This is a genomic window from Streptomyces sp. NPDC096013 (assembly GCF_044763565.1).
GTDB lineage: Bacteria > Actinomycetota > Actinomycetes > Streptomycetales > Streptomycetaceae > Streptomyces.
Genome location: NZ_JBIWGK010000013.1, coordinates 113,201 through 226,436 on the forward strand (window position 1 = coordinate 113,201; position 113,236 = coordinate 226,436).

A 113,236-nucleotide genomic window follows, 5' to 3' on the forward strand; every position below is an offset into this window, starting at 1 on the left:
GCCGCCCGCAACGCCACGGCCGAACAGCTCACGGACCTGGTCTCGCTGCTCGCGCAGACCGACCTGATCGTGGCCGACGTCGAGGAGACCGTCGCCGAGCGCGGCCAGGAAGCCGATGTCGCGGACCAGTTGACGGCCGTATTCCACAAGCTGCGCCTCTTCCACCAACAGGTGGAGGCGTGCGTCGGCAACCCCGTCCTGGAAGGACTGCTGGCCCAGGCCCGCGCCTTCAGCGACGAGGAACGGCTCGATCTCACCCTCAAGATCGTGCCCGAGCGGGGCGACGCCTTCCGTGCCCGCTATCGCGAGCACCGCTACCTGCTGGACGCCCTCCTCGAACGGGACGAGAGCCGAGCTGAGGAACTTGCCGCACGACACCACCGCGCCGCCCTGGTCCAGCTCTCCAGTACCTGACCCTCAGCTGCCTGTCCGTCACCCGGCGCTGGGACGCGTCCGACGGCACGGGCATGCCTATTGCTATAGCATGTAGCACAGGAGTCGCCATGATGCCCGATTCCCCGCCCGCCCCCAGCGCGGCCCCGACATCGGCCCCCGCCACGGGCGAGCGCCTGAACCGCGGCGCGGTGCTGTGGGTGGCCTTGGCCGTCTTCGCCCAGGAGGCGGTCTGGAACTTCTACGACGCCCAGGTCCCCGAGCAGCTGCGGCACTACTTCTCCTCCGCGGGCGTGATCGGACTGGTCATGGGCCTGGACCACTCCTGGGGCATCTTCACCCAACCCTGGGTCGGGTTCTACTCCGACGGACTCGCCCGCCGCCGTACCGGCCGATGGCCCATCGTGCTGGTCGGCGCGGTCATCGCCACCGTGCCGTTCGCCCTCATCCCCTGGGCGACGAACCTGCCCGCCCTGCTCGCCTGCGTCGTGGGGTTCGCGGCGATCGCCAACGCGTTCAAAGGCGTCACCGAAACCCTCATCTCCGACTACGTCACACCAGGCAACCGCAGCAAGGCCCAGGGCTTCATCAAGGCGGGCGTCAGCCTCACCATCGTCGTGTCCTCGCTGATCAGCCTGCTCGTCGTCGACCGCAGCCTCCACCTCGCCTTCGCCATCCCACCGCTGCTGATGCTGACCATGCTGGGACTGTCCTGGGCCTTCCTGGGACGCCACCACCGCGACGCCGCACTCCCCGAGGATCAGACCGAGGAACAGACCGAGGGCGAACGCGAGTTCACCACCCCCTGGGCCGTCCTCAAGGACGCGCTGCGCTCCCCGTCCACCCCCACCCTGCTGCTGATGGTCGGCATCTTCTGCTTCGCCGGCATGTGGTCGGCACTGCGCTCGCTCATGACCCCCTACGGCACACAGGTGCTCGGCCTGACCCGAGGCGAGGCCGGCGGACTGACCCTGCCCGGCGCCGTCGCCTTCCTCGTCTGCGTACTGCCGATCGCCTACCTCTCCAACCGGCTCGGGCAACTGCGCGCCATGCGTCACGGCGTCGCCCTCTTCATCGCCGGACTGCTCGTCGGATTCGCCTGGCCCAGCGTGCCCGGCACCATCGCGTCGATGATCCTCTCCTCCCTCGGGTACGCCTCGTTCGCGGTCAACGCGCTGGTCGCCCTGTGGAAGCTGGCCCCGACCCACAAGGTGCTGGGCACCTACACCGCCCTCTACACGATCGCCTCGGCCTCCGGCATGGCCCTCGGCCCGGCCATCCTCGGCACCACGATCGACCTCACCAGCTGGCGCTACATGCTCCTGAACGCCGCCGTGTTCGCCGGCATCACCTTCGCTGTCTTCACCCGCCTGGCCCGCCGAGTCCCCGACCGCACGGCCGCCTGACTCCTCGACACCCCGCTCCAGAACGCGCATCGGAAGGCACCACCCCATGGAAATCCGCATCCTGGCCCCCACCGGAGCCCTCGGCGCCGGATTCGACGCCGACGCCTTCGAACGCGGCGTCGCGGCCCACCCGGACGTGATCGCCTGCGACGCGGGATCGACCGACTCGGGCCCTGCCGCCCTGGGCTCCGGCACCCCGAAGCTGTCCGCCCAAGCCGTCACACGCGATCTGCGCCTCCTCCTGAAGGCCCGTGACCGGCTGGGCGTACCGTTGATCATCGGTTCCTGCGGCACCTCCGGCCGGGATGCCGGAGTCGACTGGGTCGCCGACATCGCCCGCACCGTCGCAGCCGAGGAGAACCTGCATTTCAAGCTCGGCCTGATCTACTCCGACCAGCCCGCCGGCCGCCTCCAGGACCTCTACGACGCCGACCGCATCCGGCCGCTCGCCCACGCACCGGAAATCGACCGGGACCTGTTCGAGCGCGGCCACACCGTCGCGATGATGGGCGTCGAACCCATCCAGGAAGCCCTCGCCGACGACTGCGATGTCATCCTCGCCGGACGGGCCAGTGACACCGCCCTGTTCGCGGCCCTGCCCCAGCTGAAGGGCGCCGACCCCGGGCTGACCTGGCACATGGCCAAGACCGTCGAGTGCGGCGCCGCCTGCGCGATCCCACCGTCCGCCAACGGACTCCTCGCCACACTGCGGGACGACCACTTCGACGTCACCACCCTGGCCACCGGCAGCCGGCTGACCCCGCGGTCGGTCGCCGCGCACACCCTGTACGAGAACGCCGACCCGTTCCGCATCGCCGAACCCTCCGGAGTCCTGGACACCACCGACGCCACCTACGAGGCGGTCGACGAACGGACCGTCCGGGTACGCGGCGCCCGCTACATCCCGGCCGACGGCTACACCAACAAGCTCGAAGGCGCCGAACTCGTCGGCTACCAGACCGTCATCTTCGGTGGCGTCCGCGACCGCGTCGTCATCGACGCCCTCCCCAAGCTCCTGCCGATGGCCCAGCAGTACTTCGACGCCAAGATCCTCGACGTCTTCAACGGCACCGTGGACCCCGCCGACATCGACATCGACTACCGCCTCTACGGCGCCGGAGCGGTCCTTGCCGGCAGTGAACCCGACCCGCTGACGCCCCGCGAACTCGGTGTCCTGATCACCGTCACCGCTCCCGACCAGGAGACCGCCCACGCGATCGCCACGTTCGTCGCCCACGCCAGCAGCCACCTGCCCATCGCCCAGTACGACGGCCTGGTCTCCACCCTCGCCTACCCCTACTCACCGCCCGAGACGGACCGCGGCGCGCTGTACCGCTTCGCCCTCAACCACGTCGCCACCGGCGTCACCCCGACCGAACTGTTCCGCACCACCAGCGAGGAGCTGTAACCCCATGGCCACCCTGCTCGACCACTGCTCCCTGGTCCGCTCCAAGAACGCCGGCCCCTTCACCCTCACCTTCGACTTCATGTGCCACGACCAGCACGCCTACGACGCGCTCGTCGCCACCGGCTTCCTGAACGAGAACCTCTTCGCCACCCTCTTCGACACCGACCCCCAGGACATCCTCGTCGTCAACCACCCCCTGGCCCTGGCCGTCAAGGTCTCCCTCCCGCGGCCCACGGTCCAGGGCAGCCTTCACGACACCGACTGCTACGCCGGCCAGCAGTACGCCCCCCTCATGGACATGGACATCGACCCAGCCTGACAAGAGCGCGGAAGCCGAAGCCGAATACGCCGAAGCCGAATACGAAGACCTGCCGGCCCACCTTCGCCCGCACCGCCCTCACGCTCACGGGACAGCCCCGCCTCACCCGGCCGTGTTCCGCACTCACACGCAGCCTCGTCCACCTCGCCGCAGGGAGGCGTTCGGCGGCCGGCTGCTCCGTCGCCGACCGCGCCTCCAGCCGCACGGCGGCCACGGCTGTCCGAGGGCATACGGTATCGAGGAGATCGTCCGCGACCTGCGGGTCCGCCAGATCCTGGAAGGAACCAACGAGATCATGCGCGTCATCGTGGCCCGCGGCCTGACGGAGGGATTCGGATGACCGACGTCACGTTCCACACCACGGGCCGGGCCGCCCACATCACCCTCAACCGGCCCAAGGCCATCAACGCCCTCACCCACGACATGGTGCTCCGCATCGACGAGGCACTCACCCGCTGGGAACTCGATCCAGTTGTCGAGACCGTCGTCATCACCGGCGCCGGAGAACGGGGCTTGTGCGCGGGCGGCGACATCCGCGCCATCCATGACGACGCCCGCGACGGCGACGGCTCGGCGTCGGCCGCCTTCTGGCGCGACGAGTACCGGCTCAACGCCCGCATCGCCCGCTACCCGAAGCCCTACGTCGCCGTCATGGACGGCATCGTCATGGGCGGCGGCGTCGGCGTCTCCGCGCACGGCAGCTTCCGCATCGTCACCGAACGCTCCCGTGTCGCCATGCCCGAGACCGGCATCGGCTTCGTGCCCGACGTCGACGGTACCTACCTCCTCGCCCGCGCTCCCGGCGAACTGGGAACCCATCTCGCCCTGACCGGAGCCCAGTTGGGCGCGGCCGACGCCCTGCAATGCGACCTCGCCGACCACTACGTACCCTCGCAGTCGCTGCCCGAAATGCTCACCGCACTCGCCGACGCACCGGTACGCGAGGTCATCGGCCGATTCGCACGAGAAGCGCCCCCCGGCGAACTCGCCCTCGCCCAGGCCTGGATCGACGACTGCTACCCGGCGCCTACCGTCGAGGGCATCATCGAACGCCTCCTCGCCCACGGCGACAGCGCGGCGAAGCAGACCGCCGAGATGCTGCTCACCAAGTCACCCACCGCGCTGAAGGTCACCCTCGCCGCGCTCCGCCGCGCCCGCCAACTGGGCCCGCTGGAGAACGTGTTGGATCAGGAGTACCGCGTCTCCTGCCACGCCCTGACCGCCCCCGACCTGGTGGAGGGCATCCGCGCCCAGGTCATCGACAAGGACCGCGACCCGCACTGGTCACCGCCCACACTCGAAGAGGTCGCCGACGCGGACGTCGAGCGCTTCTTCGCACCCCTCGGCGACCGCGAACTCGGCCTCGCCTCACCGGACAAGACCCCTGAGGTCCCGCGGTGAGCAGGACCGTGGTGATCATCATGCTGTCCGCCGAGGCGGTCGGCAGGGCCGACCGGGTTGCCTGATCAGGGAGAGGCAGCGAGTCCCGATTGCCGGTATCCGGCAGAATTCCCGCCTCCGGTCTCGATCACCAACAACTGGTAAAGCAGAGTAAAGGACCTGTATGGTTCCTATCGGTGTGCCGGGAAGCCTGGTCGGCGAATAGGGGATCACTCTCTCTTCCGATCGGGGGCGTAAGCGATGGGGCTCGTGATGGTGTCCGGGGCCGCGCCCCTCTCCGCCTCCTCCTTCTTCTCAGTCGGCGGACGTCGCCCTCTGGTCGTCGTCGGCCATCCACTGATTTCCCGGCTGCCCTTGATGTCGACGGCGCGCGTCGCGGCCCGCGGGGACTCCGGTGGGGACGGTGCGGGCACCTGGCACGCCACCCCGCATCACATCACCAGCCACCGCCGAACCCGTCTCGGAAGTCTGCGGAAGATCGTGATTCATGATCCCCGGCCTAATCGTCAGAGAGGAACAAGGAGACAGCACATGGGTACTCCACGCTTGAGCAGTACGCCGTTGCCGGGGATCGGTGTCCGTTACGACCTGACGACACGTGAGCAGCGCCGTGTGTCGGTGGTCGCGCACCGGGACGGCGAACGCACCCTGAACGCGTACCGCACGGACGATCCGGACGCCTGTGCCCTGTCGGTACGGCTGACGGCGGGGGAGACGACGGCACTCATCGACGCCCTGCTGCCCTCGCACCACAGCCCGAGTCTGCTGTCCACCACGGAACTGGGGTTGGTCGCGGAGCGCGTGCAGTTGTCGGTGCTCTCGTACTGGAACGGGCGGCTGCTGGGCGAGACCCGGATGCGTACCGAGACCGGCGTCTCGATCGTGGCCGTACTGCGCCGGGCCGAGGCCATCCCTTCCCCGGCCCCGGACTTCCGGCTGGCCGGTGGGGACACTCTGATCGTGATCGGCACGCGCGAGGGCGTCGAGTCGGCCGCGGCGATACTCGGGCGGGAGTGAACCGGTGCATTCATCCGCGAGGTTCCTGATCGAGTTCGGTGCGATCATCCTGGCACTGGGGCTGCTGGGCCGGTTCGCCGCGCGTTTCCAGTTCTCCCCGATACCGCTCTATCTGCTGGCCGGGCTGGCCTTCGGCGAGGGCGGCCTGTTGCCCCTGGGCACCAGCGAGGAGTTCGTGGCCATCGGCGCCGAGATCGGCGTCGTCCTGCTGCTGTTGATGCTGGGCCTGGAGTACTCGGCCAGCGATCTCGTCTCCAACCTCAAGACCCAGTACACCGCCGGTCTCGTCGACGCCGCCCTCAACGCCCTGCCCGGTGCCGCCATGGCGCTGCTGCTCGGCTGGGGACCCGTCGCCGCGGTGGTACTGGCCGGGGTCACGTGGATCTCCTCCTCCGGTGTCATCGCCAAGGTCCTCGGAGACCTGGGCCGCCTCGGCAACCGCGAGACCCCTGTCATCCTCAGCGTCCTGGTCCTGGAAGACCTCTCCATGGCCGTCTACCTGCCGATCATCACCGCCCTGTTGGCCGGCACGGGCCTCGCGGCGGGCAGTCTCACCCTGGCCGTGGCGCTCGGCGCGGCGGCACTCGTCCTGCTCGTCGCGGTCCGCTACGGCCGCCACATCTCCCGTTTCGTCTCCAGCGACGACCCCGAGAAGCTGCTGCTGGTCGTCCTGGGCCTGACCCTGCTGGTCGCCGGTCTCGCCCAGCAGCTCCAGGTCTCCGCCGCCGTGGGCGCGTTCCTGGTCGGCATCGCCCTCTCCGGCGAGGCCGCCGAGGGCGCACACAACCTGCTCTCCCCGCTGCGGGACCTGTTCGCCGCCGTGTTCTTCGTCTTCTTCGGCCTGCACACCGACCCCGCGAGCATCCCGCCCGTCCTGCTGCCCGCGCTCGCCCTGGCGGTCGTCACCGCCGGCACGAAGATCGCCACGGGCTACTGGGCGGCCCGGCGCGCCGGGATCTCGGCGAAGGGCCGCTGGCGCGCGGGCGGCACGCTGGTCGCCCGGGGCGAGTTCTCCATCGTCATCGCCGGACTCGCCGTCACCGCCGGTATCGAGCCCTCCCTCGGCCCTCTGGCGACGGCGTACGTGCTGATCCTGGTCATCGTCGGCCCGCTCACCGCCCGGTACACCGAGCCCCTGGCCACGCTGCTGACCGGGCGGCGGCGGGGCACGTCCGCCTCCGACGCGCAAGGAGCGGCGCAGAACGCGGCCGAGGAACCGTACGAAGTGGCCTAGAACCGTGCCGCTCGGTGGCCGTTGCCCTGCCCCCGATCGTCACCAGCCCGTCAGCAGCAGGTGGTTGAGGAGCAGGGCCAGGACGGCCTGTGCCGTGAGCCAGGCGCGGGGCCGGGGCAGGAACGCGCACGCGGGGAGCAGCCACATCGCGAACGGCAGCCAGATGCGTTCCGTCTCCGCCTTGCTCATGCCGGAGAGGTCGGCGACGAGAAGGGCGAGCAGTGCGGCGAACACGAGCAGCGCGAGCCGGGGTTCGGGCGCTGCCGTACGGAAACCGCCCCGGAGGTCCCGGAGGCCGGGACGTGCTGGCGCGGCGCCCGACCGCCGCAGCCCCGCGACCGTCGCCGGGCCCACGATCAGCGCGGTGCAGGCCAGGTTCGCCCACACCCAGTAGCCGTAGGGCCGGGTCCCGCCGATGCCTTCGTAGTAGCGGGTGATCAACAGGTGGTACGACTCCCACCAGTTGAAGCCGAGGAGCGTGAACACGGCGGGGACGACAGCGAGTCCGGCGACGACGTACGGGAGCGGGCGAAGCCGTCGGTGGCCCAGCAGCAGCGCGGCGCCCGCGATCGCGGCGAACAGGGTCAGGCCGTAGGAGAGGTACGCGGTGAGGCCGAGGAGGAGGCCGGAGGTGAGGCCGGCGGAGCGCGGCCGATTGCCCGTGACCGCGAGGGCGAGGAAGGCGACGGACCAGGCGGCGACCGCCGCGAAGTAGCCGTCGGCCGAGGTGCCCATCCACACGGCGGCCGGGGCGAGGACGAGGAAGGGGGCGGCGCGGCGGGCGAGTGCCTCGCCGGCGAGGACGCGCACGGTGACGAGGACCGCGGTGGCGGCGGTCGCCCCGACGGTGATGCACCAGACGCCCGCCCAGGCGCCGCCGCCGAGTCCGATCCGGTCGAGGAGGACGAAGGTGACGGTGGCCGCGGGAGGATGCCCGGCGATGTGCGCGGGCCAGGGGGCGGGGGAGTGGCTGAGGATGTGGTGGGTGAAGTCGCGCAGGGTGGCGGGAATGTCGTGGAAGCGGCCGATGACCGTGAGGTATTCGTTCGTGGTCGTCAGCCGTCCGGCGATGCCGAGCTGCCAGCCGTCGACCAGGGCCAGGGAGAACGTCCAGGCCATGGCGGTGCCCCAGGCGGCGAACAGCAGCGGCCGCCAGGGCAGTCGGGCGGCGAGGGCGGGACCGTGGGCGACAACGGCGACCGCGACCGCGAGCGCCGCCGGGGTGCCGGGGCCGACGTGCGGGTCCCACTGGGCGAAGACGGGTGGCCAGCGGACGAAGAGCGAATGGTCACGGCGCTGGACAGCGGTGCCGACCAGGACGGCCACCAGGACGAGCAAGGCCGCGACGAGGGCTGCGGCCAGGTCGCGGACGAGGTCGCGTCGGTCGCCCGGTACGTCATGGGGACTTTCGGAGGGGCGGACACGGGGACGGTCGCGGAGAAGATCGCGGTTCACATCGACACGCTAGGTCGGAGGGCGCCGGGTGGAGCCGCCGCCGGAGTGGACGTCAGGGTTTCGTCATGGTTTGTGAACCCGTTCGGGGGTGTCCCCGGCCTACCGTCGGGTCATGCCACGCTCTCCCTCCTCACCCGCCTTCTGGCGCAGCCCGCTGCGCGGTCCCTGGTTCACCTCCGTGCTGGGCGCCGTGCTGCTCGTCGGGATCACGGTGCTGTTCGTGACGGGCCTGGTTTCGTACGCCGCCTACAACCCGGATCTGTCGCCGGTGAACGACCAGACCCCGGACAAGGGACTGCTCGGCTTCTATCTCTTCTCCTGGCCGACGCACCCGTCCTGGCTGTACCGCCTCACGCAGGGCGTCCATGTCACCCTCGGCGTCGCGCTGATCCCCGTACTGCTGGCCAAACTCTGGTCGGTCGTGCCGAAGCTGTTCGCCCTGCCGCCCGCCCGCTCCCTCGCCCATGCCCTGGAACGGCTCTCGCTGCTTCTCCTCGTGGGCGGCGCCTGTTCGAGTTCACCACCGGCGTCCTCAACATCCAGCTGGACTACATCTTCCCCGGCTCCTTCTACCCCCTGCACTTCTACGGCGCCTGGGTCTTCTTCGCCGCCTTCCTCGCGCACGCCGTGCTGAAGACACCCCTGGCGCTGCGCAACCTGCGCCACCTCCGGGACCAACAACCGTCAGAGGAAGGGGAGTTGGTGTCCCCGAATCCCGCCGAGCCCACGGTCTCGCGGCGCGGCGCCCTCGCTGTGGTGGGCGGCGGATCGCTGCTCCTGCTCGGCACGACGGCGGGCCGCAGCTTCGACGGACCGCTGCGGCAGACGGCGGTCCTCGCACCGCACGGCGGGCCGGAACCGGGCGGCGGTCCAGGCGGGTTCCAGATCAACAAGACGGCCGCCTACGCGGGCATCAGCCCGACGGAGACCGGAGAAGAGGCGTGGCGGCTGGTCGTGACCGGGCGCGACGGCCGCACCGTCCGGCTCGGCCGCCCCCAGCTCCTCCGACTCGCCCTCCACAGCTCGGCGTTGCCCATCGCCTGTGTGGAGGGCTGGTCGACCTCGGACCAGTGGTGGCGGGGTGTACGACTGCGGGACCTGGCCGCGCTGGTCGGACACGACGATGCCGTGGACGTCCTCGTGGAGTCGTTGCAGCGCCACGGGGCGTTCCGGCGCGCGGCCCTGCGCGCCAACCAGGTCGCCGACCCGCGTTCCCTGCTCGCCCTGTCCGTCAACGGCGAGGACCTCACCCCCGACCACGGCTACCCGGCGCGCGTCATCGTCCCCGCGGCGCCCGGCGTGCTCAACACCAAATGGGTGGCCCGGATGACGTTCGGAGACCTGTGATGCGCATTCCGTTCAGGCGGCCGCCCCTCGGCAGCCCGTTGCAGATCCTTCTCCTCGCCTGCTCGTTCGCGCTCGCCGGGTACGCGGGGGTGCGGCTGCTCGCGGACGACTGGTTCGGGGTGGCGCTGTGGTTCGTGGGCGCGGCGCTGCTGCACGACCTGGTGCTGGTGCCGCTGTACGCGGGGGCGGACCGGGCCCTCGCGGGAGCGCTGGGGGCGGTCGGCCGCCGGACCTGGACGGTGTACGTCCGGGTCCCGGCCATGCTGTCCGGCCTCCTGCTGCTGGTGTGGTTCCCGTTGATCAGCGGGCAGGTGGCGGACCACTACCGGTCGGCGGCCGGCCTGTCCGGCGACGGGTTCCTGGCCCGCTGGCTGCTGGTCACCGCGGTGCTGTTCGGCGGCTCGGCCGCGCTGCTCGTCCTGCGGTTGCGCAGGGCGAGGAAGGAGCGACCGTCGGCCGTCCACTGACCGTCCGGGCGCCACCCCGCCCGGCGGGCGTGGCGCAGCAGGGCAGGGGTGCCCAGGCGGGCCCAGGGGAAGGCGGTGCCGGAGGCGCCGCGGCCATCGGCGACGTGCACCTGCACGCGTTCGTCGACATCGACCGGGGCGGTCTCGGCGATCAACAGTCCGTCGGGGGCGAGGAGTTGGGACACCCGTCGGAGCAGGGCGTGGGGGTTGCCGCCGATACCGACGTTGCCGTCGACGAGGAGGGCGGTGTCCCAGCGGCCCTCGCCGGGGAGGGGTTGGAAGACGGACCGGCGCAGTGCCTGCCCGCCGAGGCGGACGGTGTGCGCGACGGCGGCCTCGCTGACGTCGACACCCAGCGCCCGCCATCCCCGCGCGGCGAGCGCCGCCACCAGCCGCCCGGGTCCGCACCCCACGTCGAGCACGGCCCCCTCGCACCGCCCCAGCACCTCCAGGTCCGCGGCATCGGCTTCGGCGCACCACCGCTCGACCTCCAGGGGCAGCAACCAGCCGTCGCTGCGGCGCAGGTAGAGGGGACCGCGTCCGGCCCGCAGAGCGTCGGTGTACGGATCGGCGGACCAGGGGAGTGCCGTGACGTCGAGCGGTGCGGAGGGCTGCCGCCCGGCGGTCGGCGCGGGGCGCTCGCCGAGATCCGCCTTCGGGTGACCGGCGAGACTCGGCGCGGGGTGGTTCATGAGGGCGGTCGCCGGGCTCCCGTTCGCCGTCGGCCGCTCCGTCCCGTGTCCGGCGCTCACCGGGCAACTGCCGTGTGCAGCCTCGCCAGTTCGCGTGCGAATCGCCCCTCCGGTGCTTCGGCGGCGACCAGTTCGGCGTCGTGGGCCGTGTCGACGTCGCGCAGACTCGGCAGATCGTGGACGCGGAGACCCCCGGCCGTGAGCCGGCGGCGCTGCACGGCACCGGTGGTGGATGTCGACATCGGTACGCCGCGCAGGAGTGCGGGGTCGGGTTCGGCGAGGCCCAGGGCCCAGAACCCGCCGTCCTCGGCCGGGCCGAAGTAGGCGTCGCAGTCGGCGAAGTCGACGGTCAGGAGTTCGGGCGTCACCTGCGGGGTGTCCATCCCGATGAGCAGCGCGGGCCCGTCGCAGCCCGCGAAGGCGGCGGCCAGCCGTTCGTCGAGCCCGCCGTCGCACTGCGGTACGACGTCGAAGCCCGGCGGCAGCCAGGGCCCCGGCGCTCCGGCGAGCACCAGCACCCGCCGCCGTGCGGGCGTCGCCAGCACCACGTGCAGGGTGTCGACCAGCGACGCCTCGGCGAGCGCGGCGGCCTCGTCGGGCGTGAACGGCGGAGTGAGCCGGGTCTTCACCCGTCCCGGGAGCGGTTCCTTGGCGATGACAAGAAGGGTGGTCACAGGGAGTTCGCTCCTTGCGGTGCGGAGAAGGAGCCGGTGGTCGACCCGCCCGTGGCTGCCGGGGGCTCGGCCAGGACGCGGCGCATGTCCCGCACCGCCTGCCAGGTTCCGCGCCAGGTCCCGGTGACCTTGGAGGCGCCGGTGCGCGGCAGATACGGCACATCGTGCTCGGCCACCCGCAGGCCGGCGTCCGCGGCGCGCACGACCATCTGGAGCGGGTAGCCGCTGCGACGGTCCGTCAGGCCGAGGGCGAGCAGATCCGCGCGGCGTGCCGCACGCAGCGGGCCGAGGTCGTGCAGGCGCAGTCCGGTGCGGCGGCGCAGCATCCCGGCCAGCGCGATGTTGCCGGCCCGGGCGTGCGCGGGCCAGGCGCCTCGTCCCCGCGGACGGCGCCGCCCGAGCACCAGGTCCGCCTCGCCGTCCCGCACTTCGCGGACGAAGGGCGCCAGCAGGGACGGGTCGAGCGAGGCGTCGCAGTCGCAGAAGCACACGATGTCCGCGGTGGCGGCCAGCAGTCCGGCGTGGCAGGCGGCACCGAATCCGCGGCGCTCCTCCTGCACGACGGTGGCGCCGAGGCTGCGGGCCAGTTCCGCCGAACCGTCCGTGGAGCCGTTGTCCACGACGAGGGCACGCCAGCCGGCCGGGATGCGGGCGAGTACCCAGGGCAGGGCCTCGGCCTCGTTCAGACAGGGGAGGACCACGTCGACAGGCGCCGGGTCCGGTTCCGTTGCGGGGAAGGTCGTCACGGCTTTTACCCTACGGGCGAGAATCGGACATATCGGGCTTCCGGTCCTTACGAAACGCGGACGTCGAGGCAGGGGAAAGGGTGGCGGGCGTGCCCCGTGAGTCGTTGTCGCCAGGGTCGGCCCGATGCCCGTGGAACGTCGCCGCACGTTCTGACTGCCGGTCAGCAACCCCTCCAGCTGGCCTTCTCCCGCCCCGCGCTCCTGCCGCTTCGAGCCACGTCGAAGTGTTTCCGTGCCGTCTGTCGCGGTGCGAAACTGAATACATTCGACCCAAGAATGAACTCATGAGCATCTATTGCTCTGAAACGGTCGATAAGTGGACGAAGCGGCAAGCGAACAGCGGAGCACGGGGGATGACATGCGGATGACGCTGGAATCGGGGAAATGCCGGAAGTCGACGCTCGCGGGGTCGGCGGTCGCATTACGGCGGCGGCCGTGACGGCCCGGGTGTTCGTCGTCGACGGCCACCCGCTCTTCAGGGCCGGAGTGCGGCAGGCCGTGGAGGACGCGGCCGACCTGGAGATGGCGGGAGAGGCGGCCACGGGGGAGGAGGCGGTCGTGGCCCTGCGGGACGGTCATGTGGTCGCCGATGTCGTCCTCATGGACCTGCTGCTGCCGGGCTGTTCGGGCATCGAGGCGACACGGGCCATCGTCGCGGACGCACCGGCCGGACCGGACGCGCCGAGGGTGCTCCTCATCTCGGGGTCGGCCGAGGACGACGCGGTCGTGGCGGCCCTGCGGGCGGGCGCGCGGGGCTACATGGTCAAGGGGGCTCCGGGCGAGGAACTGGTGCGGGGCGTGCGGACGGTGGCGCAGGGCGGGGCGGTGTTCAGCGCGGCCGTCGCCGACCGCCTCGGCCGCTATTTCAACGCCGTCCACGACATGCCCTTCCGGGCCGCCTTTCCCGATCTCACCGAGCGCGAGCGCGAAGTGCTCGACCTGGTCGCGCGGGGCCTGAGCAACCGCCGTATCGCCCGCGAGCTGGTCCTGTCGGAGAAGACCGTGCGCAACCACGTCTCCCGGGTGTTCGCCAAGCTCCGGGTCGCGGACCGGGTGGAGGCGGCGATCCGGGCCCGGGACGCGGGGCTCGGTGTCTGACCGGTCGGATGCGGGACCGGTCCGGGACCCGGCACCCAGGCGCCCGGGACCCGGGGCCTCCTAGCGTGAACGTGCTCGGGAGATACGGGGCGAGCCGGGGCCCGCGCCCCCGTTCCCGTCTCTCCTTCCTGATCGAGTCATAGGGAGCAGGTGAGACGAACATGGAGACGAACGACGTTTACGAGCCGCCCGCGCTGGAAGAGATCGGCGGCTTCGCGGAACTGACCATGGCCTTCGGGCCGTGCATCGAGAACGACTTCTTCTGGGGCACCTCCTGGATCTGCTGATCCGGCGGACCCACTGACAGGAGTCGGGCCGCAGTGCCCGCAACGGCCGGTGGTGGAGGCGACATTCCTCCGCCACCGTGCCGCTCCTGTTCCCGCGGGGCACCGCTCGCCGCGCAGCCTCCGCCGGTGACCTTCGCCCGGCATCCGCTGTCCCACCCTCGCGCCTCCACCGCTGACGGGCGTGCAGCCCGAACCGTACGAAGGGACCTGCCCCGCCATGGATTTCGTCGTGTTGCCCGACAGCCCGGCCACGCCGGCGGTGGCCGAATCGCTGACTCGTGCCCCGGATATCCGGTTGGTCCACCATGCCTCGGGGCGCCCCTGGCTCGTGGGCCGCTGGGCGGACGAGGAACTGACGCTGGTGAGCGTCGGGGACCGGCGCCTGGCCGTCCTGGGCCGCTCGACCGTGGACCGGCACCGCGTGGAACGCGCACTGGCCCAGGCGCGATCCCTGGGCCAACTCGACGACGTGGCACGCTCGTTGCCCGGCTGCTTCCACCTCGTCGCCTCCTTCGACGGATGGACGCGGGCCCAGGGAAGCCTGTCCACCGCACGGCAGATCTTCTACGCCGACGTCGGAGGCCTCACCGTGGCCGCCGACGGTCCGCGCCGACTCGCGCAATGGGCGAGCACCCTGCGGGGTGGCGACGGTACCCCGGCCGTCGACCAGGACCTCCTGGCGCTGCGCCTGCTGACCCCGGTCCCACCCTGGCCGCTCTCCCTGCGCCCGGTGTGGTCGGGGGTGTCCGCGCTCGACGTGGGCTGCCGGCTGGAGCTGGACTCGGACGGCGGCGCTCGTGAAGTCCGATGGTGGCGGCCGCCGGAGCCCGACGTACCGACGGAACAGGCGGCCGAACGCATACGTGAGGCCCTGCTCGCCGGCGTCGGAGCGCGTACCGGTGCCACCGTCAGCGCCGATCTGTCCGGTGGCATGGACTCCACCAGTCTCTGTTTCCTGGCCGACGCGACGGGCGCCGACCTCGTCACTCACCATTGGAAACCGCAGGACCGGGCGAACGACGACACCGAATGGGCCGAACGCGCCGCGCGTCGGCTGCCCGCCGCCCGGCACCGCGTCGGTGCCGACCGGAACGGCCCGACCTGGTACGAGACGACGGTCACCGCCGACTCCGGTCATGAGGAGGGACCGCTGCCCTGGGCCCGCAACCGCGCCCATATGCGGCGACTGCTCTCCACCATGGCCGCGGACGGATCGCGCTGCCACCTCCTGGGGATCGGCGGGGACGAACTGTTCGGCGTCCTCCCCACCGCCCTGTGGTCGCTGGTCCGCGACCATCCGCTCGGCAGCCTCTCCAGGATCCACCGCTTCCGGGTCCTCAACCGCTGGACCCTGACGTCGACCGTACGCGGTCTCGCCGACCGCACCTCCTTCGCCGCGTGGCTGCGGTCCACCGCCGACCGGCTGACCGAACCGGCGCCGGGCCCGGGGGACGCGCTGCTCGGCTGGGGCTGGGAACCCCGGCTGCCGCCCTGGGCGACCGTCGAGGCCGTCGACGCCGTACGCCGGCTGCTGCGGGAGACCGCCGAACGGGAGCACCCCGATCCGCACCATCGGGACCGGGCCCAGCACCAGATGCTCGACATCGTCGTCCAGTCCGGCACCGCCATGCGCCAACTCGACGCTGCCTTCGATGACTTGGGGGTCGCCTGCGAGGCGCCGTTCCTCGACGACCGGGTCGTCGAGGCCGCTCTGTCCGTGCGGATCGAGGACCGGCTGGTGAGCGGGGACTTCAAACCGATGCTGCGGCGAGCCGTGCGCGGCATCGTGCCCGAGGAGATCCTGGCCCGCCGCAGCAAGGGAGAGTTCAGCGCGGAGGCGTTCCAGGGCATGCGCCGCAACCGCGGGGATCTGCTGGACCTCTGCGACGACCTGCGGCTGTCCCGGCTCGGCCTGGTCGACCCCGACGCGCTGCGCACCGCACTGCTCGGCCCCAAGTCCCAATCCCGGCAGCTTGTCCCGTACGAGAACACGCTGGCCTGCGAGAGCTGGCTGCGGTCCGTGACGGCACCCGCGACCCTGGCTGGAGAGACCCCATGACCCTCGCTCTGAAACCCGACGTCACCGTCACCGACACCGAGGACGGCCTCGTCCTGCTCGACCAGCGCAGCGGCCGGTACTGGCAGCTCAACCGCTCCGGCGCGACCACGCTGCGGCTCCTCCTCGACGGGCGCACCCCCGAGGAGACCGCCGACTGGCTCACCCGGCACCACCCCGATGCCGCCGGACGTGCCCTCACCGACGTACGGACACTGCTCGCCGCCCTGGACCGGGCCCGGCTGGTGGTGACGGCATGAGCATGCAGGTCGTCGGAGAGACCGGGACCCGGCTGCCCTGGCACCGGCAGCTGAGCGCACGGGCGGCCGTGGGCGCGGCCCGCGTACTCGTGCTGCTGCCCCCGCGCCGACTGCGCCAGGTGCTGACCGTGGCGGCCCGCGGGTCCCGCGCCGCCGGCCACGCACAGGCCCTCGACGCCCGCCGTGCGGTGGTCACCGTCAGCGCCCGCTGCGCCGGCCGGGGCTGTCTGCAACGCTCGGTCGCCACCGTGCTGCTGTGCCGGCTGCGGGGCCGATGGCCCGACTGGTGCACGGGATTCCGCACCCAGCCGTTCCGCGCCCACGCCTGGGTGGAGGTCGGCGCACAGGCCGTCGGGGAGTCCGGAGACGTGGCGCTCTTCCACACCGTCATGAGCGTCCGGCACCGCGACGGGGGTCCTCGATGAACACGGTCGGCGCCCCAAGTACCCGCCGCCGTAAAGGAGTTGCCGACGACGGCGTAGCCGTCCTGGCCGACGGACTGACCAGGGCGTACGGCGACCGCCAGGCGGTCAGCGGCCTCGACCTGGCCGTCCCCACCGGCCAGACCTTCGGCTTCCTCGGCCCCAACGGCGCGGGCAAGAGCACCACCATCGGCATGCTGTCCACCCTGCTGCGCCCCACGTCCGGTCGGGCGGTGGTGGCCGGTTACGACGTGACACGCGAGCCCCACGAAGTGCGCCGCCGTATCGGCCTCGTCTTCCAGGAGTCCACCCTCGACGTCGACCTGACCGCCATGGAGACCCTGCGCTTCCACGCCGACCTGTTCGGCATTCCCCGCGCGAATCGGCTCGACGTGATCATGGGCATGCTGGAACTGGTGGACCTGGCCGAGCGCCGGCACGCCCCCGTCCGGACCTTCTCCGGCGGTATGCGACGGCGCTTGGAGATCGCCCGAGGTCTGCTGCACACGCCCCGCGTGCTGTTCCTCGACGAACCCACGACCGGCCTCGACCCGCAGACCCGCGCCGCCATCTGGGACCATCTGCGCCGACTGCGACAGGAGCGGGAGGTCACCGTCTTCCTCACCACGCACCAGCTGGAGGAGGCCGAACACTGCGACCGCATCGCCATCATGGACGAGGGCGAACTGGTCGCGGACGGAACTCCCGCCAGAATCAAGGCCGTTGTCGGCTCCGACCTCATCACCGTACGCACCGCCGACGACCCCGCGGCGGCCCTGGCCCTGCGCGAACGCCTCGGCCTGGAGGCGGAGTCGGACCCGGAAGGGCTGCGTGTCAGGGTCGCCGACGGAGCCGCCTGGGTGCCCAGGATCTGCGACGCCGTTCCTCTGCCGGTGCACTCGGTGACCGTGACACCGCCGACGCTCGACGACGCCTTTCTGCACCACACCGGCCGCACCATCCGGGAGGCCGACACCGAGCCGACCGGCTTTCCGACGCCCGCTTCGAGGAGGTGACCATGAGGACGACAACAGATGCGGCAGACACAGCGACTGCCGCCGACATGGCGGACACGGCAGTCCGGCCCGGCAGCACCGACGGCGCCGCTCGACCGGGACGTCTCGTCGCGGATCTGCGCGCCGTCCGGGTGCTGTGGGAGCGGGAGGTGATCCGCTTCAGCCGCAACCGGCTGCGGATCGCCATGAGCGTCATCATGCCGATGATGTTCCTGTTCGTCTTCGGCACCGGCCTCAACTCGGCGGTGTCCGGCAAGCACGACGCGATGAGCGACTTCCGGGCCTTCTTCTTCCCCGGCGTCCTCCTCATGGCGGTGCAGGCACCGGCCATGGCCGCGGGCGCGTCTATCGTGTGGGACCGGCAGGCCGGATTCCTGCGCCAACTGCTCGTGGCCCCCGTCCGCCGCACCCCGTTGCTGACCGGAACCTGCCTCGGCGGCGCGACCGCGGGCCTCGGCTACGCGATCCCCGTCCTGTCCCTCGCCGGGCTGGTCGGCGTCCCCTACCGGCCCGAACTCGTCCTCGTCCTGGGGGAGTTGGGGCTCATCGCCTTCGCGTTCACGTCGCTGGGTGTCCTGGTGGCCGTCTGCGCCAGGCGGCCCGAGACCTTTCAGGTCGTCATCGGGCTGTGCATGATGCCGCTGCTGTTCCTGTCCGGTGCGGTTTTCCCGGCGAGCGGACTGCCCGGCTGGCTGGGCACCGTCGTAGGGCTCAATCCGCTCACCTACGCGGTCGACGCGCTGCGCCGTACCCTCCCAGGAGTTGGCGTGTCAGGACTCGGTGGGCGGGCGGCCGGGCCGCGCTGGGGGGACTGGACCCCGTCGGTGGCGGCGGAGTTGGGATGCGTGGCGGCTCTGGCAGCGGTGGCGCTGGCCTTCGCCACCTACCGCTTCTCCCGCAGTGAGTGAGTCGCATCCGGCGGGGCGTGACGGCGCGGCGGGGCGGTGGAGGCCAGCCTCCACCGCCCTGCCGTGCCGTCCCCGTCCCCGTCAGCTGATCCCTCGCGGATACGGGTAGGACTGGAAGTCGGCGTCGAGCCTGCGCGGACCGCGCGGCAGCCACGAGGCGGCGAACCGTACGACGGTCTCCCGAGGCAGCGGTGAACTCGGCGTCTGGGTCGTGGGCTTGGCCACCGACTGAAGCGCCCACGCGTACGCCATGAGCGGAGCGAACGCCGTCCAGCGGGGTCGGTCGATGCCCAGCAGCATCATCGCCCGCATGTAGGCGAACCACGTGTGGTAGCCGGGGGGAGGAACGGTGGGCAACGAGTCCATGGTGTGCACCGGCGAGTGGACGCTCTCCCGGCGCGGGTCGTAGAGCACCCCCTCGCCGAAGCAGGCGAAGGCGCCGACCAGTCGCGGGTCATAGGGCCGGTACAAGCTGTCGAACACACCGAGCTGGATGTCCGAGATCACCCGGAGGGATTCCTCGACGGGCGCCATGAAGTCCCGGTAATTGCCCGGGTAGTCAGGGGACTTGCTCATCTCCTGCCACAGCCCCCGTACTCCGCCTTCGATGTTGCCGCCGACCTGTAGACCGACGGCTTTGTAGGCGGCGAGCAGTTCGGGTGACGGGTGATAGAGAGCGACCTCGTCGAGCTGGTACCAGACCTCGTTGGCCCGGCGGTCGCCCAGCATGCCGGGCACGGGCGGCAGGGCCGGTGTCCGCTCGGTACCCGTGCCGGTGGTGGCCCGTGCCGGGGCGACACCTGTCACCGCCAGGCCGGCCAGGGCGGCCGCGCCGGCGGAGGCGCGGAGCAGTTGTCGGCGGCCGGGGTTCCGGTCGGGCGATGGGTCCAGTGGTCGGTCGGGTCGGTTCGACATGGAGGATTGCCCCGCTTCCGGTCGTGGTGCGCCCGCGTGGGCCGGGCATGTCGCCGCCCACGGGCCGCCACGCTAGGACGCCGCACGTCCCGGGCACGTGGGCCGGTTGTCCTCTCCGTGTCCCGGCCATCGGGCTCCTCGCGCCGGGGCCCGTACGGCAGTTGAAGGCGCAGCTCCGAAAGGGCGGGAAGGGGCGGTGCGGGCCGACGAGACCGGGGCATCGGCCAGACGGTCCGCTCAGGCTTGACCTTGACGTGCGCGTCAACTCTTAACGTCGGTGGGCGCCGCGCGAGGTGTGCGGCGCTCCCGCAACCCGTCAGGAGCCCGCAGATGCCTCCGTCGACCATCCCCGCCACGCACCGCGAGGTCCGTCTCGCCTCCCGCCCCCAAGGCGCCCTGGAACCAGCCCACTTCACCGTCGCGGAGGTCCCCGTCCCGGAGCCGGGACCCGGTCAACTGCTGGTCCGCAACACCCTGATGGGCGTCGCGGCCTCCCTGCGCACCCTGATGGGGGAACACGCCGGTCTGCCGATGCCGTCGTTCGAGATCGGCGGGGCGCTGTCGGCTCCGGCCGTCGGCGAGGTGGTGACGGCCCCCGAGGGCGGGACCCCGCGCCCCGGTGATCTGGTGTCGCACTGGGCCGGGTTCCGCGAGTACGCCGTGGTCGACGCGGACGCGGTGCAGCCCGTCGACCTGACGGTGTTCCCGGACCCGGTGGCCTACCTCTCCCAGGGACCGTCGGCCTGGATCGCGGTCGTCCGGGGCGCCGAAGTACGCGACGGGGACACGGTGTTCGTCTCCGGCGCCGCGGGCGGACTCGGCGCCCTGGCGGGGCAGTTCGCCCGGCAGCGCGGCGCCGGCCGGGTCATCGGCAGCACCAGCTCCCGGCGCAAGGCCGACTACCTGATCGAGACACTGGGCTACGACGCGGTCGTGCTGCGCGGCGCCGAACCCATCGAGGAGCAACTGCGCAAGGCGGCACCGGACGGCATCGACGCGGTCGTGGACAACGTCGGCGGGGAGCAGCTGCGGGCCGCGCTGGCCCTGGCCCGCCCCGGTGCCCGGGTGGGACTGATCGGAGCGCTCTCCGCACAGGTGCCGGGCGAGATCACGGCACCCGTCGAGATCGACACGTACTCCCTCATCGTGCGCGGCATCCAGCTCCGCGGCATCAGCGGCGCGCGCAACCGGGACGCGCTGGCGGAATACCCGGAGACGTTCGGCCGTTGGCTGCGCGAGGGCTCGGTCACCGTCCCGCACACCCGCCTGTCCGGAATCGACCAGGCACCGCGCGCCCTGATCGAACTGCTCGAAGGACACCACATCGGCACGGTGGTCGTGGAGTTGTAGTCGTCGGCCACCCCACTCCTGGAGGACGGATGCGCATCGGCGACGCGGCGGCGGCCGTGGGTGTCACCACCCGCACCCTGCGCTACTACGAGCAGCGCGGCCTGGTCACGGCACGGCGTACGCCGTCGGGACAGCGGGAGTACGACGAGGAGGACGTACGCCGACTCCACGCCGTGCGCGAGCTGTTGGACTCGGGCCTCACCATCGGCGATGTGCGCGTCCTCATCGACATCCTCGACGCGCTGCCCGAACGGCCGGCCGTGCCACCTGTGCGCACCGGGCCCTACGCGGACACCTGCGTCGTCCCCCAGGTGGCGATCCGCCGGCTGGCCGAACTCGACGCCCATATCCGGGGGTTGACGGAGGTGCGGGACCGGCTGGCCGACCGGCTCGACCTGCGTTTCGGGATACTGGTCGGTGAACTCATCGGCCTGGCCGCGCCGTTGAGCGATCCGTCCGCCGGGTCCTGACACCGCCGTCGCCCACGGTCCGCGCCCTGAGGGGCTTTCGGCGGCTCACGTTTTGCGCCAGGACGGCCTCGGACTCTCCGCGCTCCGCAGGGCGGCGGTCGCGCTTTCCCCGGCCCTCGCGATGGGCGTCTCGTCGTCCCTCGCCCGACGCGAGAAGGGCTGTCCGGGCTCGTCCCCGGCGGACCGGTCCCGCGTCGACCGCGGCCCGGGATTCGGCGACTCGGCTCGGCCCCGCCGCGCCCTGTGCGAGAGCGCGGTGTGCGGGCACGGGGAATGTCGGATACTCGTGATCGGCGGGGCACGCGGGTGCTGTGCCTACAGGAGGTGCGCTGGCGCATGGAGAGACCTCGGCGCGTCCTGGACGGGCGGATTCCCACCTGGCTCCGCGACCACGATCCGGGACTCGCGGCGACCCGAAAGGCCGCGCGCACCGCGCTCGTGATGCCCCTCCTGTTCGCCGTGTGCAGTCAGGTGCTGCATTCCGCGACGATGGCGACCTACGCGGCGTTCGGGTCGTTCTCGATGCTCCTGCTGGTGGAGTTCACCGGCCCCATGGTGCAGCGGCTGCGCGCCCACGTGGGTCTAGCCGTGGCCTGGGCGGTGCTCATCTGCCTCGGCACGCTGGTGGCCCGGACGACCTGGCTCGCGGTGACCGCCATGGTCGTGGTGGGCTTCCTGGTGCTCTTCTCCGGTGTGGTCAGCTCCGTCCTCGCGGGCGCGACCACCTCGCTGCTGCTGGCCTTCATCCTCCCGGTGACCTCTCCCGCCCCGCTGTCACAGCTGCCCGACCGGCTCGCCGGAGCGGGCCTCGCGGCGGCGGCCGCCCTGCTCGCGATCTCCTTGCTGTGGCCCCGGCCCGCCGCGGACCCGCTCAGCGCACCCGCCGCCCGGGTCTGCCGCGCGGCGGCGGCGCAACTGCGTACCGACGCCTCCTGGCTGGCCGGCGGGACGGACGCGCCCACCACCCGGCAGTGCGAGGTCACCGCCGGTCAGGCCGCGGCAGCGGCGGCGGACCTGCGCACCGCCTTCGACGCCACGCTCTACCGGCCCACGGGTCTGTCCGCCGGGTCCCGCGCCCTGGTCCGGCTCGTCGACGAACTGACCTGGCTGAGCGCCATCGTGGCCGACAGCGGCCCGCCCCGCGATGAGCGCCAGGCCTGCGACGCCGACGCGCACACCGTCCGGCGCGCCGTGGCCACGGCCCTGGACGCGGCGGCCGACCTCCTCGAAGCACCGCGCACCCCACCCGACGCGCTCCGCGCCGCCCTCGCGGAGCTGCGTACGGCTATGGACGGCATGGAGGTCCGCGCCACCCACCGACTCCCCGTGCACCTGCCCAAGCCCGGCACGGAGCCGGAGGTCCGCGCCTTCATCGAGACCCTCGATCTGTCGTTCCGCGCCCAGGAGTTGGGGTTCGCCACTCTCCAGATCGCCGGCAACGTGGACCTGGCCGCGGCCGCCGAGCGCCGCAGCTGGCCCGAACGGCTGCTGGGCACCGAACCTGGCGCACTGACCCAGCCGCTCGGCTCCGCCGTCGAGCGCGCGGCCGCGCACCTGGAACCGCGCTCCGTCTGGCTGCACAACAGCCTCCGGGGGGCTCTGGGACTCGGCATCGCGGTGGCGCTGGCCAACGAGACCGGTGTCCAGCACTCGTTCTGGGTACTGCTGGGAACCCTGTCCGTGCTGCGCTCCAACGCGCTCAACACCGGGCAGAACGCGCTGCGGGCGCTGGGCGGCACACTCGTCGGTTCGGTCATCGGGACCGGACTGCTCCAGCTCATCGGCCACCACAGCACCGTGCTCTGGTTCCTGCTCCCCGTGGCCGTGCTCATCGCCGGCATCGCGCCCGCCGCCATCTCGTTCGCGGCGGGGCAGGCGGCCTTCACCGTCACCCTGGTCATCCTGTTCAACATCGGCCAGGACCCGGACTGGCACATCGTGCTGCTGCGGATCGAGGACATCGCCCTCGGCTGCGGGGTGAGCGTGCTGGTCGGCCTGTTCTTCTGGCCGCGCGGCGCCGCGGCCGCCGTGGACCGGGCACTGTCGGCGGCGTACACCGAGAGCGCCCGCTACCTGGCCGACACGGTGGAGTACGCGGCGAGCCGGTGCAGCATCGGCTGCATTCCGACCGATGCCCCGGTGGAGGCCGGACGGCAGGCCGCCGCCGCGTCCCGGCGGCTCGACGACGCCTTCCGTAGCTACCTCGCCGAACGGGGCGCCAAGCCTGTACGCCTCTCCGACATGACCACGCTGGTCACCGGGATCGTAGGACTGCGTCTCGCCTCGGACGCGGTGCTGGAGCTGTGGCAGCGCAACGGCGGTGAGGAGCGGATGGAACCCGACCGTTCCGAGGCCCGGCTCACGCTGCTCGACACGGCCGACCGCGTGGCCGACTGGTACCGGGGCCTGGCCGAAGGGCTCAGCCGGCACACCGCCGCGCCGGCGCCGCTGTCCCGCGACCCCGAGGAGGAGGCGCGCCTGGTCCACTCCCTGCGCCGTGACCTGCGCGGTGACGACGGACACGCCACGGCCACCGCCGTCCGCATCATCTGGACCGCCGACCACCTGAACGCGGCCCGCCGCCTTCAGTTCGGCCTCGCGGCGGCGGCGAAGCCGAGCGATCCGGCGTGACGGCGGTGGCGTCCATGGCACCAGGAGGACTCCCGGCCTGATGCCGGTGACGGCGGCGCGGGGATCAGAGCCGCGTGGCCGTGCGGACCAGTCCGGCGAGGGCGACGGAGCGGCTGTGCGCGGGCCACGCGATGTGGGTGACGACGGGCGGCGCGTCGATCACGGGGACAGCGGCGTGCTCGGTCCACAGCCAGGCTCGGGCGGATTCGGGGAAGACGGCCATGGTGCGGCCGAGGGCGATCAGCTGGGCCAGCTGCGTCTGGTCGTGGATCTCGGGGCCCGGGCCGGGCGGGTAGACGTCGTGCCGGGGCCAGCGGGCGTGCGGAAGATCCGGAACGTCGGTGACGTCGGCCATGGTGAGGGACGTCCGCGCGGCGAGCGGGTGCCCGGCGGGCAGGACGGCGATCTGGCCCTCGGTCATGAGTTCCTCGCTGTCGAACCCGGCGAGGGAGTTGAAGGGCGCGTGCATGAGGGCCACGTCGGCCCGGCCGTCGCGCAGCATCTCCTCCTGTTCGCACATGCCGCTCGGCAGTACCTCGATCTCGGCGGCGCCGGGCTCGGCCGCGTAGGCGCCGAGGATCTTCTGCAGCAGTTCGTGGGAGGCGGCGGCCTTCACCGCGAGCACCAGACGGTTGCGGGAGCCGCCCGGTCCGTCGGCGCCGCCGGCGCGACGCGTACGGCGTGCGGCGGCGGTGGCCGCGTCGAGGGCCGCGCGTCCCTCGTACAGCAGCACTTCCCCGGCGCCGGTCAGGGAGACGCCTCGCCGGTTGCGCTCCAACAGGCGGACGCCGAGGCGCCGTTCGAGCTGCTGGATCGCCCGGGACAGGGGTGGCTGGGCCATGCCGAGACGTTCGGCGGCGCGACCGAAGTGCAGTTCCTCCGCGACGGCCATGAAGTACCTCAGCTCGCGGCTCTCCAGGGTGTCCATGGTGACAACCTACCTCTGTGATACCCGCCAGGTATGACAGAGCACCGTATCGGTGTTGGATGCTCCCCGCGCCCACGGGCGACCATCGACGGCATGAGCGAAACGAAGACCGCGCTGGTCACCGGCGCGAACAAGGGAATCGGGTACGCCATCGCCCAGGGGCTCGGCGCCCTCGGACTGCGCGTGGGCGTGGGGGCCCGCGACGAGGAGCGGCGTGAGACCGCGGTCGAGAAGCTGCGCGCCGCCGGGGTGGACGCGTTCGGGGTCCCGCTGGACGTGACTGACGACCGCAGCGTCACCGGCGCCGCGGAACTGGTCGAACGGCAGGCCGGGCGCCTGGACGTGCTGGTCAACAACGCCGGTGTATCGGGGGAGATGGACCCGGGATGGGTACAGGACCCGACCACGCTCGACCTCGAACTGGTCCGCAGCGTCGTGGAGACCAACGTCCTCGGCGTCATCCGCGTGACCAACGCGCTGCTGCCGCTGTTGCGGCGCTCTACGTCGCCCCGCATCGTCAACGTGTCCAGTTCCGTCGCCTCCCTGACCCGGCAGGCCGACCCGGCCATCGAGATCGGCCCCGTCATGGCGGCCTACGCGCCGTCGAAGACGTTCCTCAACGCCGTCACCGTGCAGTACGCCCGGCAGTTCGCCGGCACGGGCATCCTGATCAACGCCGCCTGCCCGGGCCTGGTCGCGACGGACTTCACCGGCTTCCAGGGGCCCCGCACCCCGGAGCAGGGAGCGGCCACGGCGATCCGGCTCGCCACACTGCCGGACGGCGGCCCAACCGGTGCGTTCTTCGAGGACGCCGGCGTCGTCCCCTGGTGACCGTGCACCGGCCGTGTGCTCTCACGCGTGCGGAGTGCGGCTCGGCGCTACGATCCGCTCGCCGCACCCGGTACGGGTGAGTGCGGGCCCGTTGTCCGGTTACCACCGCGGTGTTCAGGAGGGCGCTCACCCCGGGTAGGGAGCGGCCTCGCGCGCCGACCGGAGGGCGAGCGCCCACCAGGCCAACTGGTCGAGCACTGTCCGGGCGTACACAGGGGACCGGGGATCGAGCGGCCGACCACCCTGCCACGCGGTGAAGCAGTTCGGGAAGGCGAGACCGTCGCGGATCGTCACCGCGTGCAGTTCGGTCAGCACGTTCTCCAGGTGCAGCACCGCGTGCCGTCCGCCGGCGGCCCCTCCGTAGCTGACGAAGGCGACCGGCTTGGCCGTCCACTGGGTGAAGTGCCAGTCGACGGCCGCCTTCAGCGACGCGGGATAGCTGTGGTTGTACTCGGGGGTGACGAGGACGAACGCGTCGGCGCGCGCCAGGGCCGAGGTCAGCGCCGCCATCCCGGCCGGGCGGGGATAGTCGTCGCCGGCGAGCTTCGGCGAGACCGCCGGCAGCGCCAACGGGATGTCGAACTCGGCCAGTTCGACGACCTCCGCGTCGAAAACCCCGTGTGGGCCGACCTGTTCGGCCACCCACGAGGCCACGGCCGACCCGAAGCGCCCCTCGCGCACGCTTCCGACGATGATCACCAGCTGAGGTCTGTTCTCCATGCCCACCACGATCGGACGGCGCCGCGCGCCCAACCAGACCGTGCTCAGGCTGGCCCCCGCAGGGCCACGCCGGCCACTCCGCGACGGGTCGGCGACGCCGTAAGCTCGCGCCATGGCTTCGCCGTTGGGGGATTTCATCCGGACCAAGCGGGACAGCATCCAGCCCCGGTCGCTGGGCCTGCCCGACCGCGGCCGTCGCCGTTCACCCGGTCTGCGGCGCTCGGATCTCGCCACGCTGGCCGGCATCAGCGTCGAGTACCTGACCCGCATAGAACAGGGCCGTGACCGCAATCCCTCGGTGGCGGTGGTGAGTTCCCTCGCCGACGCGCTCGGCCTCGACCCGTCGGAGCGCGAGCATCTGCGCTACCTCACGAAGATCACCGGCGGCGAGTGCTCCGCCCACCTCCGACCCGGGCCGCCGCCCCGCGAGGTCCGCCCGTCGGTCCTGGAGACGCTGCGCCTCCTCGAACCCGGGATCGCCCTGGTCACCAACCGGCTGGGAGACGTCCTCGCCCGCACCAGCGGCTACGAGTCACTGACGAAGGGTACCGGACTGCTCGACTCCGACACCCCGAACCTCACGCGGTACGTCTTCACCGACCCCCGGGCCCGCACGTTCTTCACGGACTGGGACGCCATCGCGGACGAACAGGCCTTCGACCTGTGGCGCGGGCCATCCGTGGGCAACTACGAATGGTTCACTTCGGAACTCGCCCGCACCGCCGGCCCCGATGTCACCCGCCGCCTGAACCGGCACGTGGTGCCCCGACGCGGGGCGCTCCGCCTCGCCCACCCGTCCGGGTGCGAACTCCGGCTGCTCCGCGAGACGCTCGAACTCTCCGCGGACGCGCAGCAGTTGGTCGTCCTCCTGCCCGCCGACGACAGCACGGCCCAAGCCCTCGACGAACTCCGCCGCCTCTCGCACGGTCCGCTCCGCGCCATCTCCTGACCCACCCCGGCCCCCGGACGGCCCTGTGGTGCCCCGTCGTCGTAGGACGGTCATCACGCGTCCTCCACCAGGTGACAGGGCTGAGTCGACGAGGCCGGGGTAGTCGGGACAGTGACGAACGCGGCGCGATGAACGCGGTGCTGTGAGGAGAGGGGCGTCATGTCGGACGTACTGGAGCGCATCAAGCGGTTCGCGAGGAGCCCGCAGGGGCGGCGCACTGCCGAACAGGTACGCCGAGCGGCCGCCGACCCGCGCCGTCGGGCGCAGGCCCAGCGCCTGTTGGGCAAACTGCGCGGACGCCGCTGAGCACACCCGCTCCACGGGGACGTGGGGCGGGCGGCGGACACTACCGAAGGAGGATCGATCGCCATGGACAGTTCGTCACTTCGGGCGGTGGGCTGGGCCCGCACGCTTCCCCTGAACAGTGAAGTGAAGTCGGCCCGGGACTGGGCGCGTCAGCACCTGGATGCGCTGGGCTGGACCACCAGCGCGCCGGAAACCGCGGACGCCGTGGTGCTCACCGTCTCCGAACTGGTGACCAACGCGCACCGACACGCCCACAGCAGCGCCCAGTTGGTGATGACGTGCGACGACCACTGTCTCCATGTCTCCGTGCACGACAGGTCCAGCGACCTGCCGACTCCGCGCGAGACCGACATGGAACGTCTCGGCGGACGCGGCATGCTCCTCGTGGACGCGGTGGCCGACACCTGGGAGACGCGGCCCTGTCCGCACGGTAAGTCGGTCAGCGCCTGCTTCCACGCACCCGAGGCGAAGCCGCAGAAGGCGGGCTCGCAGCGGACGCCGCGGGACTGAAGGCCGTTCGAGCCGTCGGTGGGGCGGAGTTGAGCGCGGTGACCATCGCGGCCGTCGCGAGTCCACTGACATCCGGTTCGAGGACCCCGCTGCGATCGGCACCGAGACCGACGCACCGGCGAAGGCGGTCCACCTGCCGCGAGCAGTCGATGACCGCCATCCGCACGCACCCAGCGGCAGCGCGTCGCCCTGGCCCGGGTGCTCACCCTGCGGCCCCCGCCGGATCGCCGCATCCGATTCCACCACCCAGGTGTTGGGCAAAATGACCTCTGAGAGAGGCCCTGAGAACAGCGATGGACCACCGCGCACTCTTTACGATCTCCGGAGCTGTCCTGTCCGGCCTGGCCGCGGACTGGGCCGTCGGCTCCTCCACTGCCCTCGCCCGTGCCGAAGGCGGCAAACCGATCGGCGAGGACTTCGTCGCCTTCCTGGAGAACTCTACCCAGCACCTCGCCACGCTCCCCACGGAGCAGCGGCAGCACACCGCCATGCTGCTGGACGCCCACTTGGCCACGGTGACCGAACTCCTCAAGCACGGCCGCTGCAGGACGGCCGTCCGCGTCCGCCTCCTGCCAACATCACCAGCAGAGTCACGGCGTTACTTTTAGCTGCGGCAGCGAGAAGCTGTGTCCTGCACATGTTGGTACCAGCGTGTGTCGACTTCGCGTCCGTCGCCCAGCGTGAAGCGTGACGGTCCTGGCGCGGGGGTGAAGCCGGCTGTCGTGAGTGCTCCGCGAGAGGCAGCGTTCGTGGGTTCGGCGCCTGCGCGTACGACTTTGAGTCCGAGATGCTGGTGGCCGAGCTGGACAGCAGCGCGGAACAGTTCGATGCCCAGTCCTTGCCGGCGGTAGCCCGGGGCCAGCCAGCCCCCGATCTCGCCGGATTCCAGTCTCATGATCGTCGCGCCTGCATATCTGCCGTCGGCCAGGTGCACAGCCGTCAGTCGAACGACGCCATCGGAGTGCTCCTCGAGCTTCCTCATCATCGTTAAGCGGTCGCGAGCCTCGAACCGTGACAGGTCGTCATCCGCGCGCATGGACAACAACACCTGTCGCGTGTCCTCGTCCTGCACCAGCTCCTCAGTCCTGGACCCCAGCCACCGCTGAGCCTCGGCATCAGAACTAGCCGCTGCAGGAGCAATGACATCCAGAGCGATGAACGGCGTGTAGAACAGCAACCGCTCACTGCGCAGCACATGCCGGCCCGCACCGCACTTACCGCGCACAGGTGAGTGAAGCGGTCCCGTGGGCCGGCAACGCAGCGATCGCCCGCGAGACGGGGGTGCATCTGGACACCGTGCGCACCTGGCGGGTGCGCTTCGCCGAAGGAGGTCTGCCCGCGCTGGCGGACCGCAGGCGCTGTGGGCCGCTCACCGACGGCGGCATAGGCGCGGGCTGGATGCCCGGTTGCTGGTGGCCCTCAAGGACCTGTCCTGCCGCTCGTTGACCAGTTCGTAGAGGTCATAAGCGTGGGCCGCGGAGAGCTGGCGCATGGCGAAGCCGTCAAGGACGAGCTTTGGGCGGTTACGAGGGTGAGCCCCGCCGCTTCTGGTGGGTGCGGCGGGGCTCACGGTGACCCGGTGGGTCAGTGCAGTGCGGCGACCTCACTTGCCGACAGGGTCCGCGGATAGACGTGGACGTCGGCCACGGAGCCCGGGAAGGCCAGGTATGGAGTCGCGGCGGAGGCGCTGTTGACGCAGCCGCCGACGGTCAAGGGCATCGAAGAGTCGTACTGGGGGCTGAGGTTGGTGGCTGTGCCCACCAGGGTGCCGTTTTGGTAGAGGGCCATGTTGCCGGTGTTGGAGCTTCCGGCGACCGGTGCGCGGAAGGCGGCGACGAGGTGGGTCCAGGTGCCGATAGGGGCGGAGTTGTTGTCTCCCTCCGCGGTGGGGAAGTCGGCGTTCTCGTCGTTGGTGGTGGTCGTCTGGAACATCCAGGCGCTGCTTGCCTTGTCGTACGAGAGGTAGAAGGCCTGGTGTTGGGTCGTGCCCTGGCAGACGGCGGTGGTGCCGAGGGCTGAATTGATCTTCACCCAGGTCGAGATGGTGTAGTCGCCGAGCGTGTTGACGGCGCTCTGCTTGCTCTTGAGGAATCCGGTGCTGCCGTCGAAGGCGACGCTGCCGGCCGCCCCGCTCGGTGCGTCGGTGCCGAAGGTGGCGCTGCCGGAGGCGGTGAACGGGTTGAGGGCGGCGGTGTCACTGCCGTTGGCGGCGAGCTTCCATTCGTCTTCGGGCATGCCGTTCTCCCAGCCCGTCGGCACGATCACGCTGGTGGCGCTCGCCTGGCCCGGTTCCATCGCGAACGGGTAGACGTGGACGTCGGCCACGGAGCCGGGGAAGGCCGAGTACGGCGTGGTCGTATCGACGCTGTTGAGGCAGCCGCCGATGGTCAGGGGCATGGAGGAGTCGTATTGAGGGGTGAGGTTGGCGGCCGTGCCCATCAGGCTGCCGTTCTGGTAGATCGACATCACGCCGGTGTTGGAGTCGCCGTCGACCGGCGCCGTGTAGGTGACCAGGAGATGGGCCCAGGTGCCGACGGCGCCGGTGTTGGTGTCGCCTTCCGCGGTGGGGAAGTCGGCGGTGGCGTCGTCCGTGGTGGTGGTCTGGAACATCCAGCCCTTGTTGCCGCTGTCGTAGCCGAGGTAGAACGCCTGGTGCTCGCTTGTGCCCTGGCAGATGGCGGTGGCGCTGGTAGCCGAGTTGATCTTCACCCAGGCAGAGACGGTGTAGTCGCCGAGGGTGTTGACGGCGGTGTGGTCGCTCTCCAGGAAGCCGGTGCTGCCGTCGAAGGAGGCTGAGCCGGAACCGGCGTTGACCGCATCGGGGCCTTCGGCGCCGAGCGTCGCGCCGCCGACAGCGGTGAACGGGTTGTCTCCCTGGCTGTCGGTGCCGTCCGTGTCGAGTTGCCAATCGTCCTCGGGAGTGTCGCTGCCCGTGGCGAGCGGGACGACCAGGTTCGGCGCGAAGGTGAAGGCGTCGGTGTCGGTGTCGGTGACGTACAGGGCCGCCAGGTCTGCGTAGTAGGCGTTGGCCGGGTTGCCGTTGGACAGGTCGGCTGCTTTGACGGTGGAGGAGGTGGTGGTGCCGTCCGTGGAGACCGCTGAGGCGAAGTCGATGACCTGGCCTGAGTAGTTGTTGATCAGGTCGCTGTTCAGCTGCTCGCGTGCGGCCTCCTGGGTTGCCGTTCCTGGATGGGCGGCGGTGAACGGCGGGATGGTGGCGAGGTAGACGTTGATGGTGGCGTTCTGCGTGATCGCGTTGCCTGAGGCGTCGTAGGACTGGCTGTCATCCGTGTAGTACGAGCTCAATTGGCTGTTGAGCGAGACCAGTTCGTTCTCCACGTTCGATGCGCAGGTGTTGGCGTCGCCGGTGCAGTTGAGCAGGTCGGTGGCGCCGGTGGAGACGAGGACGGTGCGCACGTTGCTCTGGGTCAGTACGTTGCGGTCCGTGGGGTTGAGCGCATTGGTCGGGGAAGTAGCGCCGGTGATCTGCGGCAGCAGGTTGTTGCTCAGGCTGGAGCTGTTGGTGCCTGCGTTGAGCACGCCGTAGTCCACGGAGTTGTCCCCGACGGAGTCGTTGACCAGGGCGTCCGTGAAGGCGTCGCTGAGGTGGTGTCGGCCGTCGCCGCTCGCGGTGTCGCCGTTGACGCTCTGGTCGCCGTAGAGGACCAGCGAGCCGGTTGGAGCGGTGGTGGGGGTGGTGACGTCGATGCCGGCGAGGTAGGGCAGACCGGTGTAGGTGGTCTGTGTGTAGTTGGTGGCGGCGCTGTCACCGGAGCGGTTGGCTGGGTCGCTGACCCAGACGGGAGTCTGGGCCGCGCCGTGGCCGGGCATGGCGGAAGCGGACCCGTGAATCTGCAGGCTGACCAGGAGAGTCGCCTGCTGTGCGACGGTCAGGGTCACCGGGTTGCTGGTGACGTCGCCGCCTGCCGGGATCGTGACGGAGGTGGAAGGGGACGCGGGGTCGCCGAACGTCAGGGTCGTCGGGGTTGCCCCCGCGGTGGCGCCGCCTGCGGTGATGTCCTGCGGGGCGACGGAGGCCGCGTCGAAGGTCACCGGCGTGGTGCCCATGGCATTGGAAAGGTGGATGCGCACTCCGTTGCCGTCATCGGTGCCGACGCTGACATGGGCAGGGATGCGGAGCGTCTGGCCGTTGACGGTCGCGTTGCCACCGCTGGAGAGCTGCACCTTGGCGGTGTCCTGGACGGAGGACCAGGTACCGACCCAGTGCTGGGCACTTGACCCGCTTCCGGTGACCGCCATGGGCCGTACACCTACTCCGAGGATGTGCAGGCTCGGCTGACCGGCTTGGACACCGTTGGTGAAAAGGGGCAGGGAGATGCTGCTGATGACCGAGCCAGGGCACTGCAGGGGGACGCTGATCGCGTAGACCTTGGGGCCTGAACTCGGGCTGGTCTGGGTGTTGTTGCTGTGGTTCTCGTGGACCAGGGTGAGCGAGGCCGCCGAGGCCGGGCCGGAGAGCCAGTCCGGTACAGTGTCCAGCCGATAGCCCTGGTCGTAGGGGTCGCCATTGGGGTCAAGGCAGTTGTTCTTGGCGTAGGTGATGGTGCCGACCGCGCCCTTGGCGGCTCCGCCGGTGGCGAAGGCGAGGAAGACCACGGCGTCGCCGGTGTTCACCGCGCCGCTGCCCGGCAGGGTGACGGTCTGGCCGGAAGCGAGCATGTTGTCGTAGGTGCCGGTGCCGAACTTCGGCAGTGTGACCGTCGCGCCGTTCACGGTCACCGTCTTGCCGCTCTGCCAGCCCGAAGTGTTGGTCAGATCGGCGGAGTTGATGCTGTCGCCGGAGCCGTCGGCGTCGGCTGTACTGGTTGTGGTGGTGAAGGTGCTGGTGGCGGTGTTGTTCAGGCAGCTGCTGGTGGCGTTGATCGCGCAGGTCAGCGCCGGTGCGAGACGCAGTACGTCGACGCCGGCCTGGTAGCCCGTTGAGCCGGGGTTCTTGCCGCTGACCGTGAGGGTCAGAGTGTGCACCCCCTGCTTCAGAGTGAGCAGTTGTCCGTTGGCGTCCTTGGGGATGCCCAGGTTGAGGAACTGGGTGGTGGTGTACGCGTTGTAGGCGTCGAATCCGCTGATGAGAGTGGACTGGGTGCTTGTGCCCGCGTCCAGGACCAGGCGGTAGATGCCGTAGTCCTTGGCCTTGGTGAGATTGGCGCCGAATCCCCAGGGACCGGCCTTGGGGATGTCGAAGCTGAAGGTGGCGCTGTCCCCGCTGAGGACCTTCGATGTGGTGCTCTTGTCGCCGAGCATGGCCTGATACCCGTCGGCGAACGCGTAGCCGCTGTGGGCGGGTTGGCTCACCACTTGGCCGCCGGTGCTGGTGGTTGTGGCCTTCGGTACGACGGTGGTGGTGTTGTCCGTGTTGGTCGCGGTCCAGCCGCTGATCATCTTGTCGCCGTAGGCGTACGTCGGCGCGCTTGTCCCGGCGTAGAACGCGTAGGCCGTTTGGGAGATGGACGTCGATCCAGCCTGGTCCACAGCTTTGGCGTAGAGGGTGTGGGGTCCGGGTGAGCCCGGCGCGAACGCGGGGGAGGCGCTGCCGTTGATTGCCGACGTTCCGGTGCCGGGCCCGTTGTCGGCCGTGGCGTAGTAGATCTGGCCCTTTGTGATCTTGGTCCCGGCCGTAAGGCGGATGACGCCGCTGCTGGTGTACACCGTGCTGCTGAGTGTGGCGTCCAGGGCGAACAGGTAGCCGGTGACGTTGTTGGTGTGGTTGTTGCTCAGGACGAACGTGCCCTGGTCGCCGAAGGCCGCGCCGATCTGCTTGGCCGGGAACTGGCTGGAGGTCACCGTGGGCGCGGGTGGCGCGCTGGTGTCCACGGTGAAGGTCTGCGTCTTGGTCCACAGGCCCGAGCCGGTGCCGGCCCAGTAGCCCGCCGCGTTCTGGGCTGTGGCCTTCCAGGTGTAGGTGCCGTCCGGCAGGCTCGGTGTCGTCCAGTCGCTGCCGTTGGTGTTGTAGCGTGCGCGCTTCTTGGAGTCCAGGTTGGGGCCGTAGCCCTGGTGGATCATGGTGCCCGAGGAGTTGAAGACCTGGTAGTCGACGCGGAGCAGTTCGCTGCCGCCCGCCAGGTCGGGGTCGACCGCGCGGGCGGACAGCGTCGGGGTGTGTGTGGTGGTCATCGTCTTGCCCGAGCTCACGATCGACGGCTTGATCGCGGGCGTCCCCGTGCCGTTCTTGAGCTTCGGGCGGTAGCTGTAGGTGACCGACATGGTGGCGCCGCCGCCGTAGGCGAGCTGCTTCCACTGGGAGGCGTCATTCATGTCGGGCGACTGAACCATCAGCGTCATGCTGCTCCAGCCGCCGGCCGCCGCGCTCTGCGCGCGGGAGGTCACGTCGAACTCCAACGACGGCGGGCTGACATGGGAGTTGGAGCCGTCGGTGACCGGACAGGTGCCGGCCTCGTGGCTCGTGGGGTTGGTGCCGAGCGCACCGGTGCGTCCTCCGGGCTCGTGGCCCCAGTACAGCGAGGACGATCCCCAGCCGGCGGGGCGGTCGGTGCCGTAGACGGCGGCCGGGGTGTCGGCGCAGGAAGCGGCGGAGAGCTGCTTCACGTACAGGGAGGCGTGGCTGACCACGGCGCCTTTGATGCCGCCTGTGTTGATCTGGTAGTAGGTGCGGGCGCGTTCACCGTTGCCGGGGGTGCTGTTGTCCCAGCCTTCCCGGGCGTTGGTCGCACCGGTGGTGGATGTCGAGTTGTAGACGTTCCATCCGTTGTCGGAGATGCGGGCCCAGTCGAGTTGGGAGGGTCTGCCGCTCCACTCCGGGTCCACATAGACCGGGTAGGTGGTGCTTTTGTCGGTGAGCAGGGACCGGTCCAGGCCCAGCAGTTGCTTGCCGCTCTTGAGGGTCACATGGACCTGGGCGCGGTGTTTGCCGACCCTGGCCGCCGCGGTGTGCTCGGCGCGGGCCGCCGAGACGGTTGCCGTCCGGGCGAGGGGAACACTGGCGGGTTTCTGGCCCGTGCTGTCCCACATCAGGGCGGTGTCGCTGTGGAACACCGTCTTACCGGTGCGCTTGTCGGTCGCCTGGGCGCCCCCGTTGGAGGTGGCGGCCAACTTGACGTTGGTCGAGGCGGTGTTGAGGGTGAGGCTCCGCAGACGCGGGTCGGCGGCGGCCTTGGCGGTCTTGACCACCAGGATCGAGGAGTAGCCGGAGGCGTCCGCGGTCAATTGGAGGTCGACTCCGGGCAGCACCTCGGGGTACGTGGCGGTGTCCTTGGCGACCACCGGCTTGGGCAGCGCGCCCGGCCAGGAGAAGCCCAGCTTGTCGCCCCCGCTGCGCATTGTGACCAGGGCGCCGGAGCCACCGTCGGAGAAGGCCACCCGTGTCACGGCGGCCTTGGGGGCCCAGGTTCCATCCGTCTGTTGCACCAGAGTCGTGTTGACGGGGACCCATTTGCCCTGCTGCTGCACGCGCTGCGGCATCGAGGAGTCGGTCCAGGTGAAGGTCCCGTCCGGGTTGGCCACCACCTCCGTGCTGGTGTCGGTGAGTTGGTCGACGGTCACCGGCTGGCCCGTTGCTTTCGCCTGCGCGGACGCCGACTCCGTGGGGTTGAGACGCCTGGCGGCGGACGGGGAGTCGTTGCTCTGCGGTGTGGCCGGTGAGCTGGGCAGTGCGTGAGCGGGTGTGGTGGCGGCGAGTGAACTCGCCGCCAGAGCCGTGATGATGGCGGCGGCGATCGGTCTTGACGCGGGGCGTCTGGACGCGCGCATGAGTGTGCGAGAGGAGGGCATCGAGGTTGTGGTCCTTCGCGGGGTCAGGCGGTTCCCCCCGTGGGCCCCGCGCCGTGTGCATTCTGTGCGGCTGGTGTGAGCCCGGTCCATCGACAATTGGTCGACATGTGACCATGTGTAGTCCGTTATTGACGCATGCAGGTCAGAATGCGTTTGAGTCTGTGCGGTTCCTTTGCTTTTCCTCGGAGAACGCTTTGCCTTCACGGTCGGCCTCTGGCTTAGCGTGATCCTTCGCGGGGGGCTTGACCGACGTGTGCCTCCGTTCTGACGTTCTCTCAAACTGCCCTGACCCAGGGGGACTTGAGCAGTTTGGGATCGGGGAGGGGACGCACAGCATGGCGCGGATTTCGGGGTGGAGACGCGGACGGGCGGCCTGGGCCGCCCGGCGGATTCGGCGTACGGCCGGCGTGATGGCCGGTGCCTTGGTGGTGGGGTTGCTGCCCGCCGGCGTGGCCACAGCGGCTTCAGCGACACAGCGGCATGTGTCGATTCCCGCCGCTCCACACACCAAGCGGGTCCCGCTGACCCATTCCCGGCCCAAGTGGGGCTCCGCGTCGAAGAGTTTCAAGCACTTCGATCCCAGCGGGCATGCGAAGCTCCCCGCGCCGGGCAGCGCGGTGGTCACCCTGCCGGTCGCCGCCTCGACACGGCTGAGCGCCAAGGCGACCGAGGTACGGGCCAACGGCACCCCCGTCCTGCTGAGTGATGTCGCAGGAGCAGGGGCCAAGGCGAGCGCCGTCACCGGGTCGCAGCGCGTGCGGGTGAGCGTTCTGGATCAGAAGGCCACGCAAGCGGCCGGCGTCCACGGCGTGCTCTTCACCCTCCAACGCACCAGCTCCGGCGGGGGGAAGGTCGCCCTGCGGGTCGACGACTCCTCGTTCCGCAACGCCTTCGGCGGTGACTTCGCCTCGCGTCTGCATCTGGTCCAACTGCCCGCCTGCGCCCTGACCACGCCGACATTGACCAAGTGCCAGGCCCAGAGTGTCGTGCGCACCGCCCCCGGAACTCCGTTGTCCGCGCAGGTCAGCATGACCGCCCCGAGTACCGAGACCGCCCATGCCGCCGACTCGGCGACGGCGTCCTCCGGTGCGCTGGTGGTCATGGCGGCGACCTCGGGCACCTCGGGTTCGTCGGGTGACTACTCGGCGACCAGCCTGTCGCCAGGTGGATCCTGGTCGACCTCGGGGAACACGGGAGCGTTCACCTACAGCTACCCGATCTCCGTGCCGGCGGCGATCGGAGGAACGGTCCCGAACGTCGATCTCTCCTACAGCTCCGCCAGCCAGGACGCGCGCACGGAGGGGACCAATAACCAGTCCTCGTGGCTGGGCGACGGCTGGACCTCGGCCGAGAACTACGTCGAGCGCACGTACAAGTCCTGCGGAGACGACTCAACGTCGAGGGCCCCGGACAAGGACGGCGACCAGTGCTGGGCCGGGCAGATCCTCACCCTCTCCCTGAACGGCACGTCCACCGACGTCGTCTACGACGACTCGGCCAAGACGTTCCACCCTGTCGACGACAGCTCCACCATCAAGATCGAAGACCTGACCGGCGCCACGAACGGCACGGCGAACGGGGAGTACTTCAAGGTCACCGAAGGAGGAGTGCAGTACTTCTTCGGCCGCAACCGCCTGCCGGGCTGGACCAGCGGCAAGGACGAGACGAAGTCCGTGTGGACCGAACCGGTCTACCACGCGCACAGCGGAGTGTCCGACTGCCCGGACAGCACCGATTTCGCCGCCACCTCCTGCACACTCGGCTACCGCTTCAACCTCGACTACGTCGTCGACACCCACAGCAACGCCACTGCCTGGTACTACTCGCCGGAAACGGGTTACTACGGCGCGGACATGAAGAACACCGCCGTGCCGTACACCCGCGGCGGAACTCTCTCCCGCGTGGACTACGGCATGACCGCCTCGACGATCTACTCGGGCACCGCGCCGGAGCAGGTCCTGTTCGACGCGACCGCCGAGCGCTGCATCGCCGGCACACCGTCCGGCAACACCTGCGCCGACAGCCAGTTCACGACCGCCAACGCCGCGTACTGGCCGGACGTGCCGGTGGACCTCAACTGCGCGTCGGGGTCTAGCTGCACCAACCACGGCCCGAGCTTCTGGTCCCGCAAGCGCCTGACGTCGATCACCACGCAGATCCAGTCGGGCGGCGCGACCAAACAGGTCGACAGGTACACCTTCACTCAGTCCTTCCCTGACGGCGGTGACCACGCCCCCACCTTGTGGCTGGACTCCATCAAGCGCACCGGCCTGGACACCCTCGGCGGTGCGACAGGCAGCATGTCCACCCCGGCGGTGAGTTTTGACCCGCCGCTGCAACTGGCCAACCGGGTCGGCACGATCCCGCAGATGCCACTCATGTACCACGACCGGATCCAGACGGTCACCAACGAGTCCGGCGCGCAGACGACGATCACCTACGACCGCCCCGACTGCACCAAAGCACCGGCGAGCGACCCCAACGACCCGACCGACGCAGCAGCCAAGACCTTCGCCTCCACCAACACGCTGTCCTGCTTCCCGGTGTACTGGACTCCCGACGGGCAGCCCGCGCCCTGGATGGACTGGTTCTACAAGTACAAGGTGACGTCGGTCCTCACCGAGGACCCGAACAACTCCTACCAGGACGGCACCCAGCCCAAGCTGGAGACGGACTACACCTACAAGGGCAGCCCGGGCTGGCACTACGACGACAACGAGACCGTCAAGGCCAAGAACCGCACCTGGGGCCAGTTCCGGGGCTATCCCGAAGTCGACGTCACCACCGGCGACCCCACCGTCTTCCACAACACGAATGGCGTCGCGGTCCACGACCAGAAGACGCTCACGAAGACCTACTACTTCCTGGGCATGAACGGCGACACCCTGCCCGGCGGCAAGACCCGCTCGGTTCCGGCACTGACCAGCCAGGACGGCGCCACCTCCGTCGCCGATGACAACGCCCTGGCGGGGCAGACCTTCGAGACCGACACCTACACCAGCGCCACGGGCAGCCTGGACAAAGCCGTGGTCACCGTACCCACGATCATCGGTCCCACGGCCAGCCGGAGCCGCAGCGGACTGCCGGACCTGACGGCACAGATGGCGCGGCCCGCCAAGACGCTGACCCGTCAGGCCGTCTCCTACGGTTGGCGCAAGACCGAGACGGACACCTTCTACAACACAGCTCTGGGCAAGTCGACCACGGGCATGGCGGTGCAGGTCGACGACCGCGGTGAGACCGCGGCCAGTGACAACGTCGCCAAATGCACCTACAACCGCTACCTCACGGGCAGCGTCGACACCCTGGTGGTGGCCGCCGAGGCCATCACCACGGCACAGGACTGCACGACCGCGGGCGCCACCCCCAGCGGCACCCTGATCTCCGACACTCGCACGTCCTACGACAACAACCAATTCGCCTATGACGGCCAGACGAACCCCACCCTCCCCACGACCGGAGACGCCACCCTCGTCCAGACAGCGTCCGCCGCCAGCGGCGCCACCGCCACCACCTTCGTCGACCAGACTGCAACCAAGTACGACTCCTACGGACGCCCGACCAAAGCCACCCGGACACCCAACTCCACCTCACTGGACAGCAAGAGCCTCGCCCAGAGCGTCTTCACCACCTACACACCCTCCAGCGGCGAACTGCCCAGCAGCACGACGACCGTCACCCAGGTCACACCCGGCATGGACTGCTCCACCGTCACCGTCTCGTCCAAGGACTGCCAGCTCGCGACCAGCACCCTGGACCCGGCCCGGGGTCTGCCCACGGCCAAGACCGATGCAGCCGGCAGGCTCACCTCACTCACGTACGACGCATTCGGCCGCCTGACCGGGGTGTGGCTGCCCAACGCGAACAAAGCCAACAGCGCGCCGGCGAGCACGACCTACACCTACACCATCTCCCAGACGGCACCGTCGATCGTCGCCACCAACAGCCTGCTCGAAAACGGCAGTTACCAGACCAGCGAGACGCTGTTCGACGCGATGCTGCGGCCCCTGCAGGTCCAGAAGACCGGGGAGAATTCCAGCACCGCGGTCACGGACACCCAGTACGACTCCCACGGCTGGACGGTCGCCACCAACAACAACTACAGCGTCTCGGGCAGCCCCCGCAGCAGCCTGATCCCCGTGTCACAGGTCTCCATCCCCGACACCACCGTCACCGACTACGACGGACAGGGCCGGGCCGACCTGGTCACCGAGGAACACGCCGGGCTCATGACCTGGACCACGACCACCGCCTACACCGGGGACAGGACCGTTGTTCTCCCGCCGAAGGGAGGGGTGGCCTCCACCACGGTTGTCAACGCTCGCGGCCAGACCACCGAACTCGACCAGTACACCGCGCCCCCCACCCTGTCCGGGACCGCGGCCACCGGCTTCACCGCCACCGGCGGCACCACCTCCGCCACCACCTACACCTACACGGCCGCGGGCCAGCAGCACCAGGTCACCGGCCCCGACAAGTCGGTGTGGACGTTCAACTACGACCTGCTGGGCCGCAAGGAGTCACAGACCGACCCGGACACGGGCGGGAGCAGCTACCACTACGACGACGCCGGCAACCTGCTCTCCACCACCGACGCCAAACAGGTCGAACTCGACTACACCTACGACCTCCTGGGCCGCAAGCTCACCGCCACCGACAAGGCCAAGTCCAACTTCCAGTTCGCCTCCTGGACCTACGACACCTTGCGCATCGGCATGCTGACCTCGTCCACCCGCTACGTCCAGGGCACCACCGGCGGCTACACGATCGCCGCCACCGGCTACACCACGCTCGGCAAGCCGACCGGCACCAAGGTCACCTTGCCGGCGTCCGAGGCACCGCTGCCCTCGACGTACACCACGACCTACACGTACACGACCCGCGACCAGTTGCTCGCCACGCAGAGCGACCCGCGCACCCAGGGCCTCACCAGTGAACTCATAGCCTACGACCGTGACGCACTGGGCAACCCGGTCGCTTCCGGGAGCAGTGCCTTCGCCTACGTCAGCGGGACCGTGTACAACGACTTCGGTCAGCCGTCCCAGGTCACGATGGGGGCCTCGACCAACTCGGCAACGGCCACCTACACCTATGACGACCAGACGCTCCGACTGAAGGAACGTGTGATCGACCGGACACAGGCCCCCGGCCCGACGGTCGATGACAGCAAATACTTCTACGACGCGTCCGGCAATCCCACCACCACCATCGACCAGCAGTCGGAGACCGGAAACACCGTCACCGACCAGCAGTGCTACAACTACGACGGCCTGGACCGGCTCACCGACGCCTGGACCGCCAACGACAACTGCAACGCCAGGCCGCCGACCAGCAGCACCGTCACCTCGACACCAGGCTCCTACTGGCAGTCCTTCGGCTACTACGCCATCGGCAACCGTCGTCAGACCATCGACCACGCCATCGGGACCGGCGGCAGCACCGCCACCACCGCCTACACCGACGGTTGCACCGCGAACTGCAACTCCACCGGTGCCCAGCCCCACACTCTGACCGCCACGACCGGCGGCACGAACCCCACGGCGTTCGGCTACGACGAAGACGGCAACCTGCACACCCGCACCCCCACTACCGGACCTGGCCAGACCCTGACCTGGGACGACGAGGGCCACCTGGCCCAGGTGGACACCACCGGCAGCAGCCCCACGACCACCAAGTACCTGTACGACGCCGACGGCAGCCAGCTCATCCGCCGCGACCCCGGACAGACCACGCTCTTCGTCGGCGACACCGAGATCGTCGTCAACACCAGCGTCACGCCCAACACCCTGCTCGGCGCCGTCCGCACCTACAGCCACGGAGGGACAGGCGCTCCCGTCGCCATGCACTCCAGCCTCCCAGGCGGCGGAGGTAAGTACCTCTTCGGTGACGCCCACGGCACCTCGACCCTGGCGATGGACACCACCACCCAACAGGTTGCCCGCCAGCAGTACACCCCCTACGGCCAGCAACGCAGCAGCGCCAACACCGTCACCTGGCCCGACCCCACCCACTCCTACCTCGGCAAACCGCAGGACACCACCACCGGTTACACCGACGTCGGCGCCCGCAAGTACGACCCTGGCCTCGGAAGCTTCATCAGCGCCGACCCCGTCTTCGCAGCCACCAGCCCGCAACAAATGGGCGGCTACACCTACGCGGGCGACAACCCGGTCACCGGCAGCGACCCGACCGGGCTCATGCTGCAGATGACTGAGGGCGGTGGAGACGGCACCAAATCCGCTGAGATCCTCGACGGCTCACCCCCTGACAGCAACACCAAGAAGGGTTGGGGCGGCTGGCTCGGCGGGGTGGTCCGCACGGTGGTCGACCAAGGCAAGAAGACCGTCGTCGGTATGGTCGAGTCCCCCTACCTCCAGTACGAATCAGACAAGAAATGCCTCACCAGCGGCGACAACTGCATGAACCTGCTGTACCAGATCGATCCCGCTATGGCCGGCGCCAATGCTGTGGTGGGACGCGGATCTGAGATCTACGGCGACTTCGCCCACGGCAGAAGCGCCCAAGGCACCGGAAAGCTGATCTTCGACATACTCCTGCTCGCCACGACGCGAGGCGCCGGCGAAGAAGCCGAAGCCGAAGCCGCGGAAGCCAGAACCACGCCAGAACCCGCGCGCTGCAGCTTCGCCCCCGCCACCCCCGTTCTCCTGGCCAACGGCAAAACCAAACCCATAGGGCACATCAAACCCGGCGACAAGGTAGAAGCCGCAAACCCCACCAACGGCAAACACCAAGGTGCCCGCACCGTCCAACACGTGTGGATCAACCACGACCACGACCTGCTCGACCTGACGATCCGCACCAAGCACGGACACACCGCCACTCTCCACACCACCGCCAACCACCCCTTCTGGAACGACACCACCCACGGCTGGGTCTCGGCTGGTGAACTCCACAAGGGCGATGCTCTCAATACGGCCACTGATCACCACGTTTACGTCATCGCCACCCGCTCCACTCCCGGCACCGCCAACCGCTGGAACCTCACTGTTCAGCAACTCCACACGTACTATGTCCTGGCGGGCGGCGTCCCGATCTTGGTTCACAATACGGATCCTTTGTGTCGCATACCTGCGGGGCAGCCTGGAGCAGGACGGTTTGCTCCGAATCCTCATCGACTGCAGGCCGGGCAACTGGATAGCGATGGAATGTTGCGTGGCACGAATGAGACCGGGCAAACTACAAGCCGCGGGAGCTTTCGTGTTGCCACAGAGGATGGCGCCTGGGACAATGCGGAAGTTGGGCCCAATGCGGGACGGCTATGCCCGACACAAGGGCCGAACTGCGCTGGGGAGGTACGGGTTGCACCGCGAACGCCTGATGTAACGCGGGACTGGGATGTGAGTCATAACCCGTCCTGGACTAATCGGCAGTTCGATCCTGGTGTTTCCCGTGAGGAAGTGCTCGACAATTACCAGGAGGGCACAGGCCTTGAATGCATACCCTGTAACCGCGGGGGTGGAAATGACGATTCTAGGTTTGGTTAGCAAGTGAAGCTCATTGAGCACATGGAGAGTCGGCTCGGGCGGATGGTCGAGGGCTGGTCGGTCGACTCCGAGTCGAACCCTATGCCCTTCCAAGTTGGACGCTTCCAGGATGGCGAGCTCTCCGGCGTGGTGACCTATGCCACAATCGGACTCAGTAAATACGCCCTGGCGTCTCGCACCTCGGGTCGTGGAATCCACCAAGAGCTAATAATTTCAGTTCGCTCGGAAATTGCTTCGGGGATGTTTCCTGCGCTGGTTCACCAGCTCGCCGTGGGCTTGCTTGAGCGTGGCGAGGCCATTTTGCGAGGAGATGTCATTGGACCCCAGGGGTCAGTAACTTCCGAGAGTTCCATGGAGGCTTTTTATGCGGCAATTCCGGTCTATTACGACGAAGCATTTCCGGCTGTTGATCTAGAGTCCGGAAAGCGGGCGGTGATGGTCTGGATGGTTCCAATTGGAAGGGCCGAGGCTGCGTTCGTGACGAAGGCTGGTTGGCCCGCCTTTGAGTCGAAGCTCGCTGAGCAGGATCCGGACTTGTTGGATCTGAATCGAAGCGAGATTCACCTGGGGTAAATAGAGTCATGAAGACACCTCAGCGGCCCCACCGTATTTGCCCCTGGTGGGGCCGCTGAGGTGTCTGACGGCAGTAGTTGACGGCAACGTCAGCGGACGGGTGCTGCACAAAGCGGCGGATCGTCGCCGTCGTCGGGTTCAGTGGTGGGCTGGCCAGGGTTGCCGAGGGCGTGGCCCGGAGGTCGATGGCCCGTCTCTGGAGGCAGAGGCGGCCGCGCCGGTGGGGACGGTCCCGCGCCGAACGTCGGGGCGCTCCTGTGGCGGCTGCGCTCCCCGCGCCCAGGAGGATGATCCCTAACGCACGATGCCCGCGCTAGGGTGTCCGCACGTTCCCGGCGCCCGCGCGGATAGTTCCGGCAAGGTGATCGACTCGGTGAAGGGCGAAATGTGCTGTCCGTTGTCCGCGAGGGCGGCCTGGTACCGATGGCGTCGTCCCCCTACTTGGCGGCATGCTTCCCGCACCCGCAGGTATATCCCGGGGCCGTTTGCCCCTCCAGCGCCCACTGTTGGTTGGTTGTGGCTAAGCCTTGTCCCGTTAATGATCTACGTCATGATGATTGACCAGCGTTGTCTCCCGGTCATCCGGCAAGGGTGAGGTTGTAGAGGCGGGCGATGCCGAGCATGGCGTGGTGAACCCCGTCGCCTTTCAGGCGGCAGTCGCGGAGGATCTTCCAGGTCTCCATACGGGCGAAGGCGTGCTCGACGCGAGCGCGGACTTTGCACTGGGAGGCGTTGTGTTCCTCTTTCCGGGGCGGCAGTTCGCTCTGGTCTTTCTCTCGGCGGTGCGGGATGACCAGGCCAGTGCCGCGGTAGCCGCCGTCCGCGATGACGGTGGTCTGGCCGACGGTGGCTTTCGCCCCGGACAGTTCCCATGCCTTGCAGTCGTTGCGGTTGCCGGGTAGCGGTCTGCCGACGGCGACAACCAGTCGGGTGTCTGCGTCAATGACGACCTGGTGGTTGGTGGAGTACCGGTACCTTTTCGACTGCTCGGCGATGGCGTGATCGCGGGTGGGGACCAGGGTGCCGTCCACGATCAGCACGGTGTCCCTGCGGAACCGCTTGCGCTGCTGAAGCGCAAGCGAGGGCCCGAGGTCGTCGATGATGCGATCGGCAGCCGACTTCGATATCCCGAACAGCGGTGCCAGTTGCCGCAGCGTGAGGTTGGTGCGCCAGTACGCGGCGACCAGCAGGACCCGGTCCTCCAACGGCAGGCTCCACGGCTGGCCCTTGTGCACGGGGTCTGCACCTTCGCGTCGTAACGCCGTGATCAACTTGCCGAACTGTCGCGGGCTCAGTCCGCTGAACGGGGCTATCCAGGAAGGCTCCGACGCCGTGATCACACCAGTCACTGCATGATCATTCCACCGCTTCAGGAGCTCCCCGCTCAAACGCGAGGCGGCAGCGCTCGACCTGCTCGGCCACCTGCTCCATGAACCAGCGCATGATCTCGTAGGGGATGACGTGCTCGTCGTGGCTGTGGATATGGACGGCCGGCTCCAAGCTCGTGTCCTCGTCGGGTATCACCGCCACCATGAAGGCAGCTCCGGGCAGGTGCGTCTCTGCGTTGGGAATCTCAGCCCACGCAGATGGCGCCGACACGGCCTCGCTCAGCTCCACACACCAGGCGTCGTCCGGCAACGCGTTGTGGAACTGGACGGCGTAGTGGCGGCCTGCATGAACGCGCAGCTCTGGCATGCCCGCAGGCTGCCACAGCTGCCACGCCGGAGTCTCGCGAGTATGCGCTCAGCACCTGGTTGCCGCCGCACCGCCGACCATTTGCGGGACAGCTCTCAGTCGCGGCTCAGCACCCAGATGGCGAACCGACATGCTCGAACTACGGTCCGTCCGAGCCGCTGCCAGAGTTGTCCGCAGACCTTCGAACGCTCGCCGTCCACGCTCTGGACCAAGTGGCCTCCGAGCGGTCTGAACTCGCCGGACTTTGGGTCGAAGCTGCGAACGGCTCGAAGTGGCGCCACGACATCGCCCGCCCTACCTGCCGAGCCCAGTGATCCGCCCGCGCCGTGGAGAGGGGGACCCGGCGCGGGCGGAGACGTGGGCTCGGGTCAGTCCTTCGCCGCCCGCGCCGGTCCTGAGACGTCGACCGTCTCGCCGACGGCCGCGGGCTCGGCGAACGGCGGCTCCTCGGGGGCGTGCGACGAGGCCGACTCGGGCGCGGTCTTCGGCTGACGGCGCGACAGCCCCACGCCGACCAGGCACAGCGCGCCTCCGGCGAGCGCCAGACCCGACGGGAACTCGCCCAGCGTGGGCCAGGCCAGCAGCACGGTGATGGCGGGCACGATGTACGTCACCGCGCCCAGCCGCCCCGCCGGCATGTGCGCCAGCGCGTAGGACCAGGTCCAGAAGGCCAGTGCCGTCGGCAGCAGCCCCAGGTACACGACCCCGGCCCAGTTCCCGGCCGACGCGTGGCTCAGATCCGTGAAGAGCTGGCCAGCGAAGGGCAGGCAGGCGACGGCGCCGATCGTGCTGGCGTACGCGGTGACCTGCAACGGTGACGCGTGGGACAGCGCGGGCTTCTGGAAGATGACGCCGACCGCGTGACCCGCCGCCGCTGCCAGGCAGAGCAGCACACCGAGGACGGCCGAGTCGCCGCCCCCGCTGGAGGCCCCCGCCAGCGCGGCGCCCACGAAGGCCACCGCGAGGCCGATGAGCAGGGGCCGGGGGAAGCCCTCGTGCAGCAGGAACCCGGCGAGCAGCGCCACCAGGAGCGGACCGGCGCCGATGAGCAGCGCGGCCGTGCCCGCGTCCGTGTGCTGCTCGCCCCAGTTCAGCGCCACCATGTAGAGCCCGAACCAGAACACGCCCATGCCGGCGATGCCGGGCCACGCGGCGCGCGGCGGCAGTCCCTCGCGCCGGAACGCCACGACGGCCAGCAGCGCGACGGCACCGATGAGGAGACGGCCGAGCGCGAGGGGGCCGGGCCGCACGCTCTCGCCGATGTGCCGGATCGCCACGAACGCCGAGGCCCACAGGACCATGGTGAGCAGCGCGGCGGCCAGCGCCGAGACCGGCGTCTTCGCCGGGGAGGGGGACGTCTCATGCTGTGCCATCGGGCAACTCCCTGTTCGCTCCGCGCAGGACGCGGCGGAGAATCTTTCCTGTGCTGTTGCGGGGCAGCGCGTCGATGAACTCGACGTCCTCGGGCACCTTGTACCAGGTGAGCTTCGCCGCGGTGGTCGACCGGATGGCGGCGGCCAGCGCGGTGTGCCGGTCCACCCCGGGCTCGGCGACGACGTAGGCACGCAGGCTCGTCGTGCCGTCGGCGCGGCGCACCGAGCAGACGGCGGCCTCCCGTACCCCGGCGATGCCCGTGATCAGGTCCTCCACCTCGATGGGGTGGACGTTGGCCCCGGCGACGATCTCGATGTCGTCCACCCGCCCGAGCAGCCACACCAGGCCCTTGGCGTCCACGCGTGCGGAGTCCCCGGTGGTGAACCACTCGTCCGGGCCGAGCCGGTGCGGCGGCAGACCGCCCCGCCGTACGCCGGGGCCGATCCCGGGGCCGGAGATCTGAAGCCGCCCGACCTCGCCCTCCGGAACGGTCTCGTCCGCGTCGTCGACGACCCGCACCCGGTACGGCGGAAGGACCCGGCCCAGGCTGTAGGGGTGGATCTCGTCCGGGCCGTTGGCCAGGACGGCGTGCCCGATCTCGCTGGTGCCGCAGATGTTCAGCAGCCGGGGTCCGAGGACGCGGCGCAGTCTGTCCTCCAGCGGGCGGGGCAGCGTCTCCCCGGCCACGAGGGCCAGCCGCAGCCGGCCCAGCAGGTCGGTGACCTCGGGGCGGGCGAGCAGCCGGGCGTAGAAGCTGGGCTGGGCGTAGAAGACGCTCACCCCGTGGCGGTCCAGGAGCCGGGGGACGTTCGTCTCGTCGGCGCGCTGCGGGGACAGCACGACCACCGCGCCGCGCTGGAGCGGGAGAAGGACGGAGTTGCCCAGGCCGTAGGCGAAGTACATCCGCGACACGGAGTAGCAGACCTCGCCCTGACGGAGTGCCAGGACACCGCCGATCGCCCGGTCGAAGTGCTGGGCGTCGCCGTGGGCGTGGAAGCACAGGCGGGGTGCGCCCGTGGTGCCGGACGTGAACACGGCGAAGGCGGGGGCATCGGAGGCGACCCGCTCCGCGGCGCCGGGGTGGGCGGGGTCGTAGGCCTCCGTCAGTTCTCTCGGGGTGACGCTGCGGCCGTGGAACTCGCCGCGGAGCGAGGGGTCGGCGACGACCAGCGTGGCCTCGGCGATCTCCTCGCTGGAGCGCAGCTCGTCGGCGTGGAAGAACGTGTTCACCGGTACGGCGACGGCGCCGATCCGCAGGACGGCCAGGAACGTCACCACGAACGGGACGCTGTCGGGCAGCGCCAGCAGCACCCGCTCCCCGCGCCCGACACCGAGCCCGCGCAGCGCGCCCGCGGTGCGGCGCACCTGCTCGTAGACCTCGCCGTAGGAGTAGCGGTGCGTGCCCTGGAGGTACGCGGTCCGGCCGAGCCAGCCGTTGCGCCGGGCGAGTTCCTCCAGGCGGACGGACAGGTTGCCGTCCGCCGGTGCCGTCTCGGCCGGTAGGGCGGGTATGTCCGTGAGGATGTCCGTCACCTGCATACTCCCTCGATCTCGACCAGCAGGTCGGGCCGGCAGACAGCGACGTTGAAGTACGAGATGTCCGTGTCGGCGGGGAGCGTCGACTCGCAGATGTTCCGTACGACGGGCAGGTCCTCGGCGTCGCGGACGTAGACCTTGACCTGGTCGAGGTCCTTCACGTCGTACCCGGCACCGTCCAGGCCGTGGGCGCGGAGGTTGTCGCCGCCGACGAGCGCCCCGATGTTGCGCAGCGTCTCCTCGGTCTGGAGGGCGACGTCGTCGATGTGGACCGTGTCGTCGCCCAGGATGCTGGCCGTGCCCGAGACGAAGAGGGTGCCCGTCACGGACTCCGGCGCGGCGGTGTCCTTCAGGAAAGTGGCCCGTGCGAAGCTCGGCGACTTCGGCCCGTACTGCGAGGGGTACTTGTAGGCGGGTGTCTGCCGGGGGTTCTCCAGGTGCACGGCACGGCCCGGCTTCGCCGCGAGGAAGGCGACGTCGACGCCGGGGCCGAGGGTGCCGATGCCGGTGGCGGCGGAGAGCTGGGGGAAGCGGTCGGCGAGGGCGGAGAACGCCTCCGCCCGGCCTATGCAGAAGTCGCGGTAGATCTCCAGGCCGTCCGCGTTCGGGCTGGTGATGCCGCCGATGAGGTTCCACATGCGGACCAGGTCGGTGTAGCCGTGCTCCCAGGCGAACCGCAGGGCGTTCTCGTACAGTTCGCGCACCGGCTCGCGGTACACGGGCTGCGGGCCGAGGCGTACCGCGTAGAAGAGGTGCTCGCCGTCCTCGGCGAAGACGGCGTCGCCCGCGGTGCCGGTCCGTACCGGGAGCGCGGTCCGCCAGATCTCCTCGACGGGCGTGACGTGCTCGTTGGTCATGTGCGTGGTCAGGAGCGGAGTGGTGTCGTCCAGGGCGGCTTCCGCGGGCGCGTCCGTGAAGCGGATCCGCCCCAGGACGGTGCCGCGCGAGGCCGCCTGCTCCCGCGGTGCGGTGGTGGGGACGGGAACCAGGTCGGACCAGAGGCCCCGTGAGCGAGCCTCGGACTGACGGTTACTCATGAATCTCCTTGTCTCTGCCGCTGCCGTCCGGTGTGTGATGGACGCGGTCGACCGGCATGCGCTGCCCGGGTGTTGCGGGACGGTGAACAAAGCGCGCGAGGGTTCGGCGCAAGATCTGTTCCTGTTGAAGAATCCAGGGGTGCCGCCGTGACCGGGCACCCACGGACTTGCGTCAGTCACGATTACGAGGGGGAGACGAACCGTGATCTTCGACGACATAACGGACCTGCCGGACGTCCCGCAGGCGGGAACAGCGACCAACGACGTGTACACCTTCGCCTTACGAAGCGAGTACATCGACATCAAACGGTGCGTACGGGATCTCGGCCTCTCCGAGGCGGAGGCAGCGGCCGCCATCGACGATCTGGTACGGCTGCGGCTCCTGCACCTGGTGCACGGCTGCACCTACGCCTACGTCGCCGTGAACCCCCTGTCCGCCTCGCTCCAGCTCCTGGCCGTGCAGGACGAGGCGCTGCGCCAGCGGCAGCACGAACTGGAGCGGCTCCGGCAGCAGATGCACAGCCTGCTGCCGCTGTACCGCGAGAACTTCTCCGGTGAGCCCCAACACCCGCACGTACAGCGCGTCGAGGACCCGCGGGCCGCCCGGGGAATCCTCACCACGATCACGGTCGAGGCGAAGCGGGAGATCCTCTTCTCCCTCTCCACCCAGGACCCCTGGGAACAAGCGGCGGACCTGGACCGAGGCGGATGGCTGCGCTGCGCGGGCACCCGTTCCGAACTCCTCAGGGTCCTGTTCCCGGAGGCGGCGAGGTTCGACGTACGGGTGCGCGAGCGGGTCGAGACCCTGATCGGCGACGGCGCCCAGGTGCGCACCGCCGTGTCCGTCCCGGCCTGGCTGCTGATCGTCGACGCCGAGGTCGCCGTGGTCCCCGTCACGGACGGCCCGGGACTCAGCGTGGTACGCGAGCAGTCGGTGGTCGCGGCGCTACGGCGCACCCTGACTGGCGCGTGGGACGAGGCACGGCCCTTCGACGGCAGCTACGACCACGACAGCGCCCGCTCCACCTCCGCCGTCATCGACGAGGCCATCCTGCGCATGCTGCTCAACGGCCTTGAGGACAAGGTGATCGCCCGGCGGCTGGACATCTCCCTGCGCACCTGCCAGCGACGCATCGCCGAGCTCATGGACGCGCTGGGCGCCAGGACGCGCCTCCAGGCCGGCTATGTGCTCGGGCAGCGGGGCCGGGAGGGGGAGCGGGCGGCGGCGTAGCCGGGCGGGGTTTCGGTCGGCCGCGACCCGTGCGGGACGCTCCTCGGCGTGGTGCGCCACCGCGCCGCCGGCCGACCGGACGTGCCGACCGGCGGCGCGCTCAAGGCTGCGGTACCGAGGGGGAGTTGCTCGTCGTGCCGGACGGATCGGCCGCCGGCGTGTCCGCCGAGCTGTGGGCAGGGGAGAACAACGCCATGCCGATGAGCAGCGCGGCAAGGAAGACCAGGACGGCGGCGACCGTGCCCACCGCCCTCGACCGCTTCCGTACGACGGCGCGAACTCCCGTTGGCGGGCGGCGCCTTGTGCGCTGGGACGCAGTGGTGCCGCTCGTGGAGGTCGGGAAGGCGTAGACGGTCGCGGCGCCGGGAGCCGGGGTCGGAGTGGGTGCCGACGGTGCGTCCCAGGAGGCCGCGCGCGGTTGCGGCCTGGGGTGCGGCGCGGCCGCCGGGAGCGGCTCGGGGCGTCCGCGCCAGTTGCCCGCCCCGAACCACTCGGCCGCCTGGTGCGCCGTAGGACGGTCCTCGGGGCTCTTCGCGAGGAGTCCGAGTAAATAGTTCTCGAAGGCCGGCGGGAGGGCGACGCCGAGTTCACGGGGTGGCACCGGGGCCGTGTCGAGGTGGTGGTGGAGGACGGCGATGGGACTGCCGGCCCGGAACGGCGGTTGTCCGGTGAGGAGTTGGTAGAGCACGCAGCCGAGGGAGTAGACGTCGGACGGTGGTCCCGCGGGCTGGCCGAGGGCGCGTTCGGGGGCGATGTACAGGCTGGTTCCGACGATCTGGCCGGTCGCGGTGAGCGCGCCACTCGGGTCGTTCATGAAGTGCGCGATGCCGAAGTCACCGATCTTCAGGGACCCGTCGGCGTCGAGGAGAAGGTTGCCGGGCTTGATGTCCCGGTGCACGATGCCCTGTTCGTGTGCCGCGCCGAGCCCGGCGGCCGACTGCGCGGCGATCCGGGCCACGTCCTCGGCCGGCAGGGGTCCGCCCTGGGCGAGGACGCGGGCGAGACTGTCCCCGTCGACCAGCTCCATCACCAGGAACAGCCGTCCCTCCTGCTCCCCGAAGTCGAGGACGCCGACCACATGCGGGTGGCTGAGCAGGCCCGCGGTCTGGGCCTCCAGGCGGAAGCGGGCGGCGGCGGTGGGCTCGGAGTTCTGCGCGTGCAGGAGCTTGACGGCGACCGGCCTGCCGACCAGTTCGTCGTACGCCTGCCAGACCTCGCCCATCGCACCGCGACCGATGGTGTTGTTCAGCCGGTACCGGCCCGCTATCAGCACCTGTTGCTTCATCCTCACGCAGGGAGACGACTCGACCGCTGCGAGCCATCTCCCCTTGAAACAACGGGTGTTGGTGGGGTGGCGCAGCCGCCTCAGCCTACTGCCGGGCGGACGGCCACCGACCCCGATCCGGAATCGCGACGCGGCGGGAGGACACCGGGACCCCGAGTATCGGCGTGTCGAATATTTGCGTAGTTTCCGCAAAAAACTTGCAGAGGTGCGGGCAGGTGAATTCTTCCTTCGCTGGAATCCAGTGGGGTGGATGGGGTCTCCGTGCGGTCGGGGTGCCGCTCCCCTCAATCACAACTCCCGTCAGGGGTTGGGTGGATGCGGGCGACGGCAGCATCACGCCTTCGAGCCATGCACCAAGAACGCAGTGACGCTCACGTTCCCCATTCCGGGCCGGGCTGTCTGATCCGACCCCGCGCTCCCTGTGGTGCCGTCGGGGCCGTCTGCCCGGCCGCGCCGCCGCCTGTCCGGGCGCCCGGGATCTTGCGGGATGCATTTTTGTTTGTTGCAAAGCTCTGTCTAGATATTGCGTGATCATGTCATGGATATTACGGTCCCCCGTGCATCGTCGCCAACCCCTGTCCCGCCCCCATCCCTGACGGTGCCAGCCGAACAGTTCCGGCATTTCGCCATGTAAGGAGTGGTAGTGCTCCATTCCATCCGAGATCTGAGACGCGCCCTCGTCTGGTCGGTCAGCACCGCGATGCTGGCCGCCGTCGGCGTCCTCGCCCTGCCCGTCGCACCCGCCTCGGCGGCGACCGCGGCCACCGGCGGCAGCGGCGCGAGCCTTCCGTACGTCGAGGTGCAGGCGGAGAACTCCGCCACCAACGGCTCGGCCATCGGCCCGAGTTACGCCCAGGGCCAGCTCGCCGACGAGGCGTCGTACCGCAAGGCGACGACGCTCCAGGGCACCGGCCAGTACGTCACGTTCACCACCCCGGTGGCGACCAACTCGATCAACTTCCGGTACAGCATCCCCGACACCTCGAACGGCTCGGTCTACACCGCCCCGCTCTCGCTGTACATCAACGGCACCAAGCAGCCCGACTTCACCCTGACCAACGCCTACAGCTGGTACTACGGCAGCTACCCCTTCACCAACACGCCGGGCAGCAACCCGCACCACTTCTACGACGAGGCCCACCGCCTGTTCTCCACCACCTATCCGGCGGGTACGACCTTCAAGCTCCAGGTCGACGCGGGGGACAACGCCTCCTCGTACACAATCGACTTCGCCGACTTCGAGCAGGTCGGCGCCGCCCTCACCGCCCCCTCGGGCGCGGTGTCGGTGACCAGCAAGGGCGCCGACGCGACCGGCGTGGCCGACGCGACCAGCGCGTTCAACGCCGCGATCAGCTCGGCCGGCCCCGGCGGCACCGTGTGGATCCCGCCGGGCACCTTCAACATCCCCGGCCACATCAGCGTCAACAACGTCACGATCGCCGGCGCCGGCATGTGGTACTCCACCGTCACCGGCACGGCCCCCGGCTTCTACGGCAACTCCGCGCCCAACGCGAGCACCGACGTACGCCTCCAGAACTTCGCGATCTTCGGCAATGTGCAGGAACGCGACGACAGCGCGCAGGTCAACGGCGTCGGCGGCGCGATGAGCAACTCGACCGTCTCCAACCTGTGGATCGACCACATGAAGGTCGGCGCCTGGATGGACGGCCCGATGGACGGCCTCACGTTCACCGGCATGCGCATCCGTGACACCACCGCCGACGGCATCAACTTCCATGGCGGCGTCACCCATTCGAAGGTGACCAACAGCGACATCCGCAACACCGGCGACGACGGCATCGCCACCTGGGCCGACTCCGCCATCGGAGCCGACGCCAACGACACGATCTCCAACAACACCGTGTCCCTGCAGATCCTCGCCAACGGCATCGCGATCTACGGCGGCCACGACAACACCGTCAGCGGCAACCGAGTGGTCGACACCGGGCTCGCCCAGGGCGGCGGCATCCACGTCGGCCAGCGCTTCACCTCGACGCCGGTCGGCACCACCACCATCTCCGACAACACCATGATCCGCGACGGCAGCCTCGACCCGAACTGGCAGTTCGGCGTAGGGGCGTTGTGGTTCGACGGCAGCCAGGGCGCGATCACCGGCCCCATCAACGTGACCAACGCGCTGATCCAGCAGAGCCCCTACGAAGCGGTCCAGTGGGTCGAGGGCACCATCAGCGGGGTCAACCTCGACAACGTCACCATCGCGGGCACCGGCACCTTCGCCCTCCAGGAACAGACCGGCGGCACCGCGAAGTTCACCAACGTCACGGCCACCGGCGTCGGTTACTCGTCCCCGGTGTACAACTGCTCGGGCGGCAACTTCGTCATCACCGACGGCGGCGGCAACTCCGGCATCAGCGGCACGCCGTACTGCGGCGGCTGGCCCGCCCCGGTCTTCCCGCCCTACCCGTCGGAGGGCGTGACGGCCACCCCGGGCGCCCTCAACTTCGGTTCGGTGGCGACCGGTTCGACCAGTGCGGCGCAGACGGTGACGGTCTCCAACCCGACCAACACCGCAGCGGCCGTCTCGTCGATCTCCGCCAGTGGCGACTACGCCCAGACCAACACCTGCGGCTCGTCCATCGCGGCGAACGGCTCGTGCACCGTCAGTGTGAAGTTCACGCCGACGGCGACGGGCAGCCGCAACGGAGCCCTGACCGTCAACGCGGGCGGGACCACCAGCACCGTCAGCCTCTCCGGAACCGGCACCGCGCCGGGCCCGGTGCTGAACACCGACCCGGCGAGCCTGTCCTTCCCCGCCACGGTGGTCGGCTCCTCGGCCACCGCCCAGACGGTGAAGGTGACCAACTCGGGCACCACGGCGGCGACCGTCTCGGCCGTCGCGGCGACAGGCGACTTCAGCCAGACCAACAACTGCTCCACCCTCGCGGTCGGCGCCTCCTGCACGGTGACCGTCGGCTTCAAACCCACCACGGGCGGAGCACGCGCGGGCAACCTCACCGTCACCAGCAACGCCAACAACAGCCCGACCACCGTCTCCCTGACCGGCAGCGGCATCGACAGCACCACCAACATCGCCGCGGGGCGGCCCGCGTCGGCGAGTTCGGGCAGCAGCCCCTACGTCGCCTCGAACCTCACCGACACCGACGCGTCGACGTACTGGGAGGGCACCCTCGGTTCGTTCCCGCAGTGGGCGCAGGTCGACCTCGGCCAGAACTACGGCGTCGGCAAGGTCGTCCTCAAGCTCCCGCCGGCGGCGGCGTGGTCGGCCCGTACCGAGACCCTGTCGGTGCAGGGTTCCACGGACGGCTCCAGCTTCTCCACGATCAAGGCCTCGGCCGGGTACACCTTCGACCCGAGCGCCAACAACAACACCGTCACCATCACGTTCACCGCCGCCACGGCGCGCTATGTACGGGTCAACATCACCGCCAACTCCGGCTGGAACGCCGCCCAGTTGTCGGACTTCGAGGTGTTCCCCAGCAGCGGCGGCTCCTCATCGGCGACCCTGTCGGCCAACCCGACGTCGCTGACGTATCCCACCCAGGCGCTCAACACCGACAGCGCGGCGAAGACGGTCACGGTCACCAACACCGGGACCGCGGCCGCGACCGTCTCCGGGATCACCGTCACGGGCGACTTCGCGCAGACCAACACCTGCGGGTCGTCGATCGCGGCCAACGCCTCCTGCACGGTCAGCGTCACCTTCAGGCCCACCGCGTCCGGCACCCGCGCCGGTGATCTCAGCATCGCCAGCAACGCGTCGAACGGCACCACCACCGTCGCGTTGACCGGAGTCGGCGCCGGAACGGTGAGCAGAAACCTCGCGGCGGGCGCGGCCACCACCGAGTCGAGCCACGCCGACGTGTACGCCTCGTCCAACGTGACGGACGGCAACCAGGGCACCTACTGGGAGAGCGCCAACAACGCCTTCCCGCAGTGGGTGCAGGTGGACCTCGGTTCCGCACAGAGCGCGAGCCGCGTCGTCCTCCAGCTCCCCGCCACCTGGGGCGCTCGCAACCAGACGCTGTCCCTGTCGGGCAGCACCGACGGCTCCTCCTTCAGCACCCTCAAGTCGTCGGCGACGTACACCTTCGACCCCACCACCAACAACACGGTCACCCTCACCTTCACCGCGAGCACCCAGCGATACCTCAGGGTCAACATCACGGCGAACAACGGCTGGCCGGCCGGTCAGCTCTCCGAGTTCCAGGTCTGGAACACCTGACCAGCGGGTGCCGCCGGGCGTACCCGCGCCCGGCGGCACCGGCCACCGAAAGGAGTCGAGATGGGTGTCACACGCAGAGTCCTCCTGAGGGCCGCGATCGCGGCCACCGCGGTGGGAGCGGCGGGAGCCGCCGAGACCGTGCTCGCCCCCACCGCGTCGGCGGCCGGCGGGCCGGGCGACGTCGTCGGCAAGATCACCGTCGGCTACCAGGGCTGGTTCGCCTGCGTCGGCGACGGCGCGCCCATCAACGGCTGGTGGCACTGGACTCAGGACTGGGGCCGGCCGCCGTCCCCGGCCAACACCGGCATCAAGTGCTGGCCCGACATGCGCGACTACACCCACACCTACCAGACGTCCTACGCGGCCCTCGGCAACGGCCGGCCCGCCACCCTGTTCTCCTCGTACGACCAGCAGACGGTCGACACCCACTTCCTGTGGATGCGGCAGAACAGCATCGACACCGCCGCGCTCCAGCGCTTCAACCCCACCGGCGGCGAGGGCCCCACCCGCGACGCCATGGCGACCAAGGTGCGCTCCGCCGCCGAGTCGTACGACCGGAAGTTCTACATCATGTACGACGTCTCCAACTGGACGACCATGCAGTCCGAGATCAAGACGGACTGGACGAACAAGATGTCCGCGCACACGGCGAGTTCGGCGTACGCGCGGCAGAACGGCAAGCCGGTCGTCTGCATCTGGGGCTTCGGCTTCGCCGACCCCAACCATCCCTTCACCCCCGACGCCTGCCTCGACGTCGTCAACTGGTTCAAGGGACAAGGGTGTTACGTCATCGGCGGCGTCCCGCGCGAGTGGCGCACCGGCACCGGCGGCTCGCGGTCCGGCTTCCTCGGCGTCTACCACGCCTTCGACATGATCTCGCCGTGGATGGTCGGCGCCATCGGCACCGTGGCCGAGGCCGACAACGCGTACACCACCTACACCGTCCCCGACCAGGCCGACTGCAACGCCAACGGCATCGACTACCAGCCCTGTGTGCTGCCCGGCGACGTCTCCGGCAGGCAGCGCGCGCACGGCGACTTCATGTGGCGGCAGTTCTACAACACGGTGCGGGCCGGGGCGCAGGGCATCTACATCTCCATGTTCGACGAGTACAACGAGGGCAACCAGATCGCCAAGACCGCCGAGACCCAGGCCTGGGTGCCCACCGACTCCGGGTTCCTCGCCCTCGACGAGGACGGCACCGCCTGCTCCGCCGACTACTATCTGCGCCTCACCGGCGACGGCGGCCGCATGCTCAAGGGCCAGCTCGCACTGACGCCAACTCGGCCCACCCCGCCGGTCGTTCCCACCGGCGGCGACACCGCTCCACCCACCGCGCCGGGCGCCCTGACCGTCACCGGGCACACCAGCGACTCCGTCTCGCTGCACTGGAACACGTCGACCGACAACGTCGCCGTGACCGGCTACCGCGTCCTCCGGGTGTCCGGCTCCACCAGCACCCAGGTGGGCACCACCGGCTCAACCACCTTCACCGTCACGGGACTCGGCGCGTCCACCGCGTACACCTTCGACGTCGTCGCCTACGACGCGGCGGGCAACGTGTCCCAGCCCTCCAACCAGGTCACCGCCACCACCGACGCCCCCTCCGGCACCACCAACCTGGCCCTGCACCGCCCCACTTCGGAGAGCAGCCACACCCAGACCTACTCCTCCGCCAACGCGACCGACGGCGACACCAACACCTACTGGGAGTCCGCCAACAACGCCTTCCCGCAATGGATCCAGGTCGACCTGGGTGCCACGACCGGCGTCCGACGGATCGTCCTGCACCTCCCCCCGGCCACCGCCTGGGCCACCCGCACCCAGACCGTCTCGGTCCAAGGCAGCCCGGACGGCGGCACGTTCACCCAACTTCTCGCCCCGGCTCGCTGCACCTTCGACCCGGCGACGGGCAACACCGCGACCCTGACCCTCCCCTCCACCGTCAGCACCCGCTACGTACGCCTCACCATCGCCGCGAACACCGGCTGGCCGGCCGGGCAGGTCTCCGAGTTCCAGGTCTACGGCGCCTGATCAACAGGTGCGGGGAACGGCGGAGTCGGGCGGCGAACCGCTCTGTCACCAGGTGCCGAAGACCGCGCCCTGATGCGTCCCCGCGAAGTGTTCGGGCCTGGGCGCGATGCCGGCTATCAGGCAGGCGATCTCCAGCGGCGGCGGAAGGAAGGCGGTCTCGTCCTCGCGGTACACACCCAGGCCGATCTGCTTCATGAACGGGAGCATCGCATCCGGTTCGACGCCTTCGGGAGCGGGTTCGCCGCTGTGCAGCAGGTCGTGGTCGTCGTCCTCGTACACCGCGACCGGTTCGCCGTCCCGGTACCAGGAGAAGAGGAGTTCGCCGTCGAAACCCCTGTGCCAGACAAGGGCCTGGGTCCCCTCCGACATGTCTCGCGCACGCTCCGTGCCCTCGACGCTGCCCGGCTCGATGAGCATGACCCAGTCGTCGACCGGCACGGCCAGCGCGCACTTGACCGGCTCGCCGTCGGGGTCGGAGAACGCGGCGGTGCCGACATCCTCGTAGGTCATCGCGCTGATCGTCCCGGGACCGGCGCCGAGTCGTCGCAACGCCTCGCTTCCGTCGACGCGTTGCACCCAGGTGAGGGTGAACGGCCCGGAAAGCTCCAGCAGTTCGAACCAGTCCGTCGCCAGCCCGCTGTCGCCAGGGCGGGTCGGCTTGGCCGCCTCCAGCGCCTCCCGACGTGCGAACTCCTTCCGGAGCGCGGTGAGTCGGGCCTCCTCCGCGGCCGTCCCGCCGGCATGGATCTCGGTGCCGTCCTCACCCAGCAGCACCACGTCGCCCTCGTCGCGCACGACCACCTCGGCGACCACGACCGACATCGGGTCGAGCCCGTAGCGGCCGGTCCATCGCTGCAACACCGTGGAGTCCGTGCCCGCGCGCAGCACACCGTCCGTACCGAGGGAGAGCGCCGCGCCGGCGTCACCTGCCGTGCCCACCCAGACGGACCGGTCGGTGCCGTGGTCGCCCGGCGTGTGGAGGAGGGTTTTGCCGGCCGGGGTGTGGGTCAGCGTGTAGCGGCCGTCCGGCGACACGATGGAGTCCGCCAGCACCTCGCCCCGCCGCAACCGGTCCCCGCTCGCCGGCCGACAGGCCGCCAGCTCCGCCGTGGTGAGCGGGTCGCGGCTCCACCGCACCCGGCCGTCGGGATCCACCAGGACGAGCCGCCCGTCGTCACGGACCATCGCGGCGGACACCCGGCGGTCGACCCCGCCCGAGGACCACACGGGAATCCCCGGCGGCCCCTGCAACACGAGGAGCCCCTCGGTCAGCAGAGTGAGCGCCCCAGGCGCCGACACCGGTCTGCCGATCTGCCACACGTCACGGTCGGCACGGTTGTCCCGCAGCGCCAGCGTCCCGTCCCGCCGATGCTGCACGGCGTACGCGCCGTTCGGCGAGACGAGGGACTGCACGAAGAGAGACTCCCCGGCCTCCAGCACAGCCCTGCCACGGTTGTCCATCACGACCTCCGGTCGTCGCGCGCATCTGCTCCACGGGGACGGACATCGCCGCCGCCACCGGTCATGCGCGCAGACGATGCCACACGGCACTGACAACCCGTCGGGCGGTCCACAGCCGTGCTGGATCGGCGCAGGCGCGCGCATCGCAGTCATGCCCAACATGCGCTGTCAGGCAGGCGAGTTGAGGCCCCCGCCGCAGGCGGTCAGGGGTGGCCGCCGCAGCCGCAGCCCTTCATGGCCGCCCCCTCCTCGGGCGGCGGGGTCCCCGCGGCGGACTTCTCCACCGCCGCGAGCAGCCGGCGGCGCTCCTCCGGCGCAATCCACCTGCCGTCGACGACCACGCCGTGGATGCTGCGAGTGTTGCGGATGTCCCGCAGCGGGTCGGCGTCCAGGACGAGCAGATCGGCGGCCTGGCCGCGGGCCACGGTGCCGACGTCGGGCAGGCCGAGCGTGCGGGCCGCGTCCCGCGTGGCCGCGCGCAGGACCTCGGCCGGGCTGAGGCCGGCCGTCACGAGCAGCGCCAGTTCGTCGTGCAGGGCGAAGCCGGGGACGAGGTAGCCCGTGCCGGTGTCGGTGCCCGCCGCCAGCCGTACGCCCATGCCGTGCAGCTCGCTCACCAGCCGGAGCCGGTGCGCGAAGATCTCACGGATCCGCCGCTTCTGCTCGGGGGTGCGCCCACCGGTCAGCGCGGCCAGCTGGTCCGGCCAGCTCTCCACCTGCCAGCCGGGCAGGTACTTCCACTCATCGGCGCGGGTCGGGACGTCGTCGGGCAGCTCCAGCGTGCGGTGCACGCTGAGCGTGGGGACGACCGCGGTCCCGTGGGCGGCCAGGTTCCGGAAGAGGGTGTCCGACAGGCCCCGGTCGTAGCCCCGCACCGCCCGCCATTCGAGGGGATGCACCTGCTGGAACCAACTGTGGTACCGGGACAGGCTGCTGGGGTCGCTCGGGTCGATCCGTACGGCGTCCAGGAGGCGCCGGATCTCCTTCTCGTGCCGTGAGGTCGCCAGGAGCAGCGCGTGCAGGTGCTCGATGGTGCGGTGTCCGGTGGCGCTCGCCTCCGCGATCCGTACGGTGTCGGGGCAGTGCCCGAGGTGGGGGAGGCCCTGGCGCCGGGCCTCGTCCGCGATGGCGAAGTAGGACTCGCGGGACAGCCGGGAGTACACCTTGACGAAGTCCGCGCCCTCGCGCTTGACCCGTCGTACCGCGCGCCGGGCCTCGGCCGCGTCCGCCACCTCGATGGTCGGGCCCACGTCCGCCGCCCACAGCGAGGGCGTGCCGTCGACGATGGGGCTGCCGATCACCCAGCGGGGGCCGAGGAGTTCACCGCCGCGGATCTTCCGCCGCCAGTCGTGGTGGACCGGCTCGCCCCGCATCTCCCGGACCGTGGTGACGCCGGTGAGGGCGTACAGCGCCGGGACCACCGTCTCCGGGCCGTCGCTGTGGGTGTGCGCCTCGATCAGTCCCGGCATCAGGTACTTGCCGGTCAGGTCGACCGTGCGGGTGCCGGGGCGCAGCCGGATGCGCGCGCTCGGGGCGAGGGCGGTGATGCGGCCTCCCTCGACGACGACCGTCATGTCCGGGGCCGGGGGCGCTCCCGAACCGTCGATCACGGTGACGTGGGTGAACGCCAACGGGCCCTTGCCGGCGCCCACTTCGGCCCTCGTCCCGGCCGCGCGTGCCGTGCCGGCGGACGCCGTGCTCACCAGCGCCGTACCCGTGACGGCGGCGGCCCCGGCCAGGAACCCTCGTCGGGCCACCCCGCGATGTGCCCCAACTGTCGCTTCGGACATGCCGTTTCCCCTCCGGTTCGCGATTCCGTCGGCCGTGTCCGCCGACACCCACGACTCTGGCGGACGGACAGCGACAGGGCAGTGCGGCCAAACCGTGTGTATGGGGGTGTTGTTGGGACCACCCCGGGCTGAGGTCGAGTCGGTCGTCGGTGCCGCTGGACCAGGCCAACACGTCGGACGGGGCTTGCTCATACGCCCGGCGCTCGCCACAAACAAAGCCGCCATTCTGCTAACGTCTTTCGTAAGCAAAACCGCCATTCTCTTTATGGGAGGTGTGATGCCTCGGCTCACCGACGCGCGCAAGGAGCTCCGGCGTTCTCAGATCGCCGACGCCGCCGTTCGCTGCTTCAGCCGCAACGGGCTGGAGCGGACCTCGATCGCCGACATCACCGCCGAGTCCGGTCTCTCGGCCGGTTCGATCTACGCGCACTACCGCAACAAGGCCGACCTGGTCCGGGTCGCCGCGCGCGAGGTGCTCGCCCAGCGTGCCGACGTCATCGGCGAGTACGCCGCGGCCGACGCTCCGCCCGACCCCGACGAACTGCTCGCCCGCCTGATCGCCGCGATCGACCCTGCGGAGGCTCGGGTCGGCGTGCAGACCTGGAGTGAGGCGACCACCAACCCGGCCATCCGCGACATCGTCGTCGACATGACGGACCGGATGCGCGCGATGCTGCACGACTGCGTCACCGCCTGGCTCGTCAAGGTCGGGCACCATGAGCCGGCCGAAGCCCGGGAGCGCGCCACTCCGATCGCCCACCGGGTCATGGCGCTCTACCAGGCCGAACTGCTGTACACCGCCTTGCGAACACCGACAGAGGAGACACCGTCGTGATCAACACGACCGCTTCGTTGGCCGGCCGCACCGTCTTCCGGATCGGCTACGGCGCCCTTCAGCTCGAACGACTGCACGACCGCCGCGGTGACGCCGTAGCGCTGTTGCGCCGCGCGGTCGAGCTGGGCGTCGATCACGTGGACACCGCCGAGTTCTACGGTTTCGGTTTCGCCAACGACGTGATCCGCGAGGTACTTCGCCCCGAGGACGACGTCCTGGTCGTCACGAAGGTGGGGGCCGACCCCAACCCCGGCGGGCGCGTGCCGTTGCGTCTGGCGCAGCGTCCCGAGCAGCTGCGCGCCAGTGTCGAGGACAATCTGCGCAGCCTCGGCGTCGACCGGCTCGGGGTCGTCAACCTCCGCCGTCTGGACACCGGCCCCGGGCTGCGTCCCGAGGGGGACCAGGTCGTCGACCTCGACGACCAGCTGGCGGTGATGACCGCGTTGCGCGACGAGGGCAAGATCGGCGCGATCGGCCTGAGCAGTGTCACCCTCGACGGCGTGCGCCGTGCCTTGTCGGCGGGCATCGTCTGCGTGCAGAACGCCTACAGTCTCGTCTCCCGCGACGACGAGGACATCCTGCGGCTGTGCACGGCCGAGGGCATCGCCTGGGTGCCGTTCTTCCCGCTGGGCGGTGCCTTCCCCGGCCTGCCCAAAGCCACCGAGGAGCCGGCGGTGCACGCGGTGGCCGAGTCCTTGGGCGTCACTCCCTCCCAGGTCGGCCTCGCCTGGCTGCTGCACCACGCCCCCAACGTGCTCCTCATCCCCGGCACCGCCGACGCCGCCCACCTGGAGGCCAACATCGCGGTCGGCGGGATCGCACTCGACGCCGCGCACCTCGCCACCCTCGATGGCATCGAGTCCCGTTCCCACGACGTCCCCATCGGCTGACCTGAACCGACGCGGCCCGGATCGCGACCGCACTACCCGCCGGACACCCTGACGAACCGCCAGGCCACGCCGGGAACCCCGCTCCACCAGGCTCCAAGGACGGATCATGAAGGCCATCATCTACCGTGACAACGGTGCCCCCGACGTCCTGCGGTTCGTCGACCGAGACCTGCCGGTGCCCGGACCCGGCGAGGTGCGCGTCCGGGTCGCCGTGTCCGGGGTCAACCCGACCGACTGGCAGGCACGTTCCGGTGCCGGGCACCCCAAGCACTTCCCCGAGGTCACCCCGCACCTCGACGGCGCCGGCACGGTCGACGCCGTAGGTGAGGGTGTCGACGAGGGCCGGGTCGGTCAGCGGGTGTGGCTGTTCATGGCCGCCGCGGGGCGGCCCACCGGCACCGCCGCCGAGTTCACCGTCGTGCCCGCCGAGCTGGCTGTGCCGCTGCCCGACGGGGTCGGCTTCGACGTCGGCGCCGCGCTCGGAGTACCGGCGTTGACCGCGCACCGCGCGCTCACCGTCGCCGAGGACGGCCCGCGTCGGCTGCGGCCCGGGGCACTCGACGGGAAGGTCGTCCTGGCCGCGGGCGGGGCCGGAGCGGTCGGGCACGCGGTGATCCAGCTCGCCCGATGGGCCGGCGCCACCGTGATCAGTACGGTCAGCAGCCCGGAGAAAGCACGGCTGGCCACCGCCGCCGGAGCCCACCACGTGATCAACTACCGCGAAGGCGACCCGGCCGCCGAGATCCGGAAGATCGCCCCGGACGGCGTCGACATCGTCACCGAGGTGGACCTGGGCACGAACCTCGCACTGGACCTGGCAGTGCTGCGAACCCGGGGGACGATCTCGACCTACGCCAACGACGGTGGCAGGCCGGTCGAGCTGAACGTGCCGCACACCATGGTGCTGAACACACGCTTCCAGTTCCTGGTGCTCTACACGGCCGGTCCCGAGGCACGCAGCGCGGCCGTCCAGGACGTCACCGCCGCAGTACGCGACGGCGCGCTGCCGGTCGGCGAGGATCACGGCCTGCCGCTGATCCGCTTCCCCCTCGACCGCACCGCCGACGCGCACCGAGCGGTCGAGAACCACGCGGTCGGCAAGGTCCTGGTGGACGTGACCTCCTGACGCCCAGGTGGCCAAGGGCTCTCACGCCACCCCGTCCTGCCCCCGCCCCGGTCATCGAAGAATCCCGGGCGCGGACATGCCGGCCCAAGCGGGCGCTACGCCGAGGCGGGCGCCTGCGGGGAGCGCAGGACGAGGAGGGTGATCTCGCTGGGGGCGAAGACGCGGAACGGCGGGCCCCAGAAACCGGTGCCGCGGCTGGTGTAGAGGAGAGTGCGGGTGCCGTGGTGACTGAGGCCGGCCAGAGCGGGCTGGTCGAGGCGGACCAGGTGGTGGAAGGGCCAGATCTGGCCGCCGTGGGTGTGGCCGGAGAGCTGGAGGTCGATGCCGGCGGCCGCCGCACGGTCGACGAACTTGGGCTGGTGGGCCAGGAGCAGGACGGGCAGGTCGGGGTCGGCGCCGTTCAGGGCTCCGTCGAGGTGGGCGCGGTGGCCCGCCAGGCCGGAGGACTCGGCGGTGACGTCGTCCACACCGGCGACGACGAGGGTGTCGCCGCCGCGTTCGAGCAGTAGATGGCGGTTGCGCAGCGGCTCCCAGCCCAGCTCGCCCATCAGGTCGACCCAGCCCTGGGCCTCGCTGTAGTACTCGTGGTTGCCGGTGACGTACACGCGGGCCCGGGTGGCCTGGACGGTGCCGAGCGGGGCGGCCTGGGCACGGCGGCGCTCGGCCGTGCCGTCCGCGATGTCGCCGGTGTGGCAGACGACGTCGGCGTCCAGGGTGTTCACCGTCTCGCACACCCGCGCCGACCAGCGGGCCCGGTCGAGCGGGCCGTAGTGGGTGTCGGTGATGAGGGCGACACGCAGACCGTCCAACCCGGCACCCAGGCGCGGGAGCTGGACGTCGAGTCGGCGCACGCGCGGCACGCGGCGGGCCTCGGCGTAGCCCCAGACGAGCAGTACGGCGGTCACGCCGAGGACGGCCCACGTGACGATGCGGGCGCAGTCCTGGCCGGTGCCGACACCGGCCAGGACCAGGGCGAGCCGCAGCACGACGCCGAGCAGAACGGACCAGGTGAACAGCACCCAACTCGACCCCAGCAGGGTGTCACCGAGGATCGCCGCCCGGTCCTGCTGGCGCCTGCCGTGGCCGCGCCCCATGGCGAGCGGCATGACGACGAGGCCGAGGACGAACAGCGCGGTTCCGACCGGCGCGACGGGCAGCGGCCAGTGCTGGCCGCCGTACAGGAGCACCCAGCAGGGGACGGCCCACAACAGGACGGGGGCGACCAGGGGGAGGTAGCGCATCAGGCGATGCAGTGGGCTCTGCCGCGCGGCTCGCGCCTCGCTGTCCGCGGGTCGGGTGTTGCTCGTGTCGGTCACGCTTCCCCTTTCCGGCCGGGCTGCCGTCCCGGGCACTTTACCGGTCGTTCCCGGGCGGTCGGACGGGCGTTCGCCATGGCTGCCGGACGGACCGACACGGGTGTGGCCTCGTGGGGCGAGGGAGCCTCCTCGGGGCTCACGGTGAGGCCCGACGAGGTGTGGACGGTCATACGAACGCGGGCGATCCGGGAACTGTGGATGTCGTCACAAATCGGTCCGTTACGGCCTTTTCGTGGCACCGGTCACGTCACGGAACGCCCACCTCGTCTACGTTCGCAGGTCTGTGCCCGCCCCCGAGACCACAGAGGCCCCATGCCGTACCGCCCGAATCTCCGACCGACCAAACGGACCGCGAGCACGCCCGGCCGAGGCGGCACGCGTGCCGGGCTGTGCGCGGTGCTGCTCACCGGCGTCGTGACCGCGGTCTCCGCGGTGGGTGGGGCCGGCCAGGCCGCGGCGGCCGACACCCGCACCACACCCGCCACCGTGCGGAGCGAGGCGCGCGTGACGACCGCGGTACTGGACCTCGACCACCCCGCGGCGAAGCCGCAGGTGCGCGGCAAGGACCTCCCCTACGACACGGCCAGCATCGTCAAGGTCGACATTCTCTCCGCGCTGCTCCTCCAGGCGCAGGACGCCGGACGTACCCTCACCCAGCAGGAGCGCACCCTCGCCGAGGCGATGATCGAGCACAGCGACAACGACGCGGCGAACGCGCTCTGGCGGGAGATCGGCCTGGCGCCCGGTCTCAAGGCGGCGAACAAGCGCCTCGGGCTGTCCTCGACCGTCGGCGGGACCGGCGGACTGTGGGGTCTCACCCGCACCACCGCGATCGACCAGATCGGCTTGCTGCGCGCGGTGTTCGCCACCGACGGGACCGCCTCCGCGACCAAGTCCGCGCTGACCACGACGTCCCGGACCTACATCCGTACGCTGATGACCCGCATCGCCACCGACCAGTCCTGGGGCGTCTCCGCGGCCGCCGACTCCGGCTGGGCCCTCAAGAACGGCTGGCTGCAACGCGCCACCACCGGGCTCTGGGACATCAACAGCGTCGGACAGGTCACCTCGGGGACACATCACTACCTCGTCGCGGTCCTCTCCGACGGCAACACGTCCATGGCGGGCGGCATCAAGGCGGTCGAGAGCGCGGCGCGCACGGCGGTCACCTCGGCGCGCGCGGCCGGCTGACGGCATCACCGAGGCCGGCCGCGCCCGTTTCTCCCTCGACCCCCGGGTGAGACGCCGTCCCGGATCGGCCCGGACCGACGCCCAACGGGACCGGTCACCAGGGTGACCGGTCCCGTTGGGCGGAGCGATGTGCGGTGGTCGTTCAGGCGGCCGTCGGCTGGGCCGGGAGGACGTGGTCGCCGACCTTGTCCGTGCTGAGGCACAGGGAGCAGACCTGCGCGTCGTGGGTCTCGCAGGCGGCCAGGTCCGGCCGCTCGTACGGCTGGTGGCAGACATGGCAGTCGTACGTCGTGGCGCTCGGGTTGCCCTCCGGGTCGAGCAGGGGCTCGTCGATGCCGTCGTCGGTGCGCCGCAGGTAGTACCTGCCCTTGGTGGTGATCGCCATCAGCGGGGTGAGGACGAAGGCGATGACGGCCGCGGCGACGGGGGAGTACGGCTGGAGGGTGTCGCCGAGGGCGTGGAAGTACATGGCGATCGAGAGGCCCGACGCGGCCACGAACGCGACCACGCCGACCGGGTTGACGGCGTACAGCATGCCGCGGCGGAACTCCGGCTGGAGGGGGGAGAGCTTCAGCAGGTACTTGTTGACGCCGATGTCGGTGGCGACGGTGACGATCCAGGCGATGGCGCAGTTCGAGTAGAAGCCCAGGATGTTGTTGAGGAAGCTGAACATGTCGGCTTCCATCAGGGCGAGCGCGAAGCCCAGGTTGACCAGGACGAAGACCATGCGTCCGGGGTAGTGCCTGGTGACCCGGGTGAAGGAGTTCGTCCAGGCGAGCGAGCCGGAGTACGCGTTGGTCACGTTGATCTTGATCTGGCTGATCACGACGAGGGCGACGGCCAGCGGGATGACCAGCCAGGACGGCATCATCGCGTCGAAGGCACCCTTGAACTGCTGGATCGGCTCGGGCGCGACGTCCGGGCCGACCTTGGCCAGGATGTACGCGGCGAGGAAGACACCGATGGTCTGCTTGAGCGCGCCGAGCACCACCCAGCCGGGACCGGCCATGACCACGGCGGTCCACCAACTGCGCTTGTTCGCCTCCGTCTTGGGCGGCATGAAGCGCAAGTAGTCGATCTGCTCACCGATCTGCGCGATGAGGGACAGACACACGCCCGCGCCCAGCAGCACGGAGGCGGTGTTGACGCCGCCGTCGCCGTCGGTGCCCGCGTAGCTCAGGAAGCGGTCGACGGTGCCGGGGTCGGTGGAGATCAAGTAGGCCAGCGGCGCGATCATCAGCAGCAGCCAGACCGGGGTGGTCCACACTTGGAGCTTGCTGAGCGCCTTCATGCCGTAGATCACCAGCGGGATCACCATCAGCGTGGAGATCAAGTAGCCCAGCCAGAGCGGGAGTCCGAGGCCCAGCTTGAGGCCCTGGGCCATGATCGAGCCCTCTAGGGCGAAGAAGATGAAGGTGAAGCTGGCGAAGATGACGCTGGTGAGGACCGAGCCGTAGTAGCCGAAGCCGGAGCCGCGGGTGATCAGGTCCAGGTCGATGTTGTAGCGGGCGCCGTAGTAGGCGAGGGGAAAGCCGGTGACGAAGATGACGACGGCGGCCACGGCGATCGCCACGAGCGCGTTGCCGGTGCCGTGCGCCAGGCCGATGCCGGCGCCGATGGAGAAGTCGGCCATGTAGGCGATGCCACCGAGGGCGGTGGTGGCCACGACCATCGGGGTCCAGCGGCGGTAACTCCGGGGCGCGAAGCGGAGGGTGTAGTCCTCCAGCGTCTCCCTGGTCGCCTGGCTGGTCGCCTCGCTCGTCGGGGAGCCCGGCTCGGCGGCTGTCTGTGGGGACTCGGTCGTACTCATCGGCGGCCCTTCGGGGATGCGGGTGAGGGGGAGCGGGTGGCGCGGATGCCGGGCGTGGGGATGGGTCCGGCGTTCGGAGGTCGCATGCTCTGCTCAGACGTCGCACGCTAGAAATCGCATGTTTCCCGGAACTCTTTCGGCCTGTGAACGGCCCGTTAAATACTTCCTGTGGGAAGGAAATCGACCAACGGCGAAGGTGCGGAGGCTCGTTCACCGCATACTGGGAGGGTCGGGGACGCTGATAGTCAGCCCTTTCCCTGGAAAGTACTGTTCGGTGTAGGTACTGTCGCCGCTGTGAGGTGCGTGTGGAGGAGAGGATGACCGTGGCTCCGGAGTTGCCCCGCGATCTCCCGCAACTGCTGAGCAGTGTGGAGCGGTTGATGACCCGTCGGCTCGCCGCGGAATTGGAGGCCGAGGGCTGTTCCGTCGAGGAGTGGCGGGTGCTGTCGCTGCTCTCGGACGGGCGCGGGCACACGATGTCCGATGTCGCCGAGTACGCCCTGATGCCCGCGCCGAGCCTCACCAAGCTGGTCGACCGGCTGGTCTCGGGCGCCCTGGCCTACCGTCGCAAGGACCCCGGGGACGGACGGCGGATCCTGGTCTATCTCTCCTCCCGGGGCCGCAGCCGGCACCGCGCCCTCGCCGTGCCGGTGGAGCGGGCCGAGGCGCAGATGTGGGACGGGCTGACCGGCGCGCGTGACCTGGCGGACGGACTGGTCCGGCTCAAGGCGCAGTTGGCGCGGGTGCCGGAGCCCGTCAGAGCTGAGGGTTGACGTCTACGTCCAGTTCGTCGGCCTGGTGAGGTAGTGCCGTTGTCCGAGAGGGTGGCCGCGTAACCGCAGCGCGCCGGGCCCACCTTGGTGGACGATCGTGTCGTCCGGCTCCGGAGTGGTGGACGCGGGCACCGGCTGGTGGTGGGCCGCGAGGGCTTCGAGATCCACCCACCGCCACCAGCCCCTCTCCCCGCCGGGGACCCGGCCTGCGACCCCTGCGCAGTGGGACTCTGCCCGGACACCAGGTCCGCGCCCTCGCTCGCCCGGCAGTTGCCCTTCCGTGGCGCGGCCGGCGCCCGGCTGCCCGGGTCCTCAGCTTCACCTCTTGCCGCCCCTTCGCGCGATGGACACCGGGCGGGGACCCACCCCCCTCACCTTTGCTGAATCTATCGACATTCGATAGATTCCCATCGCGAAACGATGGAAGGACGGGTCATGGGAAAGCTGACAGTGGGTGCGCTGCGTGCCGTGCTCGTGGTGGTGCTCGTCGGCACCGTGCTCGTGCAGGTGCTGATGCTGTGGACGTTGGTCAGCGGGAACGACCCGGAGGACGGGTCCCGGCCGCTGACCGCGTTCCGGGTGATCACGATCCTGGGTCTGATGTCAGTACAGGTCGCCGTCGTCTGCGTAGGGCGGCTGGTGGCGATGGTCCGTCGCGGGACGGTGTTCTCCCCGGACGCCTTCCGCTACGTCGACGGTGTCATCGGCGCGACCGTGGCCATCGCCCTCCTGTGGTTCGCGGTCACGGCCGTCAACGCGCCGGGCCAGCGCGACGATCCCGGCGTCACCCTCATCATGGGCGGGATCGGCCTGGCCATCCTGGGGGTCGCGCTCATCGTGCTCGTCCTGCGGATGCTGCTCGTCCAAGCCGTAGCCCGTGATGTTCAAGCGGCGCGGATGCAGGCCGAGTTGGACGAGGTCATCTGATGCCGATCGCCGTCGACATCGACGTGATGCTCGCCAGGCGGAAGATGTCCGTGGGCGAACTCGCGGACCGCGTGGGGATCACGCCCGCCAATCTCGCGGTCCTCAAGAACGGCCGCGCCAAGGCGGTGCGCTTCGCGACGCTCGCCGCGCTCTGCGAGGTGCTCGAGTGCCAGCCGGGCGACCTGCTCCGCTGGGAGGCGGAGGACACAGCGGACGCTGACGTGGCCGATGACGTGGCCGAGGGCGGGCAACTCCGCCCCACTCGCTGACAAGGGCGGAGCGCCCGCAACAGGTCAGGCGTCCCCGGGCTCCGGCCGGAACGATGGTGGGGGCGTGCCCTCCGGCAGCCGGGCTCAGAGCGGCTCACGCTGCTACGGACTGACAAGAGCACACGGGCGGCCACGCCGACCTGGGTGGTCTCCGGCTTCCGCCTGCCGAGCCGGTCCGCGCGCCCGTCGGCGAGAGGGCGGCCGGAGTATCCAGGCGAGGGACGCCGGGGCCGCGGGTATCCCGTGCGCCCGGCGCCAAACCCGCGCGCCGCGACATCCAAGCAGCCACCCCGGAAGCCGATTGGATCAGTGAATGAGGGGCACTCCGCCCTATACGGACAGAGCGCCGGGAACAGTACGGTCCCCGCCGGACGGCGGCTGGACGCTCCCGGTAGCCCGATCCGCGGCAGCACCCGTTCAGCAGAGGAAGGACGATCCGTTGTCCGACACACCCCCTTCGCAGCCTCGGCAGCCCGAACCGGACTTCCCGCAGCAGGACCAACAGCACCCCGGCTTCACCGGCCCCATGGACCCGCCGCCGGACCACGGTGAGGACTCCTACCGCGGCTCGGCACGCCTCCAGGACCTCACGGCGGTCATCACGGGCGGTGACTCCGGCATCGGCCGCGCGGTCGCGCTGGCCTTCGCCCGCGAAGGCGCCGACGTGCTGTTCAGCTACCTCCCCGAGGAGGAGAAGGAGGCGGCGGAGACCACCCGCCTCGTCGAGGAGGCGGGCCGCACGGCGATCGCCGTCGCCTGCGACATCCGGGACGAGGAGCAGTGCCGGGGCCTGATCGACCGCGCGGTGCGGGAATGGGACCACATCGACATCCTCGTCAACAACGCCGCCTATCAGATGTCGCAGCCCGACGGCATCGGCGCCATCACCACCGAGCAGTTCGACCGCGTCCTGCGGACCAACCTGTACGGCATGTTCTGGCTGTCGAAGATGGCGCTGCCGCACATACCGCGAGGTGGCTCCATCATCAACACCACCTCGGTCCAGGCGTACAAGCCCAGCCCGCACCTGCTCGACTACGCCATGACCAAGGGCGCCATCGTGACCTTCACCCAGGGCCTGGCCCAGATGGTCGCCGAGGACGGTGTCCGCGTGAACGCCGTGGCACCCGGGCCGGTCTGGACCCCGCTGATCCCCGCGACCCTCCCCGACCCCTCGGAGTTCGGCAAGCAGTCCCCCCTGGGCCGCCCGGCCCAGCCCGCGGAAATGGCACCCGCCTATGTCTTCCTCGCTTCCCCCGAAGCGAGCTACATCACCGCGGAGATCGTCAACGCCACCGGTGGCACACCGCTCCCGTAACGCGCGCCACGGCACCCCGGCCGGCGGGCGCGCCGGCTCCCGGTCGTGGTGCCCACCGGGACACACGGCCGTGAACCCCACGGGCCGGAGAAGCGAAGGAGGCTGACAGCATGCGTGCACTGACCTGGCAGGGCCGCCGGAACGTCCGGGTGGAGACGGTCCCCGATCCGACGATCAAAGACCCCGACGACGTGATCGTACGCGTCACGTCCACCGGCATCTGTGGCTCCGATCTGCACCTCTACGAAGTCCTCGGGCCGTTCCTGGAGCCCGGCGACATCCTCGGCCACGAGACCATGGGCATCGTGGAGGAGGTCGGCCCCGAGGTCCGCGAGCTGGCCCCGGGCGACCGAGTCGTCATCCCGTTCAACGTCTCCTGCGGCACCTGCTTCATGTGCTCCCAGGGTCTGCACTCCCAGTGCGAGACCACCCAGGTGCACGCCTACGGCACCGGCGCCTCGCTCTTCGGCTACACCAAGCTGTACGGGCAGGTGCCGGGCGGACAGGCCGAGTACCTGCGGGTGCCGTTCGGCAACACGCTGCCCATCAAGGTGCCCGACGGACCGGCCGACGACCGGTACGTCTACCTCTCCGACGTGCTGCCCACTGCCTGGCAGGCCGTCGAGTACGCGGCCGTGCCGCCCGGCGGATCGGTCACCGTCCTCGGCCTCGGCCCGATCGGCGACATGGCCACCCGCATCGCCCAGCACCGGGGCGCGGGACTGGTCATCGGCGTCGACCTCGTCAACGAACGCCTCGACCGCGCCAGCGCACACGGCGTGACCTGCCTGGACCTGCGCCGGCACGAGAAGGACCTCGGGGACGCGATCCGCGCGCTGACCGACGGCCGGGGCACCGACGCGGTCATCGACGCGGTCGGCATGGAAGCACACGGCAACCCGGTCACCAAGGCCGCCCAGTGGGCGACCGCACTGCTGCCCGACGCGCTGGCCCAGCCCTTCATGGAAAAGGCCGGCCTGGACCGCCTCGGCGCGCTCTACGCTGCCATCGACATCGTGCGGCGCGGCGGAACCGTCTCGCTCTCCGGGGTGTACGGCGGAGCCCTGGACCCGATGCCGCTGCTGCGCATGTTCGACAAGCAGCTCCAGTTCCGGATGGGCCAGGCCAACGTGTGGCGCTGGGTGCCGGACATCCTGCCGCTCCTCACGGACGACGATCCCCTCGGTGTCGACGGCTTCGCCACCCACCATCTGCCGCTGGAGGACGCGGCGCAGGCGTACGCCACCTTCCAGGCGAAGAAGGACGGCATGATCAAGACCCTGCTCCGCCCCTGAACAACCGCCATTCCCTCATACGACACGTGGACCACCCGGCCCCCTGGCGCGCGCTCTGCCATCGTCAAGGCGATTCGCCGCGCAAGAGCGCCGCGGCCAGGGGTGTCTGGCGGTAGAGCACTTCGCGCCCGCGCCGGCTGGCGGAGACGAGACCGGCGTCACGCAGGACGGAGAGGTGCTGCGAGACAGTCGCCGGGGCGAGTCCGAGCCGTTGCGCGAGGCCGCTGGTCGTGCCGGGGAGGAAGGTCTCGGCCAGCACGGATGCTCGCCCGGCACCGAGAAGGCGGGAGATGGCGGACGACTGTGCGGGCCGCTCCCAGAGCCTCGCGGCGCCCCGCATCGGGTACACGAGCGCCGGGGGAGAGGCGGACGTGCCGTCCGTGGGCCCGATCCCCAGGTTCGGCCACCCGAAGGCGGTCGGGACGAGAACGAGGCCGCGACCGCGCAGGTCGACGACTCCGTGCCGCAGGCCCGTGAGGTGCAGCTCGTCGTTCTGCCAGGTCGCCCGCTGGTGCAGATCCGCGAACAGTCCCTCCAGCCCACCGTCGGCCAGATGCCGGGATCGGGTGGTGATGTCCGCGTCGAGCAGCCCGCGGATCCGGTCCCAGAGCGGCGCGACCAGCGCGTGCCAGGCCAGCCGCTGCTGCGCGACCAGTGTGTCCCGCGCGAAGAGCGGGTCGCCGATGAGGGTTCGGTAGAGGCCGTCGGGCACGGTGCGGGGATCCAGACGACGAGCCTGCTCGGCGAGCTCCGCGGCGACGATGCCGGGGTCGGTGCTCTGCACCTGGGCGAGGTCGTCCTCGATGGTGGTGAGCGGGCCGGTCGGGCTCGGCCAGAGGAAGTCAGGGCCGTGTCCCCCGCTCGGCATCGCAACGCTCAGCAGTCCGAAGTCCACCTCCGCGACGACGTCCCTGACCGCCTGGAGCCACGTCCGATACCAGCCGTGGCGCGCCGGATTCTTGAGCACCAGAAACGCCGACATCGTCTCCTGCAACGGCGAGGCCGCGAACCGGCACCGGGACGCGTCCCCGCGTCCGAATCTCAACACCAGCGTCATAACACGCAGAACCTACGCCCGGATTCGGCCTGCGCCGAATCCCAGCGGCCGTGACCTGCCGACCGCACGCTCATGCCCATGGCCGAAGCGACACCCCTGTCATCACCCGCGAGTTCCGCTTCCCGGACCCGCCTCCTGCGCGGCAACCCCGCGTTCCGGTCCCTGTGCGCATCCCGGGCGGTCTCCTTCGTCGGAGACGGGATCACCACGACCGCCCTCGTACTGCTGGTCGCTCCACGAGACGGTCCCACGGGCGTGGGTCTCCTGCTCTTGGCGAACGCGTTGCCCAGACTCGGCGGACCGCTGGCCGGAGTCCTTTGCGACCGGGGCCAGACGCGACGGCTGATGATGCGGTGTGAACTGGCTTCAGCCCTGGTCATCGGAGTGCTGGCGGTCGCCCTGCCGCCGCTGCCGGCGCTGATCGCCCTCGTCGCCGTCGTCGGCACCCTGGCCACCATTCGCAACCCGGCCGGCCGCAGCCTGGTCCCGGTCCTGGTGGACCCGGCCGACCGGGCACCGGCCAACGCCCTGTTCGGGCTGGCCCGCGCCCTCACTCTGACCGTCGGCCCGGGGCTGGGCGGGCTCCTGGGAGCCGCCCCCGGCGGCGCCCGCACCGCGTTGGCCGTCGACGCGGCCACCTTCGTCGTGTCGGCGCTGCTGCTCGCCGGGCTCCCCGCCATCGCACCCGCACGCGACCCGGCGGCGGTGACCGGAGTGTGGGCGGAAGCGACCGACGGGCTGCGCCATGTCGCGAAAAACCGGCAGCTCCGGGTCCTGGTTCTCAGCCTTTTCCTGCTCGTCGCCTTCGCCGCGGTGGACAACGTGGCACTGGTGTTCCTCACCGGCGACGAGCTCCACGCCGGCTCGACCGCGTACGGCCTGGCCGCCAGTGCGTTCGGGGTCGGAATGCTGCTGGCCTCACTCGCCTGCACCCGACTGGCGCGCGGCCGCTCACCGGTTGCCCTGCTGATCGTCGCAGTCGTGGCCACGGGCGCGGGCACCGTCGTCAACGGCCTGGCACCGGTTCTCGCGGTCGTCATCGCGGCACAGCTGATCGCAGGCGCGGGCAACGCCGTGGAGAACATCGGCTACGACACCGTCGTCCAGGATCTCGTGCCGCGCCCGTACCTGGGCCGGGTGTTCGGCACCATCGGCACCGCCGCCCAGCTGGGGTCCGCCTTCGCCTACACGTTCGGCAGCTTCCTGGTCGGCCTGGCAGGCGCCCGCGTGACCTTTGTCCTGGCCGGGGCCGGGACGTTCGCCGTCCTGCTCCTCCTCGTGCCCGCGCTCGGCAGCCACGTGCGCGGGGATGCGGCTGCCTGAGGTCGGCCCGCCTTCGGATGGTGGGACGTTTCGAAGGTCTTCGAAAGGCTGGTGGTGATCTCCGGCCGAGTTCTACGTTGATGCTCTTCGTCCATCGCGGTGACGGACTTATCGTCGGCTCAGGCGTTTCGATGCAGGGGCGCCCAGAAGCCGGGGTCCGGTTACCGGCAGACGAAGATCTGGCCCGATTCCGGCAGCACGGTGCCGTGCGCCGCAAAAGAAGCACAGGAATTGCGGCCAGAAAACCGAATAAAGTCTGGTTCGGGTTTTCCGACTCTAGTTAGGGGAACACTCAATGGCCAACGCAAACGTTCTGGGAACCGAGCGCACCGACCGTGTAGCGGCAGCGAAGAGGGCGATGCTCGCCCAGGAGTCGCCGGTCACCGCGGTGCCGCTCGTGGACATCCTCTCGGGCCGCGACACAGACGCGGTCGCGTTCACTTCCGCCTGGGAGACCGAGGAGTGATTCCGTCCCATCTGTGACGATGATGCCCGCGAGGTCACGCCCTTGCGGGCATCATCGGCGGGATGCATTCCACATGCAACTGCGCGATGTCCTTATCTGGGGGTCTTCTGTCATGAGTACCATGGAATCCGGATCCGCAGTCGATGTGTCCGAACGCGTGGAGGAGCCTGACCGGCAGGTCTGGCAGGGCGTTTCATCGCTTCTCGATCAATATCTGCACCTCGGCTCCGACGACCGCGTGATCCTGCTTTACGCACGCAGTGCGCGCGAGCCGGCCGCCTGGGTCACCGGCGAACTGGGAATCAGGGGTGTTCCGGTAGCCCTCCTCGATCTAGATTCCCTTTCCCAGAAAACGGTCACGCCTTTTTCGGAGAAGGTGACGGCGGCGTCCGCCGACCTCGGTGCGCGCGGCTCCCGCCTCGTGGTTCTCTGCCTCGAGTACGACATCGTCATGCCCTCCGTATGGATTCGTCAGGCACTGGCGCCGCTCACCGGCACGAAGATCGAGATCTTCAGGGTGGTCATGGCGGGTGCGGACTTCTTCCGGCAGGGGGTGACGACGTCACCTGCCACGCTCAACAACATCAACGCGGGCCTGTTGCAGCGTCTTCGGTCGGCGGAGCGGTTCACGGTGACCAGCTCGTCGGGGTCCGAGCTGGACATCGTGCTGGATCCCGAACGCTACCGATGGGTCAGCAGTCGCGGAATCTCGCGAGAGGGCGCGTTCGTGCTGCTGCCGGCCGGTGAAGTCGCTACCTTCCCCGCGCGGATCAGCGGCACGCTCGTCGCGGACGGGGCGTTCAACTCGACCGCTTTCACGAAGTTGGACGCGCGCCTCGGTGACCACCCGGTGACCTTCGAGATCGAAGACGGTGTCATGGTCGACTACCGTTGCGACCATCCGTTGGTGAGTAAATTCGTCGATCGCTTCCTGCGGGTACCGAATGCCGACCGGGTCGGAGAGCTGGGATTCGGCACGAACATCGGGATCGATCGTTTCGTTTCTTTGAACTCGCATCTGAACGAACGGCATCCGGGCGTGCACATCGGCTTCGGCCAAAGCAATCAGCGCCGAGGGACCGTGCATTCGTGTGACGTTCATGTCGATTTCATCGCGTCCGACTGCACCATCGAGATCAGGAACGAGGCTCCGCTCAGGAGTGGGGACTTCAAGGATCTGACCGGTGAGCACCCGGTCATCGAGGCCGGAGTCTACGACGAGGATCTCGACGGCGACTGCTGCGGGCTGTTCTCGGCACACGAAAGCACCCACTGCCAATAGACGAGGGGTTGTGTGGATGAGGAATTCTCAAGGTCCTATGGCGCCTGACGGAAGCCCTGTGGAGCTCTTCCAACGCCTGCCCGCCGGCTCGGCTCCGCAACTGATCCACGACGCGATTCCTGGTGGGGCCAATATTCTTGAACTGGGGGCCGGTGCCGGGCGAATCACCCGTCCGCTGATCGACCTGGGGCACGAGGTCGTGGCCGTTGACGAGTCCCCGGACATGCTGGCGTACATCCACGGAGCCGAAACGGTCCAGTGCCGTATCGAAGAACTCGCCCTGGGCCGCCGATTCGACGTTGTCCTCCTGATGTCACACCTGATCGAGAACCCCGATCGTGAGCTGTGCCAACAATTCCTCAAGACCTGCCGAGCGCACGTCGCCGACTCCGGTTCCGTACTCCTTCAACGGGACCCACCAGACCGCAACTACGGCGCGGAGCCACTGCGGAGGACCATGCCGGACGGTTCCACGATCAGCATGCGAGACCTGGATCAGAGCTCGTCCGGCGTGGTGTCGTTCACCCTCGACTACCAGATCGACGGCTCCACCTGGACACAGCCAGTGGTCACCAGACGTATCAGCGACAAGTCCCTCGAGGACATGCTTGCCGCGGCGGACCTGGAAATCGACAGCTACCTCACACCGAGCCGGACCTGGATCCGGGCGCGGCCTCGCCTGCGAGATGAACCCCGCGACGCCGGGGACCCGGTGTGACCGCTGTCCGCGCCCACTGAGCTGTCGGGTGGAGGTGTGCCGGCGCAACGCCTTCATCCGGACCGCCGTCGGCTTCGACATCTCCGTCGTCATGGACGCGTCTACGCGCAGGTGGTGACCGATGCAGCCGAGCTGCTGCCGTTGATTGGACCGTGGCTCTGGAGCCGGGGGCGGGGCTGAAACCGGCGCTGCGTGCTCTGCGGACGGGCGGGCGACTGGTCACCACACTCGCCAACGCCTCGCTGATCCTCACCGCGTGGAAGACGGAAGACGGGAGACGGAAGACGGCGGGGCCAGGGGACAGATCGAACGGGACCGGGCGGGCTTCGTGAAGACCAGGCATGGCGCCGACTACCCGTCCGGCCTGGACGAGTTGCTCACGTATGCGCGAGGCGCGACGGGCGAGGAGGTGACGCTGGGCCGCTATCCGGTCCTCGATGTCGCTTCGGCGTGGGAACTGCGGTCCATGCTCGAAGTCACCACACCTGGAGTGGAGTTGGCCTTCGAGGAGAACGGGCGTCACCGAACGGCCCGCATGGCGCATGCGGACGGCTCCTGGGGCCGCGCCTGCGCCGAATGGCTCGGCCACCGGAAGTCCACCAGGGTAGCTCCCGTCGGCTGGGGGACCAACTGGAGCGCATCCGTAACCGGCTCAACGCCGAGGGCTGCCTGCCGCTCTACGGCAGCACCGTGGAGATCACTCCGGACGGCGTCTGCCGCCTGTCCCGGGGGAAGTGGTCGGCAACGCTGGAGTGATCCTCCGCCCGGTACACCGACGAGTATCTGCCGGCTGCCCAGCAATCCCGTCGGATTGGAGAGCCCTGTTGCGCAATGTCCCAGTGCCGATGCAACTCTCGAATACCGCCACTCCACCAGTGAGCTTCATCGGAACGTGATCCGCTAACCGGTGGCCCTCCCGGCAGACGGATCGTCAGCCGGTGTCGCTCCGCTCATTGCGGGCTGGGTTTGGGCAAGGCGGAAGAAGTCGGTGCCGGTCTCGATGATGCTCCCGTATTCGCCCGCAAGGTGGCTGCCACGTATGGTGCATGACATTTGCCGTGTGCTGACTCTGGGTTCTGCCCACGTGCCCGCGTCAGCCGCGTTGCCGGTGGGCACGCAGAGCGGCCCAGTGGCGCAGGCGTTCGCTGATCTGGGCTTCGTAGCCGTTGCGGGTGGGCTGGTAGTACGGCTCGCGGTCCATGCCGTCCGGGAAGTAGTCGGCGCCGGAGAAGCCTTCGGGGGCGTCGGGATCGTACTGGTAGTCCTTGCCGTAGCCGAGATCCTTCATCAGCCGGGTCGGGGCGTTGAGGATGTGGGCGGGCGGCATGAGGGAGCCGGTCTGCCGGGCGGATCGGTGTGCGGCGTTGAAACCGCGGTAGACGGCGATGGACTTGGGGGCGGTGGCGAGGTAGACGACGGCCTGGGCGATCGCCAACTCGCCCTCGGGGGAGCCGAGTCGTTCGTACACGTCCCAGGCGGCAAGCGCCTGCTGGACGGCGTGCGGGTCGGCCATGCCGATGTCCTCGCTGGCGAAGCGGACCAGGCGGCGGGCCACGAACAGCGGGTCCTCGCCGCCGTCGAGCATGCGGGCGAGCCAGTACAGGGCCGCGTCCGGGTCGGAGCCGCGCATCGACTTGTGGAGCGCGGAGATCAGGTTGTAGTGGCCCTCCTGCGCCTTGTCGTACAGCGGGGCGCGCTGCTGGATGTGATGGGCGAGCCCGGCGGTGTCCAGGGTGGTCCCGGTGTGGGGGAGGGCCTGGAGCTGTTCGGCCATATTGAGGAGGTAGCGGCCGTCGCCGTCCGCCATGGCGATCAGGGCCCGGCGGGCGTCGTCGTCCAAGGGCAGATGATGGCCGGTGAGCTGCTCGGCACGGTCGAGGAGCGTGGACAGGGCGGCTTCGTCGAGGCGTTTGAGGACGAGGACCTGGGTGCGGGAGAGGAGGGCGCCGTTGAGTTCGAAGCTCGGGTTCTCCGTGGTGGCACCGATCAGGGTGACTGTGCCGTCCTCGACGTAGGGCAGGAAGCTGTCCTGCTGGGCACGGTTGAAGCGGTGGATCTCGTCGACGAACAGCAGGGTGCCCTGGCCGATGCCGCGTCGGCTGCGTGCGGCGGCGAACACCTTCCGCAAATCGGCCACGCCGGAGAAGGTCGCCGAGACCGGTTCGAAGGCCAGGTTGCCGGCGTCCGCGAGGAGCCGGGCGATGGTCGTTTTCCCGACGCCGGGCGGGCCCCACAGGATCGCGGAGCTGAGACGCTGCTGCGCGACCATGCGGCCCAGCGGGGCGTCCGGGGCGAGGAGGTGGTCTTGCCCGACGACCTCTTCCAGCCGGGTGGGGCGCAGGCGGTCGGCGAGGGGCCGGGCGGGCTCCTCGCCGAAGAGCGGCAGGGTCGCTTCGGTCGGTTCCATCGGTCTCTCGGGTCGCAGACGGAGGGGTGCGTACGTGTGCGTACGTGCGGGGACATGACGAGCCTCGCACGAGGCACCGACATTGATGCCGGTACTCAGGTTCAGGCGTCGGCTCAGCCGCTCGTGGGGAGGCTCGCGGCGCTCATCGAGCCCCGGGGCGGTCGCGCCGCGGCAGCCGCTCGACGGCCAGGTCGTAGGAGTCCTCGACCACGTCGGTGACCAGGCGCTCGGTGATGCCGGGACCTGCCCCGAGCGAGATCCAGTGCCGTTTGTCGAGATAGCGGCCCGGTGTGATCGACGCGTGGTCGTGCATGTACGTGCGGGCGTGTTCGGGTTCGCACTTGACCGTGATGATCTGCTCGTCGGGGTCGTCGGTGACGATCAGGAACACCTTGCCCGCGACCTTGTATACGTCGAGTCGGGGGGTGAAGGGATATCCGTGGCTGACGTCGGGGAGGGCCAGGGCCGCCTGGCGGGCGGTGTCCTGGAGCCGGTCGCCGGCCGCGCTCACCGGGCCGTCCGCGTACCGGTGCCGTAGGTGTGCGGATCGACGGGCCGCTCGGCCCTCGGCAGATGAGCGACGACGAGCCGGTAGGAGTCGGTGACAAGCTCCCGGACGAGCTCCTTGTCGACGCCTTCTCCGCCCTCCAGGGTGATCCAGTGCTTCTTGTTCATGTGGTAGCCGGGGGTGATGTGGCTGTACTGCTCCCGCAGAGCGTGCGCCTCGGCGGGGTCCGACTTGAGGATCACGACGGGACGCCCGGGGACCTCGGTCATCAGCATGAACACCTTGCCGCGCACCTTGTAGACCTCCCAGTCGGGGCCGAAGGGATGCTCCAGCTGGGTTCCGGGAAGACCTTCCGCGCAGTCGGCGGCGGTTTTGTGCAGGGTCGGTCCGTTCATGGGCGGTGGGCCTCCTCGGGCGGTGTCGGACTGTGGGGGCAGTCGGACTGTGGTGGCGAAGGACGCGCCGCATGGGGGCGGCAACACGTCCCATCCAGTCCCATCCTTCCCTCGAAGCCGGCGAGAAGGGCGCTAGGCTGCGGACACGTGATGGTCGACAGACGACACCCCAGGCCGAGCGGACACGCCGAACAGGCCGCGTTTCCGGTGTACGGTTTCCAGCCCCCGGTCGGTACTCCCTACGGCCTTGAGGCAAGTACGATCGAGGACTTCTTCGCCCAGCACGACGACTGGCCGTGGAACCCGCCCCGACCGGGCCGTGCCACCTTCCACTACCTCATCGCGGTCACCGAGGGCGAGCTGCTGCACGACGTAGACCACGTCACGAGGACCGTCACCCCCGGCCAATGGCTGTGGGTGCGTCCCGGCCACGCGCTGTGCTGGCATCCGCCCGGCACGGCCCGCGGCCCCTTCATCCTGTTCGAACCCGACGTGCTGCGACCCGACCTCGCCCGCCTCCTGGCCCCGCTCACCGCGCACGACGCCCCCGCCGTGCTGAGCCCGCAGCACGAGGACGCCGCCTGGCTCCGGCAGACGGCACTCCAGCTCCTGGACGAACACCGCGCACTGGGGCGCCGCCCCCTGGACATCCACCACGCCCTGCGCCGCAGCCTGCTCGAATCCCTGCTGCTGCGCCTGGCCAACTCCCCGGGCCTCGCCCCCGTCGGCCAGGTCACAGCCGGCACGGGCCCCGCCGACAGGTACGGACGCTTCCTGGACGCCCTGGAACTGCACTTCCGCGAACTGCACCAGGCCGCGGACTACGCCGCACTGCTCGGCTGCTCGGTCCGCACCCTCAGCCGTGCCGCCCGGGACGCCACGGGCAAGGGGGTGCGTGAGGTCATCGACGAGAGGCGCCTCCTGGAAGCCCAGCGCCTGCTGAGCGGCGCCCGGTGGGACGCCCGGACCGTGGCCGCCCACCTCGGCTTCACCGACCCCGCGAACTTCGGCCGCTTCTTCCGCGACCGCACCGGTCTCACCCCCGCCGCCTTCGCGGCCGGCGGCACCACGACCCACCCGTGAGCGGAGGGCGGCAGCTGACGGACCTCTGAACGCCCGCGAGCTGGCCACCCTGCCGGGGCCCGGCTTGCGGTGGGTGGCGAACACCAGGCCGCGCACTGCCCTCTGGCTTTCAGTCCGGCCGACAGAGCCTGGCCCTTCAGCCGTTTGCCGCATAGCTGAGGCTCGACCTCGACGGCAGCTCACCGGTGCCGCCGCCCCATGCGGGGCCTGCTCGGCCGGCTTCCCACGGTCCTCCGGACCCGCCGATGGCAGACCCCAGTCCACTCGACCTCCCCTCGGCTGCCGGGGACCACGAGAGGAAGACACGCAAGGAAAGTGTCACCTGCCGACCACCAGGTGACCGCTGTCCGCCATGCGTTTTGTCGGATCCCGGGAAACGATGGAGACGTCACTGCGAGCGACCGGCCGCCGACTCGACACGCGTATCCGTGACCTCGTGCTCGACTTCGCCACCGGCGAGCACACCCGCCTGTGGCCCGCCGTCACGAACCGGCCAACCTCGGAAACCGTCGGCAACCCGCCCATCGAGGCACCGCCCAGTGGGCCCTTGACGTGCGGGACGGCATCGACCGCCCGTGACGGCCCGGCCGGCAGAACAAGCAGAACGCAGAACAAGGAGTACGACATGAGCCACCCCACAGCAGCCGATGCCGCCGCACCGGCGACGATGAGGGCCGTCGTCGTCGCCCGGCCCGGCGGCCTGGACGCACTGGAGATCAAGGATGTCCCGGTGCCCGTCCGCAAGCCCGGCTGGGTGCGGATCCGGGTGAAGGCGTTTGGCGTCAACGAGTCCGAAGTGACCACTCGCAAGGGCGAGTCGGACGCGGTGGTCACCTACCCGCGGGTGCCCGGTATCGAGGGCGTCGGCCTGGTCGATGAGGCTGACGAGGGCAGCGGGCTGCGGCAGGGGCAGCAGGTGGCCACGATGATGGGCGGCATGGGCCGCTCCTACGATGGCGCGTACGCCCAGTACGTCACCGTGCCCGCCGGGCAGGTCATCCCGTTCGAGACCGCCCTGCCGTGGGACGTGGTCGGTGCGCTGCCGGAGATGTTCCAGACCGCTTACGGATCCCTGACGCGCGGCCTAGACCTGATGGCCGGGCAGACGCTGCTGATCCGCGGCGGCACCTCCACCGTCGGGCTGAGCGCGGCCACCATCGCGAAGGACCTCGGCGCCACCGTCATCTCCACCACCCGCAGCGAGGCGAGGGCCGGGGAACTGCGGGCGGCTGGCGTCGACCACCCCCTCGTCGACAACGGAACCCTCGCCGACCAGGTGCGCGAGCTGTTCCCGGACGGCGTCGACGCCGCCCTTGAACTGGTGGGCTGCTCGGTCCTGGCCGACACCCTGCGCAGCGTCCGCCTCCACGGCACGGTCTGCTTCACCGGAGCCCTGGCGGGCCAGTGGACGATCCCCGACTTCTCCCCGTTCATGATCCCGTTCGGGGTGCGGCTGACCTCCTACGGCGGCCAGGCCGCCGACCTCCCGCCCGACGTCCTCGCCCACCAGCTGCAGGCCATCGCGGAGGGGCGCCTCCACGTCCCGGTCGCGAAGGCGTACCACGGCCTGGAAGAAGTCCGCGACGCCCAGGCCGACCTCGAATCGGGGGCCACGCCGGGCAAGCACGTCGTCGTCCTGGACGACTGACCGCCCGGCACCCCGGAGAACCGGCTCTTTCAGCCCGCACCTTCCTCACCGAAGAAGCCGCCCCTCCTGCGGTTCCGGCCGATGGGAGATGCCTCAGAAGGACCCGCTGAAGCCCCCCAGCATCACCCCAGATCCCTCAGTAAGGAACATGTCATGGCCCTCACGCCCGAGGAAATCCAGACGCTCGTCGACTTCGAGCAGCAGATCCAGTGGCGCTGGACCGACGGTGACCCGACCGGCTACATGGACGCGCTGGCCGAGGACGTCACCTACGTCGACCCGCTCGCCGAGCACTTCCTCGTCGGCCGTGAAGCGGTGCTTGCGCACTTCAAGCGCATCCACAGCGGCGGGCGCAGCAGCCGGCAGGAGTACAAGAACGAGATCGCCCGCCCCCTGAGCGACACCGAGGTTCTGCTGGTCTTCAACTTCACCACGTTCCGGCCGGACGACACGGGCGAGGAACAGGAGTTCCTGGCGTGGAACATGTCGCTCATATTCCGGAAGACCGACAGCCAGTGGCAGCTGACGCACGGGCACCTGTCGCTCCGCGACGCATTCGCCCGCTACAACGTCGCCGCCAGCCTCGGGAAGTTCCTCAAGTAGAGCCGACAGGCCGCACTGCGGAGCAGCACCCCCTGCCGCTGAGGCCGACGTCGAGTCCGGCACCACGCCGGGCGAACACGTCGTCCTCCTCGACGACCGACGGAGCCCAACTCCCCTTGTCCGCGCTGGCTGCGGCTTACACGAAGGAAGACCATGTCTACCGTTGTTGACTACGAAGCGAACTACACCGACGAGCAGAAGCTGCTCGCCGAGCACCTCATCGGGCTGGAGAAGGGCGCCCTCGGCAAATGGTTCAAGGGCGATGTCTCAGGATTCCGCGAGCTGTGGTCGCGCAGGAGCTTCACCTACTTCGACGCCGCGCATCCGGATCGTGTCGAGGACCACGAGACCATCGACACCTTCCTGGACGGGGTGGCCGGCAAGCTCCATGCCGACGAGTACGAGATGCGTAGGCCGCGCGTACAGTTCGGCGCCTACACGGCACTGCTGACCTACCAGCTGTACTCGGACACCAACCTCATCGACATGAAATACAACTGCATCGAGCTCTTCCAGAAGGAAGAGGGCTTCCAGTGGCGCGTCATCCACTCCACCTGGTCGTTCATACGCCCGATGGACATGGACTTCGGCTCCGCAAAGAAGATCGTCTGAGAACCGGCACCCATGCCCCCCTCCGATGGCAGCGATCAACCCCGGATGGCTCCTGGGGGGGCGAATCCGGCTTCTCTCCCAGCCCGGGAAGGTCTACTCGGCTGAGGCAGGCGCGCACATGCAGCGCGTGAACACAGCCCACGAGATCGTCGTGATCTTCCCTGTCACGAGCACACCCCAATGGCCAAACCCAAGGATCCTGTGATGACCGACACCGCGACGGATGCGTACAGCTCCTTCACCGTGAACGACCTGGAATCGACCCGCACCTTCTACCAGGACGTACTTGGCCTGCGTATCGAAGACCGGGACGGAATGCTCTTCATCCACCTCCCCGGCGGCGCGTACACCGTTGCGTACTTCCACCCCCAGCACGAGCCCGCACGATTCACCATCCTCAACATCGTCGTCCCCGACCTCCCCATCGCTGTCGCGGACCTCACCCGGCGCGGCGTGGAGTTCGAGCATTACGAGGGAACCTCCATCAAGATCGACCCGGACGGGATCTACCGCGCCAAGGGCCCCTGGTTCGCCTGGTTCTACGACCCCTCCGGCAACGTTCTCGCCCTCTGTGAACGCGACGTCCGCCCGGACGGCACCGCCTGACGCGCAGGACTGCCATTGCCCACGCGAAGCCCGGAATGGTCACGGGCGATGTCAACCGGCGAGCTGCAGCCGCCCCCCCTGCTGGCCCAGCCGCTGAAGCACCGACCCTCGGCCCGGTCACGTCAGCGACGACACGTATTCGGACCAGTTCCCACCGGCGAGCGTGGCCCAGCGTTCGGGTGTCCTGGGGTGGATGCCGAGCAGGTCGGCGAGGACCATGGGCGGCAGGTCCGCAGGCAGACCGTGATGTCGCAGGGTGTCGGCGAGGCCAAGAGGGTTTCGCGGCCGTCCAGGGCTTTGGCCGGGCAAGAGGTACCTTCGTCCGGCCGTGGCGCCGTGCCGGAGCGTGCTGTGGCGGAGCTGATCGTCGATGAGACGGGCAAGCTTCGGCGGGAGCACGAAGGGGTGCTGGTTGACCACCAGGTAGGTGTGCTCCTGGTCGCGGCTGATGTGGTCCTCGGTGAGCTCGACGATTCGGGTCAGGGGGAGAGCGTAGAGACGGACGAGTGCAGCCGCGACGCGGACGTCCAAGGGCAACGCGGTGTCGTTGAAGCAACGCAGCAGCGCGTTTCGGGCCTCATCCTCGGCTTGGAAGTGGCCGGGAAGTTGTGAGGCTTGGTGCTCGATGCTCAGACCGGGCGGGCAGAGGCGTCGTGCGGTGCTCCAGCGGAGGAAGGGGATGGAACGGGAGCGCAGGGTTGGCTTGTGAGTCGCCCAGACGCCCAGATGCGGCTGCCGGAGTCGACGGAGGCTCAGGCGAGGGGAGTCACCCGGGTCTCCCGCCATTGCCCTGGCCGTCGCACGCTTCTTCAGCTCGGCCAAAGGCTCGCCGGTCACGACATACAGATGCCACGGCTGGAGGTTCCCGCTAGATGGGGCCCGGGCCGCTGCCACCAGCACACGGTGGAGAACTTCCCTGGGCACCGACTCATCGCTGAACGCCCGCACAGCCCTACGACGGTCCACGGCTTCATAGACATCCACGTCTTCTCCGTCCTCTCGCTCCATGGCAAGCAGTGAAGACACGAGAATGATCATCACACCCGGCCAACCGACTCTTCGTGGCCGATCACGTCCTGCGCAGCCGCGACTACGTCAACGTCGTCGTCGCCGGCAAGCAGCCCTGCTTCGACTGGCTCTCCCTGGACCAGGCCCGCGCCCACTGCGCACGCGGCGCCGCGATCTGGGAGTGGGCCGGCACCGAGAACGGCGCCGAACCCGACGTCGTGCTGGCCTGCGCCGGTGACGTCCCCACCCAGGAGGTCCTGTCCGCGGCCCAGTTGCTGCGCAGGCACCTGCCCGACCTCGCCGTCCGTGTCGTCAACGTCGTCGACATGACGAGGCTCCTGCCCCGCGACGAACACCCGCACGGCATGCCCGACTTCGAGTACGACGGGCTGTTCACCGCCGGCAGGCCGGTCATCTTCGCCTACCACGGCTACCCGTGGCTCATCCACCGTCTCGCGTACCGCCGTTCCGGCCACGCCAACCTGCACGTGCGCGGCTACAAGGAGTCCGGCACCACGACCACACCGTTCGACATGGTCGTCCGCAACGACCTCGACCGCTACCGCCTCGTCATGGACGTCATCGACCGTGTCCCCGGCCTCGCCGTGCGCGCCGCCGCCGTACGCCAGACCATGGCCGACGCCCGCACCCGCCACCACGCCTGGATCCGCGAACACGGCACCGACCTGCCCGAGGTCGCCGACTGGACCTGGGACGCCTGACCCACTCCCCTCGTAAATGTCCTGGAGGTCGGCGGTGGTGGGATCAACGGCATCAGCTCACCCGCCACCGCCACCCCCACCACCGACGTCGCCAACCTCCAGGTGCTGACCACCTCTTCGCGGCCGCTCTCCCGGTTAGGTGCCTGATCTCGGCGCTCGATCGTCCATCTGCTCTACCGGCGGGTGTTGCCGCTGCGACCATAGGGAACCGATGAGACTGATGTCAGCCCGCCTCTGCCTTCGCGATCAGCGCGTCAAGTGCCGTGCGCAGCAGGCCCAGTTCGGCCGGGGTGGGATCGGCCGGTTTGTGCGGGACGAGCGCGGCGGGGTTCACCGCGGGGGTCGTGCCCTCCGGGCCAGCTACGGCCGCGACGCGGGCGAGCAGCGGGGCGTTGTCGGGCGGCGGGGTGCCGAGGCCGTCGGCGAGACTCCGTAGGGCGGGCGCGAGCGGGGGCCGGGGGAAGGGGAAGTCTGAGGGGAGCAGTCCGGACTGCTGGGTGTGGTCGTCGCCGCGGAAGTCCAGGGTCCAGTTCTCCCAGCGCGGCAACGGCCAGTCGTGGAAGCTGGCCACGGTCCGTACCGCCCAGAGCGAGACCGTGCGGGTCTGCGGGTCGAAGTGGACACCGCCGTCAGGCATGTCGGTGAGCGCCGGCGTGGGCGGCGACGCGACGATCAGGTCGAGCAGGGCGGGGCCGCCCGCGAGGTGGTCGATGGGCTCCCAGTCGCTGCCCCACGCGCGCACGCTTCCGTCGGGCAGGCGGAGGGAGACCACGGAGGAGGGCTCGGCGTACTCGGTGTACGGGAACCCGGAAGGCTCGAAGGTCTCGAACCAGCCCGGCGAGCGGGTCAGATCCCGGCCGAGACCCAAGTGGTGGGTCATATCGCCCAGGCTGTCGTGCGCGAAGCGGACGTCCCAGCCCGGCCAGGTCAGGGCCAGTACGGCGCGGGCGGCGAGGTGGTCGGCCCAGCCGCCCACGTCGGCGAACCAGAGCAGGACCCGGCGGTCGTGGTCCACGAGTGCGGCGCCCTCGCACCACACGTCGTCGAGCCATTCGTCGATCTCCCGGTTGGCACGGAAGCAGCGGGTCGCCGCGGCCGGGCCGGGCAGCAGGTCGTCCGCCACCCGGTTCGCGGCCCAGTGTGAGTAGTACCGTTGCCAGGTGCCGTTCTCGACCACCACGTACTGCGCTCTGGCTCCCATGACCTGCGAGATTAGCCCCGCTCGGTGAGGGAGGCGAACGCTTTTCCGTGCCCGACTCGTGCTGCCCATAGGCGACTTGGCGAACGAATTGGCGGCGGTGGTGGCTTCCTGGCCGTACGTCATATACGTGATAGATCAACGGTGTTGATGTGCGTGCCCGTCCGACAGGGTGAAGAAGACATCGTCGAGGTCGAGAGTGTGGACGGTGAGTTCGTAGGCCTCGATACCCGCTGCGTTCACCCAGTCGAGGCATCGACGCGATCCATGCCCTTGGGGTCAGCGGTGTGGCCCTACGAATCGGCCCGATTCACGGGCTGTCATGTGCCGTGACTCCATTATGAGTTGAGGGTCGGCGAACGGTACGGCTTGAATGCGGTCATGGACTCACCGATCTGGGACGCGCTGTCGGCCGCCGAACGCTCCGCCGTGGACGCACTCATCCGGCGGGACCACCGGATCGCTGCCGTAGCCCGCCTGCGTGAGGCGCTGCCCGCCGGATCTAGGCCGGGCCTGCACGAGACGCTCGACGTAGTGGCCGAGCGCTACCGGGAGTTGGGGCTGCGGTTCGAGCGGCGTCCGACCCCGCCGTTGGATCCGGCGAGGCTCGCGGAGAAGATCGCTGCGTTGCCCGGCCGGACCCTCGCCATCGAGGCGCTGTGGGACGGGGACACCGACGGTTGGTTCGTGCAACTGGTGGCGATCATGGACGAACCGCCCGCCGAACACCGGCTCGCCACCATTTGGCACGGCGGTGACATGCGGCTGTTCAACGGCACAGTGCCGCCCTGGCCCGAAGCGCAGGAGGCGGAGACGGTGGGATGTGCCCTGGCCGAGCGGTTCGGCGTGCCGTTCCGGTTCGCCGACCCGCTGAGGGCCGGATCAGTGTGACGTGAGGCAACTCCGTTGAGGAGAAGCACCGAGCTGCACAAGCTCCTCTTCGGTGCCGGCGCGCCGTACAGCCTGGTCGAGATGTTCAGCGGACATCAGCAGCCGTGACGATGCGTTCGCGGGCGGCTGGCGGACGTGCTCCTGGCCCTGGGGCGTGTGGACGGAACCCGGGCGCCGGAAAGGGAGTTGGCGGAGGACGGCGACCTGCTGCGCTCGGTGGCGGTCGTGCGGCGGGGGAGGCATCGCGGCCGTCGCTGCTGCGGTTCGGCGGGGAGCGGAGCGCCGCCGGGGGAGGGGACACCTCGTAGCGGAGGACGTAGCCGCCGTATGCCGTTCTCGGTACGTCGATGTCCTGGGTCGCGTCGGCGATCGTTCGGCAGCCGGTGCTCATGGTGGTGGACGCCTGCCCGTTCATCGAGCGGACAGGCGTCCATCACGGGTCAACAGGGCTGTCCGTGCGGGTGGGTTACGGCTTCGTCGCGAACGAGAGTGTGCCGGTGGCGGTCGGTTCGCCGGCCTGTGTGATCCGGAAGGTCCAGCCGGCCTCGGCCGGCGCGCAGGTGACGTGGGCGGGGGAGTTCCATTCGGTGAAGCGCAGGGCGTGCATGTGGCAGCCGTTCAGCCGGCCGGGGGAGGCGCCTGCCAGACAGGCCGCCTGCCGTGCCGCTTCCAGGAGGACCATGCCGGGGACGTGGTCGCTCGGGTGGTCGAAGTAGCGGGGGTGGCGCAGGTCGGCGGGTGCCACCAGCAGGGCGCCGGAGGGGGCGCGGACCAGCATCACGTCGCCGGGGGACGGGACGGACACCTCCGTGGGCGACGGCCGTTCGTGCGCGGTGCCGGGGGCGGGAGTGGCGGCCGCGTTCGGGCCGCGGAGCATCTCGTACTCCTTGTCGGACAGAACGCGGACGCGTCCGATGGCCGAGCCGAACTCCCGCCCGCAGGCGGAGAATTGAAGCCGCACGCTCAGCGCGACCGGGTAGCGGACGTCGGCCACGTGACGTACGTCGAACACCTCTGCCCGCAACAACACGTCGGTGGCGCCGTAACCGACCACCGGTTCCGCGCTGTTGTCGAGCCGGAAGCCGACGCTTCTGATGACGGGCCTGCTCGTGCTCGGGGCGCCGAGGAACTTCTGGCAGATGTAGAGGCCGACTTGGCGGATGGTCTCGGCGGCGAGCATCGGGTCGTGGCGCTCGGTGGAAGCGGTACCGGAATCGGATGTGGAGGACGCGGCGTACGAGCGCGGCCATTGCGCGGCGAGGAGGAAATGGCTGTCGGACAGTGCTCGGGCGTCGGTGAGCAGGACTTCGGCGACCGCGTTCCGGTGCACGAGGGCCCGGGGCACGCAGCTGTCCCAGCTCAGGGTGAGGGGTGCCAGGTCCGGGTTCAGGTCTGGTCGCGGGGCGGCTTCGGGCGGCACGGGAAGGCGTGATGCGGTCATTAAATAATAGAAGCTATGGTTCTTGGGCGTACGTGCGGGAAACTGCTGCTTGTCGGCTAGATTCACCGGAAAAGACGATCCGGAACGCACGACAGGGGCGACCGAGAAAATGCAGGAACGTGCGGAAGCCACTCGGCGGGCTGTTCTGGCGACGGCCGCTGTGCTGTTCGAACAGCATGGGTACGTCGGTACGAGCATCAGCGATGTGGCGCGTACGAGCGGGTACACCAGCGGGGCGATCTATTTCCATTTCGGCAGCAAGGAAGGGCTGGCCCGAAGTGTTCTGGAAGCCCATTTCGCCGAATGGCCGCGTTATGTGGAGCGTTGGGAATCCCAGGACGCTCCCGTACTCGACCGGCTGGTGGGTCTGAGCCTCGCCGTGGCCCGGGAATTCCGCGACAACGTGATCGTCCGCGCGGGCAACAGGCTCTGGAGCGAACGCAAGACCATCCCCGTGTCCCTGCCCCGGCCCTTCGTGGGCTGGATCGACGTGACCGCGCGCATGTTGACCGCCGCCGCCGAAGCGGGCGAACTCGCCCCCGGCATCGACCCGGAGCGCGCCGCACGCGTCCTCGTCTCCAGCTTCTTCGGCACGCACACCGTCTCCGACGCGTTGAACGACCGCCGCAACGTCGAGGAGGCGGTGACCGACCTGTGGCTGATGCTGCTTCCCGGGTTGCAGTCGGCGCCGACGGATCCCGTGAGGTGCCTGGAGGGGGCGAGAGCGCTGTGGGAGGCCATCCAGGGGCGGATCGCGCCCGTGTGAGGGCAGCGGTGGGTGAGGGGCGCGAAGGGGGCGGGCCTCAGACGGGTGGCCAGGTGCGCAGGGCGGTGTCGGCCAGTTCCTGGAGTTCGTCCCGGCCGACGCCGCTCGCGGCCTGTACGGCGAGGCCGTAGCCGAAGGTGGTGATGTAGCGGGCCAGTAGCCCCGGGTCGGTTCCCGGCGGCAAGTCGCCTTCGTCCACGGCGCGTTGGAACCGTTCGCGGACGCAGGAGTAGCCGTCGTTGCGCCAGGCGATGAGGAGGTCGCGGACTTCCTGTCCGGCGTCGCTGGTGGACAGTGCGCCCTGGACGCCCAGGCAGCCGTGGGGCTGGGCGGGGCGGGTGGTCGTGCGGACCGTACCGGCGAGGATCGCGGTGGCGACGCCGAGGGCGGTGGGTTCCTCCAGGGCGCGGGCCATGTAGGCGCTCGGGCCTTCGGTGTAGCGCTCCAGTACCTTGCGGAACAGCTCCTCCTTGTTGCCGAAGGCCGCGTACATGCTGGTCGTGGAGATGCCCATCGCGCTGGTCAGCCGGGCGGTGCCGGCCCCCTCGTAACCGTGCTCCCAGAACACCAGCATGGCGCGCTCGAGCGCCTCGTCGGCGTCGAATCCTCGCGGTCGGCCGATGGGGCCGCTCTTCTTCTTCCTCGTCTCCACCCCCTCATCCTACCTCTTCCGCATCGATCGCTACAGAAGTGCTAACGTTCGACTTCCGCAGCGATCGATGCGGAAGTCGGCGGGGCTGCTCGTCGGCAGCCGGGACCACTCCATGGAAGGGAACCCTCATGTCCGACAACGACCTGCGCGCGTTCTACCTGCGCTACCTCGCATCGCTCAACGCCCACACGTTCGACGGCATGGACGAGTTCATCGACGACCGGACCACCCTCAACGGTGAGCCGGCCACGCGGGAGGACCTCATCGCGGTCCAGAAGCATGACGTCGACGCGGTCCCGGACCTCCACTGGGAGCTGAAGGAACTCCTCTTCGACGGCGACCGGTTGGCCGCCCGGCTGGTCAACACCGGTACTCCGGCGAAGGAATGGCTCGGCGTGGCTCCCACCGGTGCCTCGTTCGAGATCGTCGAGTACGCCATCTACCAGGTCCGCGACGGCCGGTTCGTGCACATGACCGCGCTCCACGACGCCGGTGAACTCTCCCGGCAACTGACCGCCTGACCCACCCACATCAGCCCCGGACGGTCCGGATGTCATTTTCCGGCCCGCGCGGGCGACCCGACTCGGAGGACACACCATGACCATCACGCTGATCACCGGTGCCAACAAGGGCATCGGCTTCGAGACCGCCAGGCAGCTCCTCGCACTGGGCCATGTCGTCTACATAGGCGCTCGTGACGCCGAGCGGGGCGAGAAGGCCGCGGCGGCGCTCGGCGCGCGGTTCGTGCAACTCGACGTGACCGACGACGCGTCGGTGAGCGAGGCACTGGCGACGATCGACTCGGCCGAGGGACGGCTCGACGTCCTGGTGAACAACGCGGGCATCCTCGGGGACGGGGTCCTCGACGGCCCCACGGCCCTGCGGGCCTTCGACACCAACGCGGTGGGAGTCGTACGGGTCACGGAGGCGGCGCTGCCCCTGCTGCGCAGGTCGGCCAACCCGACGGTGGTCACCGTCTCCAGCAGCGCCGGGTCGTTCTGGGCGGTGACCAACCCCGAACGGCCGGAGTTCAACCTGCCGTTGGCGCTCTACTCCGCCTCCAAGGCCGCGGCCACCATGCTCACGGTCCAGTACGCCAAGTCCCAGCCGGGCATCAAGTTCAACGCGGTCGAGCCCGGCACCACCGCGACCGACATGACCGCCGCGTTCGGCATCGGACGGGCGCCGGAGGAGAGCGCCGAGGTCGTCGTACGGCTGGCGACCCTCGACGCGGACGGGCCGACGGGGACCTTCCAGGACGAGAGCGGGGTGGTGCCCTGGTAGTGCCTAAGGCGCGGCCGGCTCAGTCCTGCGAACTCTGCCGCGCCGTACGGCCCTTGCGCGCGTCGATGACCGAGTCGACGAGCGGCACCACGATCCAGCACACATACGCCCAGTGGGTGACGAGCGAGACCGGGATCGAGATCAGGAACCCGAGGGCCACCATGCCCGCGCGGTGGACGGAGCGGGAGAAGATCTCGGGCGGGGTGCCGGGGCGGGCGAGGCCCTCGCGGGGGATCTCGCGGACCATCAGCAGGAACAGGAGGCAGGCCGCGGACTGGACGACGGCGTAGAAGACGAAGCGGAACTCGAAGGCTCCGTGGCCGCCGATCACGTCGGTCGCGAACGGTGTGATCACCAGGGTGAGCAGCCAGTACATGGTGAAGGCCGTCAACCGGCTGTTCGTCGCCGTGACATGGCGGAACACGCGGTGGTGCGCGCGCCAGTGCGCGGCGATCACCACGAAGCTGATCATGAACGCCAGGTAGCTGTCCCGGTGCGATGTGGCCGAGTGCCACATCTCGGAGTTGGTCGAGCCCTCCGGTACCGGAAGCTCCAGGGCCAGCAGCGTGAGGGCAATGGCGACCACCGCGTCGCCGAAGAACGTGAGCCGCTCGGCGGACACCGCGCGGATCTCCAAGTCCTCGTCCGTGGACGGCAGTTCGCGATCACTCGAGGCATCCATGGCAGCAGAGAATGCCACAAGCCCGACGGCGTCCCGCACGCGCGTGCGCCGGTGGTCCGGCAGCGGGAGTGGTACTGCTGTTCCTACCCGCACCGCTGGCGGTCGGCGGGAGCGAAGAGGATCATCGAAAGGGCAGGGCGCGGCCCCGGCCGGAGATGCCAGATGACCGCGTCGTTCGCCGCGACACCATCCAACTCCTCATCGCGGGCGCCGAGTTCACCGGACGCGCAGAACGGACAGCCACATGACCATGGCCTACCTCGCACAGCCCGAACAGCAGCAGAAACTCGAATGGCTCGACGGCGGCCAGTTCGCCGTCCTGCTGGACGCGGCGGCGACCGGCGGACAGCTCACCGTGGGACGGTTCTCCGTGTCCAAGGGCGAGGCACCTCCGTACCATACGCACACCCGCGAGGACGAGGTCTTCATGCTCATCAAGGGGAGCGCGCTGCTGTGGTGCGACGACGAGGAGATGGAGCTGACGGAGGGCGGCATCGTCTTCCTGCCGCGCAACGTCCCGCACGGCTACCGGATCACCTCCGACACGGCCGACCTGCTGATGATCGCCACCCCCGGCGGCATCGAGGGCATGTTCCGGCACGCGGGGCGTGACCTCACGACTCCGCGCCCCGAGGGCTTCGAGATCTCGCGGGACCTCATGGCCGAGGCCGCCGACATGTACGGCCAGATCATCGTCGGGCCACCGCGCTGACCGGGCGCCGACCGGCTGCGGACTCCCCGTGCACCAGCGGCGAACCCGCCGTTCGACCCGTACCACCGCACCGACCGGAACCACGAAAGGCACAGCCATGTCCCGGCAACAGCGCCAAGCCCTCGACGAGATGCTGCGGCACGGTCCGCTCGACCTCGGCGGGGACGTCGCTCAACAGCGCGCTCTCTTCCACGACATGATGACGTCCATCCCGTTGCCGCCCGACGTCTCGACCACGGAGGGCGAACTGGGCGGCGTGCCCGTCGTCACCGTCGAGACACCGGAGATCGGCCCGGCGGCCGTGCTGCTGTACCTGCACGGCGGCGCGTACGCCATCGGCTCGGCGGCCGACGCCGCGGGGCTCGCCGCCGAGGTCTCCCGACGCACCGGCGCACGCGCCATCTGCGTCGACTACCGGCTGGCGCCCGAGCACCCGTTCCCCGCGGCGGTCGACGACGCCCTCGCCGTGTACGGGGCCCTGCTCGACGCCGGGGTGCGCAGCTCCGACATCGCCTTCGTCGGTGAATCCGCGGGTGGCGGTCTGGTCGCCGCGGCACTCGTCGCCGCCAAGGACGCGGGGCTGCCCCAGCCCGCCTCGGCCGCGGTCTTCTCGCCGTGGGCCGACCTGAGCGTGTCCGGCGACAGCGCGGTGGGCAAGGCCGCGGTGGATGCCTCGGTGACCGCGGAGGGCCTGCGCATCCGGGCCCGCGACTACCTCCGCGACACGGACCCCACCACCCCGCACGCCAGCCCCGTCTTCGCCGACCTGACCGGCGTGGCACCGCTGTTCATCCAGGTCGGTTCCTACGAGATCCTCCTGGACGACGCGGTACGGCTGGCCGCGCGAGCCGCCGCGCACGACGTCCACGTCGAGTTGCAGGTCTGGCCCGAAGTCCCGCATGTCTTCCAGGCGTTCGCCGCGCTGCTCGACGAAGGGGCCGCCGCGCTCGATGCCGCCGGCGCGTTCATCCGGGCGCGCTGGAACGAGGGCGGCACTGATGCCGACGTGTCCGGTGAGGCGGTGCCGGCCGACGCGACGTCGTAGACCACCGAGTAAAGACTCCGCCGTACGGGGGTCGAACTTTCGTTTGTCGCGCGGTAGTTGAACGACAATGTCGTTCATGGCTACGACGAACCACTTCGGCATCGCTCTGCGGGGGTGGCGTGAGCGGGTGTCGCCTCAGGACAGCGGTCTTGAGGTGGACGGGGACCGGCGTATCCCCGGCCTGCGCCGTGAGGAGGTGGCCCGGCTCGCCGGTCTGTCGGTCGACTACGTGGTCCGGCTGGAGCAGGGGCGGGCCCGGAATCCCTCGGCCCAGGTGGTCACCGCGCTGGCCAGGGCGCTGCGTCTGCAACCGTCCGAGCGCGACCACCTGTTCCGCTGCGCCCACCTCGCCCCGCCCCCGGCCGGGGACGTGTCCCGGAACGTACCCGCGCGGGTGCACCGACTTGTGGGCCAGTTGGCGGCGACTCCCACCGCGGTGTTCGCCGCCGACTGGACCCTCGTCGGCTGGAACGGCATGTGGTCGGAGACGATCGGCGATCCCCGTGCGTACGGCTGGGCGGAGCGCAACCTCGTGGCCGGCATGTTCCGGACGGGCGGTGCGCGGGGGCGCGGGCCGATCGGGGCCTGGCCGGTGCGGTCCTGGGCGGGCGACGAGGTCGAGGAGGAGGACCTCGTCGCCGACCTGCGGGTGACGGCCGCCGCCCACCCGCACGACGCGCGCCTCGCCGCCTTCGTCGACCGCATGCTGCACGACAGCCCACGCTTCGCGCACCTGTGGTCCAACGGAACCGCCCGCCCGCACGTCGGCGACCGCAAGACCGTCGAGCACCCCCGGGTCGGGGACCTCGACCTCGACCTCGACGTGGTGATGGCAGCCGGCACCGACCTGAGGATCGTCACCTACACGGCGGCCGCCGGCACGACCGACGCGGAGAAGATGGACGCCCTACGCGCCGCGTGTGCGCGGTCCGGTGCCGACGCGGTGCGTGCCATCTCGGTGGCGGGCGGCCCGAGTTGAGGGTGAAGGTCGCGTCCACGACGGACTGGGCCCGTCGGTCGTGAGCCCGAACCGGTGGAACAGTCCCGGGTGCGAGCTGTCGGCCCGGTCCGTGTCGTTTGTTAGGCTCCCCTTGCCTCCCGCGGGGGAAGTCCGGTGAGAGTCCGGCGCTGACCCGCAACGGTGTGCGTGGCGACCCCCGGTTGTCGCGCGAGTCCGATCGCCCGTGGGTGGTGCGACCCGTTGACTGCTCGCCGTGGACTGCGAGAGAGGGCCGAGCGGCCGACACGGTCGTCGGGCTGTCTCCTCGATCGAGGCTCATCAGGCGGCCCCAGGTGAAGGACCGCCGCTCGTGTTCCGTCGTCCGAAGGCATGCTCCGGCCGTGGCCGGAGCCCAGGGCGTGATCCCCGCCGCATACCCCAACCGCTCCTGCTGAGCGGGCTGTTGCTCCTGCTCGGCGTCTCCCTCGTGTGCGGCGTCGGCCTGGGCGCCGCCGGAATCGGTACGGCGGACATGTTCCGGTTCCTCTGGGCCGGGGCCACCGGCGGCACCGTGCACGCCTCCGACGCCGCCGCCTACACCATCATCTGGGAGATCCGGCTGCCCCGGGTCGTCCTCGCGGCCGTCGTCGGCGCCGGGCTCTCGGCGGTCGGCGTGGCCGTGCAGGCCATGGTCCGCAACGCGCTCGCCGATCCCTTCGTGCTGGGCATCTCCTCGGGCGCGGCGGTCGGCGCCAACGCCGTCATCCTGCTGGGCGCCTTCGCCGGGCTCGGCGTGTGGGCACTGTCGGCATCCGCGTTCGTCTCGGCGCTCGCGGCCATGGTCCTGGTCTACGCCGTGGCCCGCTCGCCGCACGGTCTCACCCCGCTGCGGCTGGTCCTGACGGGCACCGCGCTGGCCTACGGCTTCGAGGCCGTCACCACCGTGATGGTGTTCGGTGCCGCCCGGGGCGAAGCGGCCCGCTCGGCGATGATGTGGCTGCTGGGGAGCCTCGGCGGCGCGACCTGGGCGCAGGTGCCCCTGGCCGCCGTCACCGTGGCGGCCGGCTGGGCGTGGCTGCGCCGGCGCGCGGAGTCGCTCAACGCCCTCGCGATGGGGGACGAGACCTCCGCCGCCCTCGGCGTCCAACCCGCCCGTCTGCGGCGGGAGTTGTTCGTCGTGACCGCCGGTGTCACCGGGACCGTGGTCGCCGTGAGCGGTGCCATCGGTTTCGTCGGGCTGATGGTTCCGCATCTCGTGCGGATGCTCGTCGGTGCCGATCACCGCCGGGTCCTCGCGGTCGCCACGCCGGCCGGAGCGGTGCTGCTGGTGTGGGCGGACGTCCTGTCCCGGCTGCTTCTGGCGCCCGCCGAACTGCCGGTCGGCGTGATCACCGCGGTCGTCGGAGTGCCCGCCTTCCTGCTGCTGATGCGGCGTAGCGGCTCCGCTTTCGGGGGGCGTCGATGAGGCTCGACATCGAGGGGCTGTCGGTCGACGCGGGCGCGGTGCGGCTCGTCGAGGACATCCGGCTCAGCGTGGACAGCGGGGCCTTCGTCGGGCTCGTCGGCCCCAACGGCAGCGGGAAATCGACCCTGTTGAGGTGCGTGTACCGGGCGCTGCGACCGGCGGACGGAGCGGTGTGGCTGGACGGCGACGACGTACACGCCATGGAACCCCGGGCCGCGGCACGGCAGTTGGCCGCGCTGCCGCAGGAGTCGTCGGCCGAGTTCGACTTCACCGTCGCCGAAGTGGTCGCCATGGGACGGCTGCCCCACCAAGGCCGCACCGCCGCCTCGGACCGGGAGATCTGCGCCGGAGCCATGGCACGCACCGGTGTCTCCCACCTCGCCGACCGGGGCTTCCTCGCCCTGTCCGGCGGTGAGAGGCAGCGCGTCCTGATCGCCCGCGCGCTCGCCCAGCGGCCTCGCGTCCTGGTCCTCGACGAGCCCACCAACCACCTTGATATCGCCCACCAGTTGGACGTGCTGTCCCTGGTCCGCGGCAGCGGCCTGACCGTGCTCGCGGCCCTGCACGACCTGAACCTCGCCGCCGCCCACTGCGACCTGCTGTACGTCATCTCCGGCGGCCGGATCGTCGCCTCGGGACCACCGCACGACGTCCTCCGACCGGCCCTGCTCGCCGAGGTGTTCGGGGTCCGCGCGCATCCCGTGCGGCACCCGGAGACCGGCGCAGTCCAGCTCCTGTTCGACCTGCTTCCGCCCACCGTCTGAAGGACAACTCCCTTTATGCGCAAGCTGCTTGCCGCCGCACTCTGTCTCGCCGCGACCGCCACCGCAGGGTGCGGCGCCACGGTCGAGCCCTCACCGAAGGCCGCAGAGCCGTCCGCCGTCACCCTCACCAACTGCGGCCGGAAAGTGACCTACGAGAAGGTTCCCGAGCGGGTCGTCACCAACGACGTCGGCATCACGGAGCTGATGTTCGCCCTCGGACTGGAGAACCGCATGGCCGGGTTCGCCATGCCCGACGACAAGGGCGACCTCACGGACGTGCCCTGGAGGGACGGCTACAAGAAGGTGAAGTGGCTGTCCAAGGACCAGCTCACCAAGGAGAACGTCCTCGACGCCCGCGCCGACCTGGTCTTCGCCGGCTGGAACTACGGTTTCCGCGACGACGGCGGCTTCACCCCCGACGCCCTGAAGAAGCTCGGCATCCCGTCGTACCTTCTCACCGAGTCCTGCCGCAACGGCCGTACGGACAGCTCCCGCGGCATCATGCCGCCCCTGAGCGCCCTCTACACCGACCTCACCAACCTCGGAAAGCTCTTCGGCGTCGAGAAGCGCGCGGCCGCACTGATCGCCGACTTCAAGCAGCAGATCGCCGCCGTCCACACCAAGGCCCCGGCGAAGAGCCCCAAGGTCTTCCTCTACGACAGCGGCCAGGACTCCCCGTTCACCTCCGGCCGCTACGCGGCACCCGACCAGATCATCAGCGAGGCCGGCGGCGTCAACGTCATGCATGACGTCGACGACTCCTGGACCACGGTCGGCTGGGAGAGCGTCGTGCGGCGCGACCCCGAGGTCATCGTGATCTGCGACTACGGCGACGTGAGCGCCGAGCAGAAGAAGAAGTTCCTCCTCTCCTACGCCCCGCTCCGCGACGTCTCCGCGATCAAGCACCGCCGGATCTTCGTCCTGGACTACGTCGACCTCGTCGAGAGCCCCCGCAACCCGTCGGCCATCGCCCGCCTCGGCGCGTATCTGCGGACGGTGGCCGCCCAGGGGACCCCTTAGGCGCGACCGCGACACCGGGGCGGGCACCGCGGGCGAGGGTCCGATTGGTCACCGCGCGCGGGGGTACCCGGCCCCCATGATGATCGCCGAGAAAGAACACATGGAGCTCGCAGTGTCCGGCGCCGCCATGGGCGTGGTGGTAGCCGTGGCCGGTGGTCTCGTCGTCGTCGCGCTGCTCGTGTGGGCCGTGCGGCTGGGGATCAAGGTGCGGGAGCGGGAGCCGGCTCCGCCGCGGCCGGAGGAGCAGCCCCGGCTGCCGGAGACCGGTGCCGTCCGGGAGGTGCAGGAACAGCGGGAGCCGGACGAGGTGCCGCAGCCCGGCGACGGTGGTGAGCGGCTCAGGCCGCACGAGGTCCACCAGTCCGGCAGCAGGCGCAGCGACAACCAGGACCGCCCACGCTGGGACGCGGGGTCCGGCGGCTCCTGATGGCCGACACCCGGACCGTGCGTGCGGGGCGACGAAGCCTCACCGTCCACCGGCCCGACAAGGTGCTGTTCCCGGCCGACGGGAGCGGCAAGGAGTACACGAAGGGCGACCTCGTCGCGTACTACCGCGCCGTCGCCCCCTTCATGGTGCCGCACCTGCGCGGACGCCCGCTGATGCTGGAGCGGCACCCGGACGGGATCGACGGCCCCCGGTTCATGCAGAAGAACGTCCCGGAGCACTACCCGGACTGGATCGAACGTGTCGAGGTCGCCAAGGAGGGCGGCACGGTCACGCACCTCGTGTGCGACGACACCGCCACCCTCGTGTACCTCGCCGACCAGGCCTGCGTCACCCCGCACCGATGGCTGTCCCGGGCCGGCAAGGAGCACCGGCCCGACCGCCTGGTCTTCGACCTCGACCCGCCGACGGGGGACGACTTCCCCGCCGTACGCCAAGCCGCCCTGCTCCTGCGGGAGTTGCTTGACGAACTGCGGCTGCCGTCCGCGCCGATGACCACCGGATCGCGCGGTCTGCACCTGGTCGTGCCCCTCGACGGGCGGCAGGACTTCGACGCCGTACGCGCCTTCGCCAAGGACGTCGCCGACCACCTCGCCGAGGCGCACCCCGGCCGACTCACCACCGCCGCGCGGAAGAAGGACCGCGGGGAGCGCCTCTACCTCGATGTCCAGCGCAACGGGTACGCGCAGACCGCCGTCGCCCCCTACGCCGTCCGCGCGGAACCCGGGGCACCGGTCGCCGTCCCCATCAGCTGGGACCAACTCGACGACCCGGACCTCGACGCCCGCCGCTGGACCATCGCCGACGCCGTGGAGCAGGCCCGCACCAACCCCTGGGCGGGACTGGCGAGTCGGGGACGTTCCCTCACTCCGGCGGCGCGACGACTGGACGCTCTGCGCGGCTGATCCACCGACCCGCCGAACCCGAAGATCATCCCGAGACGACTGACGGTTCGTCCGCGGGGTACTCAGCGGTGCATGCGAATGAGTGTGGTGGACGTGGGGTCGAACACGGTGCGGCTCGTGGTGGCGGATCTCCGCGACGGCGTACCGCTGCCCGTGCACACCGCCAAGTGGAAGCTACGGCTCTCCGAGCGCGTCGGCCAGCCGTACGGGGAGATCCCCGAAGACTCCGTACGCGAGCTGGTGAAGGCGGTGTCGGCCGCTGCGGAGACCGCCCGGAGCTGGGGCGCCGCAGGGACACTCGCCTTCGCCACAGCGGTGGTCCGGGGCGCGCCGAACCGGCTCGACGTGCTCCGCGCGGTGCGCACCGAGACCGGGGTGCGGCTCTGCACCCTCCCGGGAGAGGTCGAGGGTGAACTGACGTTCCTCGGCGCCAGACGCTGGATGGGCTGGCGCGCCGGACCGCTCGCCCTCTTCGACATCGGCGGCGGCTCCTTCGAAGTCGCCTTCGGCCGGGGCCGGTTGCCCGACTTCGTCGCGTCCCTGCCGCTCGGCGCGGGCCGGCTGACCCGGGACTTCTTCCACGGCCAGGACCCGCCGCCCGCGAGCGCGGTCAAGGCTCTGCGCCGCGAGGTCCGGCACCAACTCCGGGACGTGGCCGCCCGGATCCGCTGGGAAGGCCCCCGGACCACCGTCGTGACGTCCCGTACCTTCCAGCAGCTGGCCCGGCTCTGCGGCGCCGCTCCCGGACGCCAAGGTCCCTTCGTGGAACGGCGGTTGGCGCGCTCGGAGCTGCGGGTGGGCCTGGACCGGCTGGCAGCCCTCGCGTCCGCCGAGCGGGCCCGGCTGCCCGGTGTCTCGGCACCGCGCGCCGCGCAGAGCCTGGCCGGAGCGGTGGTCGGCCACACGGCCATGAAGCTCACCGGCATCAAGACCGTCACCGTCTGCCCCTGGGGCATCCGCGAGGGCGTGCTGCTGCGGTACATCGAGGACGGCGGGTCGTGGTGGAAGGAGATGACACGGATCAGCGACGACGCGCAGGCCATGAGCGCGGTCGCCCTGCGGATCGCGCCGATGCCGGAACCGGCGCCCGTCGGCGGGTAGGCGGCACCGGCGCCCTTCCGTGCTACGCCGGGCGGGGGATCTCCGCGACCGCCAGGGAGATCCGCCGCTGCAGATGGGCGGGCAGCGGCGCTCCGTTGACCGAGTCGACCAGTTGCTCCGCCAGGTGATGGAGTTTGGTGTTCGTGTGCTGGGAGACGGAGACCAGGACGTTCCAGGCGTCCTCGGGGCTGAGGCCGAAGGAGGCCATCAGGACTCCGCGGGCCAGATCGATGACCGGCCGGGTCAGCATCGCGCGCTTGAGCTGCACGACTTCGACGCGCAGCTCCTCGGCCTCGTCGGACACCCCGTACTCCTCCTTGAGATCGTGCGTCGTCGCGGAAGGTCCGCGCCAGGCGTTGACCACCCCGTCGACGGGCGGACGGTCGGGGTCGAACAGTGACGACGTGCCGGTGAGCGTGAACACCCTGTCGACCTCCTCGCTGAGCGCCCGGACGGCGACCGTCTTGCCGTCCGCCAGCGCGAGCAGGCGGACGCGCAACAGGGCGTTGAGCCCGGAGCAGTCGCAGAAACCGACCCCGGACAGGTCGAGGTCCAGGCCGTCGGACGACCGGGCGAGTGCCAGCCGCAGGGCGGTCTGCACCGTCTGTTCCGTGTCGATGTCGATCTCCCCGGTCATCACGACGACGACCCGGGTCCCGGCCGGCCGCGTCGCGATCTTCAGGGAGGCGGAGGCCGGGAGGGGAAGGGATGCCGGCGGAGTCCCCGCCGCGGGGACGGGGGGCACCGCACAGACCGTCCGGACCCCGCTTCCGGAGAAGACGCGACGCTCGTGATCCACCATGGCTGCCGCTCCTGAGGCATCCGCCCTGTTTTCTGCCCGTTCAAGTGTTGCCCGGCGCATGTGACGCGTCAAGATATACACGAAATCTATTTCGTGTCTCAAGATACGTGAAAGGCGGGCCCTATGCTGGGGTCATGGACGGAGTATCGGAGACACACACGGGGTGGACGTTCCTCACCAGTCACGCGCGCGTGCTGGCCGCTATCGCCGAGGACCATCGCACTCGTATCCGTGACATCGCCGTGCGGTGCAGGCTCACCGAGAGGGCGGTCCAGAAGATCATCTCCGATCTCGAACAGGACGGCTACCTCACCCACACGCGGGAGGGGCGGACCAACGCGTACCGCATCCAGCCCGGAACCATCCTGCGGCACCCGGCCGAGGCTGGGATGACCGTGGAGGCACTGCTGTCCGCCCTCGCGCAGCACGACGCGCGGCGCGACGACCGGCAGGAGCAGTCCGCCGCGCCGACGGACCCGCCGCGTGACGGCGGGAGCTGACCGACGCCGATGGCCGGCGAACCGGTGCCGGTTCGCCGGCCATCGTGTCTCACGGTCGGCCGTACGTCATGAGTCACATGGCGCCACGTCCGGTCCGCTCGCCCTCCACCACGGCTTCCGCGAGTTCCCGCGCCGAGGCGTAGCGCGCGTCGCGCGGCAGGCGTTCCACCGGGTCGACCAGGCTGTCCGGCGCGTACTTCTCACGCAGGACGCGGCCCAGTTCACGCGGCCCCGCGGGGAACGAGGTGCGGCCCAGGATCTTCGCCAGCTCCAGCCGGACCGCCTCCAGCGACACCGCCCCGCCGCCCGGTGTCACGGGCCCGCCCGCGACCACCGGGTCGTCGTCGGCGTCGGCTCCGGGTCGTTCCACTCCTCGGTCCGGGTCGAACGCCCGGAACGCAGCAGCCCCTGCAGTTCGTGCTTCATCTCCTCGTCACGGTGGACGCTCAGTCGGTCGCTTCCGCGTTCCATCACTCGCTCCATGTCTGTCGGGGGAGTCCGGCGCCTACCCGGGGCCATGGGGCTGACACGTCCGTCCGCCCGGTCACCTTTTCCTCACCATTCGTCATGATTTGGCGGCTGGAAGCCAGCGGCTTCGTACAGGGGTTTCAGGTCGCTTCGCGCGGGAAGGCGCCCTAAGAGTGCTTCGGACAGGAGGCACGTCCGTGGGAGCTGGTGTACGCCGGATCGCGGGTGTGTCCTGCCTGGTCGACGCGTGCTCACCACCCATGGGGACCGTCCTTCCGACAACCCCACGAGGGAGTTGTGAGCACCATGGGCACACCCACCAGGAAGCGCCACCCGCACAACGACGCGCCCCGCACCGCGGAGGCCTTCGACCGTCTGTCGCACCTGCCCGCAGGCGCCGAACGAGCCGCCCTGCGTGACGAACTCGTCCGGGTCTGGCTTCCCATGTCCGAACGCATCGCCGGCCGCTACCGCGGAAAGGGCGAGCCGTACGAGGACCTGCGCCAGGTCGCGGCACTCGGTCTCGTCAAGGCGGTCGACGGCTACGACCCCGGGCGCGGCCACGCCTTCGAGAGCTATGCCGTGCCGACCGTCACCGGTGAGATCAAGCGGCACTTCCGCGACCACATGTGGGCCCTGCACGTACCCCGGCGCGTCCAGGAACTCCGCAACCGGGTGCGCATCGCCCTGCGGGAACTGTCCGCCACGGGCTCCGACCGGCGCCCGAGTGTCGCCGAGATCGCCGAGTACGCGCAGCTGAGCGAGGAGGACGTACAGGCCGGTCTGGAGGCGCTGGACAGCTTCACCGCGCTCTCGCTGGACGCGGAGACGCCCGGTGGTGAGGACGCCGGTATGACGCTCGCCGGGCTGCTGGGGGAGTGCGACGCCGGGTTCGACCGGGTCGTCGACCGCGAGGCGGTCAAGCCCGTCCTGGAGCGGCTGCCCGAGCGTGAACGCGTCATCCTGTACCTCCGTTTCTTCCGGGGCATGACGCAGAGCGGCATCGCGGAGCGGCTCGGCGTCTCGCAGATGCACGTCTCGCGGCTGATCAGCACGTCCTGCGCCACGGTGCGCGAACGCGTGCTCGCCGACGCTGCCTGACCTCCTCGGGGAGTGAGGGCCGGCCGCCCCCAGGGACTGGTCCCGGGGCGGCCGGTGGCGGGCTCACTGCCGAACCCTCCCGGGAGCGGCTGGGCAGTTGGCCGTCCTCTTCGGACTACCGGGCTGAGGCCGGTTCAAACAACATCCGACCCAGGGACGACCATGTCGCCCGGAACCCTCAGCCCGACGACTAGCCCCGCACCGGGTGCTTGCGCTGGACCTCCCGGAGTGCGGAGCCCGGGCCGTCCCGATCTCGTGCCGGGGAATCGGATGTCCGGGCTCCTCCTTCCGGCTCGGTCATGGCACCCCCATGGAATGTTCACGTTCCGGTCACGCCTACGGTGGTTCCTGATCCGCCGCATCCGTCGTGTGGCGGGGCGTGCACGCGTCGTGACAGGGTGCTGAGGAAGAGGGTTCCGCGCGCCCGCACAGGTGGTCGTCGTACCCTCAACAAAGCGGAATCCAGGGCTTGTTGGGAAGTTCCGCCTGCGGTCGCGCCTAGTGCGTCCGGGGCGTACCGGCCTACCGGTATGCTCTCGACTGTTGTCTGACGGCAACTATGGTCTCGAGAAACCGTGCGGTGGGGAGGGCAGGACCATGGCGGTGCCACAGCCGCGGACCGACGACCTGCTGTCGGTGGGTGGCGAAGGGGCCGGCCCGGAAGCCTGGGTGGCCTGGCAGCCCGCTGTCCTGCTGGTCGAGGACGATGCCGGTGATGCCCTCCTGGTGGAGGAGCTGGTCGCCGACAGCGCGCTGAAGATACGTCTGCAGTGGGTGCGGTCGATGGCCGAGGCCGCCGAGGTGCTCGCGGTCGACGTGCCGGACTGTGTGCTGCTCGACCTGCATCTGCCGGACGCGCAGGGACTCGAGGCGCTCTCCCAGGTCCGCTCTCGCGCCGAGCGGGCGGCCGTCGTCGTCCTCACCGGTCTCGCCGAGGAGGAGACCGGCCTCGCCGCCGTCGCCGCCGGAGCACAGGACTACCTCGTCAAGGGCCGCGTCGAACCGGGCCTCTTCGGACGCGCGGTGCGCTACGCGATCCAGCGCAAGCAGGCCGAGCGCGCTGCCGTCGCCCTCCAGGCCAGCCGCATGCAGGCCCAGGAGAACGCCCGCCTGGAACGCGGCCTGCTGCCCCGCCCCCTGCTGCGCGGCGAGGGCGTCGAAGCGGTGGCCCGCTACCGCCCCGGGCGCGCGCAGGCGCTGCTCGGCGGCGACTTCTACGACATCGTGCAGAGCGTCGACGGCACCGTCCACGCGGTCGTCGGTGACGTGTCCGGGCACGGGCCCGACGAGGCCGCCCTCGGTGTGGCCCTGCGGATCGCCTGGCGCACCCTGGTGCTCAGCGGCGTCACGGGCGCCGAGCAGGTGGCCCGGCTGGAGGAACTCCTGGTCGCCGAGCGCGCCCGGAGCGAGGTCTTCGCCACCCTCGTCAGCCTCTCCGCCGCACCCGGCGAACGCACCGCCACCGTCGTGCGGGCCGGACACCACGGGCTGCTGATGCGGCACGGCGGCGCCGTGGAGTGGGTGGAGGTCGCGGGCGGCCCGGCGCTCGGGGTGGTCCCCGGCCTCGCGGAGTGGCCCGTCGAGGAACTGGCCGTGCCCCAGGACGCCGCTGTGGTGATGTTCACCGACGGGCTGTTCGAGGGCCATGTCGGGCGGGGCTCCGAGCGGCTGGGGGAGGACGGACTGCTGAGTCTCGCGCGGGAGAAGGCCGCACTGGCCCCCGAGCCGTTCGTCGACGAACTGATCGCATCCGCCGAGCGCCTGGCCGAGGCGCAGGGCGGGCTGGCGGACGACGTGGCCGTGATGCATCTGCACTGGACATGATGCGGCTGCCCCGGACGTGATTCACTGCGCCGGGACCGAGCAGGCGGGCGAGAGGAAGTCGGGACGAGCAGAACGGTGAAGGACATGACGGGCGGAACAGGGATCGGGCGCCGACTGACAGTGCAGAGGTGGTTCTTCCTCGCACTGTCGCTGATGGTGCTGCTGGTGGTGATCGGAACCGCGATCGGCGCGGGCCTGCTGAGCCAGACCGCCCGGGTGACCGACGACCTGCTGCTGCGGGTCCAGCCCTCCCAGATCGAGGCGTACCGGCTCCAGGCCGCGCTGGTCAACCAGGAGACCGGCGTCCGCGGCTACGCGATCGCCGCCGACAAGCAGTTCCTCACCCCGTACACCGCGGGTAAACAGGACGAGGCCCGGTCCGCCGCGCGACTGCGCGCACACCTCAGTGACCGGCCCGAACTGCTCGCGGACCTCAACGCCGTGGAACGCGGCGCGGCCGCCTGGCGGCAGAACTACGCCGAGCCCCTCGCCGCCGCCGTCACCCCGGGCCGGCCGGGAGCCGTCGACCAGGCCACCGTGGACAGCGGCAAGCACGAGTTCGACCACCTGCGCGCCCTCTGGGCGAAGCAGAACAGCGACCTCGCGACGGCCGTGAAGCAGGGCCGGGCCCACCTCGCCCACCAGCGGACGGTGCGCAACAGCGTCCTCAGCGGCATGATCGCGGCCTTCCTGCTGACCTGCGTCGCCCTCGCCGTCCTCGTACGCCTGCTGGTGACCCGCCCCCTGGAGGCGCTGACCAAGGCCTCGGAAAAGGTCGCGGGCGGCGACTTCGCCCACCACATCACCGGGGACGGCCCGGCCGACCTCACCGCGGTGGCCGGAGCCGTCGAGGGCATGCGCAGACGGATCGTGGCCGAACTCGACGCCTCCCGCGACCAGCAGGAGATCCTGAGCCGACAGGCCGCCGAGCTGGACGCGCAGGCCGTGGAACTGCGCCGGTCCAACGCCGAGTTGGAGCAGTTCGCCTACGTCGCCTCGCACGACCTCCAGGAGCCGCTGCGCAAGGTCGCCTCGTTCTGCCAGCTGCTGGAGAAGCGGTACGGGGACAAGCTCGACGACCGCGGCGTGCAGTACATCGACTTCGCCGTCGACGGCGCCAAGCGCATGCAGGTCCTCATCAACGACCTGCTCACCTTCTCCCGCGTCGGACGCCTCGACGACACCCGGGAGGAGGTCGACCTCGGCTCGACGCTGGACAAGGCGCTGCGGAACCTCGCGGCCGCCGTGGAGGAGTCGGGCGCCCGGATCGACCGGCCCGAAACCCTGCCCGCCATCGTCGGCGACCCGACCCTGCTGACGATGCTCTGGCAGAACCTCGTGGGCAACGCCCTGAAGTTCCGCCACCCGGACCGCGCCCCGCAGGTGTCCGTCACCTGCGAGGCCGACCCCGACAGCCCCGGCATGTGGCGCCTGAGCGTCGCCGACAACGGCATCGGCATCCCCGAGGAGTTCACCGACAAGGTCTTCGTCATCTTCCAGCGGCTGCACAGCCGCGACGCCTACGGCGGCACCGGCATCGGACTCGCCCTGTGCAAGAAGATCGTCGAACACCACGGCGGCCGGATCTGGATCGAGTCCACGGTCGGCGAGGGCACCCGCTTCTGCTTCACGCTCCCGTGCGTCGAGGAAGCCGCCGACGAGGCCCCTGCCGCCGCAGACATCGAAACCACCGAAGCCACCGAGGCCGTCGACCCCGCCGACGGGACCGGCACCTCCACCACCACCGACGAGAAGGCCCTTACATGACCCTCCCCGACGCGACCCCGATCGACGTCCTCCTCGTGGAGGACGATCCCGGCGACGAACTGATGACCCGCGAAGCCTTCGAGGACAACAAGATCGGCAACACCCTCCATGTCGTCCGCGACGGCGAGGAGGCCCTCGATTTCCTCTACAAGCGCGGCGACCACACCGACGCCCCGCAGCCCGACCTCATCCTCCTGGACCTCAACCTCCCCAAGTACGACGGTCGCCAGGTCCTGGAGAAGATCAAGTCCGACCCGGAGCTCGCACTCATCCCCGTGGTCGTCCTGACCACCTCCTCGGCCGAGGAGGACATCCTGCGCAGCTACAAACTGCACGCCAACGCCTATGTCACCAAGCCGGTCGACCTCGACCAGTTCATCGCCGCGGTCCGGCAGATCGACGACTTCTTCGTGCAGGTCGTCCGGCTGCCCCACCGCTTCGGCTGAGGCGCTAGGGTTTCGTACAAGGTGACGAACCGGACGTCGGGGTGGTGAGGACCATGCAGTCGGATGACGACCACGCGGACGAGATCACCGGAGTGTTCCTGCACCGGCTGCCGGAGGACACCTGGTGGTGGTCGGACGAGATGTTCCGGCTGCTCGGCTACGAGACCGACGCCGTCACGCCCACCGCCAAACTGCTCCGCGGCCACGTCCACCCCGAGGACCAGGCCGGCCTCGACAGCGCCCTGGAACACGGCAGGACCACCGGCCACCCCTTCAGCTGCTACCTCCGCGTGGTCGGCGCGACGGACACCGAACGCAACGTCGTCCTGGTCGGCGACGGCCGCAGCGATGACGACGGCGAGGTGGTGGTGCTGCGCGGATTCGCCGTCGACGTGACGGCCTCCGTACGGCAGGAGGCACGGCGCACCGCCGACTCCGACATCGACCGGGCCCGCGTCTCCCAGGAGGACATCGACCTGGCGCGCGGAGTGCTCATGGCGCTCTACGGCGTCGACGCCGACGTCGCGATGCGCGTCCTGCGCCGCCACTCGCAGCACGCCAACGTCAAACTCCGCGCCCTGGCCCAGTCCGTGCGCGAGGCCGCGCCCACGGCACCCGGCCGCCCCCAGCACGACCTGCACCAACGGATCTCGTCCGTGCTGTATCCCGACCGCGACTGAGCGGCCGGCCAGGCTCCCGCAAACGGGGCGGCTTGCGAGTGGGAATCTCGGGTAGGCCAACCACATGAGCGGCGAATCACCACACTGCCGACTTCCCTGAGGTGTCGAACTCTTGGCAGCTCATGGGGAGGCGGACAGGACACCGGCGCAGGCGGATGGCAGCGACGCCGTCGCGGGCCGGATCGCCGATGCCGTGGACGGCCTGGCCGAGCTGTGGACAGCGGCGGCGGCCGAGGCGTCGGTACGGCTCTCCCTGCATCAACTGCGCGCCCTGCACGCCCTGGAGGCCGAGCCGGGAGCGAACCTGACCCTGCTGGCCGAGCGGCTCGAAGCGGGCCTGCCTACGGTGAGCAGGCTCTGCGACCGGCTGGAGGCGGCCGGGCTGCTGCTCAGGGAGGCCGCGCCGCACAACCGCAGGGAGATACAGCTCCGGCTCACCACGCACGGCCGGGACGTGCTCGCGGAGGTGGCCCGGCTGCGGTCCCGGGCGCTGAGCGAGGTCGTGAGCGGCATGGCGGCGGACGACCGTGAGGCGCTGGAACGCGGGCTGCGGGCGTTCGTCGCGACACTCACCCGGGGCGGGTGACCCCCTCGGTTCACGGCGTGCCGGCGTCGCGTCCGTTCCAGTCCATGCAGACCACGGCCGCGTCGGCGGTCAGTTCCGTGCTGCCGAAGTGCTCGATGAGGCTGGCCACCACCGAGCGTGCGACCTCCTGCGGGGCCTGCGTCGGCGCCGTGTCCAGGGCGCGGCGCAGCGAGTCCACGCCGAACAGGGCGCCCTCCGGTGAGCGGGTCCCGTGGACGCCGGTGCTGACCGCCACGAGCCGGTCCCCGGGCCGTACGGTGAAGATCTGCTCCTCGTAGGCGGTCTCCTCGAACATGCCGAGCGGGAGCTGCGCCTCCAGTTCGATCTGCCGCACTGTGTCGCCCCGCCTGCGGTAGAGCCGCGGGGAGCCCGCGTCGACGGCCTGGACCGTGCCGGTCGCGAGGTCGAAGCGGAGCAGCAGCGTCGAGGCGTACACCTTGCCGCCGAACTGGGCGTACACCGCCTGGTCGGCGAGCCGGGCCTGGTCGGCGAGGCTCACGCCGGCCCGGCGGGCGTTGCGCAGGGCACCCACCGTGACGCTGGTCAGCAGGGAGGCGTCGATGCCGCGGCCCATGCCGTCGGTGACCGTCAACGTGACGCGGTTGCCGTCGGTGCTCCAGTCGAAGTTGTCGCCGCCGACGGTGTAGGCGGGCTCCAGATGGGCGCCGATCACGAACTCCGGGCGGTGGCAGCCGCGCCCCGGCAGGAGCTGCCACTGCATCTCCGCGGCCAGCGTGAGGCGCCGGGTGCGGCGGGCCAGGAGGTACAGGTCGGTGTCGCGCTCCGCCGCGGCGATCTCGTGGCCCAGCGCGGTGGCGAACTCGGCGAGCCCGCGCACCCCGGCCGGGTCGGCGCCGGCGGCGGGCAGCCGGGCGGAGAGCACGCCGTGCCGGTCGCCGCGCACGGTGACGGGCACATACACGGTGACCGTCCCGTCCTCGTGCGCCTCGACGACGGGCGTTTGCAGGGTGAACGCGCGTCCCGCGGGGCCGTCGTAGGCGGACAGGGGTTCGCCGGCGGCGTCCGGCGGCGGGGTGACCGGAAGCAGCTCCCGCAGGCCGTAGTCGGCGAGGAAGAGGCCGACGTCCCGGGCTCCGGCCCGGTCGGCGAGCAGGCGGCGGGCCGTCCCGACGAGAGCGTTGGGCGGCGACGACCGCAGCTCGCTCTCCATAGAGGGGAGCGACTCAGAGGTGCTCACGGCGTTCACCCTTCCGGCTCAGTGTCTTCACACTAGCGCCACCCGGGTGGGCGCGGGGAACGGGACGCACCTCACCGCCCCCGCCAGTCCAGGCACACCACCAAGGCGTCGTCGTCCGGGGTCGGCGTGCCGCGGTGGCCGGTCAGTTCGCGCAGCACGGCCCGGGGCACCTCGGCGGCGGGCAGCAGCCTCGTGTGCTGGATCGCCCGCGCCAGCGCGGCCTCCCCGTACGCCTCACCCTTCGGCGAGGCGACCGCGTACACCCCGTCGCTGACGAAGAGGAGCCGGTCGCCGGGCTCGACCCGGAAGTCCTGCTCGACGTAGTCGGTCTCCTCGAACATGCCCAGCGGCAGCTGCGCGTCGAAGGTGATCCGCTCGACCACGCCGTCGCGCAGCCGCATCGTCTGCGGCGAACCGGCGTCCACCACCCGGGCCCGTCCGGTGGTGAGGTCGAAGTCGAACATCAGCACCGACATGTGGCTGCGGCCCTGGTAGTGCGCGTACACCGCCTGGTCCGCGAGGGCCGCCTGGTCGCCGAGGCGGATACCGGCCCGGCGTGCGTTGCGCAGGGCGTTGACCGCCAGGTTGGTCAGAAGCGACGCCTCTATGCCCTCGCCCATGCCGTTCGAGACGTAGAGCGTGAGGTGGTCGGCCGTGGCGGACCAGTCGAAGTTGTCC

General features: G+C 70.2%; 99 protein-coding genes, 6 pseudogenes and 1 riboswitch (2 of these 106 cut by a window edge). Of the genes and pseudogenes, 71 read left to right on the forward strand and 34 right to left on the reverse strand.

Features of this window, described 5'->3' with window-relative positions:
* From ACIRB1_RS34990 to ACIRB1_RS35025, 8 genes and pseudogenes are all read left to right on the forward strand, one after another.
* Positions 1–414 carry the 3' portion of a GntR family transcriptional regulator gene (locus tag ACIRB1_RS34990; RefSeq protein WP_403468279.1) on the forward strand. Its footprint begins 303 nt before the window's first position, so the window shows 414 of its 717 coding nt (coding positions 304–717); the start codon falls outside the window, past its left edge; the stop codon is at positions 412–414.
* An 89-nt stretch (positions 415–503) separates the two neighbouring features.
* Positions 504–1,799: an MFS transporter gene (locus tag ACIRB1_RS34995; protein WP_403468280.1), complete on the forward strand. Its 1,296-nt coding sequence runs from the start codon at positions 504–506 to the stop codon at positions 1,797–1,799.
* Between the two features lie 46 nt (positions 1,800–1,845).
* Positions 1,846–3,207, forward strand: a complete 1,362-nt coding sequence (locus ACIRB1_RS35000; protein WP_403468281.1) for an acyclic terpene utilization AtuA family protein — start codon at positions 1,846–1,848, stop codon at positions 3,205–3,207.
* Between the two features lie 4 nt (positions 3,208–3,211).
* Positions 3,212–3,526 (forward strand): DUF4387 domain-containing protein, encoded by a 315-nt coding sequence (locus ACIRB1_RS35005; RefSeq protein ID WP_403468282.1) that lies wholly within the window; start codon positions 3,212–3,214, stop codon positions 3,524–3,526.
* Between the two features lie 170 nt (positions 3,527–3,696).
* Positions 3,697–3,866: pseudogene (locus ACIRB1_RS35010) on the forward strand (acyl-CoA dehydrogenase family protein); the annotation flags it as partial.
* On the forward strand, positions 3,863–4,927 hold the full coding sequence (locus ACIRB1_RS35015; RefSeq protein WP_403468283.1) for an enoyl-CoA hydratase/isomerase family protein: 1,065 nt from the start codon (positions 3,863–3,865) through the stop codon (positions 4,925–4,927). The pseudogene ACIRB1_RS35010 and the gene ACIRB1_RS35015, both read left to right, overlap by 4 nt.
* Before the next feature lie 531 nt (positions 4,928–5,458).
* Positions 5,459–5,944: a cation:proton antiporter regulatory subunit gene (locus ACIRB1_RS35020; RefSeq protein ID WP_403468284.1), complete on the forward strand. Its 486-nt coding sequence runs from the start codon at positions 5,459–5,461 to the stop codon at positions 5,942–5,944.
* A gap of 4 nt (positions 5,945–5,948) precedes the next feature.
* A complete protein-coding gene (locus tag ACIRB1_RS35025) occupies positions 5,949–7,178 on the forward strand; it encodes a cation:proton antiporter (protein WP_403468285.1) in 1,230 nt (409 codons plus the stop codon).
* Positions 7,179–7,217: 39 nt separating this feature from the next.
* On the opposite strand, the gene ACIRB1_RS35030 is transcribed toward ACIRB1_RS35025, so the two are convergent.
* Positions 7,218–8,633 (reverse strand): hypothetical protein, encoded by a 1,416-nt coding sequence (locus ACIRB1_RS35030; protein WP_403468286.1) that lies wholly within the window; start codon positions 8,631–8,633, stop codon positions 7,218–7,220.
* A gap of 112 nt (positions 8,634–8,745) precedes the next feature.
* On the opposite strand from ACIRB1_RS35030, the pseudogene ACIRB1_RS35035 reads away from it, so the two are divergent.
* Positions 8,746–9,980, forward strand: a pseudogene (locus tag ACIRB1_RS35035) (molybdopterin-dependent oxidoreductase).
* Positions 9,981–10,302: 322 nt separating this feature from the next.
* Here ACIRB1_RS35035 and ACIRB1_RS35040 read toward each other — a convergent pair.
* The 3 genes from ACIRB1_RS35040 to ACIRB1_RS35050 are packed head-to-tail and all read right to left on the reverse strand — an operon-like array spanning position 10,303 to position 12,559.
* The gene (locus tag ACIRB1_RS35040; RefSeq protein ID WP_403468386.1) at positions 10,303–11,139 is read right to left on the reverse strand and encodes a class I SAM-dependent methyltransferase; all 837 of its coding nucleotides are present in this window, start codon (positions 11,137–11,139) and stop codon (positions 10,303–10,305) included.
* 56 nt (positions 11,140–11,195) lie between these two features.
* A complete protein-coding gene (locus ACIRB1_RS35045; RefSeq protein WP_403468287.1) occupies positions 11,196–11,813 on the reverse strand; it encodes a DUF2064 domain-containing protein in 618 nt (205 codons plus the stop codon).
* A complete protein-coding gene (locus ACIRB1_RS35050) occupies positions 11,810–12,559 on the reverse strand; it encodes a glycosyltransferase family 2 protein (protein ID WP_403468288.1) in 750 nt (249 codons plus the stop codon). Before ACIRB1_RS35050 ends, ACIRB1_RS35045 begins: the two co-directional genes overlap by 4 nt.
* Before the next feature lie 384 nt (positions 12,560–12,943).
* Between ACIRB1_RS35050 and ACIRB1_RS35055 the strand changes: the two genes are divergently transcribed.
* The 7 genes from ACIRB1_RS35055 to ACIRB1_RS35085 all read left to right on the forward strand — a co-directional run bounded on the left by ACIRB1_RS35055 (position 12,944) and on the right by ACIRB1_RS35085 (position 18,606).
* Complete coding sequence (locus ACIRB1_RS35055) at positions 12,944–13,657, forward strand: LuxR C-terminal-related transcriptional regulator (RefSeq protein WP_403468289.1); 714 nt, start codon at positions 12,944–12,946, stop codon at positions 13,655–13,657.
* Positions 13,658–13,818: 161 nt separating this feature from the next.
* On the forward strand, positions 13,819–13,944 hold the full coding sequence (locus ACIRB1_RS35060) for a lasso RiPP family leader peptide-containing protein (RefSeq protein WP_352178508.1): 126 nt from the start codon (positions 13,819–13,821) through the stop codon (positions 13,942–13,944).
* A 217-nt stretch (positions 13,945–14,161) separates the two neighbouring features.
* Positions 14,162–16,003: an asparagine synthase-related protein gene (locus tag ACIRB1_RS35065; RefSeq protein ID WP_403468290.1), complete on the forward strand. Its 1,842-nt coding sequence runs from the start codon at positions 14,162–14,164 to the stop codon at positions 16,001–16,003.
* Positions 16,000–16,260, forward strand: a complete 261-nt coding sequence (locus ACIRB1_RS35070; RefSeq protein WP_403468291.1) for a lasso peptide biosynthesis PqqD family chaperone — start codon at positions 16,000–16,002, stop codon at positions 16,258–16,260. The genes ACIRB1_RS35065 and ACIRB1_RS35070 overlap by 4 nt, the downstream gene beginning before the upstream one ends.
* Positions 16,257–16,685, forward strand: a complete 429-nt coding sequence (locus ACIRB1_RS35075) for a lasso peptide biosynthesis B2 protein (RefSeq protein WP_403468292.1) — start codon at positions 16,257–16,259, stop codon at positions 16,683–16,685. The genes ACIRB1_RS35070 and ACIRB1_RS35075 overlap by 4 nt, the downstream gene beginning before the upstream one ends.
* Entirely contained in the window at positions 16,682–17,698 is a 1,017-nt protein-coding gene (locus ACIRB1_RS35080) for an ABC transporter ATP-binding protein (protein ID WP_403468293.1), read from the forward strand. Before ACIRB1_RS35075 ends, ACIRB1_RS35080 begins: the two co-directional genes overlap by 4 nt.
* 2 nt (positions 17,699–17,700) lie before the next feature.
* Positions 17,701–18,606, forward strand: a complete 906-nt coding sequence (locus tag ACIRB1_RS35085) for an ABC transporter permease (RefSeq protein ID WP_403468294.1) — start codon at positions 17,701–17,703, stop codon at positions 18,604–18,606.
* An 81-nt stretch (positions 18,607–18,687) separates the two neighbouring features.
* Here the strand turns inward: ACIRB1_RS35085 and ACIRB1_RS35090 are convergent, their stop codons facing one another.
* A complete protein-coding gene (locus tag ACIRB1_RS35090) occupies positions 18,688–19,521 on the reverse strand; it encodes a hypothetical protein (protein ID WP_403468295.1) in 834 nt (277 codons plus the stop codon).
* Positions 19,522–19,851: 330 nt separating this feature from the next.
* On the opposite strand from ACIRB1_RS35090, the gene ACIRB1_RS35095 reads away from it, so the two are divergent.
* The 3 genes from ACIRB1_RS35095 to ACIRB1_RS35105 all read left to right on the forward strand — a co-directional run bounded on the left by ACIRB1_RS35095 (position 19,852) and on the right by ACIRB1_RS35105 (position 23,972).
* Positions 19,852–20,871 (forward strand): MDR family NADP-dependent oxidoreductase, encoded by a 1,020-nt coding sequence (locus ACIRB1_RS35095; RefSeq protein ID WP_403468296.1) that lies wholly within the window; start codon positions 19,852–19,854, stop codon positions 20,869–20,871.
* 29 nt (positions 20,872–20,900) lie between these two features.
* Positions 20,901–21,341: a MerR family transcriptional regulator gene (locus tag ACIRB1_RS35100; RefSeq protein WP_403468297.1), complete on the forward strand. Its 441-nt coding sequence runs from the start codon at positions 20,901–20,903 to the stop codon at positions 21,339–21,341.
* Positions 21,342–21,677: 336 nt separating this feature from the next.
* Positions 21,678–23,972, forward strand: a complete 2,295-nt coding sequence (locus ACIRB1_RS35105; protein WP_352178517.1) for an FUSC family protein — start codon at positions 21,678–21,680, stop codon at positions 23,970–23,972.
* A 64-nt stretch (positions 23,973–24,036) separates the two neighbouring features.
* Here the strand turns inward: ACIRB1_RS35105 and ACIRB1_RS35110 are convergent, their stop codons facing one another.
* Positions 24,037–24,900 (reverse strand): LysR family transcriptional regulator, encoded by an 864-nt coding sequence (locus ACIRB1_RS35110; RefSeq protein WP_352178518.1) that lies wholly within the window; start codon positions 24,898–24,900, stop codon positions 24,037–24,039.
* A gap of 93 nt (positions 24,901–24,993) precedes the next feature.
* Between ACIRB1_RS35110 and ACIRB1_RS35115 the strand changes: the two genes are divergently transcribed.
* Positions 24,994–25,731 carry an SDR family oxidoreductase gene (locus ACIRB1_RS35115; protein WP_403468298.1) on the forward strand — a complete coding sequence of 246 codons (738 nt, stop codon included), beginning with the start codon at positions 24,994–24,996 and terminating at the stop codon, positions 25,729–25,731.
* A 126-nt stretch (positions 25,732–25,857) separates the two neighbouring features.
* Here ACIRB1_RS35115 and ACIRB1_RS35120 read toward each other — a convergent pair whose 3' ends face one another.
* On the reverse strand, positions 25,858–26,451 hold the full coding sequence (locus ACIRB1_RS35120) for an NADPH-dependent FMN reductase (protein WP_403468299.1): 594 nt from the start codon (positions 26,449–26,451) through the stop codon (positions 25,858–25,860).
* 112 nt (positions 26,452–26,563) lie between these two features.
* On the opposite strand from ACIRB1_RS35120, the gene ACIRB1_RS35125 reads away from it, so the two are divergent.
* The 4 genes from ACIRB1_RS35125 (at position 26,564) to ACIRB1_RS35140 (ending at position 28,824) form a co-directional block, all read left to right on the forward strand.
* A complete protein-coding gene (locus ACIRB1_RS35125; protein WP_403468300.1) occupies positions 26,564–27,400 on the forward strand; it encodes a helix-turn-helix domain-containing protein in 837 nt (278 codons plus the stop codon).
* 159 nt (positions 27,401–27,559) lie between these two features.
* Positions 27,560–27,706: a hypothetical protein gene (locus ACIRB1_RS35130; RefSeq protein ID WP_352178522.1), complete on the forward strand. Its 147-nt coding sequence runs from the start codon at positions 27,560–27,562 to the stop codon at positions 27,704–27,706.
* A gap of 63 nt (positions 27,707–27,769) precedes the next feature.
* Positions 27,770–28,216: an ATP-binding protein gene (locus ACIRB1_RS35135; RefSeq protein ID WP_352178523.1), complete on the forward strand. Its 447-nt coding sequence runs from the start codon at positions 27,770–27,772 to the stop codon at positions 28,214–28,216.
* A 293-nt stretch (positions 28,217–28,509) separates the two neighbouring features.
* Positions 28,510–28,824, forward strand: a complete 315-nt coding sequence (locus ACIRB1_RS35140; RefSeq protein ID WP_403468301.1) for a hypothetical protein — start codon at positions 28,510–28,512, stop codon at positions 28,822–28,824.
* Here ACIRB1_RS35140 and ACIRB1_RS35145 read toward each other — a convergent pair.
* On the reverse strand, positions 28,821–29,411 hold the full coding sequence (locus ACIRB1_RS35145; RefSeq protein ID WP_403468302.1) for a GNAT family N-acetyltransferase: 591 nt from the start codon (positions 29,409–29,411) through the stop codon (positions 28,821–28,823). The two genes, ACIRB1_RS35140 and ACIRB1_RS35145, sit on opposite strands and share 4 nt — an antisense overlap.
* 32 nt (positions 29,412–29,443) lie before the next feature.
* Here ACIRB1_RS35145 and ACIRB1_RS35150 point away from each other — a divergent pair, with 32 nt between their 5' ends.
* Positions 29,444–29,662: a helix-turn-helix domain-containing protein gene (locus ACIRB1_RS35150; RefSeq protein ID WP_403468303.1), complete on the forward strand. Its 219-nt coding sequence runs from the start codon at positions 29,444–29,446 to the stop codon at positions 29,660–29,662.
* A 138-nt stretch (positions 29,663–29,800) separates the two neighbouring features.
* Here ACIRB1_RS35150 and ACIRB1_RS35155 read toward each other — a convergent pair whose 3' ends face one another.
* Positions 29,801–35,941: a LamG-like jellyroll fold domain-containing protein gene (locus ACIRB1_RS35155; protein WP_403468304.1), complete on the reverse strand. Its 6,141-nt coding sequence runs from the start codon at positions 35,939–35,941 to the stop codon at positions 29,801–29,803.
* Between the two features lie 431 nt (positions 35,942–36,372).
* Here ACIRB1_RS35155 and ACIRB1_RS35160 point away from each other — a divergent pair, with 431 nt between their 5' ends.
* A complete protein-coding gene (locus tag ACIRB1_RS35160; RefSeq protein ID WP_403468305.1) occupies positions 36,373–43,467 on the forward strand; it encodes a polymorphic toxin-type HINT domain-containing protein in 7,095 nt (2,364 codons plus the stop codon).
* A 3-nt stretch (positions 43,468–43,470) separates the two neighbouring features.
* A complete protein-coding gene (locus ACIRB1_RS35165; protein WP_403468306.1) occupies positions 43,471–44,040 on the forward strand; it encodes a suppressor of fused domain protein in 570 nt (189 codons plus the stop codon).
* A 578-nt stretch (positions 44,041–44,618) separates the two neighbouring features.
* Here the strand turns inward: ACIRB1_RS35165 and ACIRB1_RS35170 are convergent.
* Positions 44,619–45,389, reverse strand: a complete 771-nt coding sequence (locus tag ACIRB1_RS35170; RefSeq protein ID WP_403468307.1) for a transposase — start codon at positions 45,387–45,389, stop codon at positions 44,619–44,621.
* A gap of 7 nt (positions 45,390–45,396) precedes the next feature.
* A complete protein-coding gene (locus tag ACIRB1_RS35175) occupies positions 45,397–45,735 on the reverse strand; it encodes a hypothetical protein (protein ID WP_403468308.1) in 339 nt (112 codons plus the stop codon).
* Between ACIRB1_RS35175 and ACIRB1_RS35180 the strand changes: the two genes are divergently transcribed.
* Positions 45,627–46,049: a DUF4259 domain-containing protein gene (locus ACIRB1_RS35180; RefSeq protein ID WP_403468309.1), complete on the forward strand. Its 423-nt coding sequence runs from the start codon at positions 45,627–45,629 to the stop codon at positions 46,047–46,049. The genes ACIRB1_RS35175 and ACIRB1_RS35180 overlap by 109 nt on opposite strands.
* A 54-nt stretch (positions 46,050–46,103) precedes the next feature.
* Here the strand turns inward: ACIRB1_RS35180 and ACIRB1_RS35185 are convergent, their stop codons facing one another.
* Genes ACIRB1_RS35185 through ACIRB1_RS35195 form a run of 3 tightly spaced genes read right to left on the reverse strand, consistent with a single transcriptional unit; the run spans position 46,104 to position 49,682 of the window.
* Complete coding sequence (locus ACIRB1_RS35185) at positions 46,104–47,108, reverse strand: DMT family transporter (RefSeq protein WP_403468310.1); 1,005 nt, start codon at positions 47,106–47,108, stop codon at positions 46,104–46,106.
* Complete coding sequence (locus tag ACIRB1_RS35190; RefSeq protein ID WP_403468311.1) at positions 47,095–48,642, reverse strand: class I adenylate-forming enzyme family protein; 1,548 nt, start codon at positions 48,640–48,642, stop codon at positions 47,095–47,097. Before ACIRB1_RS35190 ends, ACIRB1_RS35185 begins: the two co-directional genes overlap by 14 nt.
* Positions 48,639–49,682 carry an FkbO/Hyg5 family chorismatase gene (locus ACIRB1_RS35195; protein WP_403468312.1) on the reverse strand — a complete coding sequence of 348 codons (1,044 nt, stop codon included), beginning with the start codon at positions 49,680–49,682 and terminating at the stop codon, positions 48,639–48,641. The genes ACIRB1_RS35190 and ACIRB1_RS35195 overlap by 4 nt, the downstream gene beginning before the upstream one ends.
* A gap of 202 nt (positions 49,683–49,884) precedes the next feature.
* Here ACIRB1_RS35195 and ACIRB1_RS35200 point away from each other — a divergent pair, with 202 nt between their 5' ends.
* The gene (locus ACIRB1_RS35200; RefSeq protein ID WP_403468313.1) at positions 49,885–50,913 is read left to right on the forward strand and encodes a LuxR family transcriptional regulator; all 1,029 of its coding nucleotides are present in this window, start codon (positions 49,885–49,887) and stop codon (positions 50,911–50,913) included.
* Positions 50,914–51,013: 100 nt separating this feature from the next.
* Here the strand turns inward: ACIRB1_RS35200 and ACIRB1_RS35205 are convergent, their stop codons facing one another.
* Complete coding sequence (locus tag ACIRB1_RS35205) at positions 51,014–52,198, reverse strand: protein kinase (RefSeq protein ID WP_403468387.1); 1,185 nt, start codon at positions 52,196–52,198, stop codon at positions 51,014–51,016.
* Between the two features lie 643 nt (positions 52,199–52,841).
* Here ACIRB1_RS35205 and ACIRB1_RS35210 point away from each other — a divergent pair.
* Positions 52,842–56,402 (forward strand): choice-of-anchor D domain-containing protein, encoded by a 3,561-nt coding sequence (locus tag ACIRB1_RS35210; RefSeq protein ID WP_403468314.1) that lies wholly within the window; start codon positions 52,842–52,844, stop codon positions 56,400–56,402.
* A 60-nt stretch (positions 56,403–56,462) separates the two neighbouring features.
* Positions 56,463–58,436, forward strand: a complete 1,974-nt coding sequence (locus ACIRB1_RS35215; protein ID WP_403468315.1) for a discoidin domain-containing protein — start codon at positions 56,463–56,465, stop codon at positions 58,434–58,436.
* Between the two features lie 45 nt (positions 58,437–58,481).
* Here ACIRB1_RS35215 and ACIRB1_RS35220 read toward each other — a convergent pair whose 3' ends face one another.
* Both ACIRB1_RS35220 and ACIRB1_RS35225 read right to left on the reverse strand, forming a co-directional pair.
* Positions 58,482–59,897, reverse strand: coding sequence for a DUF6461 domain-containing protein (locus ACIRB1_RS35220; protein ID WP_403468316.1), 1,416 nt, complete (start codon positions 59,895–59,897; stop codon positions 58,482–58,484).
* A gap of 203 nt (positions 59,898–60,100) precedes the next feature.
* A complete protein-coding gene (locus ACIRB1_RS35225) occupies positions 60,101–61,687 on the reverse strand; it encodes an amidohydrolase family protein (protein WP_403468317.1) in 1,587 nt (528 codons plus the stop codon).
* Positions 61,688–61,964: 277 nt separating this feature from the next.
* Here ACIRB1_RS35225 and ACIRB1_RS35230 point away from each other — a divergent pair, with 277 nt between their 5' ends.
* From ACIRB1_RS35230 to ACIRB1_RS35240, 3 genes are all read left to right on the forward strand, one after another.
* Positions 61,965–62,522 carry a TetR/AcrR family transcriptional regulator gene (locus tag ACIRB1_RS35230; protein ID WP_403468318.1) on the forward strand — a complete coding sequence of 186 codons (558 nt, stop codon included), beginning with the start codon at positions 61,965–61,967 and terminating at the stop codon, positions 62,520–62,522.
* A complete protein-coding gene (locus ACIRB1_RS35235) occupies positions 62,519–63,412 on the forward strand; it encodes an aldo/keto reductase (protein WP_403468319.1) in 894 nt (297 codons plus the stop codon). Before ACIRB1_RS35230 ends, ACIRB1_RS35235 begins: the two co-directional genes overlap by 4 nt.
* A gap of 106 nt (positions 63,413–63,518) precedes the next feature.
* A complete protein-coding gene (locus ACIRB1_RS35240; protein WP_403468320.1) occupies positions 63,519–64,538 on the forward strand; it encodes an NADPH:quinone reductase in 1,020 nt (339 codons plus the stop codon).
* Between the two features lie 95 nt (positions 64,539–64,633).
* Here the strand turns inward: ACIRB1_RS35240 and ACIRB1_RS35245 are convergent, their stop codons facing one another.
* Positions 64,634–65,854 carry a metallophosphoesterase gene (locus ACIRB1_RS35245; protein WP_403468321.1) on the reverse strand — a complete coding sequence of 407 codons (1,221 nt, stop codon included), beginning with the start codon at positions 65,852–65,854 and terminating at the stop codon, positions 64,634–64,636.
* 312 nt (positions 65,855–66,166) lie between these two features.
* Here ACIRB1_RS35245 and ACIRB1_RS35250 point away from each other — a divergent pair, with 312 nt between their 5' ends.
* The gene (locus tag ACIRB1_RS35250) at positions 66,167–67,045 is read left to right on the forward strand and encodes a serine hydrolase (RefSeq protein ID WP_403468322.1); all 879 of its coding nucleotides are present in this window, start codon (positions 66,167–66,169) and stop codon (positions 67,043–67,045) included.
* A gap of 142 nt (positions 67,046–67,187) precedes the next feature.
* Here the strand turns inward: ACIRB1_RS35250 and ACIRB1_RS35255 are convergent, their stop codons facing one another.
* Positions 67,188–68,855: a purine-cytosine permease family protein gene (locus ACIRB1_RS35255; RefSeq protein WP_403468323.1), complete on the reverse strand. Its 1,668-nt coding sequence runs from the start codon at positions 68,853–68,855 to the stop codon at positions 67,188–67,190.
* Between the two features lie 317 nt (positions 68,856–69,172).
* Between ACIRB1_RS35255 and ACIRB1_RS35260 the strand changes: the two genes are divergently transcribed.
* Positions 69,173–69,628 carry a MarR family winged helix-turn-helix transcriptional regulator gene (locus ACIRB1_RS35260; protein WP_403468324.1) on the forward strand — a complete coding sequence of 152 codons (456 nt, stop codon included), beginning with the start codon at positions 69,173–69,175 and terminating at the stop codon, positions 69,626–69,628.
* Positions 69,629–69,631: 3 nt separating this feature from the next.
* Here the strand turns inward: ACIRB1_RS35260 and ACIRB1_RS35265 are convergent, their stop codons facing one another.
* On the reverse strand, positions 69,632–69,796 hold the full coding sequence (locus ACIRB1_RS35265) for a hypothetical protein (RefSeq protein ID WP_403468325.1): 165 nt from the start codon (positions 69,794–69,796) through the stop codon (positions 69,632–69,634).
* Between the two features lie 267 nt (positions 69,797–70,063).
* Here ACIRB1_RS35265 and ACIRB1_RS35270 point away from each other — a divergent pair, with 267 nt between their 5' ends.
* From ACIRB1_RS35270 to ACIRB1_RS35285, 4 genes are all read left to right on the forward strand, one after another.
* Positions 70,064–70,555, forward strand: a complete 492-nt coding sequence (locus tag ACIRB1_RS35270; protein ID WP_403468326.1) for a DUF2975 domain-containing protein — start codon at positions 70,064–70,066, stop codon at positions 70,553–70,555.
* Entirely contained in the window at positions 70,555–70,824 is a 270-nt protein-coding gene (locus tag ACIRB1_RS35275; protein WP_403468327.1) for a helix-turn-helix domain-containing protein, read from the forward strand. Before ACIRB1_RS35270 ends, ACIRB1_RS35275 begins: the two co-directional genes overlap by 1 nt.
* Before the next feature lie 439 nt (positions 70,825–71,263).
* The gene (locus ACIRB1_RS35280; RefSeq protein ID WP_403468328.1) at positions 71,264–72,142 is read left to right on the forward strand and encodes an SDR family oxidoreductase; all 879 of its coding nucleotides are present in this window, start codon (positions 71,264–71,266) and stop codon (positions 72,140–72,142) included.
* A 110-nt stretch (positions 72,143–72,252) separates the two neighbouring features.
* Positions 72,253–73,437, forward strand: coding sequence for a zinc-dependent alcohol dehydrogenase (locus tag ACIRB1_RS35285; protein WP_403468329.1), 1,185 nt, complete (start codon positions 72,253–72,255; stop codon positions 73,435–73,437).
* Positions 73,438–73,501: 64 nt separating this feature from the next.
* On the opposite strand, the gene ACIRB1_RS35290 is transcribed toward ACIRB1_RS35285, so the two are convergent.
* On the reverse strand, positions 73,502–74,482 hold the full coding sequence (locus ACIRB1_RS35290) for a DUF5937 family protein (protein WP_403468330.1): 981 nt from the start codon (positions 74,480–74,482) through the stop codon (positions 73,502–73,504).
* Between the two features lie 90 nt (positions 74,483–74,572).
* On the opposite strand from ACIRB1_RS35290, the gene ACIRB1_RS35295 reads away from it, so the two are divergent.
* The 5 genes from ACIRB1_RS35295 to ACIRB1_RS35315 all read left to right on the forward strand — a co-directional run bounded on the left by ACIRB1_RS35295 (position 74,573) and on the right by ACIRB1_RS35315 (position 79,039).
* Positions 74,573–75,817, forward strand: a complete 1,245-nt coding sequence (locus ACIRB1_RS35295; protein WP_403468331.1) for an MFS transporter — start codon at positions 74,573–74,575, stop codon at positions 75,815–75,817.
* Positions 75,818–76,112: 295 nt separating this feature from the next.
* Positions 76,113–76,283, forward strand: a complete 171-nt coding sequence (locus ACIRB1_RS35300; RefSeq protein ID WP_403468332.1) for a hypothetical protein — start codon at positions 76,113–76,115, stop codon at positions 76,281–76,283.
* A 112-nt stretch (positions 76,284–76,395) separates the two neighbouring features.
* The gene (locus ACIRB1_RS35305) at positions 76,396–77,565 is read left to right on the forward strand and encodes a hypothetical protein (RefSeq protein WP_403468333.1); all 1,170 of its coding nucleotides are present in this window, start codon (positions 76,396–76,398) and stop codon (positions 77,563–77,565) included.
* Between the two features lie 58 nt (positions 77,566–77,623).
* Positions 77,624–78,283: a class I SAM-dependent methyltransferase gene (locus ACIRB1_RS35310; protein ID WP_403468334.1), complete on the forward strand. Its 660-nt coding sequence runs from the start codon at positions 77,624–77,626 to the stop codon at positions 78,281–78,283.
* Between the two features lie 576 nt (positions 78,284–78,859).
* The gene (locus ACIRB1_RS35315; protein WP_403468335.1) at positions 78,860–79,039 is read left to right on the forward strand and encodes a hypothetical protein; all 180 of its coding nucleotides are present in this window, start codon (positions 78,860–78,862) and stop codon (positions 79,037–79,039) included.
* Positions 79,040–79,376: 337 nt separating this feature from the next.
* On the opposite strand, the gene ACIRB1_RS35320 is transcribed toward ACIRB1_RS35315, so the two are convergent.
* The 3 genes from ACIRB1_RS35320 to ACIRB1_RS35330 form a co-directional block, all read right to left on the reverse strand.
* On the reverse strand, positions 79,377–80,690 hold the full coding sequence (locus tag ACIRB1_RS35320) for a replication-associated recombination protein A (protein ID WP_403468336.1): 1,314 nt from the start codon (positions 80,688–80,690) through the stop codon (positions 79,377–79,379).
* Positions 80,691–80,832: 142 nt separating this feature from the next.
* Positions 80,833–81,201: an MmcQ/YjbR family DNA-binding protein gene (locus ACIRB1_RS35325; RefSeq protein WP_403468337.1), complete on the reverse strand. Its 369-nt coding sequence runs from the start codon at positions 81,199–81,201 to the stop codon at positions 80,833–80,835.
* Entirely contained in the window at positions 81,198–81,593 is a 396-nt protein-coding gene (locus ACIRB1_RS35330) for an MmcQ/YjbR family DNA-binding protein (protein WP_403468338.1), read from the reverse strand. Before ACIRB1_RS35330 ends, ACIRB1_RS35325 begins: the two co-directional genes overlap by 4 nt.
* 147 nt (positions 81,594–81,740) lie before the next feature.
* Here ACIRB1_RS35330 and ACIRB1_RS35335 point away from each other — a divergent pair, with 147 nt between their 5' ends.
* The 5 genes from ACIRB1_RS35335 to ACIRB1_RS35355 all read left to right on the forward strand — a co-directional run bounded on the left by ACIRB1_RS35335 (position 81,741) and on the right by ACIRB1_RS35355 (position 86,145).
* Positions 81,741–82,676, forward strand: a complete 936-nt coding sequence (locus ACIRB1_RS35335; protein ID WP_403468339.1) for a helix-turn-helix domain-containing protein — start codon at positions 81,741–81,743, stop codon at positions 82,674–82,676.
* Positions 82,677–83,301: 625 nt separating this feature from the next.
* The gene (locus tag ACIRB1_RS35340) at positions 83,302–84,324 is read left to right on the forward strand and encodes an alcohol dehydrogenase catalytic domain-containing protein (RefSeq protein WP_403468340.1); all 1,023 of its coding nucleotides are present in this window, start codon (positions 83,302–83,304) and stop codon (positions 84,322–84,324) included.
* Positions 84,325–84,477: 153 nt separating this feature from the next.
* Positions 84,478–84,927, forward strand: a complete 450-nt coding sequence (locus tag ACIRB1_RS35345) for a YybH family protein (RefSeq protein ID WP_403468341.1) — start codon at positions 84,478–84,480, stop codon at positions 84,925–84,927.
* 153 nt (positions 84,928–85,080) lie between these two features.
* Positions 85,081–85,539 carry a hypothetical protein gene (locus ACIRB1_RS35350; protein WP_403468342.1) on the forward strand — a complete coding sequence of 153 codons (459 nt, stop codon included), beginning with the start codon at positions 85,081–85,083 and terminating at the stop codon, positions 85,537–85,539.
* 204 nt (positions 85,540–85,743) lie between these two features.
* Complete coding sequence (locus tag ACIRB1_RS35355; protein WP_403468343.1) at positions 85,744–86,145, forward strand: VOC family protein; 402 nt, start codon at positions 85,744–85,746, stop codon at positions 86,143–86,145.
* A gap of 765 nt (positions 86,146–86,910) precedes the next feature.
* Here ACIRB1_RS35355 and ACIRB1_RS35360 read toward each other — a convergent pair.
* Positions 86,911–87,129, reverse strand: a pseudogene (locus tag ACIRB1_RS35360) (nitroreductase family protein); the annotation flags it as partial.
* A 71-nt stretch (positions 87,130–87,200) separates the two neighbouring features.
* On the opposite strand from ACIRB1_RS35360, the pseudogene ACIRB1_RS35365 reads away from it, so the two are divergent.
* Positions 87,201–87,875: pseudogene (locus ACIRB1_RS35365) on the forward strand (phosphoketolase); the annotation flags it as partial.
* A gap of 223 nt (positions 87,876–88,098) precedes the next feature.
* On the opposite strand, the gene ACIRB1_RS35370 reads toward ACIRB1_RS35365, so the two are convergent.
* Positions 88,099–89,076 carry a hypothetical protein gene (locus ACIRB1_RS35370; RefSeq protein WP_403468344.1) on the reverse strand — a complete coding sequence of 326 codons (978 nt, stop codon included), beginning with the start codon at positions 89,074–89,076 and terminating at the stop codon, positions 88,099–88,101.
* Positions 89,077–89,211: 135 nt separating this feature from the next.
* Positions 89,212–89,334, reverse strand: a pseudogene (locus tag ACIRB1_RS35375) (ABC transporter); the annotation flags it as partial.
* Positions 89,335–89,454: 120 nt separating this feature from the next.
* Here ACIRB1_RS35375 and ACIRB1_RS35380 point away from each other — a divergent pair.
* A complete protein-coding gene (locus ACIRB1_RS35380; protein WP_403468345.1) occupies positions 89,455–89,964 on the forward strand; it encodes a hypothetical protein in 510 nt (169 codons plus the stop codon).
* A gap of 466 nt (positions 89,965–90,430) precedes the next feature.
* Here ACIRB1_RS35380 and ACIRB1_RS35385 read toward each other — a convergent pair whose 3' ends face one another.
* Positions 90,431–91,405 carry a ScbA/BarX family gamma-butyrolactone biosynthesis protein gene (locus ACIRB1_RS35385; protein ID WP_403468346.1) on the reverse strand — a complete coding sequence of 325 codons (975 nt, stop codon included), beginning with the start codon at positions 91,403–91,405 and terminating at the stop codon, positions 90,431–90,433.
* A 109-nt stretch (positions 91,406–91,514) separates the two neighbouring features.
* Between ACIRB1_RS35385 and ACIRB1_RS35390 the strand changes: the two genes are divergently transcribed.
* Positions 91,515–92,171 carry a ScbR family autoregulator-binding transcription factor gene (locus ACIRB1_RS35390; RefSeq protein ID WP_403468388.1) on the forward strand — a complete coding sequence of 219 codons (657 nt, stop codon included), beginning with the start codon at positions 91,515–91,517 and terminating at the stop codon, positions 92,169–92,171.
* Positions 92,172–92,208: 37 nt separating this feature from the next.
* On the opposite strand, the gene ACIRB1_RS35395 is transcribed toward ACIRB1_RS35390, so the two are convergent.
* A complete protein-coding gene (locus tag ACIRB1_RS35395; protein ID WP_403468347.1) occupies positions 92,209–92,823 on the reverse strand; it encodes a TetR/AcrR family transcriptional regulator in 615 nt (204 codons plus the stop codon).
* 128 nt (positions 92,824–92,951) lie between these two features.
* Here ACIRB1_RS35395 and ACIRB1_RS35400 point away from each other — a divergent pair, with 128 nt between their 5' ends.
* Entirely contained in the window at positions 92,952–93,344 is a 393-nt protein-coding gene (locus ACIRB1_RS35400; protein ID WP_403468348.1) for an ester cyclase, read from the forward strand.
* Between the two features lie 76 nt (positions 93,345–93,420).
* Positions 93,421–94,107, forward strand: coding sequence for an SDR family NAD(P)-dependent oxidoreductase (locus ACIRB1_RS35405; protein ID WP_403468349.1), 687 nt, complete (start codon positions 93,421–93,423; stop codon positions 94,105–94,107).
* A 19-nt stretch (positions 94,108–94,126) separates the two neighbouring features.
* On the opposite strand, the gene ACIRB1_RS35410 is transcribed toward ACIRB1_RS35405, so the two are convergent.
* Positions 94,127–94,789, reverse strand: coding sequence for a TMEM175 family protein (locus ACIRB1_RS35410; protein ID WP_403468350.1), 663 nt, complete (start codon positions 94,787–94,789; stop codon positions 94,127–94,129).
* A gap of 244 nt (positions 94,790–95,033) precedes the next feature.
* On the opposite strand from ACIRB1_RS35410, the gene ACIRB1_RS35415 reads away from it, so the two are divergent.
* From ACIRB1_RS35415 to ACIRB1_RS35455, 9 genes are all read left to right on the forward strand, one after another.
* Positions 95,034–95,501 carry a cupin domain-containing protein gene (locus ACIRB1_RS35415; RefSeq protein WP_266778784.1) on the forward strand — a complete coding sequence of 156 codons (468 nt, stop codon included), beginning with the start codon at positions 95,034–95,036 and terminating at the stop codon, positions 95,499–95,501.
* A 97-nt stretch (positions 95,502–95,598) separates the two neighbouring features.
* Positions 95,599–96,546, forward strand: coding sequence for an alpha/beta hydrolase fold domain-containing protein (locus ACIRB1_RS35420; RefSeq protein WP_403468351.1), 948 nt, complete (start codon positions 95,599–95,601; stop codon positions 96,544–96,546).
* A 76-nt stretch (positions 96,547–96,622) separates the two neighbouring features.
* On the forward strand, positions 96,623–97,525 hold the full coding sequence (locus ACIRB1_RS35425; RefSeq protein ID WP_403468352.1) for a helix-turn-helix transcriptional regulator: 903 nt from the start codon (positions 96,623–96,625) through the stop codon (positions 97,523–97,525).
* 124 nt (positions 97,526–97,649) lie between these two features.
* Positions 97,650–97,730, forward strand: a riboswitch (cobalamin riboswitch).
* 189 nt (positions 97,731–97,919) lie between these two features.
* Entirely contained in the window at positions 97,920–98,951 is a 1,032-nt protein-coding gene (locus ACIRB1_RS35430; RefSeq protein WP_403468389.1) for a FecCD family ABC transporter permease, read from the forward strand.
* Positions 98,948–99,715 carry an ABC transporter ATP-binding protein gene (locus tag ACIRB1_RS35435; RefSeq protein WP_403468353.1) on the forward strand — a complete coding sequence of 256 codons (768 nt, stop codon included), beginning with the start codon at positions 98,948–98,950 and terminating at the stop codon, positions 99,713–99,715. The genes ACIRB1_RS35430 and ACIRB1_RS35435 overlap by 4 nt, the downstream gene beginning before the upstream one ends.
* Positions 99,716–99,730: 15 nt before the next feature.
* Positions 99,731–100,735 (forward strand): ABC transporter substrate-binding protein, encoded by a 1,005-nt coding sequence (locus ACIRB1_RS35440; RefSeq protein WP_403468354.1) that lies wholly within the window; start codon positions 99,731–99,733, stop codon positions 100,733–100,735.
* A 100-nt stretch (positions 100,736–100,835) separates the two neighbouring features.
* Entirely contained in the window at positions 100,836–101,162 is a 327-nt protein-coding gene (locus ACIRB1_RS35445; RefSeq protein ID WP_403468355.1) for a DUF6479 family protein, read from the forward strand.
* Positions 101,162–102,085 (forward strand): non-homologous end-joining DNA ligase, encoded by a 924-nt coding sequence (gene ligD / locus ACIRB1_RS35450; protein ID WP_403468356.1) that lies wholly within the window; start codon positions 101,162–101,164, stop codon positions 102,083–102,085. Before ACIRB1_RS35445 ends, ligD begins: the two co-directional genes overlap by 1 nt.
* A gap of 72 nt (positions 102,086–102,157) precedes the next feature.
* Positions 102,158–103,186, forward strand: a complete 1,029-nt coding sequence (locus tag ACIRB1_RS35455; protein ID WP_403468357.1) for a Ppx/GppA family phosphatase — start codon at positions 102,158–102,160, stop codon at positions 103,184–103,186.
* A 22-nt stretch (positions 103,187–103,208) separates the two neighbouring features.
* Here the strand turns inward: ACIRB1_RS35455 and ACIRB1_RS35460 are convergent, their stop codons facing one another.
* Positions 103,209–103,988 (reverse strand): ANTAR domain-containing protein, encoded by a 780-nt coding sequence (locus tag ACIRB1_RS35460; protein WP_403468358.1) that lies wholly within the window; start codon positions 103,986–103,988, stop codon positions 103,209–103,211.
* Positions 103,989–104,122: 134 nt separating this feature from the next.
* Between ACIRB1_RS35460 and ACIRB1_RS35465 the strand changes: the two genes are divergently transcribed.
* Entirely contained in the window at positions 104,123–104,488 is a 366-nt protein-coding gene (locus ACIRB1_RS35465; protein WP_403468359.1) for a helix-turn-helix transcriptional regulator, read from the forward strand.
* Positions 104,489–104,561: 73 nt separating this feature from the next.
* Here ACIRB1_RS35465 and ACIRB1_RS35470 read toward each other — a convergent pair.
* Positions 104,562–104,959: pseudogene (locus ACIRB1_RS35470) on the reverse strand (DUF2795 domain-containing protein).
* 303 nt (positions 104,960–105,262) lie between these two features.
* Between ACIRB1_RS35470 and ACIRB1_RS35475 the strand changes: the two are divergent.
* The 6 genes from ACIRB1_RS35475 to ACIRB1_RS35500 all read left to right on the forward strand — a co-directional run bounded on the left by ACIRB1_RS35475 (position 105,263) and on the right by ACIRB1_RS35500 (position 111,360).
* Positions 105,263–106,057 (forward strand): SigB/SigF/SigG family RNA polymerase sigma factor, encoded by a 795-nt coding sequence (locus ACIRB1_RS35475; RefSeq protein WP_403468360.1) that lies wholly within the window; start codon positions 105,263–105,265, stop codon positions 106,055–106,057.
* Between the two features lie 597 nt (positions 106,058–106,654).
* Complete coding sequence (locus ACIRB1_RS35480) at positions 106,655–107,881, forward strand: PP2C family protein-serine/threonine phosphatase (protein ID WP_403468361.1); 1,227 nt, start codon at positions 106,655–106,657, stop codon at positions 107,879–107,881.
* A gap of 84 nt (positions 107,882–107,965) precedes the next feature.
* A complete protein-coding gene (locus ACIRB1_RS35485) occupies positions 107,966–109,648 on the forward strand; it encodes an ATP-binding protein (RefSeq protein WP_403468362.1) in 1,683 nt (560 codons plus the stop codon).
* The gene (locus ACIRB1_RS35490) at positions 109,645–110,094 is read left to right on the forward strand and encodes a response regulator (protein ID WP_403468363.1); all 450 of its coding nucleotides are present in this window, start codon (positions 109,645–109,647) and stop codon (positions 110,092–110,094) included. The genes ACIRB1_RS35485 and ACIRB1_RS35490 overlap by 4 nt, the downstream gene beginning before the upstream one ends.
* A gap of 53 nt (positions 110,095–110,147) precedes the next feature.
* On the forward strand, positions 110,148–110,774 hold the full coding sequence (locus ACIRB1_RS35495; protein ID WP_403468364.1) for a PAS and ANTAR domain-containing protein: 627 nt from the start codon (positions 110,148–110,150) through the stop codon (positions 110,772–110,774).
* A gap of 112 nt (positions 110,775–110,886) precedes the next feature.
* Positions 110,887–111,360 (forward strand): MarR family winged helix-turn-helix transcriptional regulator, encoded by a 474-nt coding sequence (locus tag ACIRB1_RS35500; protein ID WP_403468365.1) that lies wholly within the window; start codon positions 110,887–110,889, stop codon positions 111,358–111,360.
* A gap of 10 nt (positions 111,361–111,370) precedes the next feature.
* On the opposite strand, the gene ACIRB1_RS35505 is transcribed toward ACIRB1_RS35500, so the two are convergent.
* Both ACIRB1_RS35505 and ACIRB1_RS35510 read right to left on the reverse strand, forming a co-directional pair.
* On the reverse strand, positions 111,371–112,567 hold the full coding sequence (locus ACIRB1_RS35505) for a PP2C family protein-serine/threonine phosphatase (protein ID WP_403468366.1): 1,197 nt from the start codon (positions 112,565–112,567) through the stop codon (positions 111,371–111,373).
* Positions 112,568–112,629: 62 nt separating this feature from the next.
* Positions 112,630–113,236 carry the 3' portion of a PP2C family protein-serine/threonine phosphatase gene (locus ACIRB1_RS35510; protein ID WP_352178576.1) on the reverse strand. It continues 557 nt past the right edge of the window, so 607 of the gene's 1,164 nt are visible here — the last part of the coding sequence; its start codon lies off the right edge, out of view; its stop codon occupies positions 112,630–112,632.

Excerpts from the sequence above, each read along its gene's own strand:
- ACIRB1_RS35020 (WP_403468284.1), top strand. The coding sequence starts at position 5,459 with ATGGGTACTCCACGCTTGAGCAGTACGCCGTTGCCGGGGATCGGTGTC.
- ACIRB1_RS35110 (WP_352178518.1), bottom strand. The coding sequence starts at position 24,900 with ATGGACACCCTGGAGAGCCGCGAGCTGAGGTACTTCATGGCCGTCGCG.
- ACIRB1_RS35465 (WP_403468359.1), top strand. The coding sequence starts at position 104,123 with ATGGACGGAGTATCGGAGACACACACGGGGTGGACGTTCCTCACCAGT.
- ACIRB1_RS35100 (WP_403468297.1), top strand. The coding sequence starts at position 20,901 with ATGCGCATCGGCGACGCGGCGGCGGCCGTGGGTGTCACCACCCGCACC.
- ACIRB1_RS35385 (WP_403468346.1), bottom strand. The coding sequence starts at position 91,405 with ATGACCGCATCACGCCTTCCCGTGCCGCCCGAAGCCGCCCCGCGACCA.
- ACIRB1_RS35405 (WP_403468349.1), top strand. The coding sequence starts at position 93,421 with ATGACCATCACGCTGATCACCGGTGCCAACAAGGGCATCGGCTTCGAG.
- ACIRB1_RS35410 (WP_403468350.1), bottom strand. The coding sequence starts at position 94,789 with ATGGATGCCTCGAGTGATCGCGAACTGCCGTCCACGGACGAGGACTTG.
- ACIRB1_RS35415 (WP_266778784.1), top strand. The coding sequence starts at position 95,034 with ATGACCATGGCCTACCTCGCACAGCCCGAACAGCAGCAGAAACTCGAA.
- ACIRB1_RS35005 (WP_403468282.1), top strand. The coding sequence starts at position 3,212 with ATGGCCACCCTGCTCGACCACTGCTCCCTGGTCCGCTCCAAGAACGCC.
- ACIRB1_RS35475 (WP_403468360.1), top strand. The coding sequence starts at position 105,263 with ATGGGCACACCCACCAGGAAGCGCCACCCGCACAACGACGCGCCCCGC.
- ACIRB1_RS35040 (WP_403468386.1), bottom strand. The coding sequence starts at position 11,139 with ATGAACCACCCCGCGCCGAGTCTCGCCGGTCACCCGAAGGCGGATCTC.
- ACIRB1_RS35125 (WP_403468300.1), top strand. The coding sequence starts at position 26,564 with ATGGCTTCGCCGTTGGGGGATTTCATCCGGACCAAGCGGGACAGCATC.
- ACIRB1_RS35130 (WP_352178522.1), top strand. The coding sequence starts at position 27,560 with ATGTCGGACGTACTGGAGCGCATCAAGCGGTTCGCGAGGAGCCCGCAG.
- ACIRB1_RS35205 (WP_403468387.1), bottom strand. The coding sequence starts at position 52,198 with ATGAAGCAACAGGTGCTGATAGCGGGCCGGTACCGGCTGAACAACACC.
- ACIRB1_RS35250 (WP_403468322.1), top strand. The coding sequence starts at position 66,167 with ATGCCGTACCGCCCGAATCTCCGACCGACCAAACGGACCGCGAGCACG.
- ACIRB1_RS35000 (WP_403468281.1), top strand. The coding sequence starts at position 1,846 with ATGGAAATCCGCATCCTGGCCCCCACCGGAGCCCTCGGCGCCGGATTC.
- ACIRB1_RS35435 (WP_403468353.1), top strand. The coding sequence starts at position 98,948 with ATGAGGCTCGACATCGAGGGGCTGTCGGTCGACGCGGGCGCGGTGCGG.
- ACIRB1_RS35230 (WP_403468318.1), top strand. The coding sequence starts at position 61,965 with ATGCCTCGGCTCACCGACGCGCGCAAGGAGCTCCGGCGTTCTCAGATC.
- ACIRB1_RS35445 (WP_403468355.1), top strand. The coding sequence starts at position 100,836 with ATGGAGCTCGCAGTGTCCGGCGCCGCCATGGGCGTGGTGGTAGCCGTG.
- ACIRB1_RS35080 (WP_403468293.1), top strand. The coding sequence starts at position 16,682 with ATGAACACGGTCGGCGCCCCAAGTACCCGCCGCCGTAAAGGAGTTGCC.
- ACIRB1_RS35355 (WP_403468343.1), top strand. The coding sequence starts at position 85,744 with ATGACCGACACCGCGACGGATGCGTACAGCTCCTTCACCGTGAACGAC.
- ACIRB1_RS35420 (WP_403468351.1), top strand. The coding sequence starts at position 95,599 with ATGTCCCGGCAACAGCGCCAAGCCCTCGACGAGATGCTGCGGCACGGT.
- ACIRB1_RS35185 (WP_403468310.1), bottom strand. The coding sequence starts at position 47,108 with ATGGCACAGCATGAGACGTCCCCCTCCCCGGCGAAGACGCCGGTCTCG.
- ACIRB1_RS35225 (WP_403468317.1), bottom strand. The coding sequence starts at position 61,687 with ATGTCCGAAGCGACAGTTGGGGCACATCGCGGGGTGGCCCGACGAGGG.
- ACIRB1_RS35060 (WP_352178508.1), top strand. The coding sequence starts at position 13,819 with ATGGAGACGAACGACGTTTACGAGCCGCCCGCGCTGGAAGAGATCGGC.
- ACIRB1_RS35240 (WP_403468320.1), top strand. The coding sequence starts at position 63,519 with ATGAAGGCCATCATCTACCGTGACAACGGTGCCCCCGACGTCCTGCGG.
- ACIRB1_RS35320 (WP_403468336.1), bottom strand. The coding sequence starts at position 80,690 with ATGGAACCGACCGAAGCGACCCTGCCGCTCTTCGGCGAGGAGCCCGCC.
- ACIRB1_RS35220 (WP_403468316.1), bottom strand. The coding sequence starts at position 59,897 with ATGGACAACCGTGGCAGGGCTGTGCTGGAGGCCGGGGAGTCTCTCTTC.
- ACIRB1_RS35370 (WP_403468344.1), bottom strand. The coding sequence starts at position 89,076 with ATGGGAGCCAGAGCGCAGTACGTGGTGGTCGAGAACGGCACCTGGCAA.
- ACIRB1_RS35350 (WP_403468342.1), top strand. The coding sequence starts at position 85,081 with ATGTCTACCGTTGTTGACTACGAAGCGAACTACACCGACGAGCAGAAG.
- ACIRB1_RS35095 (WP_403468296.1), top strand. The coding sequence starts at position 19,852 with ATGCCTCCGTCGACCATCCCCGCCACGCACCGCGAGGTCCGTCTCGCC.
- ACIRB1_RS35455 (WP_403468357.1), top strand. The coding sequence starts at position 102,158 with ATGCGAATGAGTGTGGTGGACGTGGGGTCGAACACGGTGCGGCTCGTG.
- ACIRB1_RS35180 (WP_403468309.1), top strand. The coding sequence starts at position 45,627 with ATGGCGCCGACACGGCCTCGCTCAGCTCCACACACCAGGCGTCGTCCG.
- ACIRB1_RS35425 (WP_403468352.1), top strand. The coding sequence starts at position 96,623 with ATGGCTACGACGAACCACTTCGGCATCGCTCTGCGGGGGTGGCGTGAG.
- ACIRB1_RS35300 (WP_403468332.1), top strand. The coding sequence starts at position 76,113 with ATGGCCAACGCAAACGTTCTGGGAACCGAGCGCACCGACCGTGTAGCG.
- ACIRB1_RS35490 (WP_403468363.1), top strand. The coding sequence starts at position 109,645 with ATGACCCTCCCCGACGCGACCCCGATCGACGTCCTCCTCGTGGAGGAC.
- ACIRB1_RS35480 (WP_403468361.1), top strand. The coding sequence starts at position 106,655 with ATGGCGGTGCCACAGCCGCGGACCGACGACCTGCTGTCGGTGGGTGGC.
- ACIRB1_RS35460 (WP_403468358.1), bottom strand. The coding sequence starts at position 103,988 with ATGGTGGATCACGAGCGTCGCGTCTTCTCCGGAAGCGGGGTCCGGACG.
- ACIRB1_RS35390 (WP_403468388.1), top strand. The coding sequence starts at position 91,515 with ATGCAGGAACGTGCGGAAGCCACTCGGCGGGCTGTTCTGGCGACGGCC.
- ACIRB1_RS35070 (WP_403468291.1), top strand. The coding sequence starts at position 16,000 with ATGACCCTCGCTCTGAAACCCGACGTCACCGTCACCGACACCGAGGAC.
- ACIRB1_RS35305 (WP_403468333.1), top strand. The coding sequence starts at position 76,396 with ATGAGTACCATGGAATCCGGATCCGCAGTCGATGTGTCCGAACGCGTG.
- ACIRB1_RS35295 (WP_403468331.1), top strand. The coding sequence starts at position 74,573 with ATGGCCGAAGCGACACCCCTGTCATCACCCGCGAGTTCCGCTTCCCGG.
- ACIRB1_RS34995 (WP_403468280.1), top strand. The coding sequence starts at position 504 with ATGATGCCCGATTCCCCGCCCGCCCCCAGCGCGGCCCCGACATCGGCC.
- ACIRB1_RS35085 (WP_403468294.1), top strand. The coding sequence starts at position 17,701 with ATGAGGACGACAACAGATGCGGCAGACACAGCGACTGCCGCCGACATG.
- ACIRB1_RS35075 (WP_403468292.1), top strand. The coding sequence starts at position 16,257 with ATGAGCATGCAGGTCGTCGGAGAGACCGGGACCCGGCTGCCCTGGCAC.
- ACIRB1_RS35285 (WP_403468329.1), top strand. The coding sequence starts at position 72,253 with ATGCGTGCACTGACCTGGCAGGGCCGCCGGAACGTCCGGGTGGAGACG.
- ACIRB1_RS35135 (WP_352178523.1), top strand. The coding sequence starts at position 27,770 with ATGGACAGTTCGTCACTTCGGGCGGTGGGCTGGGCCCGCACGCTTCCC.
- ACIRB1_RS35055 (WP_403468289.1), top strand. The coding sequence starts at position 12,944 with ATGCCGGAAGTCGACGCTCGCGGGGTCGGCGGTCGCATTACGGCGGCG.
- ACIRB1_RS35330 (WP_403468338.1), bottom strand. The coding sequence starts at position 81,593 with ATGAACGGACCGACCCTGCACAAAACCGCCGCCGACTGCGCGGAAGGT.
- ACIRB1_RS35495 (WP_403468364.1), top strand. The coding sequence starts at position 110,148 with ATGCAGTCGGATGACGACCACGCGGACGAGATCACCGGAGTGTTCCTG.
- ACIRB1_RS35160 (WP_403468305.1), top strand. The coding sequence starts at position 36,373 with ATGGCCGGTGCCTTGGTGGTGGGGTTGCTGCCCGCCGGCGTGGCCACA.
- ACIRB1_RS35195 (WP_403468312.1), bottom strand. The coding sequence starts at position 49,682 with ATGAGTAACCGTCAGTCCGAGGCTCGCTCACGGGGCCTCTGGTCCGAC.
- ACIRB1_RS35255 (WP_403468323.1), bottom strand. The coding sequence starts at position 68,855 with ATGAGTACGACCGAGTCCCCACAGACAGCCGCCGAGCCGGGCTCCCCG.
- ACIRB1_RS35315 (WP_403468335.1), top strand. The coding sequence starts at position 78,860 with ATGGCTCGGCCACCGGAAGTCCACCAGGGTAGCTCCCGTCGGCTGGGG.
- ACIRB1_RS35260 (WP_403468324.1), top strand. The coding sequence starts at position 69,173 with ATGACCGTGGCTCCGGAGTTGCCCCGCGATCTCCCGCAACTGCTGAGC.
- ACIRB1_RS35215 (WP_403468315.1), top strand. The coding sequence starts at position 56,463 with ATGGGTGTCACACGCAGAGTCCTCCTGAGGGCCGCGATCGCGGCCACC.
- ligD (WP_403468356.1), top strand. The coding sequence starts at position 101,162 with ATGGCCGACACCCGGACCGTGCGTGCGGGGCGACGAAGCCTCACCGTC.
- ACIRB1_RS35340 (WP_403468340.1), top strand. The coding sequence starts at position 83,302 with ATGAGCCACCCCACAGCAGCCGATGCCGCCGCACCGGCGACGATGAGG.
- ACIRB1_RS35155 (WP_403468304.1), bottom strand. The coding sequence starts at position 35,941 with ATGCGCGCGTCCAGACGCCCCGCGTCAAGACCGATCGCCGCCGCCATC.
- ACIRB1_RS35380 (WP_403468345.1), top strand. The coding sequence starts at position 89,455 with ATGGACTCACCGATCTGGGACGCGCTGTCGGCCGCCGAACGCTCCGCC.
- ACIRB1_RS35105 (WP_352178517.1), top strand. The coding sequence starts at position 21,678 with ATGGAGAGACCTCGGCGCGTCCTGGACGGGCGGATTCCCACCTGGCTC.
- ACIRB1_RS35090 (WP_403468295.1), bottom strand. The coding sequence starts at position 19,521 with ATGTCGAACCGACCCGACCGACCACTGGACCCATCGCCCGACCGGAAC.
- ACIRB1_RS35065 (WP_403468290.1), top strand. The coding sequence starts at position 14,162 with ATGGATTTCGTCGTGTTGCCCGACAGCCCGGCCACGCCGGCGGTGGCC.
- ACIRB1_RS35115 (WP_403468298.1), top strand. The coding sequence starts at position 24,994 with ATGAGCGAAACGAAGACCGCGCTGGTCACCGGCGCGAACAAGGGAATC.
- ACIRB1_RS35275 (WP_403468327.1), top strand. The coding sequence starts at position 70,555 with ATGCCGATCGCCGTCGACATCGACGTGATGCTCGCCAGGCGGAAGATG.
- ACIRB1_RS35120 (WP_403468299.1), bottom strand. The coding sequence starts at position 26,451 with ATGGAGAACAGACCTCAGCTGGTGATCATCGTCGGAAGCGTGCGCGAG.
- ACIRB1_RS35140 (WP_403468301.1), top strand. The coding sequence starts at position 28,510 with ATGGACCACCGCGCACTCTTTACGATCTCCGGAGCTGTCCTGTCCGGC.
- ACIRB1_RS35270 (WP_403468326.1), top strand. The coding sequence starts at position 70,064 with ATGGGAAAGCTGACAGTGGGTGCGCTGCGTGCCGTGCTCGTGGTGGTG.
- ACIRB1_RS35015 (WP_403468283.1), top strand. The coding sequence starts at position 3,863 with ATGACCGACGTCACGTTCCACACCACGGGCCGGGCCGCCCACATCACC.
- ACIRB1_RS35175 (WP_403468308.1), bottom strand. The coding sequence starts at position 45,735 with ATGCCAGAGCTGCGCGTTCATGCAGGCCGCCACTACGCCGTCCAGTTC.
- ACIRB1_RS35400 (WP_403468348.1), top strand. The coding sequence starts at position 92,952 with ATGTCCGACAACGACCTGCGCGCGTTCTACCTGCGCTACCTCGCATCG.
- ACIRB1_RS35440 (WP_403468354.1), top strand. The coding sequence starts at position 99,731 with ATGCGCAAGCTGCTTGCCGCCGCACTCTGTCTCGCCGCGACCGCCACC.
- ACIRB1_RS35345 (WP_403468341.1), top strand. The coding sequence starts at position 84,478 with ATGGCCCTCACGCCCGAGGAAATCCAGACGCTCGTCGACTTCGAGCAG.
- ACIRB1_RS35485 (WP_403468362.1), top strand. The coding sequence starts at position 107,966 with ATGACGGGCGGAACAGGGATCGGGCGCCGACTGACAGTGCAGAGGTGG.